Here is a 115,343-nt window from a genome sequence, read left to right as displayed (position 1 = left end):
GGGGATGGCGATCCTGCTTAACCGCTATCTGCGCAGAGCCAATACGCTGGTGTCGATCTACTTCACGCCGGTCATCTTATCAGTCGTTATTATTGGACAACTCTGGAAGACCATCTATAATCCTACTTCGATGGGGGGCATGCTGAACGGTGTGCTGGTGTCCCTGGGGCTGGAGAGCTGGACGCATAACTGGCTGACTGAGCCTAATATCGCCATGTATTCTCTGTATCTGGTCTCCCTGTGGCAGTATTTCGGCTACCATCTGCTGATCCAGTATACCGGGGTGCAGAACATTCCCGATGAGCTGTACGAAGCGGCCCGGATTGATGGAGCGGACGGCTTCAAGGCGGATCGATACATTACGCTTCCGCTGATCATCCCGATTTTCAAAATCTCGATTATCCTGGCGTTCATCGGGTCCCTGCAAGCCTTCGACCTGGTTATGGTCATGACTGGCGGCGGTCCGGCTCATGCAACGGATGTCATCTCCACCCATATGTATAACAGCTCCTTCTTGTCCTTCAAGTATGGCTACGGCAGCGCGATTGCGACGTTCCTCGTGGTGGTCTGCCTCATTTTTACCGGCATCATCAACACGATATTCAACCGGCTTGAGCGAAAATTCGAGTAGGAAAGGAGTGCGCGGACCATGCGTATGTTTAAAAAAGGAATCGTGTATCTTCTTTTTGCCATTCCTGTCATTACCCAGCTCTACCCGCTGCTGTGGCTGTTGTTATATTCCCTGAAGACGAATGAGGAGATTCAGGACGGGAGCTTCTTTTCTTTTCCGCGAAAATTCCAGTGGCATAATTACTACGAGGCTTACACTTCGGGCAGCTATCTGAAGTACCTGTCGAACAGCGTGTTCGTTACCGCGCTTACGATGCTTTGTGTCATTCTGCTGGCTTCGATGGCAGCCTATGCAATCTCCCGGTTCCGGTGGAAGTACGGCAATGTCGTGATGACCATCTTCCTGATGGGGATGATGATTCCGATGCAGGCCACGCTGCTGCCGCTGATGATTATTTTCAAAAACATGCATATCCTCAACACCCACTGGTCGCTGATTCTGCCGTACATCGCGTTCTCAACTCCCATCGCCGTGTTCATATTGAGCGGCTTCATGAGAGCTATTCCACATGAGATCGAAGAATCGGCGTTCATCGACGGGGCGAGTGTGTACCGGATCTTCCGCAGCATCATCCTACCGGTGTCCATTCCGCCGGTCATGACCGTATGTATCCTAACCTTCATCAACATCTGGAACGAATACATCCTGGCCGCCACGTTCATCTCGTCAGAGAGGCTCAAAACCCTTCCATTCGGGGTCTACACCTTCGTGAGCCAGTATTCGGTCAATTACGGCAATATCGGGGCCTTCCTGGTAATGGGCGCGCTGCCGGTCATTCTGATCTACTTCTTTCTGTCGAATCAGATTACCAAAGGGATGGTGGCCGGAGCGGTTAAGGGATAGGGGACGGCATGCCGAATTCCCTCATTGCATAAAAATGGAAAAGTTTTATAATAGGAAACGGCAGAACAGGGTGCGTAAAGGGGAGAGGCTTATGAAGCTCGGCTTTCATTCCATACATCATCGGTTGTTCTTGCTGTTTCTTTTTTGCATGTCTAGTATTCTGCTTATTGTCAGCCTGCTGTACTATAACCGGACTACAGACCAATTGCATGAGAAGATCGGTGATTTGTCGCAAAAAAACGTCGCCCAGAGCGCAGGCTTATTCACGCTTCTCTATAAAGGGTATGACGCTTTGTCCAAGTCGCTCAGCAATAACTTCGAGATGATCCGCTTAATCAATGAGAAGACGGACGGGCCGGCGGTCGCCTATATCAATGAGCAGACGGTGACGAATATCATTGGCTCGATTTTTTATTCGCGTGACGATCTGGTGGGTATCCATGTGATCACGGACCGCGGCAAGATCTATAACTATGGCAACTATATGAATGTGGTCGACCCGAATTACAGGCAGGAGGACTGGTACCGGCAATTGCAGGCTTCCTCGGGGAAAATGGTCTGGCTCGGGGTGTACCCGCACTCCCTGATCGACCAGGTGGAGGACAGCCCGGTCTTCGCCTTCGGGCGGCAGCTCTATGACCTGAATGAGCATAAGCCAATCGGCATCGTGCTGTATGAGACGGACCCGAAGCCGGTGCTGGATGCGCTGGAGAACCTGAAGCTGGGCGCGCACAGCCAGGTCTACCTGATGTCGCCGGATGGACGGTTTGTCACCTCGGCCACCGATCCGCAGCCAGACGCTGCCCATCTGCCTAAGCTCCCCACTACGGAGCATGTGATGGTTCAGCAGGAGCGCGGGCAACTGGTTGTGGCGTCCAAACTGTCTTTCTCGGGCTGGTGGGTGATGAGTATTACGCCGGACCAGGATCTAAATGTGGAACTGGTGGAGCTGAAGCAGTATCTCTTGATCGTGATCTCGGCGCTGATTCTGGTCTCTACGCTGATTGCGTCGATCGTATCGCAGACCATCTCTTCGCCGCTGAAGAAGCTGATCCGCGAGATGCGGCAGGTGGAGGTGGGGAATTTCGGGGGCATGGTCAAGGTCTCTTCGTATCAGGAGATTAACATTCTGGTTGCTTCCTTCAACCGGATGGTCCGGCGGATCGAGGAGCTGATTGAGCGGGTCAAGCTGTCCTCGGTCAGCGAAAAGAATGCGGAGCTGCATGCCCTGCAGTCTCAGGTGAACCCGCATTTTCTCTACAATACGCTGGATATGATCTACTGGATGCTGGATGAGGAGGGCAATGAACAGCTTGGCGAACTGGTGCTCTCTCTGTCTTCGATGTTCCGTTACAGCAGCCAGTGGGAAGACGGGGCCGATGTAAGCCTGAGCGAGGAACTGGAGCAGATCAGGCATTACTTGAAGATTATCTCGATCCGGCTGGAGGGCCGCCTCGTAATCGTGACCGATATCGATGAACGCTGGCTGAACATCAGGGTCCCGAAGATGACGGTGCAGCCGGTCATTGAGAATGCGGTCAAGCATGGACTGGAGCCGCTCTTGCGTCAGGGGATTCTCAAGGTATACACCCGGCAAGAGAGCGATCATCTTGAGCTGATTGTGGAGGATAACGGGGCCGGAATGAACGGGGAGCAGCTTGCAAGGCTACAAGAATCGCTGCATGTGGAAGGTCCCGATCATTCTGGCGCTAGTGGCAGAGAAGGCGGCAAAAGCGGGATCGGACTCCAGAACCTGCACCGCCGCCTGCGGTTCATGTTTGGAGAGGGCTACGGTCTGCAGATTCAGAGCTTCCCCGGAGAGGGGACGCAGGTTGCGATCGTGCTGCCTATTCCAGTGGAAGGAGAGCTGCTGAAGTGAATATTCTTATAGCCGATGATGAACGGGCCATCCGTGAAGGCATCAATCGCACGATTAAGCAGATTAGTGCAGAGCATCAGGTGTTCGTGGCTGACCGGGCGGAGGAAGCGGTGAAGATTCTGGAGGAGCAGCATATTCATATTGTGCTGACCGATATTCTGATGCCGGGCATGAACGGGCTGGAATTCATGAAGATCTCGAAGCGCCGGTATCCGTATGTGAAATGGATTGTCATCTCTGCCCACAGCGAATTCTCCTACGCCCAGGAAGCGGTCCGGCTGGGTGCGCGCGACTATCTGCTGAAGCCGATCGGCAAGCATAAGCTGACCGAGCTGATCGACAGCCTGACAACTGAAATTCAGCAGGATAACCAAATCTCACGGCAAGGCGAGCGGCTGAAGGCCAGTCTGCGGTTTCTGCGCGAGGGTGTTTTTCAGCGGCTGGCCTCGGGGCTTGATATCGGGAATCTGGACATCGACGCGTTCATTGAAGATTATCATTCCTTCTATCTGGTCATGATTCAACTGGAGCCGGGGGATCAGAGTGCCCGTCTGGAGCATTTCATTGTGGAGAATGTTCTCTCCGAGCTAATCGAGCGGTATGGTCGGGGCTTCGTGGTCAGCTATGACCGCCAGCACCTGCTGGGCCTGATCACACCGGGCGAGACTGTGCGGGTAGAGCAGTTCCAGGAGGCGGTGAAGACGCATCTGACGCATTATTTGAAAATCCCTTTTCAGATGATCTATTCCGGGCTGAGCTGTGACTTCCATACGGTGCCGCAGATCGTGAAACGGATGCGTGAGGCTTCGGCCTTCCAGGGGCCGCCGCTTGAGCCGCTCAAAGGGAGTGGGGAGAAGGCGATTGAAGTGGCGCTGCACTACATTAAGGAGCATTTCTATGAGGAGCTGTCGCTGGAGAGAATTGCTTCGGTGGTGTTCCTGAACCCGGCGTATTTCAGCCAGTTGTTCAAGCAGAAGACAGGTCAGGGGTATAAGGAATACGTCACCTCTCTGCGGCTGGAGCAGGCGAAGCTGCTGCTGCTGAATCCGGGGCTGAAGCTGGCCGAGATCGCGGAGCGGGTAGGCTACCAGGACATGCGCCATTTTACCCAAATGTTCCGCAAGAAATACCAGCTCACCCCCACAGAATACCGCCAAGCGGAGAGCATCAGCATTCTTAGGAGCAGGGGTACTCTGTGATGATCTCTGCAACTTCGATTCTTCCGTTAATCAACAGCTCTGGAAGCGCATTATTGAGATTGCCATTCCAGTATTCTCTGGCTTGTTCGATTTTACGGGAGAATGGGGCCCCGTCTTCCTTGGGCAATAGACTGCCGTCCCCTTCAAAAATAGCTCCAGTGACTTTAAGTCTAACGATCTGCAGCACTTTCCGGTGGTACGAATCGAATATGCTTTTCCACATCAGGGCGTCTTCATAGCTCTTTGCTGCGTATAAGCAAGACAAACGTGAAGGGTACTCAGGATGTTCCTGTAGCCTTACCATTTCAACGATAACCTCCCGAACCGCTCTGATGGTCTGCTCCGCATACTTAACCGTAACATCCGCATCCTCTTTATCCAATTTCAAACCGTCATCAGTATAATTGCCGTGCAGAATCTGCATAACGTCTTCCCCTTTGGAGTTCAACTGTTCTTGCTCGAAAAAGAAACGATATAAGGTGTTTTTCTGCTGGTTGTCAAAATTAATGATTTGATTCAGGGCCATCTTCTTTCGGGTTACAATGTGGTAAACGTACCTTTCGCTTGCTTGCATAATTTACCTACCTCCTAATACAGAATCAGAATAAAAATAGTAGATAATAGTAAATATCCTTTTAAAATAAAAACTATTCTAATAAGGAATTGTTCTTTAAGGGTCTTTGGCTTAGCGTAACGGACTGAGGTGCTCTTATTTGGGAAGGAAGTCGCCAATTGGGCGAGTAACGGACTACAGGCCTTATCCTTTACACTTCGGCTCCAAAACGTCTCGTAGAGAGATAATAAGGCCCACTGAGTCCGTTACGCTGCAAAAAGTGGCGTTTTCGTGGGGATAAGGTTACTCCGGTCCGTTAGTTTTTTGGATGGATAAGTTTCACTACACGAACCACTGGGTTTAAAATGCATATTTACCCTTTGAAATCTGATGCTGTACTAGATGCTACTTTGCAGATCAAGACTTAATCACTGACTATAATGCGCTTATAAGAAAGGGGCAGCAAATCTTTAACTTCCACTTTCACTGGATTTCCCGCTTCATCATTTAGAATTACCTTGATATCAGGACAGTAATTAAGAAGCATCTGGCGGCAGTTTCCGCATGGAGCTAATAAGTGGTTATGTGCCTTATCGTGAGTGGCCACGATGGTTTCAAACTCTCTTTCGCCAGCAGTGATAGCTGCACCGATTGCTATGTACTCCGCACAAGAACCATGAATTTCATAACAATTAACGCCAAGATACACATTTCCATTTTTACAGCGTATTGCCCCGCCCACTGTATGGTTGTAGACCCCGTCATCAAAGTTCTTTTCCAGTACGTTCATTGCCATTTCTATTAGTTCAAAATCACTTTGGTCTAATTCATAGGTTCTCATATATTCCTCCAGCATAAACTTAGTTATAACCCATACCCCATCGTAGTCTGTGCACTATTGAATAACAGAATAGCTACAACAAACATAATGATGAGAATGGCGTAAATAAAAGTAGAGGCTATTCCGCAGACCAGTCCGGCAATCGCCAATCCCCGGCCTTGCTCATAGCTGTAACGGATCTCCTTGAAGGCAAGTGAAGCCAGAACGATTGCGGTAATCCCGAACAGGATGCCGACGTAAGGTATTACGATGGAGAGAATACCCAGGACCAGTGCTGCAACCGCTTTGCCGTTCGTCCGATCCTGCGGAGGCTTCGGGTACTGCTGGTAGTAATTCTGTTCGCCATAGGGCGGAGGGGGATTATTCATCATCTAACTCCTTCATGGGTAGTGAGCTAATGCTCCTATTCAACCATCAATAATTAACCCAGTGCTCCAGAGTGACAGCGCGGGTTAGGCCAATGGATTCGGCGAGGCGGATGGAGGCGAGATTGTTCTCCAGCACCTGATACCTGGGAACGTAGCCCCGCTTCTGGGTGTGGAAGACTGCTGTGCGGACGACGCGCTGTGCTAATCCTCGCTGTCTGGCAGTTTCTATGGTACGTACGCCGCCTATCTCCCAGATTCGCTCCTCATTACGGTACACCATACATGTACTGAGTGGCGTATCCCCGTCAAATAACGTCACAGCGAAAGCCCCGTCTTCAAAATACTGCGTGATCTCCTCTAGCGAATAATCATTTGTCATCCACAGCGGCAGCAGCCGTTCATCGATAGCTTCACTGACCGTGCAGGCTTCATCTGCGCTGAAGCTCTGGCCTTCGGCCGAAGAATACGAGTAAAGACTACGGACCCTCCGCAGCGTGAAATACGGTTCCAGCGCCTCCCGGTACGCATCCTCTTGAAGCTTGAAGACCAACTTGGCGTCACGCGGCAACCGCTTGAGCAGGGCTGGGAAGACCTCAGGACTGCTGTAGTCCATCAGCACAATGGTGTCAGCCTCCGGGTAGGTCCGGTGATCATAGCCGAAGGTGGCGGCAGGCATAAGCAGCAGCACGCCCCACTCCTCCTGTTGCTCAATCAGCACACTGTCGATCTGAGCATGATAAGCCGTCATCATTTTGAGCAGCGTTACATTTTTCAGCGGATTCCGGCGTAATCTCTCCATTATTGTTGAATAGTGACTCAAGTGAGATCACTCCCTTTGCTCAGATTAATTGATTGTTCAATGTCATCCAGATGTTTGAACAGGCGCTCATACTTGGATAACATTGCGGGATCATCTACCTGTACACCGGATCTGTAAAAAAGGATATCGCCCATCCCCTCATTGATCCGTGCCCCCGCTTGAAGAATCCGCATCAGGTGTCTGGCGGTGCCGTGACTGCCCGAGATGAAGTCAACCGTATCCGGGAATATCTTCCGCAGGCTTCCCTCGAAGTAGGGGAAGTGGGTACATCCAAGGACCACCGTGCTGTACCGCTTAAGGTCCAGGTGTGCCAGCTCACTTGTCAGATAGGGAATAATTCTCTCTTCGTCAAAATCAAAATGCTCCGCAAACTCAACCAGCCCGGGCAGCGGCAGACTGTCAACAATTTCCCCATGATCGATACGGTGCACCAAATCATGATACTTCTTCTCCTGCAGCGTTAAGCGGGTGGCAAGTACCAGCACCTTCTTCTGCTTACCCTCCGATTGTTCAACCGCAGGCTTCACTGCCGGCTCAATTCCGAGCACCGGAAAGTCATACCGCTGCCGCAGCTCTTCGATCACAATGCTGGTGGCTGTGTTACAAGCGACCACCAACGCTTTTATATGCTGCTTGGCCATGAAATCCACCGCTTGCAGGATGTATTCCCTGACTTCGTCTTTCGTCTTCTCCCCATAGGGTACATGGCTGGTATCTGCATAGAAGAGGTAGTCTTCTTGCGGCAAAAGCTTAAGCGCCTGATGAAGCACGGTTAACCCACCAATGCCGGAGTCAAAAAATCCAATTCGCATACTTCCACTCTTTCCGTCATTATTAAAAGGATTCTATTATTCTATCATTAGACTTATTGTATAACTATAGCGAATGGACAAAAATGAGGAGGAGAAGGATGATGGCTGAGAAGACCAAGGTTGTTGAAGTGGTTCCGTATGATCCGGCCTGGAAGGCGGAGTATAGCAGAATTGAGGCGCGGATGCTGGAGATCACCGGGGATCTGATTATCCGGTCTGAGCATGTGGGCAGCACCTCGATTGAAGGACTGTGGGCCAAGCCTGTGATTGATATCGATCTGGTGATGGAGAGCTATGACCAGCTGCCGGGTATCATCCGCAGACTGCAGGCGTTCGGTTATGAGCATCAGGGCAACCTGGGAATTGAGGGCAGGGAAGCCTTCAAGAGCCACCAGGATGACGGATTCATGAAATACCATCTGTATGTATGTCCCAAGGATGGCAAAGGTTACGTGGAGCATATTATGTTCCGTGATTATCTGCGCAGCCATCCCGTTGCCCGGGAGGAATATCAGGCGGTCAAGCAGCGGCTGGCTGAAGAGTACCGTAATGACATTGATGCGTATTGTGACGGGAAGACCGCTTTTGTGCAGTCTATCCTGCAGAAGGCGTCACAGCAGCAAGAGTGAGAGGGAGCTTACCTGGGACGGGTCCAGAATCCCTCTGCGGACGGCTTGTCCGGCAGCACTGCCTCGAATACACGCATTCCCACCGGGTCATGGAACCCGAATGTTCTCCAGCCGTTCAGCTGCGGGGAACCGAAGCAGATATGCAGCTCGCGGGCTGTGTTGTCACACACCATGGACCATAAGGTGCCTAAGCCTTCGCTGTAATGGTGACAGCAGATTCCCTCAGGATATTCGCGTCCTGCGGCGGCTTTCATGGCTGCTACAGGATTGATAGGTGTGTTGTCGTCCATAAGTGCTGCCTGCAGCGCGTCATATCTTGTCCATGAGTTCTCCATGACTTGCTGATTATGTAGCTGCATGGAGGGCAGGGTGTAATGGTTCGCCGAGAGTACAAGCTGGCTTGCGCTTAAGCTGTCAGCAGCCGGGTGATACTGGATCGCTTTCTCGGTACCAGCTGTCTCTACGAGGGCGATGTTCCCTTGGGCGTCAGAGATCAGGAAGTTTCTGTAGTCAGCCACCGGTATGCTGCGCATGAGCTGGACCGATTCTTCCGCAGTAGTACATTGATCCAGCAGGGCCCGGACTACGCCTGGAAAAACAAAGCCCTCCCCGGTCATCTCCGGCCGGACTCTCCCCGAGGTGGTGGTTACGGTAAGTCCTGCCTCATTCATCCCGTCATAACGTCCGAACAGTTGCAGCGCAAAGCCGGTATGTGCCAGCTTGCCCTTCACCCGGGCCAGGCTGAGCAGCAGCTGATTATACGGCTCATCCTCCCAGCCAAAATCATAATTACGCATATGATAGATCTGTCCGCTCTGATCCGCACTTGCTCCAGTTCGGTAGGCTGCCTGTGTGCAGTGGCCCGGTGCCTGGAAATAGGAATAATAGAATACGACATGGGCAGCTTCAATACCGGTCTCATCGGCGAAGCCCTGAATTTCTTCATTCAAGCCAGGGCAGTAGCGCTCGAAGCTCTCCATGGCTTTGTCCGCTGCATACGGTGTCAGCGGGGAGCCTCCCATGAAGGGTGAGGACAAGAAGGATAGCATGGCGGAATTATTCTTATGATGGGCGCCCAAGGCGCGTCCGACCTCATAATGAGTGCCTTCGGTAACGAGATGTGTAAATTGTGCGGTCTTACGCTGTAACAGGGGATTAGCATCCATGTGAATGTTCCTTCTTTTTCGTTATTCTCTGCGCAAGAGTAGGTTCATTATAAGGGGCGTATAGATCAGGCGGCAAAGCCCGCTGCGCCTCAAATCCCCGGATGCGCAGCCAAGCGGCGAAACGCAGTTATGAATTAGACGCATTTTCACTGGTTTAGAAGGAAATACTTGTATTATTGAGGTTTTTAAGGTAAATTATTGGTAAGACTTTCGGATTAAAGTTCATCCGGAAGTGTAACCTAATACATGGTATATGCAAGCCGAAGAGGAGCATTTCCCCCAAATGCTCCTTTTTGCGTTGCGCAGATATTAAGGTGCGAATGAAACCGTCTGAAGCACATAACGGATGATGAAGAAGGCAATGATCATTATGGAGAAGGCGCTTAGCAGAAAAGAAACAATCTCCCTCCCAGAACGTTTAGTTCGCCGCATTATGGTCACCTCGGGGTATAGGAATGGATTAGCCGTCAAAGGTTATGCTTGATCTATCCATATTATACATAATTATACCAAGACTGTAATAGAAGCCAAAACAGGCTGTGGAGACCAAGCTTATGTTTGTTATTGCTGCCCAAAGTAAGATAGAATGAACCTACGCCATAACAGCTTAGAAATCATTTACTTCAATGGAGGCTTTACACATATGTCAGATTTTAATACAGAGCATGAGAATCAGCCGCTGAACCGCACCCTGCTGAACGAAGCAGGATTGGACCCTAAGGAACCCGTAGATCTTAATAACTGCGAGAAGGAGCCGATCCATATTCCCGGGCTTATTCAGCCGCATGGCGTATTGCTGGCCGTAACTCAGGACACAGCCCATAAGATTGTCCAGGCCAGTCTGAATACGGATGCGTTACTAGGAAAAGATTCCGAAGCCCTGTTAGGCACGCCTATGGCTGACCTGGTAGGCCCGGATCAGCTGGAGATGCTGCTTACACGCAGCGTGAATGCGAAAGAAACTGCTGATTTGCAATATATTGTAATACAGATTGAAGTCGCGGGTGAGCCGCAGGACTTCTTCTGCATCCTTCACGAAAGTGAAGGGTTGATGATCGTTGAACTGGAGCCTGCCTCTATCGATCAGAGCGACAGCACCAACGACTTCGACTGGATTCGCACCTTCTTCGGACGGCTGAAGCATGCGGCGAACCGGCTGGAAGCCAGCCAGGCCGCCGCAGAGCAGGTGAAGGAGATGCTTGGCTATGACCGGGTCATGATCTACGAGTTCGATGAGCAGTGGAACGGCAAGGTGATTGCCGAAGCCCGGGAAGCGGGGCTGGAGCCGTTCCTGGGCCATCATTATCCCGCCTCTGACATTCCGAAGCAGGCGCGTGAGCTGTATCTGCGCAACTGGCTGCGGACGATCGTGGATGTGAACTATGTTCCGGTTCCAATCACCCCGGTGCTGCAGCCGCTTACCGGTAAGCCCTTGAACCTCAGCTTGTCCATCCTCCGTAGTGTGTCTCCGCTCCATATCGAGTATTTGCAGAATATGGGGGTAGGCGCAACAACCACCATCTCGCTGATCAATAATAACAAGCTCTGGGGACTCATCACCTGTCATCACTATTCCCCCAAGTATGTCCCGCACCGTATCCGTAATCTGTGTAATTTCCTCGGGGCCTTCTTCTCTAGTGAACTGTACCAGCGTCAACAACTCGACAACTATCAGACGGAGCTCGAACTGCGGACCAAGGCGATGAGAATTGTCGATATTTTCACAAGTAACGTCAGCTCTTCCCGGATGATTGAACAGCTCGGCGATGAAGAACAGACACTGCTGGGTATGATGGAGGCTTCCGGTGCAGCCGTATGTTATCAGGACAAGCTGATGCTGTTCGGAGCCACGCCTTCCCAGGAGCAGGTGCGGGAGCTTGCCGGTTGGCTGGCAGGGAAGTCGAAGGATTACACCTACTGCACCTCCAGGCTCAGTCTGGAATATGAATCAGCCAAAGCTTACAAGAACAAGGCCTCTGGTTCCATCTATCTCGCCCTCACTCCAGGACATCAGAATTACATGATTTGGTTCAGGCCTGAGGTGGTGGAGATTGTGGACTGGGCCGGAGATCCGGCTAAGGCTGTCATTCAGGAGAATGACGGACAACGCCTGTCTCCCCGCAAATCCTTTGAGAAATGGCGGCAGGTTGTTCAGTCCACCTCACTTCCGTGGAGAGAGCAGCATCTTAACATTCTGCCGCAGCTCAAATCTATTCTGCGCGGACAGACCGAGAACCAGCTGCGTCAGGCGGAAGAGCAGGCCCTGCAGAACGCCCGCAGTCTGCGTCATAATGAACAGCGGTATCTGCAGTTGATGGATCTGTCTCCGGTAGCCTTCTTCATGATTACCGATGATGTGATTGCTTACTGCAATAACCGTGCAGTGGAGCTGATGGGTGAAGAGAAGGGCGAATCGCTGATCGGGCAGCCGTTCCTGAACTATGTGCAGGAGTCCTACCGGCCAGCCCTGAAGCAGCACTTCTCAGACCTGAGCCAGAATGTAACCCAGTTCGTATCTGATCAGGGCCAATTCCTGAGCGGAGACGGGCAACCGCTGGAGGTAAGCTTGAGTCTGGCTTCGGTTATTCATGGCGGCAGACCGTCCATTATGGCAGTGCTTAACACCGGAACAGGTACAGAGGCGAAGGGCGAAGCCTATGTCGATGCGGCCAACCAGATGCAAAGCTATCTGACCACGGATTCCCTGACCGATCTGCCGAACCGGCAGGCGCTTGAGCATGAGCTGGATCAGCGCTTGGAGGATACACTGAATACCCGGGAACCTTTGCTGCTGCTGTCGATTGATATCGATGATTTTCATGCTTACAATGCTGTACACGGGCTGAAAGGCGGCGATCTCTGTATTCAATCGGTAGCGGATGTGCTGAATATTATCAGCATAACGCACGGCACCTTCGTGGCCCGCTTCAGCGGGGCGAACTTCATCCTTACGATGGTGGGGGCGTCGACCTCCCAGGCAGAGCAATTAGCCGAATCCGTCCGTCAAGGCATCTCTGATCTGCAGATTCCCCGTGATCGGTTTGAAGAGGAAGGTGTGGTCACTGTAAGCATAGGCGGCCTGTTGAAGGTACCGGTTCCCTCTGACCGTCCGTCTGACTTCATTGCCAAGGCGGAAAAGGCTCTCTATGAGGCGAAGTCTGCCGGGAAGAACCAGGTCGTATTTTATTAAAATATAAGAATTTATATGTTTCACACGATAACTTACCCTTCTATTTCTCGCTGAAACGGTACCATCCTTTAAAAGGACTACGAAGCCGTTTCTACTTGACACCCGCTAGTACTATGGTGCATCCAGAGAAGAAGCCGGATGCGTCCATATTGGACTTGTCCGGCTTTTTTTGGGGGGGCCCCGCAAGGTTCCTGAGCTATCACCTACGCTAAAGCTCCACTTTGTGGGGTTATTTTGCTGTCCTATTCGTCCAATCCTCCGCAGGTAATCCGCATACATTACATTACAGAGTAACCGTTGGTAATGTCCAAAATCTTGTATACCATCATCCACATGATCCACATCATCCAGAGCGAGGTGAACCACAGTGTCTGTAGAGAAGCATACGCTGGCGGCAGGAACGCCCTATGCCACACCTTATTATGTCATTAGCAGCGGTGTACCCGGACCTGTATTCATGATAATCTCCGGTGTTCACGGCAATGAGCCGGCGAGCAGCCGCGCAGCGCAGGGCATTGCCAGCCGGCTCAGCCGGGGGAATCTGATGCTGCGCTCAGGGAAGCTGATTATCGTCCCGCTGGTGAACCAAATCGCACGGCGCAAGGGGATTCGCGGGAATCCTGACCTGAACCGTACCTTCCCGCGAGGACAAGGTGCCCCGGCCCGTCATCCGTTGTCGGCAGCCGTATGGCAGCTTGCCTTGCGCTACCGTCCCTCGTGGGTACTGGATCTGCATGAGGCAAACGGGCTGTCTGAGCTGAATCCGAAGCGGGTCGGTCAGACTCTGCTCATCAGCCCGGTCAGCCGGGCGCATGGATTGGCGAAGCAAATTGTGATGCGGATGAATCAGACGATCACGAATAGAGCTTACCGCTTCAACATACGGCATAGGGAGCGTGCAGGGACTTCCCGGATGGCCTTCCAGCGTCTGCTCGGCGCCCGGGCGGTGACCGTAGAGACCTGCTGGAGCCTGGATTATGCCTTAAGAGTAAGGCTGCAGAGCGAGATCGTCTGTCACTTCCTGCGGTCTCAGGGGATGATTGGCTAATTAAGGGGATGACACTAAAGGATTGACACAACTGCGCATAGTGTATATATTAATTATATACACTAAATACATAATACACAAAGGAAGCTGATGCTGCTGCATGAATATCGTGATATCAAGTACATCTGGCGAACCGATCTACGCCCAGATTGTGGGACAGGTCCGCCAGATGATTCTCCAAGGCGAGCTGGTCTCGGGTACGCCGCTGCCATCGATCCGCTTACTGGCGAAAGAGCTGCAGATTAGCGTCATTACCACGAAGCGGGCTTATGAGGAGCTGGAGCGGGAGGGGCTGATCAACTCGATTGTCGGCAAGGGATCTTTTGTCTCCGGGGCCGATCAGGAATATATCCGGGAACAGCGGCTGCGGATGGTGGAGGGCAAGCTGAAGGAAATTATTGACGAGAGCAGACAGCTGGGCATGGAATACGCTGAACTCGCGGAGATGCTTAAGCTGCTCTATGAGGAGGAACAGGAATGAGTAATGTAATTGAGCTGGACCATGTGACCAAGCGCTACGACCGTTTTGAGCTGCGGGATATTTCGCTACCTATCAAGGAGGGTTACATTACCGGGCTGATCGGCCCGAATGGTGCAGGTAAGACCTCAATGATCAAGTTGATGATGGGGTTAATTTACCCGGACCAAGGCAACATTCTGATGTTCGGCCAGAACAACCAGCAGGACCTGGCGGCTATTAAGGCGCGTATCGGTTACGTCTCGGATGAGAATATCTATTATGAGCACTTGACCGTTAAGCAGATGAAGAGTATCATCGCCCCGTTCTATCCCGGGTGGAATAATGATACATATGTGAAGTTTCAGGAGCTGTTCAAGCTTCCGCCGGGTAAGAAGATCAAGGATCTGTCCAAGGGGATGAAGATCAAATTCTCCCTCGCTATCGCCCTGTCCCATGGTGCCGATCTGCTGATTATGGATGAGCCGACCTCGGGACTTGATCCGATTTTTCGCCGGGAGATGCTGGAGCTGCTCAGTGAGCATATCCAGGATGAGCACAAGTCGATTCTGTTCTCGACCCACAACACTACGGATCTGGACCGGATTGCCGACTATATTGCATTCATTAACGAAGGACGGATTATTTTCAATGAGATGAAGGAGAGTCTGGGCGAACGCTATCTGCTGGTCAAAGGCGGGAAGGAACTGCTGGACCGGGATGTCCGGCGGTGGTTCGTGGGGCTGCGGGAGAACGGGCTGGGTTTCGAAGGGCTGATCAGCAACCGTGCGGAAGGGGAACGTTATTTCAGGGACACTGCAATCTGCGAGACACCTACACTGGAAGAGATTATGTACTATACGGTAAAAGGAAGTGAAGCACATGTATAACTCCATAGCTCTGATCCGTAAAGACTTCATGCTTACCCGGAAGTTTATCCTCCTGCTGATTCCCTATTATCTGATTATGGGTTATATGAACGCTGAATCCTATACGGTGTTCTCGCTGTTTCCGGCTATGCTGCTGCTCATTAACTCCTGTACCATCGATATGCAGCATAACAATCAGAAGTTTCTGGTTACGCTCCCGGTCCCGAGACAGCGGCTGATTCAGGCTAAATATATGACGCTGATTCCATTCTCCTTGTTCAGCCTGACCTGTACGATTCTGCTGTATCTGGTTGCTTTTACGATGGGCAAGCTGGATGAACCGCTGCGCTGGAGAGAGCTGGGAATAGCTACTGCCGCGTTCCCTTTATTGGCCTCATTTTATCTGCCGCTGTATTACTGGCTGGGACAAAAAGGGATGCAGATCGTCAACTTCATCTTTATAATGGTGATCATGCTGAATTTCACGGCAATTACCAGCTTGTCTAAACGGTTTCCGGCACTTGCCGAATGGATTAGCACTGGCAGATTGGATAATGTCTTGCTTGTTGCCATCAGCGTCCTGGCCTATCTCGTGATTATCTATGCTTCTTATTTAGTCTCTCTGCGGATTTATATGCACAAAGATATCTAGCTACATTGCCGGTATAAGCTTCATCACAAGAATGACCTCAACTTCCACACTCCAGTGGCAGTCTGAGGTCATTCTTGATTATTCATACATAATACACCTAGCGGAAGTTTCCGCCTTGTTCCAGGTTATCTACGAAGTCCTTGGCTTCCTTCAGGCCCAGATTCCGCGCTTCGCGCATGACCTTGATCGCCTGGATCTTCTTGCCTTCGGCCATCAGCAGGCGGATTCTCCGCTCCAGGTCCGGTGCCAGCTCCGGGTTCTGCACGAACAGGGGAGCCGGGATGTCAGTAGCTCTACTGCTCGCTGGGGGAGAGGACATTCCGCCGTAAGCATCTCTTTGCGCTAACCGGGACTCAAGCTCGTTCACACGTCTCTTCAGACTGAACACACTGAGCATAAGCAGTAGCGCCAGCACCAGAGCCAGAATGGCGATGAGATCGATCGTATCCATATGTTCCATAGGCATTGCTCCTTCCCTAATTATCTACTACCCGCCAGAGCGAAGAATGAACACTTCAGGCCTGATTGTTGATTGTATCCCCCTGGGCGGGAGCCTACAATGAGTTACAGGAACAGTACACTTATTGCTTCAACGGTACGCGGATTCCCAATTCATCTATAGGAGTGATCGGAAATGAACGAAGCTAGACATATGAAGGCGATTCGGATACATCAATTTGGAGGGCTAGAAGAGCTAAGGTATGAAGATGCACAGGTCCCCTCTCCCGCAGCGGACGAGATTCTGATTAAGGTGGCAGGGACAGCGTTCAATGCAGCAGATGTCAAAATCCGCAAGGGCTACCTGCAAGCCGTTTTCCCGCATGAATTCCCGTACATTCCTAACATTGAGGTGTCGGGTACGGTGGAGGCAGCAGGAGCAGAGGTTACGGACTTTCAGCCGGGGGACAGAGTCTATGCTGCGCTGGATATGTCCCGTGACGGCGCTGCCGCAGAGTATGTGGTCACCAAAGCGCAGTATGTTGCGCTGGCGCCAGTCTCCCTGGAGTTATCCGATGCTGCCGCGCTGCCGATTGGCGTCTTAACCGCATGGCAGGGGTTATTCGATCATGGCAACCTGCCGCAGGGTGGGCGTGTGCTGATTGCCGGAGCCGCTGGCGGGGTAGGCAGCTACGCAGTGCAATTCGCCAAGCAGCATGGGGCGTATGTCATAGGGACATCCTCTGCGGCCAGTATGCCAAAGCTTCGGGAGCTGGGGATTGACGAGATTATTGATTACACCAAGGATAGCGTCGCGGACAAGCTGAAGGACAAGGTGGATCTGATCCTCAATCTGTCCCCTGAGAATACCGAGGTGCTCAACACATGGCTGCCGCTGCTAAAAGAGGGAGGAGCGCTGATCTCGGCGGTGAATCCTGCGGACGAAGCGCTGGCAGCGCAGCTTGGCGTTAAGGCACATCAGCTGTTTGCACGAGAGGATCGTACGCTGCTGACACGGGTTGCAGAGCTGGTGGATGCGGGCAAGCTGAAGCTGTGGATTACTGAGCGACTGCCGCTGGCCGAGCTGGCTGCCTCCCATGCTATGAGCGAGGCAAGTAAGCTCCGTGGTAAGGTATTGATTACAATTTAAGCCTTCGCGATCAGAGTCGACTGCATAAATAAGACCTCATTATAGATCACCGCCAGCTCCTTCGGAGTATAAGGCATCCCGCTGTGCAGCCATTCTTCCGTAATTCCCAGAAAAATAGACGCGGAATGCGCAGCGAGATACTCTGGAGGAACCCCCGGGTGGTCGGCAAATACGCCATTCATCTCCAGCTTCCGGTAGAAGCTGCGCTTAATAACGTCCTTGAATTGCCCCGGAAATGCCGCACCCCCTTTAGCCCCGAGAAATAAGCGGATTCGCTCGCCGTGCTGCTGCAGATACTCAAGGATCTGCACCAGGGGCGGATAGGGCAAGCCCTTCAGATAATGCTCGGACATCTCTTCACGTACGATTTTGACAACCATCACCTGCTCCAGACCTGTCAGTATTTCCAGCTGAAGCTGCTCCAGCAGATCGTATTTATCCGTAAAATGCAGATAGAACGTTCCCCTGTTAATATGTGTTCTAAGCGCCAGCTGGCGTACGCTCACCTTGTGAAATCCTTCCTGCTCCATGAGCTGGAGGAAAGTATCCTCGATTAAAGCCCGGGTTCCCGCTGACATCCTCTCATGTATATCGCCCATACTGTGTTCGCCTCTTCCGTTAACTGCTGAAACTCTATCTTTTTAAAATAGGATATTTCCAACCAAAATTCAAATGTAAGCTATGCCAAAGTCTTTCGGGTTACCATAAATGAGATTAAATGGTGTATAATTGGGGGAAAGGGAGGCGATTCTTATGACTGAATTCTCTAATGGCGGTGGACCCCCTATCTATTCGAATGACCCCGGCGGGCACAAAGCCAACCATGACGTCAATGAACAGAAGCTTCATCGTGAAGGGCCTTTGGGATTATGGCGGCAGATCTCTGATATGGTTATTGCGGTGGGTGTAATTGCTTTGATTATTGTTGTGATCATGTGGATTTCTTAACCGAATAGATTGAACTTATGTTTTTTCTGCTATGGGACTGCCGTGACTCCAGAGAATGTTTGGCCCTCCGGCCGCTGTTGTATTTGGATTTCCTTGATTACAACCGCTTCTCGCGGTAGAAATCCAAATACAGCCTATGCTTACGATGCGAGCTTTCCTGCGGAAAGCTTTCAGGCGTACGCTATCGCTCCTACAGTTCCAAATTTCCCCTCCACTTCTTTTGCTTTTTTGTTAACTTCTTAATTGCATCTTACATAACAACTCCAAATGAATTGATAGGGAGAGAAGTTAAATGATATATCACCGGGCCGAACGGGCGATTGAAACTGAACGGTTACTGCTGCGCCTATTCAAACCAACGGATGCAACAGATGTCAGCTATCATTGTAACAATTACAATATATACAAGAGTACTTTGACCCTTCCGTATCCTTATCCAATAGAGTGTGCGGTGGACTGGATCGCGAATCATGAACAGAACTTTGACCTGGACAAGATGTATGACTTCGCAATCACTGACAAAGCAGACGGCCAGCTATATGGAGCGATTGGGTTATCCAATCATCAGTCCCACCATAACGGTGAAATCGGGTATTGGATTGGCGAAGCCCATTGGGGGCACGGTTACGGAACAGAGGCTGCCAGGGCGGTTATTGAATTTGCTTTTGCAGAGAAGAAGTATCACAAGGTCTATGCACGGCATTTCGCTTCCAATCCGGCTTCAGGAAGAATTATGCAGAAATGCGGAATGACCTATGAAGGTACACTGAAAGATCAAGTACATAAGATTCATGCCTATGAGGATTTGGTGTATTACGGAATTGTGAATACGGAGGAGGCTTCGCCTAATGGTCTATGAATTCGAAGGTGAGATTAAGCTGCTGGAAGGTAAAATGAAATGGAAGGTCGTGTATTTTCCGTATTCCGTCCAAGAGGCATTCCATACTAATAGCAGAATACCTGTACATATCGACGTAGGCGGGCATGAGTTCGAGCATACGCTGTTGCCGTCCAGGAACGGGCATTATTTTGTGTACAATGAGTTCATCCGGAGGGCGGTCCGTAAAGAGCTGGGCGACATGCTGCATGTCACACTCACACAGAGCGTGGAACCCCGTGCAATTGTTGTACCCGCATACATTAAGGAGGTTCTTGAAGAACATCAGATGCTCAGCACATTCCTGGATCAGCCCGATTACCTGAAGCGGGAACAGATTAATTATATTGAGCTGGCGAAAAAGGAGGAGACCCGAAGTAACCGGAGCTTGGCATTAGCTCAAAAACTGCATAAGAGCCTCTAACTCCGATAACTCCGAGCCACTCTTCCTTCGCCATCAGCCCTTCCCCCGATATTCACTCGGCGTTTGGCCGGTGAACTTCTTGAACTGCCGCATGAAATGGACATCATTCTCATAACCGCAACTCGCAGAGATCTGGCTGACGGTATACGTGGTGTTCTTCAGTAAATAGGAGGCATGGCCCACACGATTAAGGATGATGTCGCTGACGGCCGGAATGCCGAAGATTTGCTTATAGATCTGCTGAAAATAGGACGGGCTCATGTTCATCCGCTCCGCCAGCTGTTCGACAGAATACCAGGTGGAGGGGGAGCTGAGCACTTCATTTCTCAGGTTCAGGAACGCATCATAGTATTTGCTGACCGGCTGGCTGGCCTCCACGTGATGGCGCATATCGCTAAGCTTCATGAACAGGCAACGAACAATGGAGTCGATGATCTCCAGGCGGAAGCTGCCGTTCTGCAGATTCTCCCAGTGCAGCTCATTCACTTTTCTGGTGATATAGAGCGGGTCATGGGCCTTCATTAAGGTGTCCAGCGGCAGCTTCAAGCGGTCAAACCAAGCATCCGCCCCCTCCAGCTCAAAATGGAACCAGTCATGCACCAGCGGCAGCTCAGCGTCTCTGTAGAAGTAATGGCTATCTCTGTTATAGATGATGTAAGTATTCGGTTCAGCATACACGCTCCGCGTCTGAAGCCTCAGCTCCATCTTGCTCCGAAAGAATACGAAGACATAATCGCCGGAGCCTTCCGGGCGGTCAATTGTCATGCCCTCCGGATGAATTACATTCGAACCGCACCGTTTTAGGATGAACATATACATTTCCGCCTTTTTGAAGGATAGATCAGTCAATAGATAGGATAAATCATTTTCTTTCCCGGGACAAGGGAGTACTCTGTGGTAGTGAATATGGAGAATACTTCAGTAACGAGAGAGAGGGTTAATTCTAAGATGACTGGAACAACGATGAAAGCAGCGACGAAATTCTATACCCTGGGCTACCCGCGACCCCAATTTGTCCGCAGCCAGTGGCTGGATTTGAACGGAGAATGGGACTTTAGCTTCGATGATGACAATGCAGGCGTTGCGGCGCGCTGGATGGACCATTTTCCGGCCACACATACCATTAACGTTCCATTCACCTGCGAGACAGCGGCCAGCGGCATCGGTGAGGAGACCTTTCACCCCCGGATCTGGTACCGCAAGCATCTGGTTCTGTCCCATGCGCTAGAAGGGAAGCAGACGGTGCTGCATTTTGAAGGCGTGGATTATAAAGCGGTCTGCTGGGTGAACGGCGGGTACGCAGGAGAGCATGAGGGGGCGTATGTGCGGTTCTCCTTCGATATTACCGATCTGCTCAGTCAGGATGGCATGAACGAGATTGTGCTGATGGTGACCGACAGCGACAGCTGTCTACAGCCCCGGGGGAAGCAGCGCTGGGCGGGCCGAAACCATGATTCGTTCTATGTTCAGACCACCGGTATCTGGAAAAGCGTCTGGCTGGAGCATGTCCACGCTACCCGGCTGGATTCCGTGAAAATGACACCCGACATTAACCGCCAAATGCTCCGGCTGGATTACCGTGTACACGGCCTGACAGAAGCCCGGAATCTCAGGCTGGAGACCGAAATTACGTATCAAGGGGAGCGGGTAAATAAGCTTAGCCTGTCGGTGGACAGAGCTTGGATGACGGTGGAAGTCAGCATGATGGAAGGCATTAACGGGCCTTGGCTGCAGAACCTGTGGTCACCGGGGAACCCGAACCTTTTTGACATCGAATTCGTGCTGTATGCGGGTGAGCAGGAGCTTGACCGGGTTGGCTCGTATGCCGGCATGCGCAGCATCTCAATCAAGGGCAGCCAGATCCTGCTGAACAACATCCCTCTGTATCAAAGACTGATCCTGGATCAGGGCTACTGGACCGACAGCCATCTGACTCCGCCGTCTGAAGAAGCGCTGATTCAAGATATTGAGGCAATTCTGGAGATGGGCTACAACGGTTTGCGTAAACATATGAAGGTGGAGGACGCCCGGTTCCTGTACTGGTGCGATGTCAAAGGCCTACTGGTCTGGTCAGAGATGGCGGCTGCTTACGAATATAACGACGAGGCGCTGGAGCGTTTCACCAACGAATGGCTGGAGGTCGTGCAGCAGAAGTATAACCATCCGTGCATTATCACCTGGGTGCCTTTTAACGAATCGTGGGGAGTGCAGAATATCCTTCATGACGTCCGGCAGCAGACATTCACGGAAGGGATCTATCATTTGACCAAATCTATTGATCCTTATCGCCCGGTGATTACGAATGACGGCTGGGAGCATACCGTGTCTGACATTCTGACGCTGCATGATTATGTGGAGCGGGGTGAAGCGCTATATGCAACTTACAAGGATAAAGACTCTATTACCGGCAGCAGCGGCACGTATAACGAATGGAAGTTTGCTTTTGCAGAAGGGTATAGCTATAAGGGGCAGCCAGTTATCATCAGCGAGTATGGGGGGATTGCCTTCCAGAGTGAGCACGGCTGGGGGTATGGACATCAGGTGGATAGCGAGGAAGCTTTTCTGGAGCGGTTCGGCAGCTTAACCCGTGCGATTCAGGCCATTCCATTCATCTCCGGGTACTGTTATACGCAGGTTACGGACGTTCAGGATGAGGTCAACGGGTTAATGACTGCGGAGCGCGAGCCGAAGGTTCCACTTGCGCGGATACGCGAGATTAACCTGCGCCTGGGAATGTAAACTCTTTCAAAAAACACCGAAGGGGTTGACGAACGGAGAATATTACACTATCATTCATAATAGTTACAAAAAATTAATAACTGTCAGGCAGCATTAGCCGGCAAGAAAGGAGACTGAGTTCTTTTTGAAAAAAGGAATCGTGTGGCTACTGAGTATTGTACTATTGCTATCGTTTGGATCTGAAAAAGCATCTGCGGATGACAGCACCAGGCTTGACCAAGAGGTTAATGATGTTATGGGAACTCCATATAAATGGGGGGGCACCAAGGCATCTGAAGGGTTTGACTGTTCCGGATTTATAATATACATATTTGGCAAGTTCAACTTAGATCTTCCGAGAACATCCAAGTCGCAGGCAAGTGCAGGCGAATATGTAGCCAAGTCCGATTTACGTCCGGGAGATCTTGTCTTTTTCGACACCGGAGGCAACGGCATCTCGCATGCAGGCATCTATGTGGGCGACAACAAATTTGCACATTCCTCCAGCAATAACGGAGTGTCCATCACCAAGCTGTCTTCGAGCTACTACAAGGATAGATACGTAACCGCCAGAAGAACCATTTCGGAGAGCACGTATCAGAAGATGACTGGCAATTAATTCGATCACTAATCCTTATATTATAAACAAACGGCGACGTTGCCCTGGAATCTACCGGGGCGGGTCGCCGTTTTTGGTAGGGGTTTATGACTTGGCTGGCTCCTCGATATGCACCATCACCCGCACCAGATAGTCCTCAGGATGCTTCATAACGATCTCATCCAGCAGGAATTCCTCGTAAGCATCTCCTTTAATAACATAATGATTCTTGTCCATGTAATCAAAAATCTGCGGATAAATTTTCTCGCTATCCTCATAATCAGCCCGGGTGTAAGACACAAGATAGTAGCCTTCCGGCATATATTCTTGTTCGTGATGCTCTGTTGTGATGAAGCAGAACATATAGGAGATCATATCCCCGTCCCTCCTTAGCAGATCCTCCTTACAGATAATCGCTCCACCCGGATATCCGGCAGGTGCATGTTCGAGATGCAGACGTTCCTGGTAATCATCCCACAGCTCCTCGTTTAATTCCCGCCTCGAGTCATGGACACGGCGGCTTCGCAGAATCGGCTTGCGGGCCTGGTGGATGACAGATATCCGGCTGGTGTCCACATTCAGAGAGTGATCGATATTATCCGCGCGCTGGAGGATCATCTGTCTAGCCTGTGTGAGCTTCGCAATCTGTAGCTTCACAATCTCCTCCTGCTTCCGCAGCAGCTCCAGGGTGCTTGACGGAGAACGGTGCTCCAGATACTCCCGGATATCCTCCAGAGACATGCCCAGCTCCTTGAAGAGATAAATGACACCAATGGTATCCAACTGGGTGCGGATGTAGTACCGGTAGCCGTTGTCAGCCACGAAGGCAGGCTTAAATAAGCCGATCTGATCATAGAAAATGAGCGTTTTGCGCGGAACACGGGACAGCTTGGAAAAGGCGCTAATAGACATCAAATCATTCTTAGGTTTAGCCATCTTCATCTCCTTCTAAATGACGGGTTGACTGTATAGTTACTATACAGTTTATAATAACCTCTGTTCTTACGGTTAATCAACTTGTTCGTTACAAAGAAGGAGAATGCTTATGATCAGGAAGTTACTGCAAAGTGTGCGGGAGTATAAGAAGGATACATGGTTGACTCCTATATTCTTGCTTGGAGAGGTTGCCATGGAGGTGCTGATTCCCTTGCTCATGGCTGAGTTAATTGACCAGGGCATTACCGGGGGGCAGATGAACCAGATCGTGAAGTATGGTCTGATTCTTATCCTGTTCGCTCTGGTCTCCCTGGTATTCGGCGCACTTGCCGGTAAACACTCAGCCACTGCGATGTCCGGCTTCGGGCGAAATCTGCGGGAAGACCTGTTCCGTCATGTGCAGCGGCTGTCTTTTTCCAATATGGATAAATTCTCGACCTCAGGGATCGTCACCCGGCTGACTACGGATATCACGCATGTGCAGAATGCATTTCTGATGATTATACGGATTGCGTTCCGCAGCCCCGTAATGATTATATTTGCCACGATTATGACCTACCGGGTCAGTCCAACTATTGCTACCTGGTTCATCGTCGTTGTTCCGGTGCTTGCGGCAGGGATGATGCTCATCTTGAAGTATGCCTTTCCGCTCTTTGAACGGGCCTTCGACAGCTATGATTCGCTCAACAAGGTCGTTCAGGAGAATGTCCGCGGCATTCGGGTGGTCAAGTCTTATGTGCGGGAGGAGCATGAGATCTCCAAGTTCCAGGCAGTGTCGCTGAGGATCTTCGCACAGATGGCCAAAGCCGAACGCATCCTCGCCTATGAGCTGCCGCTTATGCAGGTGATTCTGTATGGGGTGATGCTAATCATCTCCTGGGTAGGAGCCAAGCTGGTGGTGGGCGGCAATATGACAACCGGAGAACTGACCAGTGTGTTCGCTTACTCCATGCAAATTCTGATGAGCCTGATGACGCTGGGGATCGTTGTAGTAATGGTTGCTATTGCCCGCGCGTCTGCCGGACGTATTCATGACCTGCTGGATGAACAGCCGGACATCACAAGTCCGGGTTCCCCGGTAACTGAACTGCATACAGGCGAGGTGGAGTTCCGTAACGTGTCCTTCCGTTACTCCAGTAAGGCCAAGAAGGATGCATTATCCGGGATCAACCTGCATATTCGCCCGGGACAGACGATTGGCATGATCGGCGGGTCGGGCAGTGCCAAGTCTACATTGGTGCAGCTCATTCCGCGTCTCTATGATGTTACCGAAGGTGAAGTACTCGTTAGCGGAACGAATGTGAAGGACTATGATCTGCATGTGCTGCGGAGTCAGGTCGCTATGGTGCTCCAGAAAAATGTACTGTTCGGCGGCTCCATCAAGGACAATCTGCGCTGGGGGAATGAAGCAGCTACCGACGAAGAGCTGATCGACGCCTGCAAGGCCGCACAAGCCCATGAGTTCATCACGTCCTTCCCTGACGGATATGATACCCGGCTGGATCAAGGGGGGACGAATGTATCCGGCGGGCAGAAGCAGCGGTTATGTATTGCCAGAGCTCTACTGAAGAAGCCCAAAATCCTGATTCTGGATGATTCGACCAGTGCAGTGGATACACGTACAGATGCATTAATCCGAACTGTATTCAAGGAGAGTATTCCGGATACGACCAAGATCATCATTGCCCAGCGCATCGCGTCTGTGGAAGATGCAGATCAGATTATTGTGCTGGATGACGGGGAGCTGGCGGATATCGGGACGCATCAGGAGCTTTTGAGCCGGAGTACGATCTATCAGGAAGCTTACAACACACAGACGAAGGGAGAGGAAGCACAGCATGAACAACATTAATTATGGCAGAACGATTAAGCGGCTCCTGGCCTACTTCAAGCTCTTCAAGTTCAGAACCTCACTGGCCCTTCTGCTGGTGCTGGTAAGTTCTGCGGTATCTGTAGCTTCCGCTACGTTCCTGAGACTGCTCATCGATGACTTCATCACACCGCTGCTGGGCGATCAGCATCCGGTATTTGACGCTTTGTTCCAGGCACTGGCCATTCTGGCTGTCATTTATGCCGCCGGTGTCATCAGCACATTTATCTCCAAGCGGCTGATGATTACGGTCTCACAGCTCATTATGAAAAGAATCCGTGACCATCTGTTCGCTCATATGCAGAAGCTGCCGGTTAAGTACTTCGACCGCAAGGAGCACGGAGACATTATGAGTCACTACACGAATGACGTAGATACACTCAATATGATGCTCACAGACGGATTGCCGCAATTGCTCTCTACGGTTGTGACGGTTATAGTGGTGCTTGGCACGATGCTGTATCTGGATGTCCCGCTGACGATTGTAGTGGTATTAGGCGCACTGGTGATGCTATGGATTACCAAGAAGGTTGGAGGGAAGGCGACACACCACTTTTTCCGGCAGCAGGAATCTATTGGCGCACTGGACGGATATATTGAAGAAATGATTCACGGGCAAAAGGTAGTGCAGGTGTTCGGCCGTGAAGAGCGATCCATCGAACAGTTCGCGCACCTGAACCGAGAATTGTTCGATAGCTCCACGACAGCCAACAAATATTCGAATATTCTGATGCCGGTGAACGCCAATCTTGCTACCCTAATCTATGTGCTGGTGGCAATAGCGGGCGGGGCCATGTCGATCTCCGGCTGGAATGAAGGCTTGACGCTGGGAAGTATTGCGGCGTTCCTGAGCCTGTCCCGTAACTTCACGATGCCGATTGCTGAAATCTCCTCCCAGATCAATATGTTTGTAGTGGCGCTTGCAGGCGCACAGCGGATCTTCAACCTAATGGACGAACAGCCGGAAGAAGATCAGGGCCGCGTTACCCTGGAGCAAGACCCGCAAGGCACCGGATGGGCATGGAGGCTGGAGGATGGTTCCACAGTGCCGCTTGCCGGGAAGGTGGAATTCAAGGAGGTAGGCTTCACGTATGACGGGAAGAAGCAGGTGCTGCAGGAGATTACTTTATCTGCGGAGCCTGGGCAAAAGCTTGCTTTTGTAGGCGCTACAGGTGCCGGAAAAACGACCGTGGCCAACCTGCTGAACCGTTTCTACGATATCACGCAAGGCGAGATCATCTATGACGGCATCAATATACAGCGTATCCGCAAAGCGGACCTGCGCCGGTCCCTTGGTATCGTTCTGCAAGACACGCATCTGTTCTCCGGCACGGTGGCCGATAATATCCGCTATGGACGGCTGGAGGCCAGTGACGAGGAGGTTATGCAGGCAGCTAAGCTGTCTTATGCCGCGAGCTTCATCGAACGCTTGCCGGACGGATACCAGACTCAGCTGGACGGGAACGGGAATGGGCTGTCACAGGGCCAGAGCCAGTTGCTGGCGATTGCCAGGTCAGCCATTGCCAATCCGCCGGTGATGATTCTTGATGAAGCGACCTCATCCATCGATACGCGGACGGAAGCCCTGGTACAGAAGGGGATGGATAATCTAATGGATCACAGAACTGTGTTCGTCATCGCCCACCGCCTGTCCACGGTACGGAATTCCGATGCCATCATGGTGATGGACATGGGGCGGATTAAGGAGCGGGGGGATCACAAACAGTTAATCTCAGAGAAGGGGATATATTATCAGTTGTATACGGGAGCTTTTGAGTGGGATTGATGCAGGGGCGTTCTGACAAGGGAGTCTGCCGATGGGCAGGCTCTTTTTGCTGCTTCTAATAATTCTCAGAGACTGAACAAAAATGTGTTGACCAGACTAGGCAGGTTGATTATAATTTACATTGATAATCGTAATCATTACAAATAAAATTCAAAACTGCAAGGGTGTGAGCGATGCGCAGAGAAATCTCCTTTGTTAAAGTAAGCCCTACTCAAAACATGACGATCTTGGTTAAGAGCAGCCATGAGGAAGATGAATACGCTCCGATCGCGGTAAGAATGATGTCTTACGACAACGTAAATGCCGAGCAGGTGGGGTTCATTCAGAAGAAAGCCCGTCCGGATGCAGATGCTTCGCTCCAAATGGCCGGCGGCGAGTTTTGCGGAAATGCCTGTATGGCCTTGGCTGTACTGATGGCGAACCAGCAGGACCTTCACCCCTCCGGCTGCCAATCTATCACACTGGAGGCTTCAGGCACAGATCAACTGGTTGATTGCGTGGTGACGAGAACAGCAGAGAGTTACCTGTGTCAGGCCAGGATGCCCATCCCGCTGAAGCTGGAAACCAAGGTATTCAAGTATAGCGGCAATGAATATTTGGTGGGTCTGATCCAGTACTCCGATTTCCTTCATGTGGTAGTCGAGGTCCGTCAGTTTACGAACCCGTTCAAAAGAATGGCTCATAGCTTAGCCAAGCTGCTTGAAATTACATCGTCCAATCAGCTGATTGGCATCCTGCTGTTTAAGCCAAGCTCAAGCGAGCTTCTGCCGCTGATTTATATCCCAGCGCTGGATAGTATGATCTGGGAGAGAGGCTGCGGTTCGGGGACCGCTTCTCTTGGTGCCTATATGGCTTGGAAGAACAAGTCCTCCTTCGAAGGGGCCATTCAGCAGCCCGGAGGTATCATCAGTGTATCGGCACAGCTGGAGCAAGAACAACTTGTCGGCTTAAGTATTTCAGGCCATGTCAACATCGTGGCGGAAGGAACAGCCTATATCGACCTGTAATCATTGTAGAAGAGAAGGGGAGGTTTGAACATGCTTCTAACTACACTCTATGGATTTGCAGCCAGGTTCCGGAGAATCGCTGATGCGTATGATGGTACTTCCGCTGAAAATCTGGAGCTCACGAAGATCATAGACGACTACACCGGATTCATTATGAATCCCCGCCATCAGGAAATCTGGGCAGAGATAGAACAACAAGATTCCAAGGAGGTGACGCAGCTAACAGCAGAATTAAGAGAAGTATCGGCACGGTGTGTTGCCATCATGGAGAAGTGTCGTGCCCTACACGTCTTGAACGGCGTGGAAGAGCGAAACGGATATTTCACTAATATTGAATCCAGCATTGAGCGTGAATTCGGCAGCTTTCAGGTGGAATCCACATCCAGGGTAGTGATGGTTGGCTCGGGAGCTTTCCCGATGACGCCCATGCTGATAGGCAGGCGTACGAATGCCGAAGTTCTGGGAATAGACATTGACAAGGAAGCTGTGCAATTGAGCAATGAAGTGCTGAAGAAGATAGGGAATCATTCGCCATTACGTCTTTTAACAGGGGAAGTTATTCAGTTCAAGGCTGAGTTGAAGCAAGCGACACACATCATATTCAGCTCCACTGTGGCGGAGAAGTACGATCTGCTGGACCGGTTGTATGCATTAACCAGCGGGCAAGTGGTAGTAGCTATTAGGTATGGTAACCACCTAAAGTCACTGTTTAATTACCCGATGGAAGCTGTGGATGAGACCAAGTGGAAGCTATCTGAACAAATTCTGTGTCCTGATCAGGTCTTTGATGTCGCGCTATATTGCAAGGCTCAGCCAACATTGTAAGAGAGGAGGCTTCATGTGGACGAATTCAGACGTGTATTATTACTCGGGACCGGACCGGTGACCCTTCAGCTGGCGGTCTTGTTCAAGAAGCATTTCGACTCCTATCTAGGCATCGCCGGGAGAATCTCCCGCAGGTCTGAGTCATTGATGGCCGCGCTTCACGCAGACGGTAATCGGTTGTTCACTACCGCACAGAATGATTCACACCGCAGGATGGCAGGTGAATGCCGTGCAGATCAGGTTTTTCAGGACTATAGGGCGGTAAAGGGGACATGGGATACCCTCATTGTATCCGTCACCGCCGATGCCTATCTGGAGGTACTGCGCAGCCTGGATACACAACTGCTCACGCATGTGAAATGCGTCATTCTGGTGTCTCCGACGCTGGGTTCCAACCGTCTGGTTCACCATTACATACAGGAGACGGGCTCCAAGGCCGAAATTATAAGCTGTTCCACTTATCTGGGTGATACACGCTGGATTGACGGTGTACCTTCCAACCGTGCGATAACTACCGGGGTTAAGAAAAAAGTTTTCATTGGTTCATCACAGCCCGCGTCCCATCATCTCCACCTGCTGAAGCAGCTCTACGAACGTCTGGGAATTGCTCTGGTTGTCATGAAGTCTCCGCTGGAGGCGGAGAGCAGGAACATCTCCTTATTCGTTCATCCGCCGCTCTTCATGAATTCATTCTCGCTTAAGGCCATATTTGGCCAAGATCACAGCCGGAAGTATGTATACAAGTTATTCCCGGAGGGGCCAATTACTCCCCAGTTAATTCACGAAATGGTGGAGTGCTGGAGAGAGTTGTCAGCGCTGCTTGATGCCCTCGACCTGCCAAGCGTCAATCTGCTGAAGTTCATGACGGTCGACAATTATCCGGTCAGAGCGGAGAGTCTGCCGCAGCACATGATTGAAAGCTTCGAGTCGCTGGAGCCGATCCATCAGGAATACCTCGTATATGTCCGTTACGCCTCTCTCCTGATTGACCCGTTCTCGGATCCGGACCCGGAGGGAAGATACTATGACTTCTCCGCTGTCCCCATTCAATCTGTATTCATGAACAAGGATGGAGCATGGGATATCCCGCGGATGCCCAAGGAGGATTATTACCGCATTAAGATCATTCAGGGCATCGCAGAGCATGTGAAGGTGAGTTGTCCCACGATTGATACATTTATTGAACGGTATGAGCAACAACTGAAGCGTTCAGCCAAGGTGCTCCAGGGACAGCCCGTTTCCGAAGCGTTCCATGTCCAGTCATTTGCCGGCGATATTGAGCGGATCTGCAGCAATACAAAACTATACTAATCATTCAACTTGGGGGAGTTCAGATGAGAAAGAGATCTACTATTTTTGTGGCAGCAGTTACGATAGTGATGCTGCTCGCCGGATGCGGCGCGGCAGAGAACAGGCAGACGGAAGCGGGTAAGCCCGGCCAGGAGCTGGTATACGCCACGGTGAAGGATATCAACGATATGAATCCGCATTTGTATCCCGGCTCCATGCCGGCTCAAGGAATGGTCTACGAATCGCTGGTTGAGAATACACCGGGTGGTATCCAGCCCCTGCTTGCAGAATCCTGGGAGATCTCCCCGGACGGGACCGTCTATACGTTCCATCTGAGACAGGGTGTGACTTTCCACGACGGGCAGCCGTTTAATGCCGAAGCGGTGAAGCAGAATATAGATGCGGTGCAGCATAATGCCGCTAAGCATACCTGGATCAAGCTGTCAGACAAAATCAAAGAAACGAAGGTGACCGGTGAGCATACCTTTGAGTTGACCTTGTCAGAGCCGTATTACCCGACATTGCTTGAGCTATCCATGACAAGACCGTATGTCTTCCTGTCCCCGCAGGACTTCCTGAATGGAGAAACCAAGGATGGGGTGAAAGGCTATCATGGAACGGGCCCTTACCGTCTTGCTGAACACCGGACGGACCAATATGCGGTGTTTGAAGCGAATACTAAGTATTGGAACGGTACACCTGCCATCTCCAAAATCACGGCCAAGGTGCTGCCGACCGGGGAAACAACCTTCCTGGCCCTGCAAAAGGGGGAAGTCAACTTTGTGTTCACCGATGACCGCGGAACGGACAGTATCGATACGGAGGCTATGGACCGGCTGGCCGAATCCGGAGTCTATCAGGTCGTGAGAAGTGAGCCGATGAATACGAAAATGATTGTGGCCAATAGCGGCAAAGCAGACAGTCCCGTGCAGGATAGAGCCGTCCGCGAAGCGGTCTGGCACGCCATTGACCGGGATACGATCGCCGGGCAAATCTTCAGCGGCAAGGAAACTCCCGCCGGGACCTTGTTCTCTTCCAATGTGAACTATGCGGATATCGGACTGAAACCGCGGGCCTACGATTTGCAGGAAGCAGAGCGTCTCCTGGAAGAAGCCGGCTGGACCCGCTCCGGCGAAGAGACCCGCACGAAGGGGGGCAAACCTCTGTCCATGACATTATATTATGATGCCGCTTCGTTATCCCAGAAGACGGAGGCCGAGCTGATCCAGAATACCGTCAAAAGCATAGGCATGAAGCTGGAGCTGTTGGGTGAGGACTCCTCCTCCATTGCAAGCCGCAGAGCAGCGGGGAACTATGACCTCCTGTTCAACCAGACCTGGGGGCTTGCTTATGACCCGCAAAGCACAGTCTCTGCATTCACTTCGGAAACCGCGTATTACCATGCCATCAAAGGCATCGGCCGGGCCGAGCAGCTCAAGGGCAAAATTGAAGAAGTCATGGTAACCTCGGATGAGGAGAAGCGCAAAGCTCTGTATGCAGATATTTTGACAACGGTTCATGAAGAGGCCCTATTCATTCCGTTAACGAACGGCAATCTTACCGTAGTCGCTCCCGGCACCCTGCAGGGCATCAGCTTCAAGCAAACGCAATTTGAGCTTCCCTTCGAGCGTATGAGCTTCAAATAAGCCGGAGGCGGAAAGGAAGGTCTGTATGAGCGGATATATTCTCAAAAGGACACTGCTGGCAGCGCCGCTGCTGATCATTATTTCGTTCCTGACCTTTGCGCTGAATCATCTGTCCCCGCTGAATCCGGCTGAGGTGGTTCTGCGCTCTCAGGGGGTGCCGCAGATTACGGAGACGTTAATTGCGGAGACTGAAGCAGCACTCGGGATGGACAGGCCGTTTCTGATCCGTTATGCGGATTGGCTGGTCTCCTGCCTGCGGCTGGATTTCGGCGATTCCTATATTACGGGGACTCCGGTGTGGTCTTTGCTGGGCCCGGCTCTGCTTAATACGCTGAAGCTGACGATGGTATCCGTTATTGTCATCCTGGCATTATCTGTGGGTCTGGGAATTCTCTGTGCGCTGAAAGAAGGCCGGCTGCTGGACCGCTCGGTCCGCGGTGTCTCCTTCTTCCTGACATCTATGCCGTCTGCCTGGCTTGCAGCCATGATGATCTGGTATTTCTCCGTCAAGCTGGACTGGCTTCCGACCAGCGGCATGGATTCATCCGCCGGCTATATCCTGCCCGTGACGGTGCTGACTGTCAGTTATGCGGGAATCTACTTCCGTATCATCCGCAGCTCCATGCTGAGCCAGCTACATGAGGACTATACGCTATATGCAAGGGCATGCGGTTTGCCTGAGCGGAAGATTACACTTCGCATGCTTAAGAATTCCATGCAGGTCGCGGTATCGGTGTTCTGCATGGCAGTTCCGGTTATCCTGGGAAGCACCGTTGTGGTAGAGAGCATCTTCGCCTGGCCGGGGCTTGGAGCCTTAACCGTGAACTCCATACTGGGGCGGGATTTCCCGGTTATTCAGGCTTATGTCCTGGTGCTCGCAGCGTCCTTCGTGCTGTTCAACACCTTGTCAGATCTTATCAATGCAGCGCTGAATCCAAGGCTGAGGAAGGAGTTCTAGATGACTGTCTATCGTAAAATGTGGAGCGACAAGCTGGCCGCCTTATCACTGACGGTCACTGCAATGGTCGCAATCCTTGGCATTTGCGCTCCTTGGTTTGCTCCTCACAGCCCGGAACAAGTCCATATGGAGCTGCGCTACGCATCCCCATCGTGGCAGTACCTGCTGGGCAATGATCATCTCGGACGCTGTGTGCTGTCCAGATTAATCTATGGTATTCGTCCCAGTGTGCTTTGGGTTTTTGCCGCGCTTCTGGTCTCCTTGTCCTTCGGGGGCGTTCTCGGAATTCTGGCAGGCTACTTCCGGGGGAAGACGGATCACATGATCATGAGAGTCTGCGACATCATGCTTTCCTTTCCCGGATACGTCATGTCGCTGGCTGTAGTCGGTATATTGGGGCCGGGAATCCAGAATATTCTGATTGCCTTCGTGATCATGAAATGGGCTTGGTTTGCCCGCGTCATCCGCACCTCCGTGATGCAGTTTGCTGAAGCTGATTATGTCAGATTTGCTAAGGCAATAGGGATGGGCAACGTTAAGATCATATGGAGGCACATCCTGCCTGTAGCGCTGCCGGATATTGCAGTGATCTCCAGCAGTGCTTTTGGAACCATGATCCTGCAGATTTCCGGGCTGTCCTTTCTCGGTCTGGGCATTCAGGCACCTCACGCGGAGTGGGGGATGATGCTGAATGAAGCAAGAGGGGTCATGTTCTCCCGGCCTGAGCTGATGCTGGCCCCGGGACTTGCGATCGTAATCGTGGTGTCGGCGGTTAATTTCTGCTCCGACGCCCTTCAAGCAGCACTCGACCCCAAGCTGCAAAGCAGCACCCGCAAATCACTCCGTGGCCTGGGGTTGTTCCCGGCCAAACCGAAGGGAGAAGAGGTGGCATAACGATAGTGAACATACTAGATGTTTCGAATTTGCGGATATGGGACGATACGACGGGCAAGGTGGTGGTCTCTGACAGCTCCTTTCAGGTGAGGCAGGGGCGCTGTCTGGCTATTGTCGGAGAGAGCGGCAGCGGCAAGTCTGTCACCTGCCGGGCGATCATGAGATTGAATACCTTCAACATGAGACAGTCAGGGAGTATTCGGCTGAACGGGGTTGACCTCGCAGAGCTGTCCGAAGCGGATATGCGCAGGCACAGAGGCAAGCACTTGTGTCTGATTATGCAGCAAGGCATGCGGGCGTTCGATCCTTCAAGCCCGGTCGGAAGCCATTTCAGAGATACACTTCGGCAGCATTATGGCTGGGGCCGGACTGAGATCACGTCCAGAATGGCCAAGGCCATGGAGAGCGTCAGGCTGCATGATCCGGTTGCGCTAATGAACAAATACCCGCATCAGCTATCCGGAGGAATGCTGCAGCGGATGATGATTGCGCTGGCGATTGTTCTTGAGCCCACGCTGATTATTGCCGATGAGCCCACCTCGGCGCTGGACACGCTGTCGCAGTTTGAAGTGCTTGAGCAGCTGATAGCCCTGCGGGAGGAGACAGGCTGCGCCATGATCTTCGTCTCCCATGATCTGGGCATTGTGCAGCGGATCGCTGACGATATCGTGGTGATGAGAGACGGCGAAATTCTGGAGTGCGGAACAACGGCTGACATTTTCTCGGGGACCAGGCATGAATATACCAGACATCTCCTGGATGCGAAGCAGAGGCTGAACCGGCATTTCAGGCACAGGATGGGAGGGCATCAGCATGTTGACCGTTAGTCAGGTGGAGAAATCCTATGGAGGCGGGAGAAGGTCATCCCGCAGCCCCAAGAAGGTGTTACATAATATCAGCTTTGTCTTGGAGAAGGATGAGGTGCTGGGCATTATCGGGGAGAGCGGCAGCGGCAAATCAACCTTGGGAAGGCTGCTGCTTGGCATCGAGAAGCCGGATAAGGGAAGCCTTCATTTCGAAGACAGAGATATAGCAGAGCGCTCAGGCCGAAGGAGGAGGATTAGTGCAGTATTTCAGGACTATACTTCTTCTATTCATCCCTACTATACGGTAGAGAAAGCCCTGGCCGAGCCGCTTAAGCTGTACGGGTGGAAGGACGGGGACATCAGGCTGAGAATAGACTTCCTGCTGCGCCAGGTTGGACTGGATTCCTCTTACCGCAGCAAGTATCCTCATGAATTGTCCGGGGGAGAAGCGCAGCGGGTGTGTATTGCCAGAGCCATTTCCACAGAACCGAAGTGCATTGTGCTGGATGAAGCCGTCAGTTCGCTTGACGCCTCCGTCCAATTTCAGGTGCTGGAGCTGCTGAAGGAGCTGAAGGCATCCTACGGCATGAGCTACATCTTCATCACACATGATATCCAGGCAGCCGTCTATTTGTGTGACCGCTTGATGTTTATCCGTGACGGGCAGATTGAAGAGATCGTGTCTGCCGGGCAGTTAACTGAAGTCCGCTCGGAATACGCCTCAATCATGCTGCACATGGCATTAGAACTGGCAGGCCAGGATGAAGGCTGCAATGCCGGCGGGGAGAAACGGAAGGAGAGAATATGGTGAAGGGAGCCCTCGCTTGGCCCTTTCTGCGCTTATATGCATTAACACTCTTGTATTTCAGTGCGAACTCCATTCTGAACGTAATCATTCCCTTAAAAGGAGAATCCCTGGGGGCCAGCAATTCGGCCATTGGTATCGTGATGGGGGCGTATTTATTCACCACCATGTTCCTCCGTCCCTGGGCGGGCCAGGTTATTCATCAGTGGGGGCCTGTTAAAGTACTGCGTGTCATTCTGGTGATTAACGCACTAGCCTTATCGTTATATACCTTTACCGGCTTAGGCGGCTTTTTTCTCGCCCGGATGCTGCAAGGGGTGTGCACAGCTTTTTTCTCGATGTCCCTGCAGTTAGGCATCATTGATGTTCTGCCGGAGAAGGATCGCTCACAAGGTATTTCTATGTATTCGCTTTGTGCATCAATGCCCGGTGTAATAGGCCCTTTACTCGCAGTGAACATCTGGGAAGCGGGGGAGATGAGCACTTTCACAGTGGTGTTGATTGGAATCGCTGTACTCACAGGAGCTGTAGGATTCAGCGCCACGATACAGACGGGGGCAGATCATCGGCCCATTGTTCAGAAATCCGGCATGCGGGGGTCGTTTGGGCAGCTATTGACGAATCCGGATTTATTCCGTTGCAGCGTGCTGATGCTGGCGGCATCCATTGTATTTGGCGCAGTGACCACCTTCATCCCTTTGTATGCAGCCCAGATTGATCATGGCAGTGCTGCCGTATATTTAATGCTGCAGGCAGCCATGATTGTTGCCGCACGATTTTTTTTGCGCAAAAAGATCCCCTCGGACGGACAATGGCATCCTGCATTTGTGGCATGGATTATGACTGCACTCACGGCAGCGTCTTTATGCACAGGCCTGTCTTCTATCAGCGGATTTGCCGTGTTTTATTGCGGCGCCTTATTCATGGGACTTGCCCAGGCGTTGCTGTACCCTACCTTAACGACCTACTTGACATTTGTACTCCCGGAGCTTAACCGTAACGTGTTGATCGGCCTGTTTATTGCTATGGCGGATCTCGGCGTATCGCTTGGCGGAGTAGTGATGGGCCCCGTTGCTGACTGGTTATCCTATGCTTGGACGTACTATATCTGTGCAGTATTGGGCGGTTTGTTATTGCTATTTGTATATTGTAAGAGGCTTAATGATTAACCCAATTTCAAGACCTTCACCAGCAGGAAGCCTAACACGGATAGCAGAACAGATCCAATGAATCCGGCTCCGAAGGCCTTTAGGCCCATGCGTCTAAAAGCAGCCAAATCTACGTTCAGACCCAGGCCTGCCATAGCCATTGCAATGAGGAAATACGCAGCAAGTATAAGCTTATCCGTGATTGCTTCAGGAATGATCTGCAAAGTATTGACGGTGCTCATTAGCAGGAACCCCAGGATGAACCACGGAACCGGTACAGACTTCCAATTGGATGGTCCGGACTCCGGGTTCTCCTGCCGCTCTTTGCGCTTGGCCCAGATTCCTATGATTACAGCGATCGGCACCAGCATGGTGACACGGGTTAATTTGACGATGACGGCCAGGTCAACCGCCTGCTTGCCGGCCGGCCCGGTTGCTGCAATGACATGAGCGATTTCATGGAGTGTGGCCCCTGAGAAGATGCCGTAGCCCAGTGGAGTCAGGGTAAGGAAAGGGTAGAGAAGGGTATACGTCAGTGTAAAAATGGTGCCTAAGATTGCAACGGTTGCCGCGCTGATCGCCGTCTCCTCGTCACTGGCTTTGAGCTGCGGAGCGATGGCTATTACCGCTGCTGCTCCGCAGATCGCCGTGCCGCAGGCCGTCAGCAGCCCCAGTCTGGATTCTACCTTGAACCATCTCGCCAGACCAAGCACCGTACAGATCGTGAACCCGATACACACCAAGGCGATTAGCACCACCTTGGGACCAGCCTGAAGGATATCCTTCAGGCTAAGTCTCATGCCCAGCAGGATGATGCCATACCGCAAAAGCTTTTTGGAGGTAAAGGAGATTCCGGGTGTTAAATAACTTGGAACGCCTAGCGTGGCTCTCCAGATCATTCCGAGCAGAATAGCTATGACTAATTGCCCCATAATGCACAGGAAGGGGAAGGCGGATACGTATTTGGCGAACAGGGCCAGCATTAGAGGCAAGGCGATACCGAGCGCAAAGCCCAGCTTCTTCTTTTCTTCCATGTGCACAGCTAAGTGTAGATTCATCGAAGTCACGTCCAATAGGTTGAATTTAGTTCCTTTAAACACTATATTCAGTTATGATTGATTAGGGAAATACGGATTTTAAATGTATATCATAATAAAATGTTATCTTAAAGGGGCGCGCGAACGATCATGCTTGAATCCTTGGTGGTCTATGTAACGGTTGTGGAGCAGCGGAACTTCTCCAGGGCGGCAGAGCTTCTGCATCTGTCACAGCCTGGGGTCAGTCTGCAGATCCGTAATCTGGAGAAGGAACTCGGCGTAAAGCTCATGAACCGTTCGCCCAAATGGGTGAAGCTGACGGAAGCAGGGGAGCTGTTCTATAGACGGGCGAAGGAAATGCTGAATCTCTATGAGTCTGTTAAGCTCGATCTGGCCCGGCTGCATGATACCGTGAGCGGAAGCTTACATATCGGGGCAAGCTTTACGATTGGCGAATATGTGTTGCCCCGGCTGTTCTCATCCTTCGCCAAGCAATATCCCGATGTGGACATGGGGATGACGATTGCGAATTCAACGGAGATTGTCTCTGCCTTGCGGGAGAATAAGATTGAAGTGGGGCTGATTGAAGGAAGCATCGAGGCGGCGGATCTGCAGGTTGTTCATTTTATGAAAGACGAACTGATTATCGTCGCTGCTGAGAATCACCCGCTCTCACGAACCGGCGCGGTGGAGGTGGGCGTACTCCAGGATCAGATATGGGTGCTGCGTGAGAGCGGTTCGGGGACGCGTTCGTTCAGCAATCATTTTTTGGCACAGGCTGGTCTAAGAATGAAGCGCTCGTATGAGATCAACAGCAGTCAGGGAGTGAAGGAGGCTGTCGCTAACGGACTGGGGATTTCTATTCTCTCGAAGTGGGTGGTCCGCAGGGAGATCGAGACCGGTAAGCTCATAGAAATTCCTGTGCAAGGCCTGAGCCTTGAAAGAGACTTCTCGATTGTGCGGCTGACCGGTCATGTTCCCAGCAGAGCGAACGAGGTGTTCGTGGAGCGATTGGTGAAGCTGGATAGTACATTTGCCTGAACCAGAATAGTGACGAGGTCATTTAATGGTCTGGTATACGAGGCCTATGGCACCAGAATCAAACGTCTTATTTTCGATAAGCTTCAGATTAGTCTTCTCCCGGATACCTTGGAATAACGGTAAGCCGCTGCCGATCACGACGGGGGAGACCGTAATTTTATACTCATCGATTAAGCCAAGCTGCATAAGAGTGTGTGCGAACCGGGGACTGCCGAGAATGACGATATCCTGACCTGGCTGCTCTTTGAGACGCTGGATCTCTTCCTCGACGTTCTCTTTGACCAGTCTGGAATTATTCCATTCAACGTTCTCCAGGGTTGTGGAAAAGACCACTTTGGCTGTCTTCTCAATCCATTCTGCATGATCCCGTTCGTGCTGCGAAGCGGAGGGATATGCTGGGACGGAAGGCCAATAACTATGCATCATTTGATATGTACCACGACCCCAAATGACCGTGTCCGCAGTACTCAGAATTTCCCTCGCGTGGCTCTCCAGATCAGCATCATAGGCAACCCAGCTAATATCCATTGGGCCGTTCGGGCCTTCTACAAAACCGTCAAGCGAAGCGTGCAGAAATAGAACGAGTTTTCTCATCTTCATTAATCCTCCGATATCCAATTTGGTTATTGGATTTAGTATAACTCATTAAAATTAAAGATTGAAACAAGAGAAAAGTTGGATAATAATGATAATGTTAACTTTATCAAATTAATTGGAGGAAAAGCAATTGCGCAAACAGAGAGTAACCAGCACCTTTTTAATCACTATTTTTGCAGTATTCTATTTATTTAGTGGAGTATCGGCTGCTAACAGCATCTCACCAAGTAGTGACTTGAAACCATTATGGAACATCTCAAATGAATCTGAACTGGATATGTTCCTACAAGCACCGTACCATGTGCCTAATACCAATACAGTTTATATTCATACCAATACCTTTGTGAATTCTGAGACAAAAAGCTGGATGGTTAGTGTAGTTTCAGCCGTAGATAAGACTACAGGTAAGAAAAAATGGTCATTTGATTTTTATAAAAAAGGGATACCTTATCCATGGACTACTTCTGATTTCACCTACAGTCAGAGCGGTTCTATCTATGCCTTGGTGAAAGACGGGGGTGGGTCAAGATTATATTCTGTTAACTCCTACGGAAAGCAAAATTGGGTGATAAACGTTCCGGATGCCCAGAACCTATACGCAATGAACAATGGTACAGTGTAGTTAATAAACTCCGATAAAGTAGATTCAAAAGGTAACCGCACACCATGGGCTTATGCATATAGTCAAAACGGAAAAAAGACGGGGGAGAAATCACTAACACAAATGTACTCGGTTATAGACGGCCAATATCTTGTCACGCAGACAGGGCCATTTGGAAAATCCAAACTTGAAGTGTTTGGCCCAACGTTAAATCGATTGTTTACTTATACGCCTCCTGCAGGAGCAGGGTTATACGTTGACGAAATGTCCTGGCGTATAAATAAAAGTAATATACTCCTGCGTATGAACTTACCAAAAACAGGGAATCGATTAATCGCGATAGATTCAAAAGGCAAGACTTTGTGGGGAAAAAATATAGCTGGAGATGCTTCGGTTCAATCCATAGGCGAGAATTATGCCATATATGAGAATAATGAGTTAAGTGTTTTTGGAGCAAAAGGACTCATTGTAAAAAAGCCAATTCAATTAGGTGATCCTATGAATGTAGTCTTAAATACTACAGATAATAAAATCAGAGTTCACTCTGAGAATTGGATGGATATTCTAGATCCAATTACACTCAACATTATGTATCATATTCCATATGATGATGATGAGAAACAATTGGAATATTATTATGCTGGAGATGGATATCTGTATTTATTAAAAAATGGTTACCAATTATCTCAGTTTAAATTAGACAAGGTCACAAATTCAAAATAACTAAAATGAAACTACCGCTGATGAAGCCGCGGTAGTTATTTTTGTAAGCAATTATAAAGTTACCTTTAACTTCTTCACAAAACCCGTATTTTGTACATATGTCATAAGCAGGCTAAGTTCATGTGAGACTATGTTCTTGGTCTGTTGTCGCAGGACAAGAACATAGTCCTTTGTAGGACAAGTACTTGGTCCCATTGGCGATTAATCCCCTATTTCGGCCACAAAAAAACAACTCGAGTGAGTTGTTTTAATAATCATGCTTCTTTATATATGAACTAACGTAATTAATCAGTTCATATTTTTTTGGATATTCGATGGATCACAAGCTTTACTAGCTACCCTATCGGGAGAAATGGATGTGAAATGAACGAATGATAAACATCCATTGATGCTTTAATTCAAGCTCTAAAGACTTGTCCACTTTCACTATTTTCCGGTAACGATGCCAACTTGATAATTTTATGTACTACTGTTGCGGGGTCTGTTTCTCCAAGAGGGTGTTGTTCTGTCTTTAGAACGCCTGGATCAAACATGTTAACTAATATATTGTGTTTTTCTTCTTCCAAGGCAACGGTTCTCATTAACCCTTCTAATCCTGCTTTTGCAGCAGAATATGCTCCTAATCCTTCAAGTGCAGCATTAGCCGCTACTGAAGATATTGATACTATTCGTCCATATTGTTGATTTCTCATTAATGGAAGAAAAGCATTAGTCATCAAAAATTGACTATACAAGTTAAGTTTAATTGTATGATCCCAGGTATCGTAAGTCATATCATGTATTGGACTGAATTCGCCAGTTCCTCCAGCATTGTTGATAATAATATCTAGCTTCCCAAGTTCTGCAATGACCTGTTCACGAATTCTGTTGACATCTTCCAAATTTGTAACATCAGCACTAATGATTACAGATGAAGCACCATTGTTTTCAGATATTATAGTAGCGACTTCTTTTAATTTGTTCTCGCGTCTTCCTACCAATACAAGCTGGGCTCCTTCGGTTGCCAATTGTATTGCTGTTGCTCTGCCCAAACCCGTTCCTGCACCTGTCACCAAGGCAACTCGATTCGTTAATAATTTCATTGATATTCCTCCTAAATTTTGTTTTTTAATTTATACATCTGTTTACTTGCTTCCAAATGAATCAATCCACGATTTTTTAACGAAAAGCCCCACCTCTTTCAAGGGTTCGTGGTGTATTAATCCGAATTAAATATTCTTGACTTCGTAGTCAAGAATTACACAAAAAAAAGATCAAGACACGATCATGCCAAATGAAGTACGCAGAACCGTCTCGATCTGTTCACGGGATAAACCTGATTTTTGCATAACTCTCACACCCAGGATGGTGTTATTTAGGTAAGATGCAAGCTCTATACTCGTATACCGGTTGGAAATTAACTGTTGTTTCTGGCCACTACTTATGATCTTCTCTAATACTAGTTGAATCTCTTCTACCATGAGTTTAGCTTCGCGTGTGACCTGCTCGTCATCTGTTCCGAATTCGAGTGATGCATTTACAATTAGACACCCTTTGCAGCCAGTTTCATCGTCTAAAAGGGAATGTTGTAAGGCATCCAGTTTATCACCGGGAGACGAATCCAGGGCTTCAATATCTTTCAGTTTCGATACAACCTGTTCACGGTAAAGTGCCATCGCCTTCAGGAACAACGATCGCTTGTCTTTAAAAACACAGTACAAACTTTGCTTTTTGACTCCTGTGGTACGAGTAAGGTCCTCATAAGAAGTTGCTTTGAAGCCTTGATTCCAGAACACTTCCATTGACTGGTGTAATACACGATCGACATCAAATTCTCTTGGTCTGCTCATGGGATTAATATATCAGTTATTGACCATGTAGTCAAGAACTGATCGTTTTACATACTAATCTCTACGGAATTTACTTGGATGGATAAAAGCCCCTCAGCATCTCACGCATATCCGACTTAATATTAATATCCGGACGCTTTTCCTTGGCCAAAGCCTCAGCCTCTTCTACAGTTGCAGCAAGACCTAATTCAAGCAATAAGCCAGTAGCAACCGTACCTGTACGATTCCGTCCGCCAGCGCAATGGAAATAGACTGTCTTCCCGTTATTCACTGCTGCTGTTACCGCTTGGATCGCTGCTTGTACAGAACCTTCTTGGCCGCTCTCATCCTCTACAATTGGACAATGGTGACGTGTTACTTGCTCAGGGAAACCGTCTGCTTTGGTGCCGGTGTCTCTTAAATCAAACACATCTGAAATCTCTTGCTCATAGAGGGTATCAAGCAGTGCATTCTCCCCGCCAATATATACTTTACCTTCAATCAGTTCATGATAATTTACCATTATAATTCTCTCCTATCTCATTAGCAGCAGTTACTCCACCATCGTGACTATTCACCCGTTTCAGCGAATTGTTTGATGCGCTCGCCCACTTGATCACGAACCCGCTGGAAGACCGCCCACTTCTCCTCATCTGTTCCTTGAGCTTTCGCCGGATCGTCGAATCCCCAATGCTCCCGTTTCACCTGTGGCGGAGTAACCGGGCATTTATCTGCTGCATCTCCACATAATGTAATGACGAGATCAGAGCTATTCAGCAGCTGCGGATCAATAATATCTGATGTTTGACCTGAGATATCTATACCTACTTCACTCATCGCCTGAACGGCTTTCGGATTCAAACCATGAGCCTCAATGCCGGCACTGTAAACATTCCAGTCATTGCTCAAATATTTCTTGGCCCACCCTTCCGCCATCTGGCTCCGGCAGGAGTTTCCTGTGCACAAAAAGTAAATGGTCTTCTTATCCATAAGTCTCAATCTCCTTCGAGTTTAAAATAGGGTCAATGTTATATATAAACCAAGCAGTGTGATGAACAGCGTAGGGATCGTCAAAATAATGCCTGTTTTAAAGTACGTTCCCCAGGATATCTTTACTCCTTTGGTGGAAAGCACATGCAGCCACAGTAAGGTAGCCAGCGAACCAATCGGTGTTATCTTCGGTCCTAAATCAGAACCAATAACATTCGCATAGATCAATGCTTCCTTAATCATTCCGGAAGTGTTCGTGGCATCAATGGCCAGTGCATCAATCATTACAGTAGGCATGTTGTTCATTATGGAGGAGATCACCGCGGCAATAAAGCCCATCCCCATCGTTGCTGCGAACAGCCCTTGATCGGCAACGGCCTGGATGGCATCAGCTAACACATTCGTAAGACCCGCATTTCTTAGACCATATACGACAACATACATACCGATGGAAAAGAAAACAATCGCCCAAGGTGCTCCCTTCACCACTTCCATTGCAGGTACAGCTGGACTTCTCCTTGCCATAAGCAGGAAAAAGATTGCGATAACCCCGGCTACAACAGACACTGGGATATTCAGGAACTCACTCACGAAGTACCCTGCCAGCAGAACTGCTAATACCCACCAGGATAGCTTGAACATCTTCTTATCTTTGATAGCTTCCGCCGGATTTTTCAGCTGGGAGCTGTCAAAGTTTCTGGAAATGCTTTTGCGGAAGAAGAAATAAAGCACGAGAATACTTGCCCCTAAGGAGAATAAGGTAGGCATTAACATCCGTCCGGCATATTCCATAAAGGTTAATCCGAAAAAGTCAGCCGATACGATATTCACCAGATTGCTTACAACCAGGGGCAAAGACGTAGTATCTGCTATAAACCCGCTGGCAATGATGAACGGAAAAACCTTTTTCTCATCAAAATTCAGCGCACGGACCATAGCCAGCACAATTGGTGTTAGAATGAGCGCTGCTCCGTCATTAGCAAAAAATGCCGCTACTACAGCACCCAGAATGATGACATAGATAAACATTAGGGTTCCATTCCCGCTAGCAGCTTTGGCCATATGTAAAGCAGCCCATTCGAAGAATCCAATTTTATCGAGGATTAGGGAGATCAAAATGATTGCTACAAAGGCCAGTGTGGCATTCCACACAATCAACGTAACATCCAGAACATCCTTCAAGCTGACGACACCGACAAGTAAGGCGAGTAACGCTCCGCCGCAGGCAGACCAGCCAATGGACAGATGTTTAGGCTGCCAAATGACAAAAATTAATGTGACGATAAATATCAGACTTGCCAGAGCTACCAATGGTATTCCCTCATTGTATGTCTAACTCCACGCATCAGAGCACTCCCTTCAAAGAGTTAAGTTTAATGTCACGAATCATTATATAATTATATGATTATATATTCAACGAAAAAGTGTTACTCGCAGCATGCAGTTTTAGAAGGTTTATTCAAGTGCAAGAGAATGCCACTCGCATCCGGAGTGAGATTTAGGATCGCCTTAACATGGGGTTTATCTTCAATGTTTAAAGAATAGTACACCCACTGCCCCCTTTTCTGTTCCTTTACCAGTCCGCTGCTTTTTAATTTACGTAGATGCTGACTAACGGCTGGTTGAGAAATGTCAAAGAGATCCACGAATTCACATACACACCACTCTCGCTCTTTTAGAAGTGTAAGGATCGTGAGACGCGTCTTATCTCCAAGGAGCTTTAAGTCTTCTGCAAGATTATCAAGTGTATCCAATTTAAAATCTCCCCTCCCCGTATATAAGACAATACTTATATTCTAAGACCTTTAAGATGAATTATCAACTTTGCAAAATAATATTTGCAATTTGCAATTAATTGCGCTATAACTACATCAAGAGGTGAGAACAATGGAAACCCCGAGAGAACTATTCCAAATCATGACCCGGCGCTTAGGGCTTCTCAATAAGGACTGCTGCAGCGTAGGAGGGTGTACTCTTTCCGCAGCCCAAAGCCATCTTTTATATGAGATCGATCGGAGTCATAATCCTTCCATGCAACAAGTCGCCGAAACACTTGGCACTGATATTACAACCTTTAGCAGACAAGTCCAGTCTTTGGTAAAAATGAACTTGGTTAAAAAGACACCTAACCCCACAGATCGGAGAATTTTAACCCTGTCGCTTACAACTGAAGGAAAAATGGTAGCTACAACTATTGATCACCAAATGAATGAATACCTGAACGAAGCCTTTTCGCATATGAGTGAGTTTGAAGTAGAAACATTATTACGGTCCATTAAGCTTTTCAACGAATCTATGGGAAATCTCAGCAATTGCTGTGCACCTGTAAAAGGGTGATTTCTCTTCTTTTTTACTTGTATGTTGCAAATTATATCAACTAAGGAGTGTATAATCATGACCAAGCTTACGAATGATCAGATTCGCCAAAATGTACGGGGACGTTATCAAAAGATTGCTGTAAGAAACGTTGAGACTTCCTCTCCCAGCCGAACTTCTGCTGTCAGCAGTTGCTGTGACTCCCCATCTGATTTCAGTGCCATATCTGCTAAGTTGGGTTACTCCAGTGAGGATATGACACCTGAGATGATCAGTCGAGCAAGAGATAATGCCCTTAAAGGTAAGTTTAGTAACACCGAATTCAGATTGGGCGAAATAGAGCATCTTCCTGTTGCAGATAATTCGATCAACGTCATTATCTCCAACTGCGTGATTAATCTCTCCCCTGACAAACAGCAAGTATTCCGTGAGGCTTATCGTGTTCTTCAGCCTGCCGGTCGTCTTGCCATATCTGATATAGTAACTACAGCCGAGCTTCCTCCTGAGATCAAAAATGACCTGGATGAATTATATTCGGGTTGTATCTCAGGCGCCTCTTCCATTGCCGATTTGGAATTTATGCTTCAGGAAAGCGGCTTTACTGAAATCAGCATTGAGCCAAAGGGAGAATCTAAAACATTCATCAAAGATTGGATTCCAGGTTCGAACGTTGACCAATACATCGTCTCTGCTGTAATTAAAGCGAGAAAGTAATCTTAAGGGGATGTTCATGTGATTAGTACATTAACTGTTCGTCAGGCCACACCTGAGGATATTCAAAGCATTCTTCGTATCTACAATCAGGGGATCGAGGACCGGATCGCTACACTTGAAACAGAAACGAAAGACTCTTCATATATGGAATCATGGTTCAACGATCACCAAGGCCGTTTCAGCGTTTGGGTTGCTGAACGCGAAGGTGAAGTCATGGGCTGGGCCTCACTGAACCCATATTCTCACCGGTGCGCTTATAACGGCGTCGCTGACCTTTCTGTATATATTGATCGAAGCTTTCGTGGGCAAGGTGTAGGCAGCTCCCTCCTGGAATCCTTACACAAGGTAGCAAAAGAAAATAGCTTTTATAAAATGGTTCTCTTTACCTTTCCGTTTAATGAGAGTGGTCAAGGATTGTATCGAAAAATGGGCTACCGGCAGGTTGGTGTATTTGAGAAGCAAGGATTGATGGACGGAGCGTTCATTGATGTGATGATTATGGAGAAGCTACTATAAAAATGAAGATTAAAAGGAGAAGTTCCACCCGCAAACGGAGGAACTTCTCCTTTTAATCTATACCTACAATCTCACTTCTTCTCTCCATAAATAACACATCTCTCCAGACTTCATTCATTTCCCGGCCTTTTTTCTAAGAGTTACTAACCTCAGTTCCCATTTTCATCGTCTGGACCATGTTATATTCTTTCTTCACAATCTCTTCGAGTTTTACGATAGCTTGATCATGAACACGATTAGATACGATCATTTTAATAACTGTCGTTCTATAAATTTCCCATAAATGACTTAGTTCCACGCTTTGTTCTGCTAACTTCTTATAGAGATTTGTATGGGACGATTGATCTTCCAGTAACTTAAAAAGCCTGTTATTCTTCTTATGATTCTGTGCAAAAGAACTGCTTCTCAAGGCAAATATGCTGGTATCGTTCAAATGACCTACAAGTTCTTCGAATTCCTCTACATAATCGGTCAACGCTTGTAGTCCCAGCTGATAATGAAGACCATATTGCTCGAGGAAAACGACTTTATCATCCAATAGATTGCTTCTGAGTTCTGAGATAAACGAGTCCGGTACTGAAAATTCATGGTTAAAATTTCTTATCGATCCTTCATGCACAGAAACCATGATGAATCTGACTTTTCTGCCGCTTGTCATTAGATATCGGGTAGATTCCATAATGACTTCAAGTGGAGTTTGGTAATCGTGCATTCGCCCTGGGGATAAGCAATCTTCAATTACTGTGTATGCATCCCCACTCGCACATTTTCCATGAATAAAGGTCGGATGGATAAAATGTATTTTTCCGGATTCTCTTCCACTGGAATAAAAAAAGCGGTCCACATCGAGAAAGACATATTTCTTCTTGTCTAAAGCGCCTTGAATCATCTCATCCAGGAAAGGGATATCAGATTGCTCAAGAAGCTGATCCTCAAAGCGAAGAAAATGATAGAGCTGTTCCGTGTCATATTGAACCTTCGGCAGCATTAATCCTTGATGCAGCAAGCTTTCAAAATTGTCTTCGGGGAATGTCTGGTTGATGAGTTTTTTCCAGTACTGCGTTTTAAAAGTCAGAGGCAGCTTCTCGAACGATGAATGATGACTAATGAGAATCGCCATCAAGTTATTATTAACACAATCAAGCCAAATGTCATTATAAGGCAATATCCGATGGGTAGGTGTCACATGGTCAACTCCCTATGATGAACTCACTTATTAGGTGGACAGCCAGCTCACATCATTTAACGTACCGTCAGGGCGAAGCATAACTTCCTTCGGAAGAGCATGAGACAGAAAATGAACATTGCCGCAGGTTAAGCCATAGGCCCCCATATGGGGAAACGCGATCCAATCCCCCGGCTCTAGAGGGGGGAGCATGACGCTGCCTTGCAGCACATCTGCGGGAGTGCACAATTTACCGCAAACATTGTAGGAGACTCGACCTTCTCCTTCACCGGATACGTATAGCTTGCGCTCCCCCGCCTTCCAAAGCTGAAGAGGCAGAGGCTGCTTGAAGCTTCGTCCCATCAGGCTGGAAAAAGCCCGATGGTGGGTTCCCCCATCGACAATGGCGAAGGCTTTGCCTTTGGAGAGCTTGGTGTACAGCACTCGGACCGCATAAATCCCCATCGTTGCGGCAATTCGCCGCCCTGATTCTACGAATACCATTTCCAATTCCAGATCCCGGTTGCGCTCTAACTCCCCGGCAAGATACGCCCCGAAAGCTTCGACAGGAAACGGCTCATCGCCTTCAAACATGGGAACGCCGAAACCGCCGCCGAGCCCTAAGCATCGAAGCTGCAGGCCGAATTGGTTGCGCACCTGCCGGGTGAGACCGAACATCATCGGAACGCTCTCCCGATAAAAGTCGAGGTGAAAATTCTGCGTGCCCTGGTACGTATGCAATCCGATCAGCTCTAGCCCCTCAAGGTTAATGGCGGTTTGCACCGCTTCATTAATTTCACTGTCGTCGATGCCAAACTGGGAGGCAAGTCCGACCGATGACATACGCGAGCCTTTGGTTCCAGTAGACAAATTGACCCTTAACATAACGGGTGCGGCAATACCCAGCGCAACAGCTTCATCGTGAATGACAAATAGCTCCGGGATGGACTCCGCATTAATCGCGTAGATCCCATAGCGAAGCACATGATGAATCTCGTCCGCGCTTTTGCCCGGTCCGGTAAACACGATGTTGTGCGAATTCACCCCGATAGAGCGGGCAATCTCATATTCCCCAACCGATGCGACTTCGATCGGCGAACCCCAGCCGTTAATGAGACGGCATACCTCCGGATTGGGATTGACCTTCATGGAATAATATAGCGTCACATCCTTGGGTAAAGCGTCCCGCAGCGAAAAATAATCGGAGGCCAGCTTTCCCTCGTCATATACATAAACGGGTGATCCAAACGGCTTGGCTGCTTCCATCCAAAAGGGTTGGCCCACTTCCTGCGGATTAGACAGTCGTTGTGAAGCCATAGTCATACGACAGCTCCCCTCCATTCCATGATTGCTTCCTCCAGCCCTTGACGGGCAAGCTTCTCCGCTTCATCGTCCACACCCCAGCTCAGAGTCGAGACCCTGCAAGGTCGGATACGGTCTGCAGATTCCCCATCATGGTGGAAACCATACACGAATACCCCGCCTTGTTCGGCAGAGATCCTTATCGATGCCACCTTTTCGGCAAATTCTGCAAATTTGGCTCCAGGGTGGAGCTTGAAATCATAGGATTGAGTCTCCATTCTAGGAAACCCGCGTTCGAGCAAGTGCTTGCGAATCTTCAGCAAATACGTGACCATGGTAAGACGGGCGTTGATCTCAATAACCGGTATTAAAGTTCCGTCTTCATCCAGTATGGAGTCTACCCCGAGAAAGCCCTCGTAGCCCCGGGAATGTAAAGATGTACCCAGCTGCTGCAGCTGTTCGGTATAAGCCACGATCAAGGCTTCAGGCAGGTCCGGGTGCAGACGGCTCCCCCTGTACACTCCTGCATCTGTAATCCTCTGCTCGGTCATAGCCAGGATCTCGCAATCTGTTTCCCCCAGCCAGAGCTGTGCCGTCAGATGGCGCTCGACCTGATGCCAGCGTTCCACCGTCACAACCGGTTGCCCGCCTCCCCGCGAGATCTGCCTCTCTAAATATCCCAGCAGCATCTCCAAATCCGGGCCTCGATGGATATGGAACAGCGCTTTACCGGAAGAACCGTAAGCGGTTTTTACAACCAGCCGGGCTCCAGGATGCCGTCCCTCCAACTCGGCGCAAGTACGGCGGATCGCGTCAAGCCCCTCGCATATCCTACCGTCGCTGACTGGAAAGCCGATTTCTTCGCATAATTTACGCGTTGCGATCTTGCTGTTCAGTTCCACGGACAATCGGGCTGGCGGGCCGATCCACCTCCCTCCGTTTTCCTTGAGAAACTGCTCCTCCTGCTCGTCCATCAAGTAAGGAACAGCAATCCGGTTGCGAAACTCACCCGTATATTCAGACCGTGCGCCAATCGCGATTGAGGGTATGGCTATCTTCTCTTCTTCCAAATAAGATAGGAATTCAGGATCCGGAGCCTCTTTCAGGAGAACAAGATCCTCCCGGTCAGCCAAATAAATTTGGTAGAGATCCATTTGCGATACGAGCCGGTCTCCGGACGCATTGTTAATATGGGGTAAGCGAATCTCTTGAGCGGCTTTTCCTTGTTCCCAATTAATATTGGAGTACCAGAGCTTCGGTGCGCGCGTTCCGGTCAGATGCTCCACATAAGGTAGGTTATTCATTATCCCGTCACCTCCACTTTCTCCGGGTTGAGATCGGACTCCAGCCCTTTAAGCCAGCCTAGCTCCGACTTTAAGATTTCAAATGGTATGGCTCCGAACCATTCCAGAGATACCGGGGCTTGGATAGGGTCCAAGATAAGGCGCTTCATTATGGCTTGGCAGTCCATTTCTCCATCGGCCAAGGGTACGATACCTCTGCGGCTTCCGCTCGGAGAATATATATTGTCAGGAGAGAATACTTCGAGCCATTGCCGGGATTCCACATTCTTCAGATGGATATTGACCATCCATGGCTTCAAGCGTTCGTAGGCGGCAAGGGGATCAGCGCCCGATTCCCAAATGTGCAGAAAGTCCAAATTCAGCTTCAAGGCTGGGTGGCCGGTTTGCCTGAGCAGTTGAAGTGTGGAATCTAAGCCGTCGGCAGCTGTTCCCGGATGAGTCTCAACCACTGTATAGACCCCTTCCCTCTCTGCTACGGCGCACAGGATATTTAGACGTCCGGTGCAAAGCTCCCAGTCCTTCTCATCAAGAGATTGACTGCTCAGGTTTCCGGCGAAAATCCTCAGCTTATCTGTGTGGAACGCTTTGGCCGCCTGGACGGTTTCCTGCCATTCCTTAAGCAGAACGTCCGTTGGGATATTCCCCATGAGAGGGATATAATCGCTCAGCATGTTGATTTCGAGCCCGTAGCTGAACATTTCGTCCAGCATACCTCCCAGCTCCTGTCCCCGTTGGCGAAGCAAAGCCTTGGCATGCACGCCCCACAGTTCTATACCGTTGAAGCCCGTATCACGAGCATAACGGAGCAGCTCCCGGAAGGATACCAGCTCGTGCCGAAAAGAAATCGTGCATAGATTATACCGCAGTCAGATCACCGCCTATTCCATTCATCCAGGCCAGGAATTGAAGCTCCGCATCCTGAATGTCCCGCAGCCTGGCAAGAGCCGAGCGCAGCAACGCTTCGTCCCCGATGTTCTTGCGGTATTTCACCAGCAAGAAATTCAGTGTCGTCCATAACTTCACGATCCCGCTGATCCGGTTCGTCCCTTCCAGCACCTGCCCCTTGTCCATCACGCCCAGCTGGGCAAAGCTATTCCATATGGAAGATCGGAGCTTGGTTAAGGAAGCAATGGCGATCGAGTTCTGGTTCAACCAGTTCGAGGTTTGTTCCGGGCTTAATGCTAGAGATTCCTGCAAATCCCGGGCAAAGCAGTCCAATGCGGCGGTACCCGAACTGTATTGAGAACGGACATACATTTCGTAGTTTCGCTTGGCTGCATAGGTGAAGATATCATGCTTGCCGGGAGACTCGAACACCTTCCCTTCTTGATCCGGCTGAAGCTCGTAGAAAATGATCTCCTCCTCTTCCGGCTCCGCTGATGCCCGCATAAGCTCTTCTCCGGTCAGGAATCCGTTGAAACCGACAATGGGATCGAATACTCTGAAGGCGTTACGCGCTTCATCGAAGCTATCTGCGAGGATATAATGATCGAATCCACTCTCCGCCATGATCAGCATGTTGGGAGGGAAAAAATCCAGATCGGATGGGCGGCATTTCACTACCGCACGGTTCCCTGACTGAACAGACTGCTTCAGCGCCTCAGGTCCAGTTCCCTTGTAAACCAGATGGATGCCGTACAGAAAGGGCAAGCTTTTGTTCAACCGCACATGCTGGCTCGCCGTAATAATGCGCGAAACATAATTGACATTCCAGTAATCCAGCAGAAACAGATCAGGGTTGGCCCCGGACCGGTATAAGTGGGTCAAGATGCAGGAAGCTGCACATTCCATCGCCGCCAGCTTCATCATTTCCGGCTTGGCATCCGGCGTATCCGTATGAGACGTCATCTCTTCATTCTCCTTCTTCATTTGAGGAAATACGGCAAACAAAGGACGGTATTTTGCCGCTGACAGGATCGGCTTCGAGCCTTGAGACGGTTTCTATGGACAATTTCACCGGCTTGCCCGCCGCTCGGTGAAGAAAAGCGGATAGCTTGGCCTGCACGTCCTCGAACTCGCTTGGCGAGGCTTCAGTCGCCAGCCGGACGGAAAAAGAGGTTAATGTATTCTGCACGATCTGAAATTGGCGGACTCCTCTGGCTGCAGCAAGCTCCCAAAAAAACTTGTCCAAATACCGGAAGACGGCGGAATGCACCTGTGCTCCAGGCAGCCGAATCTGGGATGTTCGAACGGGAAGCAGTTGAAGAAGGAGACGGCCGGTTTCAGGGTCCCTGCGAATACTTCCGATATCCCCTGTCCGGTAACGGACATAAGGCAGACTCCTCATGATCAGCGAGGTGACCAACACTTCGCCGAATTCCCCCTCCTCTACATGGAGTCTTGAGGCTGGATCAATAATTTCCACATATACGGCGGACTCATCGATTTCCAATTGGCCGCTCTGGCCTGCGAACGCGATACACCAGAACTCTTCCAAACCGTAATAGTCTACGCATGGAACGCGGAACACCTCCTCAATCCGTTCTTTCTGAGAGCCATGCAGCGTTTCGCCCCAGTTCTGGGTAAACAGGAGGGAAGCCGGCAACGAATATCCCCCGTCACGCATATATTCGGCCAACGCGCAGAGAGCGGAAGCTCTCCCCTGGATAAAATGAGGATCTTCCCTGATTATCAGTTCTGCATAATGTCTAAGGGACCTGGGCTCCGCCAGCAGACGGTTGCTCAGCAGCAGCATCCGGTGCCTGGGCGGCAGCCCCCACTTTTTTCTATGCTTATACAGGGTCAGCGAGAGTGTCCATATCTCCTCCGTAGTTTTCACACAGCGGAACGGCACTCCGGTAGTTCCCGAGGTGAACGATTCGGTCACCCGCCTTGCATCAGGATGTTCGAAAAGGGCGCGGTTGTCTGCGATCAAGTGTTTGTCTGTAATCGGCAGCTGATGGAAATCAACGTCCGTATAAGGGCTATAAAACGGGTACGTCCTGCGCAATTCGTCAGCCAGCTCTTGCAAATGGCCCGGGGTGAACACCTTCATGAAGCCACCTTGCGTTCTACAAAATGCAATACGGCCTGGACGCTTCGGAACGATTCCGGGCGAATATCGTCCACATCCAGCTCAAAGCCGAATGTATCCTCCAGCGCCGACAGAAGCTCCAGTATTTGAATGGAGTCGATTCCCAGATCGTCTACCAAAGCATGATCCAGCTCGACCTCGCTGGTTAGCCTCTTGGCCACAGCAGCTATCGTTTCTCTCACCTTAAAGAGTATATCTTCATGCTCTATGGACATGTTCTTCCTCCTTCACCATAGATTTCAGGGCTTTGCGATCCAACTTTCCGCTGGCCGTTCTGGGCAGAGCCGTAACGAAGCGGAATTCCCTGGGACGCAAGGCCGGGGATAACCGCTTTACGCACCAGGCATGCAGCTCCGGGCTGCTGACAGGCTCTGTGGAAGCTTCGGATACTACCACGGCAATCAGACGATGTCCCCATTGAAGGTCTTCTACGGCCGACACCGCAGCGTCCGCCACCCCAGGCAAGCTTAACAGGACGCTTTCGACCGCTTCCGGGTACACCGTGTGTCCCCCGACAAGGAGAGCGTTATCGGTTCGCCCGGTCAAGTGCAAATATCCATCCTCGTCCAGATACCCGGTATCCCGGGTATGCAGGCCGAGGGGGCCTAGGATCTCGCGGGTGCGATCCGGATCGTCATAATAGCCGATCATCACATTCGGCCCCCGAACGACCACCTCACCACTCTCCCCTGCTGCCGCCTCCCTTCCGTCCTGAACGATGGCCAGCTCGATGCCGTTAATGGGTATCCCGGCGGATTGCGGTTTCGTCCTCAACTGAGCGTAGGGCAAATACGAGACGCGCGGAGAGGCTTCGGTCAGTCCATAGGAAGGCGTCAGCCGCACGTGAGGCAGACGGTCAGCCAAACGAAGCAGCATGACGGCAGGCATCGGGCCGCCGACAATGAGCATCTGCCGGAGCGGCATCAGATCCTCCGCCGCCCATTTGGCGGAATGTATTAGAGGCAGGATCGCAGACGGCACAGTGCATAAGAAGGTCACCTTGTTCGTACGGACGCACTGGATCATCTCGAAGGGATGCACGAAGCCCCCGCTTAGAACAAGATTGGCTCCAGAGGCCATGGCGGCGAACCATTCCCCAACAATGGTCGAGCAATACCCCAGTGACTTCGAGAGCAGAACGATGTCCCCGTCGCACAGAGTCGTGTAGTCCAGGATCGCGTCCACATTGGACAGCATGTTGCGGTCGCTCAGCATGATACCCTTCGGCTCTCCCGTCGAACCGGAGGAGAGGAATATCATTCGCGTGTCCTCTGGCGGCGTGTACCGGCGTACCGGCCGCGGAGCGGCGGCGATTCCTGCAACCGGTCCGCTTGCCATACCTGCATACAGGCAGAATGGCAACTCTTCCCCTTGCATGTTCCATTCCGCAAGGATTGGAAGCTTCTCTTCAGAGACGAACACAGCTTCGGGTTCAAATTTGCGGATGAGGCGAAGCATGTCCTGTCCTGGCATGTAGCTGTGGATGGGGAGCGGAATGCCTCCCGCCAAAATAACTGCCCCGATGACAGCCAGACACTCCGGCGTCGGAGCCATCCAGACGGCCCCGATAAAATTCGGACGCAGCTGCTCCTGCTTCAGCCGTTCAGCGAGAAGGTCCATGCGGTTTCCGAGTTCCGCATAGCTTGTCCAATCGGACTCGCCGCTTCGTGCCGCGTAAGTGATTCCCCGGTCATGCCTTCGTGCACGTTGAAACAATTCCCTGAGGGTGCCTGTGCCATTCATACCGGGACCCCCTCCTTGTGAGATGCCTGTCCGGCCACAGATGTATCCCGCTCGAAGGTCGATGCCATAGCATAATACTCAGCCGATTGATTCATGAGCTCTTCGTGGTCGCCTTCCGCCACCAGACAACCGTTCTCCATCACCAGAATACGGTCCGCGTTTATAATGGTTTGCAGGCGATGGGTGGCTACCAGAACCGTCTTGCCCGCCATGACTTGGCGTATGGAATCCATGAGTTCAATCTCCGTAAGCTGGTCCAAGGCGGAGGTCGGTTCGTCCAGGATAAGAATATCGGGATTGTGCAAGAGGACACGCGCAATAGCCAGCCTCTGCCGCTGTCCGCCAGATAGCTGGAAGCCTCTATGGTCAATCTTCGTGTGGAGTCCGTCCGGCAGTTGATCCAGCAGAGATCCTAGCCGCGCATTCAGGGCTGCTTGCATGACCATCTCCTCCGTTGCGTCCAGGTTCCCGACAGCAATATTTTCCATAAGGGTACCCCGGAACAAGTAAGGCTCCTGGAACACGATGCCAACCTTGCGGCTGATCGCGCTGCGGGTCATCTCCTCCAGATTCTGTCCGCCGATTCGAATTTCACCTTCGAGCACGGGCATCATCCCAATAAGCGCCCGGAAAAGGGTGGATTTCCCAGACCCGCTTCGCCCGACGAAAGCATAAACCTTGCCCGGAGACAGCGACAGTGACAGATCCTTCAAGATTTCCGTTCCACCGTACCCGACGCGCAGACTGCACACTTCGATATCGGACGGCGTTGTTTCAAGCTGAGGCTCCCTTGCAGGCGAAGCCTGCTTCCTCTCGTTTTCCGAATAGGGATCGATCGGGGTCTGGATAAATTGCTCGATTCTGCCCATGGCAACTTCCGCGCCTTGAAGCTCTCTGAAAAAGTTGTTAATCTGCTGTACAGGATTCAGAGCGTTCTGCAGATAGGTTACGGAAGCAACCATCATACCGACGGTCATCATTTGGTGGAGCACCTGATCGCTGCCGATCCAATAGATGGCAGCCAGGATCAGGCTAATCACAAATCCACTGATTTGAAACGACATAACGGCATACAGCGTTTCCCGGGTGCTGGCCTTCACCAGCCCCTTGTACATCGTTTCATTCCGCTTCCGTTCCCATCCCTCTAGTCCTAAAGCCCGGATTTCTTGCGAACTTTCGATCGCTTCATAGAGATAGGTTCCGATCTCTTCATTATGGGTTCGAACGGCGGACGAATAACGCGCCACAGGGTTGCGGAACAGTCCTGGCACCCATAAGAGGAAGGGGATGCTAAGCGTCGCAACGATGCCAAGCCGCCAATCCATATAGAACAGGATTCCGAGGGATATCAGCATCATAAACAGCTGTGAGGTAATCTCGACCAGGATGTGGTTGAGGAAATTTCCCATCGTAGCGGTATCCATCCCGAGCAAGGCCGAGAATTTCCCGGGTCCTTCCTTCTGAATCTCCGGAATGGGAATCTGCCGGACATGCTTCAACAGCTCGTTCCGGATATCCAGCATATTACAGATGCCCAGATAGCGGAACAGACCTACCCGGATAAACAGGAACACGATGGAGAGAACGCCTATTCCCAAGGAAAGGCTAAGCAGCGGGACAATCAGCTTACGGTTTCCGCCAATCAGCACGTGGTCGATCAGATAGGCGAAGATTAAGGGCTGAAGCATGACGAGTCCCAATTGCAGGAACGTGCAAACGTAAGCGATCAAGGTTAAATTCCATTTGATCCTCACGTAGGGAGCAAGACGTCGGAACAGTTTAAACGTGTGCATGATGGTTCCTCCCGGCAAAATGTTGAATAAGCGGCTTCACCCTGCGCATCCATTCCCCCGTGTCACCCTGCGGCTGCCAATCCAGAACCGACAGCGGCGATTCATTCAAACAGCCTGTCGCTTCCAATAAGCTGCAATGATAGATTTCGTTCAGCGTTCTCATAGAAGATTCCAGCAGGGCGGTCTCCTCCGCCTCACCCGCTATCTGTCCAAGGGGAGCATTCAGGAGCCTCCTGATCTGCGGCATGATGGTGCGATAGTCGTACATTAGAGCGCCAAGCCGCGCTCCTTGCGAGAGATTGTCGTGAAGCTTCTCATCCAGCAGGACCTCGGTGCAGCTTCGAACCAGCCCGCCCAGATCTATCTTCGGATGTTCACCGGTCCAATCTACCTGGACGAAGGAACCGTCCACGCCGTCAACAAGCAGCTCCCGGAAACCGTCCCAGTTGGTGCAGACCACAGGAAGACCGTGGGCTTTCGCTTCCAGGAGGTTGAAGCCAAACGTCTCTCCCGGATCGGTGGAGAGGTTGACCAGAAGCCTGGATTCTTGGAACAGGCAGTCTTTCTCACTCCCGTGGACGGGACCTGTAAACTCCACGGTTTGCTCCAGTCTATATTCCGCTACGATGGCTTCAAGCCGTTCTTTATATCGGTCCGCTTCCTGCAAAGACCCCGTATATTCTCCGGCAACCGTCAATACAGTGTCCGGGACACGCTGCTTGATTTCCGCCATAGCCTCTAAGAGCACATGAATGTTCTTCACCTCTTCCAGCCGGCCGATGGATAACAGACGTTTACCGGCAAGCGGCCGAACCGGCTCCGCAGCCAGCAAGGTGTCGATGCATAACGGGATCTTATGGGCATGTGCATACCGGGGTGAGAGATTAACCAGCGCCTGTCTGCAGGATTCCGTACTGGCAAGCAGCACATCCTGTTCTGTAATCCAAGGTGCACAGGACAGCCAGTTTGTCAGCCAACGGGCGGATGCGACGGAATGGGCGATAACCATGAAGCGAAGCGGAAGCTTGGAGAAGCTCCGAACCAGCATCAAGTAAGGCATGAAATAAGGAGCATTCACATAAAGCGTATCGATTCCGTATTCCTCGCATAATCGGGCCAGCCGCTCCGATGCTTGCGGAAGCGAAGACATCGGCTGCTTGGAGAACTGGCGAAGCGAACCCCCGAAGATCTTGGCAAAGCGTACCGGCGGAATGCGGATGAGCTCCGTATATTCAGCCAGATACCCTGTCCACTTGTCATCAATCACCCGTTCGTTCAACCGGGGGGAATGGCCGTCGAAGCAGCCCACCCTAGGTCTGCACTCCGCATGCAAATCGAAGTTTCCAGCGATGATAGACATCGATCAATTCCTCCTTCAGCTGTTGCTCCGTCCTGTGCAGCTGCTCCACCTTATCCACCAGCAGTCCGATTTCTCCGGTTCGTCCCGGCATAGACGTACGGATCGCCAGGTATGCGAGCGTACTCCACATTCTTATGAATCCTTCCAGCTGCTCCTGATACAGCTCCGTACCTTGATTAAGCGCTTCCGAAAAATATTGATACAGCAGCCCGTAGCTGTATTTGCGTTTGGCGAGGATGCCGAGCTGGGATACAGCATCCTTCAAGGCCCCGGGCGGATACATATCGGGCGATTCCACCGTCTGCATAATCCTCCGCCTCACCATGCCGGTTAGCGATCGTTCACCCGGATCGGTCTCTATCGTATCCTCGAAGATTCTCGCCACCTCGTGAGCGTCCGGCGCATGGAGCCATTCGGGATGAAGCAGCAGTCCCCCGCCCAGCTCATTGCTCAGAAAAGCATCGTGTACATGGCTCGTGGCCACTAACCCTTCCCATTCAAAATAGCGGTCGTATACCACGAATTGATCGCCCCGCATTCCGTGTACGATGACAAAATGGGGCTGATGCATGGTTTGAAACGTTCTTTTTTGATAGGGCATATGAAACAGGTCGAGCTGTACCAAAACAGGAAGATCCGGATTACGCCGCAGGACCTCCAGAAACTTCTTCAGGTTGACGAGCTTGTCGGCCCCGTAATCATACCACTCCATGGCCCCTTCCCCGTACAGGCGGGTAAACAGCCGCAAATATTCGGACGGTGTGATGTCCGCTGAGAAATAGGTCAGCTTGCCGTCCTCCGTAACGCTGAATGGCGCGTCCCAAGCACCGATATAGAGCGGACGTTCATCCCATCCGGCTTGCTCCAAGCCATAACCGAGTCCGTTCAGAAAGCAATGGGCTTGTTTCACGTCAAACCTCGGTTTGAACGGCCCGTTTGGCCAATATGCGTTGTGAGATCAAACGCGCGGTGGCGAAGTTCTCCTGCAGAAGCTCGTCGTCCTCGTAAAAAATGTCGTACTGCTGTTCAATCTGCATCATCAGGTTGACCAGCAGCACTGAATCCACGCCTGCATCCTCTAGCGGTGCGTCCCCATTCAATTCCTCCGCCAGCTCCGGTCTGGAGGTCAAATCGGCCACCCGATCAATCACGAATTGTACGATATCCTGTGCATTCACGTTAATCATCATATCCATCCTTTTCTATGATCTTAAGATTTGATGTGCTCCCCCTTAAGGGCGTGGATGAAATCGACTAAAGAACCGACCGTTTGGAAGACGGCAGGATCCATCTCCTCCTCAGGCACAGTTACGTTGAACACTTCCTCGATGTATACCACCAATTGGAGTACCATGATCGAATCTACGTTTAAGTCTTCGTACAGCCGATCTTCCTCTTTAATGACGTCCGGGAGAGAGAGCTCCAATTGTTCGGACATGAGCTGCCTCAATTGAGATACCGTTTGTTCCTTATCCATGAATACCATACTCCTCTTCTACCAATTGTTTTCGCATTACCTTCCCTGTACTCGTCTTCGGAATGTCCTCCGTAAAAGCAATAAAGCCCGGAACTTTATAAGCAGGCAGAAACCGCGCGCACCACCTCTTCACATCCTCCTGAGACAGCGCATCGCCCTTCCGGACGATTCGAGCTTTGACAGCTTCCCCCCAGACGGGATGCGGAGCCTTGTGCACGACAGCTTCCTGAACGCCGCTGAGCCTCCGGATAACATCCTCCACCTCGGAGGGAGCTACTTTCAGTCCTGACACATTAATCAGATCATCCATCCGGCACTGAACATGAAGCCTGCCGCTGAGCCAATATCCCATATCTCCGGTATGAATCCGGCGTCCGCCTGTGGCAATGATTATTTCATCCGGCTGATCCCGGGTTCCGGCTCTTTCCATTGCCATATGCTCCAGCAACATCCCGGCATCCGTAGAACCGGAGGGCCGGTCGCCAAGCGAGATGCAGCCCGCCTCAGAGCACCCGTATTGCTGGATCACCTTCACACCTGCACCCCCAAGCCTGTTCAGCAGTTCTGCAGACATCGGGGAGCCAGAGGATACCATCTTTCTAAGCAGCACCTTCTCTCTCATGAGGCTGAGCAGAATTTGAAAGAGAAAGGGCACTGCATACACCACATGGCGATCATGCTGCTGCATGAGATGCAGGGCGAACTTGGGGTTCTTGTCCGTCACGATAACCGGCTTGACTCCGCGCTTAAGTGCGGAAAGCGTGCCTGTGATTAATCCGAAGGAATGAGACACGGGCACCAGAATGATTGGTTGATCCTCCCCGCTGCAGGGCAGCATCTTGTTGTAGGCCTCGATTTCCATTTGCACATGAGACCAAGACCGTTCAACTAACTTGGGAGCGCCGGTCGTGCCGGAGCTGAATTGAAGCAAGGACGGCTCCCCATTCATCCGATCCAGGCGTGAGTGTAGAGGGTGAAAGACGGCGCTGCCTCCTGCATCTGTCAGCAGACCTGTACAGCCTGCGTCTTCAGATTGACGGAGAGCGCTTTCAATCGGGGTATCGCCGTTGATCAGAAGCACCGAGCCCTCACTCCTAATAATCAGCTCCGTGGCGGCCAGAATATTCGCCGGCTCCTTCATGCATACAGCTGTCCGCCGTTCCTTCCAAACAGAGGAACCCAATAATGCGTATATCGCGTTTATTCGACGTTCCAGTTCATGCTGGTCATAATGTTCTTTATTAACAATGAACATGGAGTCTCCTTTCCCGTGATATTTTTTTACTTCTTTAGATATTTTCTCCACATAACGACGCTTTTCCTTCTCTTGTAGTCAGGATTGCTGAAAAGAGACCCTTTCGGCTGGATCTTGCCCAGCCGAAAGGGTCCTCATGTTTCTGTTTACGCTTTTACTTAGCCAGATATTCGATGAACTTTATAAAGATAGTAGCTACTTCAGCGCGGGTGGCGGTGGCTTGGGGGGCAAAGAAGTTGTCCGGCTTGCCTGATACAATTCCGATGCCCTGCTGTGCCTGAACGGCCTTCAACGCCCATGGGCTGATCTGACTCTCGTCTGCGAAGGACTTAGAGTGGCTTGCAGGTATCTCATAGCCCTTGTACTTCATGTAATTGTACAGCATCACCAGCATCTGCTCGCGTGTCATCGGTGAATGGGGTTCAAACAGGTCTGCGTTTATACCGTTGACTATGCCGCTTTCGGCCGCCCACTCGACTGCCGCCGTGTACCACTGCCCATCCGTCACGTCGCTAAAGCGGGAATTCGTGTAACCGGAGCGGTTTACGTTCTCAAGATTGGCCAGTACCTGCACGTACATCGCACGCGTCATTGAGGTGCCCGGTGAGAACGTCGTGGACGTCGTGCCGTTGAAAAGAACGTATGTGTAGGCGGAGTTTACGTAGCTGTAGAACCAGTCGTCCATGTTGACATCCCTGAAAGGATTGCCAGACACCACGAGGAAGCCCAGCGGGGTGTCGTCATCGAACACAAATTCCGTACCCTCATGGATGTTCAGCGACATGCCTTTGTCTAAGCCGGCACTCGCGCCGCCGTGTAGTGTCACTTCGGCGCTCTTGCCCGCCGGAAGGGTCACTTTACCTTTTGAGTCTATAGTCGTACCTTCGGGTACCTTAATCTTCGTCCCGCCCTTGGTCACAATCTCGCCGCCGCCGGGTAGGGTGGTGTTGCCGTTCTTGTCCGTGACCGCGGGCTTATCCTTCGGTGTGTTCACTGTGTAGGTCGGCTTCAACGATCCAGTGACTGTCCCGGTGCTGGTATTGCCTGTATTGCCCGTATTGCTGGTGTTGCCCGTACTGCCGGTATTACCCGTATTGCCACCAGAAGGATTGGGCACATTGGAAGCCGTCGGCGTCGCCGTCGCACTCATCTCCGCACTGTCGCCCTTCGCGCTCACCGCAACGATCTTGAAGGTATAGCTTTGGCCATTTTTCAGGCTCTTGAAGGTATATTGGGCCGTCTTCGCATCTAGAGTGACCGGCGTCACGTTGCCATACCAGACCTTGTAACCCAATATCGTGCTGCCGCCATCGTCAGCTGGAGCAGTCCAACTCAATGTGACCTGTCCGTCGCCCGCCGTCGCCTTGAAGCTGCCCGGAGCACCGGGTCCGCCCGGTTTTCTCTGTGCGAACATCCAATCAAAGACGTCAGTGTAGTCATTGTTCCAAGTCGGCAACTTAGAGGACTGCGCAGTAGGTTTAAGGCTCCACTCCTTGTTGGAACCTACATTGGACAAAGTATCCTTGTACCCTGAAATATTGTTCCACAGAACTGAAGCTTCCATCTCATGGCCGGAAGGAATCCAATTGGTTCCATTAACAGGTGCTTCCGCCTTTGTCCATTGGTCATAAGGCCAAACGAATATTTCATTTCTGTCGATGAACGTGTGCCTGGCGTTTTCCAATAGGGGCATTATATTTGCAATATAAGTTTCCGCCCCTGTTTTTATTGTTGAAGAATCAGTTGTGTTAACGAATGACCAGTATGCGAAGTTTTTAAGAGTTTCGGCTTGTTTCGCGTTGATTGATGGTGGAAAAGACATAGGCGCTGCGGCTGCGAGCAAATCGGGATATGTCGTCAAGAACGTATTCGTATAAGCGGATCCCATAGAGAAGCCTGCCATGTAAATACGGTTGGGGTCAACAAGTCCCTTGCTCACCAGATCATCGATATAAGCCTTTAAGGTAGCGGGTGTTGCCTGAACGTTGTTTTGCGCCCGCAAAGCGATTATATGACTGGCGTATTTAGAGTTCTTCTCCATTTTTTTCATAAGCGCGGTGGCTCCGTTGGCGGACCTGATGGGCGCAAAGGTATCCCCGTCCTGTGTACCGCCGCGGGTAGAACCGTGAGCATAGATGTAAAGGGGAAGCCCTTTTACCGGAACGCCGTTGCCGTCCTTATGAATATAGAGCCCATACTGCATCGCTTCCGCGTTGTCAATTTTGGGACCCACTTCAAATTTGTCAATGATTTCATTAACGGTTCCTGACTGTGCGAAAGACGTCTTAACAATGGCAGCCTTGCCATCAAGCTTGATATCGCCACTAGATACAATGTTGTAATTCTGGATGGTGGATTTGGATGCTTCCAAAGTGGACTGTCCGCCGGTTAATGTCCAAAATTCCAATTCTACAACGATGTAGCGGCCTTTAGTAAGTCCAGCTTGATAATCAGGGGAGTTCTGGTTCACACCCTTATACCCTCTGGGTCTAGGTTCGTCATTGACGTATACTCTATTGACGGTGCGTGTACCTTGATATGCCAGGTTACCGTCCAGCAGAGTATTCCTCGCCGAGACTGTAAACAGGTTTGAACTAAGGTCGGCACCCACAGCTTCATTTCCCGCACCCAGATCGGTGATAACGGCTGTGGTAAATTCTCCGGTGGCAAAGTTATCGTTGTATACGATAAAGTTAAGTAACGTTGCGGCCGGATCGGGTTTGAATGTAACATGGATTACCTTGTCATCGGTGTTCACGTTTTTTAAGGTATAGGTATTGTTTGCAATCTCTACAGACGCACCATTTACAGTTACGGTATCCACGACATAACCGCTGATCGGAGTGAATGTAAAGGATTGGCTTCCGCCGTCAGCTACCCGAATCAAGCCGGATGGCGAGATGGTGCCGTTTAATCCTGCCGTGGCGTTAACGGGGTGCCTGGATACCGTGGAGCTCCCAAGCAGCAGCAAGCTATTCTTGAAGCTGTCAGAACTGCCATAACCCGCGTCGGGCTTACCTAAAGCGGATACCACCTCATAACGGTCATTCCCCGCACCCGTTGAGTTATTGATGTACACATCAAACGTAATCGGGGAATTGCTCGTGAATTCAATGGTTCTTCTAGGTATCTTCACTTCCGCGATATACCCGGTGTCCGTTCGTGTAACCGAACCGTCGCGGCCCGCAGCGGTTTGACCTGAGAAAATACCGCTTGCGCCAATACGCCACTGGTTTGAGCCACTTTTTCCGTCACCGACATACAATTCCACACTGTCGGTCATGTACTCAGTGCCAGGAGTGTGACCGAAGCACACATTCGGGTCTGTAACCACAACGCGTGCATACAGGTAGTCTTCGTCCCAAAATACTTTGGCTTTGCCGGTAGCCTTGGGGCCTATCTTCTGGTCGGGTGCGCTACTGTTGTTGATGTCAAACGCTGCAGCTTGTTCCCACAGTTTGTCGTTTGTGCCCAATACAGGTGAACCGTATCCGGCAACAGGCTGATTGTTTGCTGCGGTCTGCGCGAACATCCAATCAAAGACGTCAGTATAGTCATTGTTCCAAGCCGGCAAGTTAGAAGACTGCGCTGTTGGCGCTATGCTCCAAGTCCCCATCGTTATGTCGTTGTAAAGAACCGCCGCTTCAACTTCGTGCGCCACCGAATCACTCAGGACAGGTGAATGGTTCGGATTCGGTTTCTGATTCGGCTGATCAAATTGATTGTAAGGCCATATAAGAGCCTCATTGCTCTCAAAGCGCGAAGCTCTCGCATTGATCATTTTCGGCATATTGGTGTTTATGAAGTTAGCGAGGTTAGTCTGGTATACTCCAACGTTATACTCATTGATAAACATCCAATAGGCCAGGTTGGTGTGAACGTAGTTGGCGTTCGCGTTCGGTGAGCCGCTTACCGGAGACATAGGTGCGGCGGACGCGAAGAAGCCGGGATAAGCGTTAACTAAGCTGTTCGTATACTGGCCGCCCCATGAGAAGCCCGCCGCGTAAATGCGGTTAGGGTCTACTGCACCGCTGGCAACCAGGTCATCTATAACTTTCTTAACATTGGCTGTGGAGGGAGTACTCGTGCCATTATAGGAAATATTCAGTATATGGCTGGCGTATTTCTCGGGGTATTTTTCCATTTTCTTCATCAGAGCGACCGAGCCGTTGGCGGATTTCATCGCCGCTTTTGGGTCAGTCGCAGCGCTTGTGCCGCCGCGTCCCATGCCGTGGGTATAGACATACAGCGGCAAGCCTTGCGACACCTCACCGTTTCCATCCTTGTGAAGGTAGAGCGCACGATTAACCGAATTGCCCGTAGGTGCTGTAAATTGGTCAAGGATCGGATTCACAACTTTTTCCTGTTCAAAAACCGCGTAGTTAAGCGGTTCCCCTTCTGTCAGTAAGAGCTCGCCGTTTTGGACGACGCTGTAAACCTGTTTTGTTGAGTTCATGTTGCCATCCAGCGTTATATTGCCGCCGCTCTCTGAATAAAATTCGAGCTCAACTACGATGTAACGGCCGCGTTCCAGTCCGTCCTGATAATCCGGTGAATGGCTTTCCGTCCCCAGATAGCCGCGTACCTTCGGTTCGTCATTGGCGTATACCCTAGTGATCTTGCGCGTCCCTTCAAAGGTTACCGAGTCGCCGTTCAGGGTCGTGTTCCTAGCCGAGACGGTAAACAAGTCCGGATTAAGCTTGGAGCCTTCCACCGCCTTCCCTTCGCCTAAGTCAATGATAACAGCCGTCGTGTACTCGCCACGGGCGAAGTTGTCATTCCATACAATAAAGGGAAGCAACTCCGCGGTCGAATCATTTTTGAATGTCACTTGAAGGGTATGGTTAGCGACAACATTTGAAAAGGTGTAAGTGCCATCATCGGATAGAGCTGCGTCCTCTCCGTCTACCTTTACGGTATTTACAATTTTGCCGTAATCGGAGGTAACCGTAAAGGTTTTGTCTAAGCCGCTAGCAATTCTCAGAACATTGCCGGGTGCGTTCGGCGTTATCCGGCCGCCCGATTCCGCCGTGGCAGTGATTGAGAATCTGTCGTCCGCTCCACTAGCGTCAATGAGATTCAGGCTGTTTGTAAAAGAAGCAGCATTGTTGTAAGCCGCGTCCGGAGTTCCGAAACAGGAAACGACTTCATAGCGGTCACCGCCCTTTTCCGACGAGTTATTGATATACACTTCAAAGGTAAACGGGCCTGCCTGCAAGTTCAAGGTTCTTTTAGGTATTCTCATCTCCACGATATATCCTGTGTCCGTGATCTCAGTCCACGCAGCTCTTCCGGGAGCGTTTTGCCCTGAAAACACGCCTGTCGCGCTGATGCGCCATTGATTCGCGCCTTGGGTTCCAGCGCCGGCATAAAACTCCAGGCCGTCGTACTGATAATCATTGCCGGGTCCCTGATATAGATTGCTGTCCTCCACGACTACACGGACATACAGGTAGTCTTGGTCCCAAAGGATCCTGGCTGTGCCTGTGGAATGGGGCCTGGGGTCGCCGGGCACAGTGCTTTTGTTGATGAGATGCTCCATGGTCAGGGCCCACAGCGGGTCGTCTGACCCGAGTTCGGGAGTTCCAAAAATGGCGGTCGGCATTTCATTTGTCTGCAAGCTTGTAAGAGCTGTAGAACTGCTGTCGCCATTAAGTGCTTCTGTATACTCGTTGTTGTCAGTGGCGGCGGCAAAGCTGGTAGGCATTAGTGACGCCACCATTAGCAAGCAACAGAGGAACGCGAGCACTCTGCCAAATCGTTTTGACATCATTGAAAATCCTCCTTTTTTTCGATCCGTGCGCTCACGGCTTACCATATCGTATACACCAAGGCTTCAATAGCTTACTTCATCGTAACGGATATAATAGCGCTTTCATTATTTCCTCCTCCGTAAATTTGTTGTTATTTCACCCTATTCCTATGTAGAATTTCGCAATTTATTCAAGTATCAATCTACATGGGCGACATTCAAGATTTGTTTGAGATTGTCATTCAACTAACGTTTTCCGTTAGCGCAATGAAAAAGCAGCCATAGTTTGGCTGCCTCTGCTCAAATGGACTATTACAATTCCCTCAGAATCCCTTCTGGATGGAGTATTATCTGTAATGACCATATTCACTTGAAATGTCGCTCTACCTGCGTATTTTTGATCCGCTTTTATCAAAACATCAATTGGTCAAAAATTTTAACGAATATTTTCGCAATGTTTTTGGCATCATCGATACCCCTATGGTGAGTACCTTCAAGCGGCAGTTTAAGCATAGTCAAAGCTCTCTCCATGCCTACGCCCCGCTCCTTGCCAATCATCCTCCCGTGCTGATGCTTGAGACTGATATGGTTATCCGTCCATTCACTTGCGATTTGATGGAGTGCACAATCCTTCTGCAACTGGTTCTTATCATAAAACCCCCAGGAGCAGAGGATATGAGGTTCAATACCTATCCACTCTCGAAATTGATAGATTGCCTGCGGAAAATATATTGAAGCATCCACATCCGTCTGAGAAATGGAGGTAAGCCGCTTACAAAAATCAGAAAGCTGTGGGCTTAATGCAGGCTTGACAAAAATTTGGAATTCGCTCACAGTCTTCAGCCTTTCATTGAGTTTTACGGCTCCGATTTCAATAATTTCGTTTTGCCTTTTGCGGTCATTTTCCCAACAAGTGGCTTCCAGATCAAAAATGATATAGTTCATATATACTCCTTTTGTAATTCGAATCGATAGACCCATCGCTCCGGGCTATGCCTAAATTTTCTTCCAATTGCGTTAGACCGCTTGCAGCAACAGCCTGGAAAACCGGTAATTACTGCAGCATATAGCTCTTACTTTACCAGCTTTAACCAAACAATCAAAAGTCTCCAAGGTCTCCTCAAGTTCAGTTTTGTTATCGTCAACATGAGCTCTGTTTTTTCTTTCTTTCATCCATTCGCCAAGCAAAGACTCGCTTTCTCCGCCAACACAGCCTTCGTTCCATATCGCATAATTATTGGCTGTATCCAGAAAGTTTCCCCCTGTCTCAATTAAAACAAAAAAACCGCGCTGGGCGCGGATCTTATAGGACTGTGTTATTGTCCAGCGACAATAATTATTTTTCTGGATATAAGACTATTCACCCGTTTCAGCAAATTGTTTGATGCGTTCGCCCACTTGATCACGAACCCGCTGGAAGACCGCCCACTTCTCCTCATCAGTTCCTTGAGTCTTCGCCGGATCATCGAATCCCCAGTGCTCCCGTTTCACCTGAGGCGGGGTAACCGGGCATTTATCTGCTGCATCTCCACATAATGTAATAACGAGATCAGAGCTGTTCAGCAGCTGCGGATCAATAATATCTGATGTTTGACCTGAGATATCTATACCTACTTCACTCATCGCCTGAACGGCTTTCGGGTTCAAACCGTGAGCTTCAATACCGGCACTGTATACGTTCCATTCATTGCTCAAGTATTTTTTGGCCCATCCTTCCGCCATCTGGCTCCGGCAGGAGTTTCCTGTGCACAAAAAGTAAATGGTCTTCTTATCCATAAGTCTTAATCTCCTTCGAGTTTAAAATAGGGTCAATGTTATATATAAACCAAGCAGTGTGATGAACAGCGTAGGGATCGTCAAAATAATGCCTGTTTTAAAGTACGTTCCCCAGGATATCTTTACTCCTTTGGTGGAAAGCACATGCAGCCACAGTAAGGTAGCCAGCGAACCAATGGGTGTTATCTTCGGACCTAAGTCAGAACCAATAACATTTGCATAAATCAAAGCTTCTTTAATCAGTCCGGAAGTGTTCGTGGCATCAATGGCCAGTGCATCAATCATTACAGTAGGCATGTTGTTCATTATGGAGGAGATCACCGCGGCAATAAAGCCCATCCCCATCGTTGCTGCGAACAGCCCTTGATCGGCAACGGCCTGGATGGCATCAGCTAACACATTCGTAAGACCCGCATTTCTTAGACCATATACGACAACATACATACCGATGGAAAAGAAAACAATCGCCCAAGGTGCTCCCTTCACCACTTCCATTGCAGGTACAGCTGGACTTCTCCTTGCCATAAGCAGGAAAAAGATTGCGATAACCCCGGCTACAACAGACACTGGGATATTCAGGAACTCACTCACGAAGTACCCTGCCAGCAGAACTGCTAATACCCACCAGGATAGCTTGAACATCTTCTTATCTTTGATAGCTTCCGCCGGATTTTTCAGCTGGGAGCTGTCAAAGTTTCTGGAAATGCTTTTGCGGAAGAAGAAATAAAGCACGAGAATACTTGCCCCTAAGGAGAATAAGGTAGGCATTAACATCCGTCCGGCATATTCCATAAAGGTTAATCCGAAAAAGTCAGCCGATACGATATTCACCAGATTGCTTACAACCAGGGGCAAAGACGTAGTATCTGCTATAAACCCGCTAGCAATGATGAACGGAAAAACCTTTTTCTCATCAAAATTCAGCGCACGGACCATAGCCAGCACAATTGGTGTTAGAATGAGCGCTGCTCCGTCATTAGCAAAAAATGCCGCTACTACAGCACCCAGAATGATGACATAGATAAACATTAGGGTTCCATTCCCGCTAGCAGCTTTGGCCATATGTAAAGCTGCCCATTCGAAGAATCCAATTTTATCGAGGATTAGGGAGATCAAAATGATTGCTACAAAGGCCAGTGTGGCATTCCACACAATCAGCGTAACATCCAGAACATCCTTCAAGCTGACGACACCGACAAGTAAGGCGAGTAACGCTCCGCCGCAGGCAGACCAGCCAATGGACAGATGTTTAGGCTGCCAAATGACAAAAATTAATGTGACGATAAATATAAGACTCGCTAAAACTACCAAATGATCTCCCCCATTATATGTCTATATAACACATTGCAGAGCACTCCCTTCATATGCTTAAGTATAATAACGTACATCATTATATAATTATATGATTATATATTCAATATCAAAATATTACTCGCAGCAGGCAGCACCAGACGGCTTGTTTAAACTGGATAGAATGAAGCTGGTATCCGGTGTAAGCTGAAGAATGGCCGCAACATGAGGCTTATCTTCAATGCTTAAAGAGTAATACACCCACTGACCTTTTTTTTGTTCCTTAACCAATCCGCTGCTTTTCAATTTGCGCAGATGCTGGCTTACGGCTGGTTGGGAGATGTCAAAAAGATCCACGAATTCACATACACACCACTCCCGTTCTTTTAAAAGGGTTAGAATCGTGAGCCGTGTTTTATCTCCAAGGAGTTTTAAATCTTCCGCAAGTTCATTTAGTACATTCATTTAAAAGCTCCTCCCATCTATATAAGGCAATACTTATATTCTAAGACCTTAATGGCCAATTAGCAACCAGATGAAAATAATATTTGCATTTTGCAATCAATTGCGGTATAACCAGTTCAAGAGGTGAACACATGGAAACCCCACGAGAACTATTTCAAATCATGACCCGGCGCTTAGGGCTTCTCAATAAGGACTGCTGCAGTGTAAGGGGATGTAAACTATCCGCGGCCCAAAGCCATCTGCTTTATGAGATCGCCCGGAGCCACAATCCTTCCATGCAGCAAGTTGCCGAAGCACTGGGCACGGATATTACCACCTTCAGCAGACAAGTCCAGTCGTTGGTGAAAATGAATTTGGTAGAAAAGACACCTGAACCCAGCGATCGGAGAATCTATACCCTTTCCCTTACTTCCGAAGGAAAACTGGTGGCTGCAACTATTGATCAACAAATGAATGAATACCTGATTGAAGCCTTCTCGCATATGAGTGAGTTTGAAGTAGAAACATTGCTACGATCCATCAAGCTTTTCAACGATGCTATGGGGAAATCCAGCAATTGCTGCGCACCTGTTAAAGGGTGATTTCCCTTGGCCTTTATTTGTAACTTGCAAGTTATTTTAATGATAAGGAGTGTGTATTCATGAACAAACTTACGAATGACCAAATCCGCCAAAATGTACGGGGACGTTATCAAACCATTGCTGTACAAAAGGCCGAACCTGCCTCCTCCTGCTGCTCCTCTGCTGACAGCTGCTGTGACAGCCCAACTGATTATGATGCCATATCTGCTAAAATGGGATATTCTAGTGAGGATCTGGCCGCAGCTCCTGAAGGCGCAAATTTAGGTCTTGGTTGCGGTAATCCCCAGGCTATTGCTGAGCTGAAGCCTGGTGAACATGTTATGGATCTCGGGAGCGGCGGCGGGTTCGATTGCTTCCTCGCTTCCCGGCAGGTAGGTGAACAAGGCCATGTTATCGGTGTAGATATGACTCCTGAGATGATTAGCCGGGCAAGAGATAATGCCATTAAAGGTAAGTTTAATAATACCGAATTCAGGTTGGGAGAAATTGAACATCTTCCGGCGGCCGACAACTCGGTTAATGTCATAATCTCCAACTGTGTGATTAACCTCTCGCCTGATAAGCAGCAAGTATTCCGTGAAGCCTATCGCGTTCTTATGCCCGGAGGGCGTCTGGCCATCTCTGATATTGTAACTACAGCTGAGCTACCCCCCGAAATCAAAAATGACCTGGGCGAATTATATTCGGGTTGTATCTCCGGGGCCTCTTTCATTTCTGATCTGGAGATGATGCTTCAGGAAAGCGGCTTTACTGAGATCCATATTGAGCCCAAAGACGAATCCAGAACATTTATCAAAGATTGGGTTCCCGGTGCGAACGTTGAGCAATACATCGTCTCTGCTGTGATTAAAGCGAGAAAACAATCTTAAGGAGATGATCTAATGAGAGTGGTCAAGGGTTGTATCGGAAGATGGGCTACCGGCAGGTGGGTCTATTGGAGAAGCAGGGGATTATAGACAAAACGTTTATTGATGTGATGATTATGGAGAAGCTTCTACTATAAAAATGAAGATAAAAAAGGAGAAGTTCTACCCGTAAACGGAAGAACTTCTCCTTTTAATCAGTTCCAACTACTCCCTACTTACTAACCAATCAGCAACTTGTCCTCTGGGTAACGGTACTTCTGTTTAACACTTTTTTGTGCCAAGGCAAAGGCTAAGGTTAAAGGGCCCAGTCTCCCAATATACATTATAACTATGATGATACATTTACCAATCGGTGACAGATCAGGGGTTAAGCCCATGGACATGCCCACGGTTCCAAAGGCTGATGTAGCTTCAAATAAAAGAGCAAGAATATCCGTATGGCGGGTATATTCAGTAATTGTTAATAAAAAGGTTGCTCCAAGAACAAGGCCTAAGGAGATGGTCATTACAGCCAATGATCTGAAAATAAGATCTTGAGGTATCCGTTTTTTTAGCAGCTGCACATCAGCATTCCCCTTGATGGTTGAGAAGATGCTTAATATGAGTACCGCAAAGGTGGTCGTCTTGATCCCCCCGCCTGTCGAGCCTGATGAAGCTCCTATGAACATCAGAAAGATCATAAAGAACTGGGACGCCGGTAACATCGCACCAATATCAATGGAGTTGAACCCCGCTGTGCGGGTAACCACTCCCTGGAAATATCCACCCCAGATTCTTTCCCCCCATGTGAGTGTACCAAATGTTCTGGTATTAAAAAGCTCAAACACAAATATGACCAGAAACCCTGCAAAACAAAGCACTCCTGAAGTGATTAGCACGATTTTTGTGTGAAAAGACAGAGCCTTCCAGCTTCTCTTGCGGTATAGATCCAGAATCACAATAAATCCAATTCCACCAATGATAAATAAAAATGAAATGACAATATTGACTAACGGATCACCGACATACCGGCTCAGACTATCCGACCATAATGAAAAACCTGCGTTATTAAAGGCCGAGATGGAATGGAAAATTCCATAATATAAGGCTTTGGCAACACCCAGGTCATTTGCCCACCGGACGGTCAACAACAATGCCCCAAGAGTTTCGAAGATAAATGAGATCAGCACAATGCTTAGTGATAACCGGACGACCCCTTGTGTTTCAATGGAGTTCGAAGATTGTTGGATGAGTAAACGCTCCTTCAGCCCAATCTTCTTCCCCAGAATTACGGCAATTAGAACACTGAACGTCATGAATCCTAATCCTCCGATTTGAATGAGGAGCAGGATAATGATTTGTCCAAAGTTGGAGAAGTCGGTTCCTGTATCCAGCACCACCAGTCCAGTGACACACACAGCTGAAGTTGAGGTAAACAATGCATTTAGCCATCCCACACTAGTTCCGGTGGATGAAGATACCGGTAAGGACAACATAATTGTCCCCAGAATGATGGTTACAGCAAAACCTAAAAGAATAATTCTTGATGAGGTTAGACTGAGTTTTCGAGTAAACCAAAGGTACCTTTTTTTAAACATATCACTGGCTCCTGTAATGATTCTTTTCGTAAATAAACAGCGCTGCGTCACCTTCAAGGCTGTGTGTCCAGTGAGAGCATCAGCCAGGTAGCTCTTGTTGAAAACACTGTTGGTCCTTTAGATAATCGAGCAAAAGCCGGTTAAATAATTGCGGTTGACATAGGTGACTAGGATACATGGCATTCTCGATGATCGCTAAATGAGCTTTGGGATACTTAGCCGCTGTTTTTTTAACTTGCTCTAACACCCGCTCATTGTGATTACCTGACACGATCAGCACCGGAATTTGCAGCCGCAGCGCAAACCCGTAACCGTCCGAATACTTCAACGCCATGCGTTGCTTAATCCATTCTGTCGTCCGTTTATGCATAAGCTCTTTTCTCAAGATATGGTAAGCCAAGAGCCACCGGTGATAGGTGATACGTAAAGGCTTGATAAACATTTCAGCAGGGAGATAATGAGAAATCCAGGCACAGAACTGCAACGCTTCTTTCAACTTACTTCCACTAGCAGAGTAATCACCTTGAAAATAACTATCCACCAAAATCATGGTAATCACCCGCTCAGGGAACAGATAGGCGAACTTCTGGGCAAGTATAGCTCCAGTGGAGCAGGCTACAATTACAATCTTTTCTACATCCAGTTTATCTAATAATGCCTTTAGATCCTCAACTTGAGTGTCTAAGATCCGGCCAATCTCAACATTCATCTTCCCCGACAGCCCGTTTCCTCTTAGATCATAGACAATTACTTTCGCGCGCTTACTGAAATATTCCGCCTGTGGTTCAAAAAGATGGTGGGAGGTCGAATAATCATGGATAAAAACGATGGGCAGACCGCTACCCGATATCTCATAATACAAGGTTGTTCCGTTGACATCAACAATAGGCACTGCAGGATTCCCCTCTCATGAACGCTTACGGGGTTAGCTGACGGATTCGGACCTGAGTAGCCCTACTCGATATTCTCGAGATTCACCCCGGAACTTTTGGTTCCCCCGTTTCCTTTACAGGAATTCAGCGGCAAATATCATTTCTCAGATTGCTCCTTACTTCTTTCCGTATGGGTAAGCAGATCGTCTTGTATGCTGTTTTTCCACAAGGGAACGCCCGAACGGTAGGCCGCCCGGCCATTTAGATGGCCTGCGACCGGTGAAGTGATGAATACAAAAAGAATCGCCAGCAGCAGCTTGACACTGATCTCTCCATCTTTGAACCAAAAGTAAAGGAAGCCGCCGCCCAATAAACATAACACCCCGAACGTTGCACTTTTGGTGGCCGCATGTGAACGCAGATAGACATCGGGCAGCCGGATCAGACCAAAGGCACTAATGCCGCAAAAAATGGCGCCCAGCACTACTAGAATCGAGCTAAACAACTCACCTGTCATGCAGTTCCCCTCCTTCTTCCACAACAACCCCACGTTCGATATACCTTGCGAGTGCAGTGGTTCCAATAAACGTCAGAATACCGATAACCAGAATTACCTCAAGAAAATTGCGGGTATCCAGCAGCATACTAATGACAGTAATCATAGCCAGTACATGAATGCCTATCGTATCTAGGGCCGCCACCCTATCCGAACGGGTAGGTCCTTTCAGAAGCCGGTACAGGCACGCGAGTATGGCCATTCCCAGAATGGTCAATGCGGTAGTTAATAGTACGGAGACCATCAGCGGGTCACCTCCATGATCACTTGTTCGAAATTCCCCCGGATCTGCTTCACCATTTCCTCAGCATCTTTGATGTCAATAGCATGAATATATAAGGTCTTCCCATCCCTTGACACGTCGAGAGTTAGCGTGCCAGGAGTCAGACATATCAGACAAGACAACAGTGTAACTTCCCAGGCTGAGGTTAAGGCTGTCTCATAGGCGAATATTCCAGGGCGGATCGCCAGCTTCGGACGAAGAATATGATAAATCACCACAAAGTTCGAGATGGTCAATTCGCGGATAAAGATCAGCAGCAGCTTGAATATGGACCATAGACGTTTTAAATAAAATGGCTGGGCCTGGGGCTTGGATCTTCTGAATAACAGCAGCATCCCTATGCCGAGCAGAAACCCGATAAGAAAAGTGGCGCCGGAGCTGCTATTATTGATTGCCATCCACAATAAAGCAACTAACAGATTAAACAAGAATTGTAGAGTCATTATATCTACTCCTTCAGTATGGCTTGAATGTATTCCGCAGGTGAAGCCAGAACCTCTCCGGCCTGTGCTACATAGGCATATAGAGCATCTGCTCCAATACCCATTGCAATGACAAGCACAATCAGTGCAGCGGCGACAGCAGAAGCTCTCTTCAGGTTCACAGCAGGCAGTTCTCTCTCAGGTTCATTTCCCCAGAAGGCCAGCCTGAACATCTTGATTAAGGAATACAGCACCATAAAGCTTGAGCCGAGACCGATAAGAGACAGTGTCAGCATACCGGCATCCAAAGCTCCGCGGATGATCAGCAGCTTTCCGGCAAAACCGCTCAGCGGCGGAATCCCCACCAGAGCAAGGGTCAATATAAAGAACATCCAGCCCAGGAGCGGGTATTTCTTAATCATGCCTCCCATTCCACTCAAACGATCTGTTCCTGCTGCGGAGATGATTAATCCGCCCAGTATAAACAGGAGCCCTTTAGCCAGCATATCGTGAAGCAGATAGAAGATGACTCCGTTCAGCGAATCCCCGGTACCTGCAGCAAGCCCGAAAGCCACAAATCCGACACTAATAATGACATTATAATTAAGAATCCGAGGGATATCCTTGTAGGCCACTGCCCCTATGCTGCCCAGAATCATGGTTGCCGCAGCCATCCAGGCGATCAAACTATGCGTGAGACTGGTATCATTCACAAACATCAGGGTGAACGTGCGGATAATGGCATATAGTCCTACTTTGGTAAGAAGAGCACCAAATAGTGCCCTGATCGCCGAAGGCGGTGCGCCGTACGATCCCGGGAGCCAATAGAACAGGAACAGCCCCGCTTTTAAGGAGAAGACGATTAAAAAAAGCACAGCAATTACGTTCAATATACCGCCTTGCCCCGCTTCAGCAATACGCTGTGACAAATGCGCCATATTCAGCGTCCCTACTGCCGCATACAGATACGCTACAGCTGCTACAAACAACGTTGACGACACAATATTGATCAGCAGGTATTTCGCTGTCTCCCGTAACTGCAGCTTGGTCCCTCCAAGGGAGATAAGGGCATATGAAGAAATCAGCATCACCTCAAAGAAGACGAACAAGTTGAAAATATCTCCCGTAAGGAAAGAGCCGTATACCCCGACCAGCAAAAAATGAAAGAAAGTATAATAATAATACCGCTCCCTCTGCTCTCCAATGCTGCTGAAGGAATAGAGCAATATGGCGAAGCTTACGATGGAAGCCATCATCACCATTAGTAAAGCGAACATATCTCCAACAAATACAATCCCGTAAGGGGGGACCCACCCTCCCATTTGTAAGGTCATAATGCCATCAGCATGTACACGTGTAACCAGCAAGGCTGTACTAAGGATAGTAAGGATACCGCTAACTACGCTAATCCCCCGCTGAAGGCGTATCTGCTCTTTGAATAGAATCAGAATCACCGCTGTACATAACGGAATCAGAATAGGCAGAACCAGAAGGTTATTCATTCTTTGACCTCCTTGATACTGTCGATTTCATCCGTACCTAAGGCCTGATAAGAGCGGTAAGCAAGCACGAAATAGAAGGCAGTTACGCCGAAGCTGATCACGATAGAGGTCAGGATCAGAGCCTGCGGCAGCGGATCGACATAAGTCTCCTCATTACCCAGCACAGGAGCTGCCCCCCGCTTGAGTCCGGCCATGGTCAGAAGCAGCAGATGTACACCATGCGTCAGTAAGGAGGTTCCCAGGACAACCCGCAGGAGGATTTTGGACAAAATCAGGTACACCCCTATAGTAAACAGAATGCCTATTGCTATCGCCATTACTAGTTCCATCTTTTATCCCCTCCAATCGTTAAAATAATGTTCATCGCAACTCCTACCACTGCTAAATAGACGCCTAAGTCAAATAGCACAGCTGTTGCCAGTTCGACATCTCCAAGGATAGGAAGATGGAAGTGTCCGAAGGAATGACTCAGAAAAGGGACACCAAAGAGAAATGAGCCTGAAGCTGTAAGAATAGCCAGCATGAGCCCTGCTGCCGTGAGCAGGCGGTAGTTTACAGGAAACACTTTACGAATCTGATCCATGCCAAAAGCGATGGTTATCAGTATAAGCGCTGCGGAAGTCATCAATGCGCCAATGAAGCCTCCCCCCGGATGATTATGACCTGCAAAGAACAGATACAGGGAGAAGATCAGAATGATGATGACAATTCCTTTGGACATCGTCTGCAGAATCACATCATTACTGCGCAGAGGTACAGCCAGCTGCGGATCAATTCGCTTAGGCTCCTCTTTCATTCTCAGATGGACAAGGGCATAAATGCCCAGCGAAGCGATACCAAGCACCATGATCTCAAATAAAGTATCGAATCCGCGGAAGTCTACAAGAATGACGTTAACTACATTTTTTCCGCCTGCCAGAGCGTAGCTTTCTTGTAAGAAGTACTCGGAGATGGACGCGAACGGACTACTGCCCATTGCTGCCAGAGCGACCAGCGTCACTGTTACACCCACACCAAGCGAGATGATCAGGTTAGGCAGCTTGAAGCGCATGTTCTCCTTCTGCTTCTTCAGCTTCGGCAAGTACCGGAAACAGAGCAGGAACAGGATGACGGACACGGTCTCAATAATCATCTGGGTCAGCGCAAGATCAGGTGCCCGGAAAAGGACAAACAGCAGCGTCACCATGTACCCGACACCGCCGGTGAACAGGATGGCATTGACCCGTGATTTGGCAAAAGGAACAGCAAAGGCTGCCAGCAGCATCGTTACAATAACGGCCCATTCATAGAAGGATAAGTCCGCATACTGTTTCATGCCAAAGCTGATCCCGGGTTCCCGGAGGAGAACACTAAGCACAGCCACGATCAAAAAGCTGAAGATATACAGTAAATAATGGCGGTTAGAGCCGGTCATATAGGCATCTGTCAAACGCGCGGACCCCCGTTCCAGTAGACGGAGCGACGCATCATACACCCGGTTAAGCGTATTCCGCCCCCTGGCTTCACGGTCCAGCACCCGCAGCCGGGTATAGCTTTTGAACAGGAGAATTCCGGCTGCTACAACACCAAATGTCATGAAGATCTCGGGTGTCCAGCCATGCCAGAAATGAATAGAAGTCTCAAAGCTCTCCCCCGGAGAGAGCATCCCCGTGTGTATGGAGGCCATTGCCGGCTCAATCAGCGTGACCGAGACCAGATCCGGGAAAAAGGCAAACACCAGTGTGAAAGAAATCAGAATGACGGGTGCCAGCAAGAGTCCTAGTGGAGCTTCATGCGGCGTTTTGTCCAGTTTGTCTGAATGCAGCTTGCCGCCGAAGGTCTTAAATACAAGAATCATACTATATACAAAAGTAAATACACTCGCAATCCAGGCAATGACAGGAAAGAGCTGCAGCCAGAATCCAGAATTCAGAATATCGAACTCGCGGATATTCAGTACCGCAGTGAAGAACATCTCTTTGCTGAGAAATCCGCTGAATGGAGGCAGCCCGGCCATGGAGAACGCCCCCATTAGTGCGACCGAGAAGGTAATCGGCATAAGCGACATCAGTCCGCCAAGCTTGCGGAGATCGCGGGTGCCGGTCTCATGGTCGATGATGCCTACCACCATGAACAGGCTGCCTTTGAACACAGCATGATTGATGAGGTGGAACAGCGCGGCTGTAGTAGCCATCGTATAAAAAATCGCGTCTTGTCTTCCGCCGGCAAAGCCGGCTGCTGATCCCAGACCAAAGAGTGACATGATGAGGCCCAATTGGCTGATCGTAGAATAGGCCAGTAAGGCTTTGAGATCTGTTTGCCGGATCGCTTTGAACGACCCATAGATCAAAGTAAGCAGGCCGGTTACAGACACCAGCCAGAACCACTCCGATTGCCCCGCAAAGACAGGAGTAAGCCTGGCCACCAGATAAATCCCTGCCTTGACCATGGTAGCGGAGTGAAGATAGGCGCTGACCGGAGTCGGAGCTTCCATGGCGTCCGGCAGCCAGATATGGAACGGAAACTGAGCCGATTTCGTAAAGGCACCCAGCAGAATCAGCAGCATAGCCGGGATAAACATAGCGTGATCCGTGATGGTTCCTGCCAATGCAATAATCTCGCGGATACTATAAGTACCGGTCATCACATACAGCAGATTAAATCCGGCAAACATGGCAAGTCCGCCGAACACGGTGATCAGCATAGACTTGAGTGCCCCATAACCGGATCTTTCCCGCCCGTACCAGAAAGCAATAAGCAGGAATGAGGATATACTGGTAAGTTCCCAGAACCCGTATAGTACGATCAGATTATCGGACAGCACTACCCCCAGCATGGCGCCCATGAAGATGAGCAGGTACATATAGAACCGCCGGATTCCCTCCGTCTGTTTGTCGAGATAAAAAATGGAGTATAGCACAACGAGTGCCCCCATTCCCGAAATCAGCAGGACAAAGATCAGACTTAGCCCATCCAGGATCAAGGTGATATTCACTCCAAAAGACGGCATCCAGGCGAAGGTATCTACTATAGAATCACCTGCACGGATCACAGGAATCCTCGTCAGCAAATACAGGAATAGCGCCGCTGGCAGGGGCAGGACGAGCCATCCCAGATGGAAGCGCGCAGTTTGTCTGGTCAGCAGTAACAGCGCGGATAGTAGAAACGGAAGAAGAATTATGATATGCAGCACGGCTCAGTACCCCTTTCTATCTATAGTTATAGTGCTCACTTCGGCTTGACCCATTCATTCTGTACAATTCTTAAATATTGTGCCTCGCCATTGGTAACCATTTTAAAGAGACCTGTATTAAAATCCGTATCCAATTCCCGGAAGAAGGTGCCCTTTATCGCCTCGCTGCCAGTATTCTCCTCCATTAAAATATAGCGGTCGCCTTTTTTGGCCAGATAGGCAGTAAATCCCCGTTCATGTGTCTGCTCCAGAAGCTCGGGATACCTTTGAACGGCAACGAGATGAAGATCAATGGTGCCGACCAGCTCCATCAGATCATTGATGAAATTGCCGCGTGTAATTTCCTGCCACAGGGTTTGGTTGGATTGCCCTAGCACAATCTGTGTCACTTGGTATTCTTGAGCAGTTTCCACGATGACCTGAGCTGTCTTTTTCCCGTTGCATTTGCGGTTCAGAAATTGCCCTCCGGCATCCTGGGTCTGCTGCTCCCAAGCGGAGAGGTACAACTGCTTCTCGTGATTATATTCACCATCTCCGCTGGCATCAACAGTAAGAACAGTAAGCGGAGCCTGAAGCTTTCTGGCCAGCTCGCCGCCTCTCTGAATCAACCGTTGTCCATGGGGCCCGTAATGCACACACACCATAATACTCTCCAGCTTCATTTCCATTTCAAATCCTCCGTAAGTTAATTTTTTCCAGGTAAAAACACAAAAAGAGCCCGCTGTTGGCAGGCTCCTCCGGGTACTTCAGTATACAATTGGCTTTATTATATAGTTCTCAAGAGAGAAAGTAAAGAATATTGACGGCGTATATTGTCCTCTCCATCCGGAGAACACTACTCTTTCTTGCCCAATACCCCATACAGAAATAGATTTCCTAACTCTTTTCTTAAGTCAACAGTTAAGTTCTCAGTAATGGACGGATTGCCTAGCATAGTGATAATTCCGTTCATAAAAATCATAATAGCTTCTGCAGATACGCCCCCAGTTACTTTCCCCTCAGCTTTCCCCTGTTCAATTAATTTCATGATTTCTGGGATGGCAACAGTATTGGCATACTGCTCAACATATGCTTTGAATGCCGGATCTGTAAAGATAAAGTTCTTCATCCCTTCGCTGGTTATGGATTCCTGATTGTTCACCGATACCTCATACATCTTATTCATCTTTTCTTCAAAGGGCAGGTCTGAGTTCATCATTTGGATGAAATCTTTACCCTCTTCCTCCATTTGATGGTAAAAGACTTCTTTGGCCAGCTCCTCTTTATTGCCAAAAAAATTATAGATGGATCCCGGAGAGACACCTGCATGCTGTGCAATCTCACGCACGCCTATCTCTTTAAAGTTTCTCGTCATGACCATATCCGTTAACGATTCTAAAATTTGCTTTTTCTTCTGTTGTCTTCGTTTTTCAAAGCCATTCATGATATATTCCACCTAATTCCGGTATTTATGAAACAGTATACCCTTATGTTATATATTTATTGACTTCATAGCAAGATGAGAATATTATGTAACTGAAATCATTTTTGTTATATAACTTTGACGGGAGGCGTCAAGCTTTTGATTATAATCGAAGCATTAACAAAGCTCTATTCCAATGGCAAAGGAGTACGGGAGATTAGCTTTGAGGTGAAGGAAGGCGAGGTTTTCGGTTTTCTGGGACCTAATGGAGCCGGAAAAACAACAACGCTCCGCCAGTTGATGGGTTTCGTTCACCCAACGAGCGGGAGGGCAACGATCAAGGGCCTTGACTGCAGTAGAGACGCTGCACAGATCCAAAAGACTCTGGGGTATGTACCCGGGGAAATTGCGTTCTACGATTACATGACCGGACTTCAATTTCTGACCTTTATTGATGAGTTAAGGGGACGTAAAGATCATATACGCCGCAGTCAATTAATTGACAGATTCGAGCTGGAGCCTGGCGGGAAAATCCGTAAAATGTCCAAAGGAATGAAGCAAAAAGTAGGATTAATTGCGGCCTTTATGCATGATCCTGAGGTTATCATTCTGGATGAGCCGACAAGCGGACTGGACCCGCTTATGCAGAAACGTTTTATAGAATTAATTATTGAGGAACGCGGCCGGGGGAAAACTGTCCTGATGTCCTCTCACCTATTTGATGAGATCGATCAGACCTGTGAACGGGCAGCTATTATACGCGAGGGAGAACTTGTTGCCGTTGAGAGCATCCGCTTACTAAAAGCAGCGTTGCCGCAAAGCTTTGTTGTTACCATGGTGGATAAGGAAGGTATGGCTATTCTCCAAAACAGTACTCTGAATTATATACAAAGAGCTCCCCTTATCGTTGAGATCTTTATCAAAGAGGATTATGACCCTATGCTGCGCCTACTGGCTCAATGTAAAGTGGCTCATATGGTGTCAACTCCCCAGACGCTTGAACAGATTTTCATGGACTTTTATGGAAAGGGGCGCTGATTGTGATGTCTTGGGCTCTATTTAAAGCAAATATACGAGTTAACCGTTTTCTGTGGCTTCTGATTGTCGCCGTGTATTCTTTTTATTCCGTTGTATTATTAAGTATGTTCAACCCGGATAGCGCAGATGAATTGAAGGATATGCTAAATATGCTTCCTTCCGGGCTAATGAACGCCATGGGAATGAATTTCGGGTCAACCCTGCTCACGTTTCTGTCAGGGACGTTATACAGTATCCTTCTGTATCTATTCCCTATGATCTTGTCCATTGTTGTTAACCACCGGCTTATAGCCGTACATGTAGATAAAGGCAGTATGGCCTACCTGCTCTCAACTTCTAACTCAAGAATTCGGATCGCCGTGACTCAGGCCGTATTTAGTCTGACCTCTGTAACTGCAATCTTCAGCTGGATCACTATCCTGACGCTGATCACCTCTTCTGTCATGTTTCCCGGACTAATGGACACCAAGCAATTTATACTATTGAATCTTTACGCACTCCTGATGTATTACACGATTAATGGAATCTGTTTCCTGGCCTCCTGCCTGGCGAACGAAGCCAGATACAGCCTCGGACTGGGGGCCGGCCTCCCGATCACGTTTGTATTGCTGCAAATGCTCGGTGATTCCGGGGCAAGGCTGGAATGGCTCGGATATTTCTCATTATTCGCCTTGTTCGACCCGGAACGATTATTCGCCGGTGATAGTTTTGCATATATAGGGATGGCTGTATTTGCGGGACTGGCGGCTGTGCTGTATACTGTGGGAATTATTTGGTTTAATAAAAAAGACTTGCCTATTTAACTTATTTGGCAAGCTGGGGGAGTGGAATATGCCAAGAATTGCCCAAACATTCAAGCTGGAAACAGGAGCGGATATTGAGTATACAGTTGTCGGAAGAGGTGAACCTGTGTTCATTCTTCATGGCGGACATTCCAACTGCCAGGAGGATTTTGGCTATAAAATTCTCCTGGAGAACGGGTATTCCATTATTACACCATCGCGGCCCGGATATGGCCGGACAAGCAACGAGCTTGGAAGCTCATTAGATGCTGCCTGTAAAGCATATGAGCAATTACTGGATCATTTGAATCTTACTAAAGTGCATATTATCGCTGTATCTGCCGGAGGCCCCTCTGGCTTAACTTTTGCTGCCCGCTATCCCCATCGGGTTCACAGCCTTACGCTTCAGTCTGCTGTATCAAAGGCATGGCATAGCCATGAGGATACAACCTATAAAGCAGCCAAACGATTGTTTCATCCAAGAACAGAAAAGTATACTTGGAAACTCCTCTCCGTCTTCAGCCGCAGCTTTCCGAATTTTATCCTGAAGCAGATGGTGCCTTCCTTCAGTAGCCTTCCGGTCAGCCAAGTCATGCAACAATTCACTCAAGAAGATGTGAAACAATTTGCTGCCATGAATCAGCGCCAGCGCTCAGGGCATGGATTTATGCTAGATCTTGAGCAGCTAGCTTGGTTTGAACCTTCCGGTCTACCTGCAATATTATGTCCTACTCTGATTATACATAGTAAATATGACCAGGCCGTTTTACCTGCGCACGCTTATGCAGCCTTTGAACTCATTCCGCAAGCCGAGCTTTGTCTTTTTGAATCATGGGGACATTTGATCTGGCTCGGCAAGGATGCTGATACTATGAACAGGAAACTGATTGATTTTTTAAATATAACAGCCTAAACATTTTTCATGACGTTCTTGCTCTCCTCCATCGTGACTATTCACCCGTTTCAGCAAATTGTTTGATGCGCTCGCCCACTTGATCACGAACCTGCTGGAAAACCTTCCACTTCTCCTCATCTGTTCCTTTAGCTTTCGCCGGATCATCAAATCCCCAATGCTCACGTTTCACTTGAGGAAGGGGAATGGGGCATTTATCTGCTGCATCTCCACATAATGTAATGACAAGATCAGAGCTATTCAGCAGCTGCGGATCAATAATATCTGACGTTTGACCTGAGATATCTATACCTGCTTCACTCATCGCCAGAACGGCTTTCGGATTCAAACCATGAGCCTCAATGCCGGCACTATACACATTCCATTCATTGCTCAGTTATTTTTTGGCCCATCCTTCCGCCATCTGGCTCCGGCAGGAGTTTCCTGTACACAAAAAATAAATCGTTTTCTTATCCATGAGCCGCATTCTCTTTTGAGTTTAAAATAGGGTCAATGTTATATTGGGTTTAATCTAAGGCATAATTATATAATTATCGTGGGCGTGGTCAAGGATTGTATCAGAAGATGGGCTGTCGGCAGGTTAGTGTATTTGAGAAGCAAGGATTGATGGACGGAGCGTTTATTGATGTGATGATTATGGAGAGGCTGCTATAATCTCCAAAATACGAAAAGGCCCAAGTGACTGTATCTGTTGTCAAATTGGGCTAATATGATCATTAAAGTTTAGCAAGGTTCATTTTCGGCGGGATATACCCGAGTTGCCTGCCTATTTTGACAATTTGTCCTCTATGATGAAATTCGTGGGTGATAGTGTGCGTAAATAACCAAAGTTCGGTTAACTCTACACTGTCACTCTGCCAGGATGCTAAATGGGTAGGATCCCCTTTGGTTTTAAAGTCATATAGAAATTCATAAACCAGTTCATCTATGTTCTTAAACATTTCACGCATTTTCTGTACTTTATCTATGGACTTCGGATTCACTTTGGGAAGTGATTTACCAAGGGCACGGCTCCCTAACCATACCCGATAACAATCGGCTACATGAGCGTGCAGACTGCAAATAGAAGCTCCGCCAAAGCTTTCTACTTCTTTCACATAATCTGTGGGGGACATCGTTTCGCAATAACGAAATAATGATTCCCTTGTGCGTTGTATCATTTCATACTGGCTTTTGAATACATCCATCTTCTCGCTCTCCTTTAGCCTTTGAGAACCTCATTGATAATCATTTTAAATAAGGACTTTAGATATCTATAATAACTATTATGTTTCATAATGTCAAGGCTCATACGTAAAGTAAAGATATATTAAGTTCGCATTTGCTTCATGAAAAAGGTATAATTCACTTCAAGTTAGCTTTAAGTATGAAAGGAGCATTTTGGCATGTACAGTATTAGTGAAATTGAGAAGATCACAGGTTTACGCCCCTCCACTCTGCGCTATTATGAACAAGAAGGCATCTTGCCACAGGTTGAACGGAATGCTTTAGGCCGGAGAGAATATTCGGATGAGGTCTTAGAATGGCTTGAACTGGTAATCGCTCTCAAAGATACGGGAATGTCGATTGAAGATATTAAGGCTTATACAGAGCTGATCCGGCAAGGTGATCCTTCTCTGGAGGCCAGAAAACAATTTTTGCTTACGCATAAAGCTAAAGTGGAACGCAGTGTGGCCCAGACTCAATTTCATCTGGAGAAGATTATCCGCAAGATAGCGATCTACGATATTTTGATGTATAAGAAGATGGAATAGTCTATGAATATTCATATTGCAAAATCAGTATTGACTTCAAGTTAACTTTAAGATGTATAGTGAAGTTATACCCTTGAAGGAGTGATTACATTGTCTGAAGCAAAAGTATGGCTTATTACAGGATGTTCAACAGGATTTGGGCGGCATATCGCGCAGCAAGCGATTGAAGCCGGCTATAAAGTTGTGGTGACCGCACGGAATGTTGAGCAGGTAACCGGGCTTACTGCCGGACATGAGGATCAGGTGATTGCTCTTCCATTGGATGTCACTAATCCAGAGCAGATCCGTAATGTGGTTAACCGCACGATGGAGAAGTTTAACCGTATTGATGTGCTTGTGAACAATGCAGGGATCGGATATTTCAGCTCCGTTGAGGAAAGCGTAGAGGAAGAAACGCGTAAGATGTTCGAGGTTAACTTCTGGGGACTTATGCATGTTACCAATGCTGTTCTTCCTCATATGAGATCGCAAAAGAGCGGTCACATTATAAACTTCTCATCCATTGGCGGTCTGACTTCATTCCCGACCCTTGGCTATTACCATGCTACAAAATACGCTGTGGAGGGCATATCCGAGAGTCTTGCCCAAGAATTGCAGCCTTTTAACATTCATGTGACTTTGATAGAGCCAAGCAGCTTCCGCACCGATTGGGGCGGCCGCTCTTCTGTCAAAACAGAGACAAGCATCCCTGAGCTGAAGGAATCTGCCGTCGGACAAATGCTGCAAGGGATCGCGCTCGGTGCCGGTCAAGAAGCTGGAGATCCTGCAAAGGCTGCTGAAGCAGTGATTAAAGTTGTGGAATCAGCGGAACCCCCTCTTCGTTTGTTGCTTGGACAACAAGCCTATCAAGCAGCAACCTATAAATTTAACAATATGCTTGCCAGCATAGAACAATGGAAAGAAATAACGATAAACGCAGATTATAAACAATAAATGTATAGGTTGGCAGCTACTTTATTATTTAATAAAGTAGCTGCGAAGACCCTTGATCCAGTGTCCGTTGGCCACATCCACCAGCAGCTGAATTCGCTTGAACGTTAAGAACCCGGGACTGAGCAGCGCCATGGTCCGGATCGGATTATCGCTGGCCGATGCCATCAGCATTTTGAAATGCACGTTGGTATAGTCCGGTTTCCCGTCTGCCGTAGTTGATTTGGCAATGACCCGTTCAATCGTCTTATAGAATTGCTTGAAGATAAAACTATGGTCCTTCATCTCAAAGACAGAGCATTCCACCGTAAACTTGCCTTTGCCCGGCATGATAAACGGCTTGAAATCCCCATACACAGATTTGAAATCATTCACGGAAGGAATTCCTTCCAGCGTATAGTACCATTCATTCACTGCGCTTTTCTTCGGGGTAATCCCTTCAAGATGCACGGACGATTCCAGTCTGATATCGGCTGAGGAACTGCCGAGCAGTATTTTGTACTCTCCTTGTTCAATTTGCCAATCCCGGGAGTCGGGGTCATAAAAGGCAAAGCTGCGCTTATCCAATCGGAGAGTCACGCTCTGCCGTTCGCCGCTGGCGAGAAATACCTTGGCAAATCCTTTTAATTCTTTGAGTGGCCCGTAAGCTCCTTGTGTTTGCCTGGATACATACAACTGAACAACTTCCGCGCCGTCTGCTTGGCCATTATTCGTTACCTCAAGCCGAACCACAAATTCATTGTCCTTCAGACGTTCTACCTGGAGCTGGTCATAAACAAATGTGGTATAGCTTAGGCCAAAGCCGAAGGGAAAAGCCACATTCTTGTTAGCCTTGTTAAAATAGCGGTAACCGGCAAACATGCTTTCCCGGTACGGAACCTGTTTAGGATCTACACCATAATAGGAAGCATTCACCACATCGCTTAGCCGGAGCGGAAAGGTCTCTGTCAATTTCCCCGAAGGGTTGACCGTCCCATACAGAAGGTCTGCCGCAGCAAGCCCACCCGCCTGTCCGGACAACTGCATATGGAGGCAGGCTTTTACCTTTTCCATCCATGGTGTTTCTACTGCCGAGCCTCCAACCATGATGGCAATCAGATTAGAGGTTGTCTCCGCCAATCTGCCCAGCAGCCTGATCTGATTATTAGGAATGGACAGCGTGGTGCGGTCGAAGCCTTCGCTCTCATAAATCTCAGTCAGGCCAATGACCACGATGACCGCCGTATCCTGCTCCACTCCCGCAACAGCCGCCTTTAGCAGTTCCTCATTCTCGACATCTTCCAGCTCATACCCTGCATAGTAGCGTAAGTCTGCATCATATTGCTCCAAGCCGTCCAGAAGGCTATGGATCTGAGTGGGATTAACCAATGAGGAGCCTGTACCCTGATACCGCGGCTGTTCGGCCAGTTTCCCGATGACAGTCAGTCGCTGCCCCTTGCTTAGCGGCAGGAAGTTATTCTCATTCTTCAGCAGGACACCGCCGCCTTGTGCGGCTTTACGGGCAAGCTCATGATGCTGATCGTACATTTGCTGTGCATCTCTCTGCTTCTCCGCGCGCTTAGTAGTACGCTCTATTAGCTGCAAGAGACGCAACACGGACTGATCAATTTCGGCTTCGCTCAATTCGCCGGAGAGCACGGCCTGATGGACAAGCTCATCGAAGGCTCCCTTGCTTCCCGGCATTTCCAAATCCAGGCCTGCTTTGAAACCTTCAATTCTGTTATTCATCGCACCCCAGTCGGTGATTACCGCACCTGTGAAGCCCCATTCCTCCCGTAATAGATCTGTCAGCAATTCCCGGTGATCACTGGCGTAGGTGCCATTAAGTTTATTGTAGGAACACATCACTGTAGCAGGCTGTGCTTCCTTAACCGCAATCTCAAAGGCCGGCAAATAAAATTCGCGGAGGGCCCGTTCATCAATCAAGGAATCGCTGCTCATTCGTTTGGCTTCCTGGCTATTGCCCGCGAAATGCTTGACAGACACCCCGGTCCCGGTGCTCTGGACACCCTGGATCCAGCTTGCGGCAAGCTTGCCCGACAGGTAGGGATCTTCACTGAAATACTCGAAATTCCGTCCGCTCAGCGGGCTGCGCTTCATATTCACACCCGGACCCAGAATTACATGTACATCCTCCTGAATAGCCTCCTGGCCGAGCGCTTCGCCGATCTCCGCAAGCAACGCTTCATCCCAAGTTGCGCCAAGCAGACTCGCCGTGGGGAAGCAGGTCGTTTGGACACTGGCGTTAAGTCCCAGATGGTCTGCTTCTCCCTCCTGTTTGCGGATGCCATGCGGGCCGTCACTCAGGAACAGTGCTGGGATCTCATATTGCGGAAATGCCTTGGTCATCCAGAAGGAGGCTCCTGAACACAAAGCTATTTTTTCTTCCAGACTCATTAATTGGATTATCGTATGGTGATTCATATAGCTCCTGCTTTCTTGTTAATGTAATGGTTGTGATGAATGGCGATCACGAATTTGTTGCTGCTTATGACCCAGGTTCTTCTCCACACTCAGGAATGCCAGCAGACCAATTAGTATCACACTGGTTATGGTCTCCAGACCTACGAAGGAGAAGGTGATTACCTGCTGAACAGCATCGTTTTGAGTGGAAATCAGGTCTCCTGCAGCATTGTAGTAAGGTGCGGCGTAGCCGGCCTTCGACAGCAGCCCGTTAAACATTCCGGTGCAGAGGCCCACCATCGTAACGGAAATTGTCGTGTAAATCGACATCGCAGTCCCGTCGCAGCGGAAGCCGTTCTTCCACTCCATATGGTCGAGTGTGTCAGCGAAAAGCGCCATGAAGATATATGCACTGGGCAATAGCCCCATGTTCTTGATGAACTGGCCGGTCAGTATCACGGGCATGCTGGCCGGGAATAGCCAACATAGTCCGCTGCCGATAGTGACCAGCATGAAGCCGATTGCGGTGATGTTCCGCTTGCCGAATTTTTTGGCAAGCGGCCAGACAATCACAATGCCAATCCCCAGCGGGATGCCACCGATCAGGGAAATCAGGGTCTGGGTTATACCGTCGTTATAGCTCCCAAGCACATAATTGCAATAATAGATTAGACTCAGGTTTTTTAGACAGACTGCAAAGGTATAAATTAGGAAGTACAGCAGAATAACCAGCATGTAGCGGTCAGATACAACCGCTTTCAATTGGGTGCTGAACGGAAGATTACCCCCGCCTTCCTGCTCTTCCCTTTCTGCGCTCTCGGCGGTGACTCTTTCCCTAGTGAAGAAATACTCCAGTAAGGTTAGCGGCAGCACCAGGATCGAGACGATGCACATCACGAGGATCCAGCGGCTCTTGTCCACCCCGATAACTGGCAGGATGAGCATCGGGAAGATCAGGGCCACAATGATTCCGCTCATCATGATCACCGAAATCTGGCTGAACACGGACAGCTTACCCCGCTGTGCGCTATCTCTTGTCGACAGCGGGACCATCAGATTGTGGCCCACATTATAGGAGGTGAAGGCAATCGAGTAATACAGGTTATACGAGATAATAATCCAGATCACCTGAATCTTCGTATCTGCTTGAGGCACCAGGAACAGCAGCATTCCGGCAATCATCATCAGCGGAGCGGACAGAAGGAGCCATGGCCGGGCCTTGCCCTGTTTCGTCCGGGTCCGGTCAATGACATAGCCCATAACAATGTTGGCCACTGCGTCCAGAATCTTCGACAGCATCGGGAACAAGACCAGGAAGGCGCCGCCGGCAACGGAGGTTAAGCCTAGAACATCGGTATAATACACATTAAGATAAGAGGCCAGTACCGCATTTAGCAGGAGTGCTCCGGTAGGACCGATTAAATAACCGAACCAACGCTCCTTGGCTGTGGTTTCAGACTGGGTAATCCGTGAGTTCAGCCACCGGGACTGGAAGAACGCTTTCATATGATTCATTATGCTACTCCATTCTTTCTGTGATTTATCCTCAGTTTAGAGTAGTCGTATACCAATGTATTGTAGAAACGTGACCTTAATTTCGTTTTTCTGAACATGCTTAAAAAAGTCCCGCATTCCATTATGAACGCAGGACTTTGTGCTTGGACTTTGGGGGAACTGACTTTATCTAGCTGTTCGAGCTCATTCTTGATGATGCATAGCATTCCGATACTTGAGAGGAGTCAGCCCGGTTTCACTTTTGAACAAATTCTGAAAATAGCTCTGAGAAGAGAAGCAAAGATAGCTGCTGATCTCACTGAGCGGCTTGCCCGAAAAGGCCAGCAGACACTTGGATTTCTCGATTTTCTCACGGTTGATATAGTCGTTCAGGCTGACCCCCAGGTCGCGCTTAAAGATCCGGGAGAGATAGGAGACGCTGACACCTAGCTCGCGTGCCAGCTCCCGAACCAGAATGGCTGTGTTCATTCTTTTGCGAATCAGACGGATACAGCTCTCTGTTAATGAAGAGACATCTGCCGGATACTTATTCTCCTCCACTCTTTTGGCACAATCCAGCACCATCTGCTGCCTAAGAAGAGACAGCAGATCTAAGCGCGTCAGGCTTTCTGCCTGCTGAATGTACAGATCGCTGAGATGGTAGGCCATCTCCACATCCAGTCCGCCCTCGATAGCCGCCCGGGTTACAAGCGTTGCCGTGGAAATGAAAATATTCTTCTCCTGACGCAGCGCATCCTTTGACATTGTTCCTGCCCTAGCACGTACAGTATTTTCGAATAAGTCATTCAGCTTATCTGTAGAACCGCTTCGGACATAATATATGATCTGGCGCTCCAGATTGTAGGTGTCATGGACCGGAGGCTCTCCGTCAGCCTCATACAGCATCTCTGATAAATTAGAGTGAATGTCCGGTTCGAAGCGCTGGAACTTGTTGCCGGAGAGCAGCAGCGATTCGGCAGCGAGCCTTTTCTGGTTCAGTGCGAAATGAAGGAAGCAGAGCGCGCTCAAGAAATTCTCAAAGGTAATCACCGGGATACAGTTGATAAATGCAGTAAATTCTTCTGAATACTGCCGTGCAATCGCAGAGTTGATCATCGTTCGGGATAAGTGGCCCGCCGAGGGCTTCATGTGGAATCCGGGGCCAACGACGAATACCCCTCCTCCGTTCTCCTCCGATATAACACCGTAGAACATAATTTCGTCCGTCACACGGTAGTAAACTGCTTGCTGATTTGGCAGGAGCTGCTGCTGCATCGGTACGGCAGGATCAATGAACGAAGGAACATCAGGCAGCATCCGTATAAGCGAATTACCAGTGTAGTAGCGAATCGGCAGACCGGTAAGATTATAGAAGGAATCCATTACAAAATGCACATTCTTCGAGAGCATGCCTTCCCCTCGTGTATAGTCACAGTTCCAGACTTTTAAGACAGTCATTCACCACTTTCTGGGAATAATAATATTGAAGCTTGCCGTATATGAATCCATATCTGTACGTCTCCACCGACATAATCAGAAAAATATACAATTTGTATAATTCAATTCGTCTTAAATCTTCGGAATCAAGCACTTTATTATCGTTTAGTCTGCCGGTATAGCTCTTCCAGAACCCCTGTTCCTCTCTAACATCTTTGAACAAAAGAAATGCGGGCGGAAAATCAGCGTACGGGTCCCCCCAAAAGGAGCGCTCAAAATCAATTATGGCTTCGATCTCATAGTCATTGCCGTTCGGAACCAACATAATATTCCCCGGCCAAAGATCGAAGCTGACAAGACTAGGCGAAGTAAGAGCTTCGAGCAAATGCTCCTGCTTACTAACTACCCTCTCAATGCGTTCATAAGGCAGTTTTACCTTCAGCCTCTCTCCGTCCGCAAGGATAGATTTCAGCATGTGACGATAGGCTTCCTTCCAGGAGGAGAACTGACATTCCGGTTTGTCCGTGAAATAGCCGAAGTAATTCCCTCTAATCTGGTGCAGCTGCGCAAAATAATCGCCTAACCTGCTTTTTATGTTCTCCTTCTGAGTCTGGCTGAGCCTTTTTCTAAGACTATGCATACTTTGACCCTTTAGCGCACTCATAAAGAAGTAATCGCTGGGGATTAAGCTTCTGCTGAAATCAGAGCAAATTACACGTGGAGCCGGTATGGACGTTTCAGCGGATATTTTATGGTATACTTCAACTTCCGTCTGCATGAGATGGTGTTCATAAGAGAGTAGCTCGGAAACAGGCGGCGACGATACCTTTAGAACAAGCGGTTCCAGTCCACCTGTTCTTTCGATAAGATAAGCTGCGTTAAACATCCCGCCTTTTAACTCCTGAATAGAACGCAGCTGACCTCCATCTTTGAAATTCACTTCAACCAGTTTAGCGATTTGCGTTTCAGACAATCTGAATTTTGTTGTACTCTTCATAGTCCCTCCACTTTCCCGCTGGTTGGCGTCTGTTCGACTCCCCGGTGAAGTTAGATAGCTTCACAGTTGAACGTATAATATCCGCTTTCAAGCTTGTAGTGCTCTCCATTCGGCATACTAAGGGTACATAGAGCCGATACCGGAACTTCAATATGGATAGTAAACTTGTTATCCTGTATGCTCCATTCAGAAGATACCCGTCCATAAGGGGTCTTAATACTGCCTTTGGCTGATGTAATTCCGCCTCCGAGGACGGGGGCAATCTTGAAGGTCCTATACCCTCCGCTGGTTGGCTCCATTCCAACCATTCGTCTGTATAACCAGTCTCCTACTGCCCCATTCGCATAATGATTGAAGGAGACCATACCTCCGCCGGATTCTTCATCCTTTTTGTTTCCGCTAAGATCACCAATATTTACTGTTCCATCCGGACGTAGTGCATCCCAGCGTTCCCAGATGGTTGTTCCTCCGGCTTTAACTTCATACAGCCAAGACGGGCAGCCTTCCTGAAGCAGCAGCTCATATGCTTTATCGGGGTATCCATTATCGGATAGAGCGAATAATAGATAAGGGGTTCCTGTAAAACCGGTGGTTAGCTTATTGCCTGCCTCCCGCACAAGCCGGACAAGATTGTCCGCCATAACAGCCGTCTCTGTACCTTCTGTCATATTGAAATGAAGCGGAAGCACGTAGGCAGTCTGAAATTCTTTCTTTAGGTTGCCTCGGCTATCTGTAAAGACTTGGCGGTAAGCTTCATTAATCCTGGATCTTAGCTTCCGGTAATATGCGGCATCCTCTTCATAGCCAAGCAAGTCAGCGATTTGGGCAGCCAATCCGCAGGAGTTGGAAAAATAAGCTGTCCCCACCCACTTGCCCTTCTTAAGCCACTGTCTGGCCGTCTCGTCCGGTGCACACCAATCTCCAAAGTGGAACGGAAAACGCCAGACGTGACGGCTGCTAGAAGTGAAGGAAAGAAATTCAGACCACCACTTCGCCGCTTTTAGAAATTTCTTAATCGTTGGATATTGCCGCTCCAACAGCCGTTTGTCGCCACGGGCAAGGTATTCTGCCCAAGGTACAAGAATGCAGCTGTCGCCCCAAGCAGAGGTAGCCATCCTTGGCCAATGGTCCCCTGCGCGGGGAATGACCATAGGGAGGCCTCCACCTGGTGCTTGCTCCGCCCGCATATCTGCCAGCCATTTGTCCAGAAACCGGCTTAGATCAAAGTTGTAGCAGGCAGTCCTGGCAAAAACGGCAAGATCACCGGTCCATCCCTGACGTTCATCACGCTGCGGGCAGTCTGTAGGAATATCAACAAAGTTAGATTTGCCGCCCCAGCGAATATTGCTGTGTAATTGATTAATTAATTCATTGGAGCATTCAAATTCACCTATTTCTTCAAAATCGGAATGAAGCACCAGCGCCGATAATTGCAAGTCTTCCGCACTTATTCCGCGTACACCAACATAACGGAATCCCATATAGGTTAGGCGTGGAGAGTAGGTTTGCGGACCCTCCTTACAGATATAGGTCGCTGTCGCTTTTGCAGTACGCAGCGATTTAACGAACAGCTCCCCCTCAACAAGTACCTCTGCATGACGAAAGATTATCTCCTGATTCTTTTTGCCAGACAGCTTGGCAGAGATGACTCCGGCAAAATTCTGACCGAAATCATAGATCACTTCACCGCCGGGTGAATGAGTACATGAAATCGGTTTCATCTCTTCCTGAGCACGGACCGGATCTCCGTACTGTGCCAATAATAGCGGACTATTACGTGGAGCTGTCAAGGTTGCCTGTTTCCAAGCGATTTGTCCCAAATCCACAGTAGCATCATAAGTCTCCCCGTCATACCATTCGGCCATCCGGTAATTACCCTCTTCGGAGACTTGCCAGGATTCATCAGTTACCACGATCTCATACGATCCGTCCGTATATTCGAGATGCAATTCGCACAGAAAGGCTTGCCGGTCTGCACTGATCTTGTTCTTACGGACGTAATTGAAGGAGCCGGCTGCCCAGCCCCCGGCTACGACAGCGATTAACATATTCTCAGACCCGAGTAAGCCGCTAACGTCATACGTCTGATATTGTATTTGATGATCATAAGAGGTGAAGCCTGGAGCAAAATAGTCCGTCCCCACCTTGTCGCCATTCAACATCAGTTCGTAGACGCCGAGTGCCGTAGCATTAATCCAGGCACGGCGAACGGATTGCTTCGTTGTGAACGCACGCTTGAATGTCATTGGAACAGGTGACACTTTTTTGGGGAAATCATAACCTCCATCTGTGATCCACTTTCCCTGCCATATCCTTCCCAAGCGTCCAGTTTCAAAAGAGGTTTCGGCAACAGCAATTTGTCCGCTTGTACCTGTTGCAGTGACATGGACATTATAGGTTGAGAAGGGTTCTAGTTCTCCGCTGTATAAATTATTGATTTGATCTGTGGTTTCATATTCCCAGTCCCCAATAGTTATCACTGCACTTAATAAGCTTTCGCCTTTCACATCGGAATCGAGCGCAAATGAAATATTAGGACTTCTGTCGGTAATACAGCCTTGTTCCATATTTTCTATCTTTAAATTTGTTATTCTAAGCACAATTGTGTTCCTCCCTGCGGTTTTCCTCCTTATTGTAATTCAGAAACAATTTTTGTATATTCCCGTCCATCCTCTTTGCCTTGAATAGGGTTCCACACTTGGGCGAAGAACGGTTCGCGTTTGGCACGTTCTTTGTAATTCCAGGTTTCGCGCTCACATTGCGGGCAGAAATGTCCTCCCTCCAAAATCAGCTTGGGGCTGGCATTAAAGGTATGGCCGAATGCACATTTGAAATCAAGCTTATCCGTCCAGTTCCCCGTCTTCATCTCTGCAGACAGGCATTCGCCACCGCGGAAGGCTGCCGCCCCTTTCATATCCTCAATATTTAACTCTGAGGCTGGCTTATTCTCATCGTAACCGTGGTCAAGCTTGATTACTTTATTCCAATCGGAGAATTTCTTCATTTCGGACAGCTTCTCCGGAATCGCCTCCCAGTTTGCCTTGCTTCCCCAATAAGCATCGATTTTCTCAAGATCATTATCCTCTATAAAACGTAGCGTTCCGCGTTCTTTCACAGCCTGCTTTTTCATTGTACGTTTAATCATAGCCCCCATGAATTTCTGCCCTCCCGGGAGCTTCGTGATGACCTTCGCTACGGGGACGAGTGCGCCAAGATTATCGAGGTAGCTCTGATAGAAGTATTCCATCGTATCCCGGCGGAAGTGGAAATAATCCTCCAGCTTGTCGGAATCCAAATAGTATTGTCCATGGAAATTCCGGGTGGCATACCATTTCGGATTGATGACATGATCCAGATTGGTAATGCCAAGCTTGCCGTACAGCACCTGGTACATCTCGAGTGTGCTCACTCTGCAGCTTTCGCCACCGCCAATGTTGTAAATATGCTGCCAGAATGCCTGATCAAGCTCACCGTCAATATCCTGGATGCACAGGTTACGCATTAATCGTCCTGAATCCCGGTCCGACACATACTCAAGCACATTCTCCAGACAGTTATGGAACATAATCGGGTCCTGAATCTTGCTCATCGCAGGTCCCATAATACCGGTCTGGCGGAGACTCACCCAATAGCTGAGCCCGGATTCAATCACCATACGCTCGGCAGCAATTTTAGAAACAGCATAATAATCGTACACACTTGGCTTCAGAGGATCGCCCACACGGCCCCAATGGATCGGCGGCATACGGTCACCTGTCTCAGCAATTGTACCAATGTTTACAAAGCGTGTTATCCCTGCCCGGCCGCTTTTCTTAATGGCGTCAACAATGTTTTGGGCTGAACCATAGTTAATCTGCATGGCCCGTTCGGGAAACTCATCAGCCGCAGGAGAAACAAAAGCAGCGATATGAAGAATAATGTCGGCATCCTTCACACATTCTTCCACCAGGCTGCGATCCAACAAATTACCATAGACTATTTTCACACTGTTCAGCCCTTCATATTGCTGAAGCTTCTCACGGCTGTTCGGATTGTCTAAATCGAAGAGCAGCAGCTCGCATTTCGCCAGATCGTTCATAAGCAGCTTTAAGGTCTCTCCACCCATATTGCCTGCTGCGCCTGTAATCATGATCCGTTTTTTCTTCATTATTGTTCACCTGCATCATTAGTTTATTGACAAGTCATTCGTCTACCTTCATACTACAGACACGGTGTCTATTTAACAACCATCAGTTGTTTTATGCTTTGATGTAATTTAGACATTTGAGATCACAGTGTCTATTTTTATAGAAATTTTATGGCTTGGAGATGATTTGACCATGAATCAACGGGAACGGTTAACCAAACTATTGTTGAAGCAGAGCTTGATCCGCTTGCTCAAAGAGAAGAACATAAGCCAAATCAGCGTTAAGGAATTGTGCACCTCAGCAGGCATCAACCGCTCCACGTTCTACTTACATTATGCCAATGCTTACGACCTGCTTGAACAAGTTGAACAGGAGATTATTAATAACACAAGTGCCTATCTGGATAAAATTGAAGCTGGAGACAGCGGTACTACCTATATCCTGGCATTTCTGGAGTACATTAAAAAGGATGAGGAGCTATTCACTGTCATGCTCCTCACCTCCAATGAAAACGTGTTATTTCCCAAACGCCTGCTGAATGAAATTCTCAAGAATATTGATAGCCAGCTTCAACTCAACGTACCTGAACGGTTGAAACGGTATACTTATTCCTACCTGGTCAATGGAAGCCTGGCGATCATTCAAGAATGGATACAAGAAGGATTTATCCTCTCCAGTCATGAACTGGCTGAGCTCATCTTCACTTTGGCTGACCAATCCTTAATGGCGATTATACCGGCAGAAGAGAACTGAGTTTCTTATTGATTGCTCTAAGCAGCATTACGCTCCAGCTCTTTCATTACTGATTCACCTTCAATGTCAAGGTTGGGCAAGATCCGGTCCAGCCATTTCGGCAGATACCATGCGGATTTACCCATTAGGGTCATAACAGCCGGAACGATGAGCAGTCTTACTACAAAGGCATCGAAGAGAATACCAAAGGCAAGTGCGAAGCCCATAGACTTGATAATCGGATCTTCGGCCAGCATGAAGCCGGTAAATACGGAGATCATAATCAGACCCGCTGCTGTTACTACACCGCCACTGTGCCCCATTCCCGCCAGCACGGCTTGTTTGGCATCCCCTGTATGTTTGAATTCTTCACGCATCCGGCTAACGAGGAAAACCTCATAATCCATCGCAAGGCCGAAAAGAATGCCTACAACGATGATGGGAAGAAAGTTTAGAACCGGACCTGCACCATAGAAGCCAAAGACGCTGCCCAGATGACCATCCTGAACGACAAAGACTACAAATCCAAAGGTTGCTGCAAGAGATAGAATAAAACCCAGCACCGCCTTCACTGGCACCAGCAGCGAACGGAATACGACCATCAGCAGTAGAAACGCCAGTCCGACGATGATGAGACAGAATTTAGGCAGCGCATCACTCAGATTCTGCGAAATCTCAAGATTAACGGCTGTGCCGCCTGTGACCATAAATTCCACATGGTTCTTATCTAGAATATCAGGAGCCTGATCTCTGATTGCATCTATAAGCTTAGTCGTTTCCATATCATGCGGCCCCGTCGCCGGGATAATATTGATCAGTGCAACTTCTCCGGACGGTCCGGGAATAGCCGGTGATACCGTGCCTATATTGGAAATAGTCTCCAGTTCCTTTACCCCGCTTGATACATTGGTCATGAAATCTCCTTCACCTTCGGCAACGGCCAGAACAATGAGCGGACTGTGATAGCCTTCGCCGTACCCTTCCGAGAGCAGGTCATAAGCCCGGCGCTCCGTTTTTTCCGTTGATTTCAGCCCGTCGTCGGAACTCCCCAACTGCAGATGTGAGAACGGTAAGGCAATTACACCCAGCAAGATCATTCCTAGAATAACTATCGTCCAAGGCTTACTTGTTACAAAATGCCCCAGACGGTTACTTTTTGCGTTCATCCGTTTACGAGGCTTCAGCCACTTGTTTCCGCTTGAAGCAGTGACCTTGCTCCCCACCGCGCTGAGCACAGCAGGAACCAGGATGATCGAGGTCAGCATGGCTAACAATACACAGAATGCACCAGCCAGCCCCATAGCTGTCAGAAACGGAATGTTCACGACGGCCAGACCGGCCAGTCCGATGATCACCGTTATAGCTGCGAAGACTACGGAGCTGCCTGCTGTAGCATTTGCGATCGCTATTGATTCCCGGTTGCTATAGCCCGCGGCCAATTGTTGACGGAACCTGGAGACAATAAAGAGCGCGTAGTCTATGCCCACCGCCAGCCCAAGCATAGCGGCGAGCGCCATGGAGGTTGAGGGAATATCCAGCATATTAGAGCCGATTATTACACCGAGCAAGCCAATCCCGAGGCCTACCACTGCAGTTGCAATTGGCAATACTCCGAGCAGGAAGGAACTGAAGGTGATAGACAGAACCAGAAAAGCGATGAGTACACCGATGACTTCTGACGGACCCATGATTTTCATCTGGACGTAAGCAGACCCCGTCAGTTCAGCTTGCCAGTCTAAGAAGTGCATGTTTTCAGCTACAGCTGTGATATGTTCTCTGGAAGCTTCTGTGACTTCACCAGCAGGTGTTTTGTAGGTGATGTCCATGTAGGCTATCGTCTTGTCCGCATTTAGCGACCGGTTATCATAAGGTCCGGCTACGGACTTCACTTGCGGATCTTCCATAATCTCTTTTTGTGTTTTCTGAATGACGGTCTGAGAGGCTTCTGAGGACAAGCTTTGACCTTGTGGTGCTTTCATGACGAGCCGGGTTTGTCCCCCATCTTCCTGTGGTCCGGCGAATTCTTTGTTTAACAGATCAATCGCTGCTTGGGATTTCAGCCCTGGAATAGATGTGTTGTTACTGAACGCTGGCCCCAAGCTTAGCGCAAGTATTGCAAATGCCACTAAAACTGCAAATCCTCCATACATAACAGCTTTCGCATTGCTTGCTGACCAATGACCTAAACGGTATAAATATTTTGCCATTTCGTGTCCTCCCGACATCCTATTGTTGTGTATTCTCTATGTATTTAGTGTATAGGAAAAGCTTAAAGGGCGAATCGTACCAAGGGGAAGGTGTGGACATGTACTTTTGGGAAGTAACAAACAGCAAAAAAAGACACTATCCCGGCATATCCCAGGGTGGGAATAGCTAGATAATGTCGAGTGACTAGATATGAAGAATGCCCTGTTCTATGGCAGTAGCTACGGCCTGGGCACGTGATTCTACTCCAAGCTTACTGTAGATATTGGTCAAATGCGACTTAATTGTCCGCTCCGTAACGCCCATATCAAAGGCAATTTCTTTACTCTTAAACCCCCGGGCCACAAGCTGCAAAATGAGCAGCTCCTTATCCGTAAGGTTAACGGGTTCTGTATCCCTTGCCCCGGCAATTTTTGACCGTTCCTTTGCCGCGAATACTTTAGTTAGGATATCAGCCTGTAACAGGGTACTTCCCCGGATTGCCGATTCAATGGTCCGGAATAATTCGTCCCGGCTTGTATCTTTGAGCAAATACCCTTTGGCCCCCAGGGCCAGCGCATTGATCATTAATCCATCCTCATTGTAGGTTGTCAAGATAATGACAGGAATCTCAGAATGTCTCGCTTTTAAGGCTTGTAGCGTCTCCTCCCCGCTCATTACCGGCATATTCAGGTCGAGAAGAACTACATCGGGTGACAGTTCATCGATTAAACGGAGAGCGGCCTGTCCATTTTCTGCCTCTCCTGCAATCTCAAAATGGTCATCTGTCTCCAAAATCATTTTTAATCCTTCTCGGACCACCATGTGATCATCTACAATAAGTATTTTATATGAGTTCATTTCCCTTCCCCTTCATGGATTGGAACTTCAATTTGGATGTGTGTCCCGGTTGGACGACTCTTAATGTCCAAGTTCCCTCCGATTAACCGTACGCGTTCTTGCATGCCCAATATGCCATAGTGTCCCGTTTTTTGTCCGATTAGGTTGGTGTCAAACCCAGCACCATTATCTCTGACCTCCAGGTGGAGGATACCTGGCCTTTCACTTACATTTACCCATACGCTATCCGCTTTAGCGTGCTTGGTTATATTCATCAAGCATTCACTGATGATCTGTAAGCTATGCTCTTTTATCGTTCCCGGCAAAAGAGAGACAATCTCAATTTGACTGTGAATATGGATGCCTGTCGCCAGGGTAAATCTGCGTATTTCATTGCCGACCGACTCCTCAAATTCAATGTTAGCCGCCGACTTCACTCTGAGGTTGTCTATCGCCAGCCGGGCTTCCGCCAATATTCTCCTGGCCTGTCCCATGGATATCTGAAGGAATTCCTGGGATCTGGAGGTATTTCCATTAGTAAGGTGAGCATTAACCGCTTCAAGCTGCATAATAATTCCCGCTACCCCCTGTGCCAGGGTATCATGCAGATCACGCGCAAGACGTTGACGTTCATTGGCGAGTGTCAATTCTTCCACTTTTTTATGAGCCTTTTCAAGATCTCTCAGAAACGTTTGTGTGCGGATTCGGGCATGGACCTGTTGGAAAAATAATGAAGCATAGGCAACTACTAGAATCAGCATTAATGAAAATAACGGCATCATAAGATAAAGGTCATATTGATTGCCCAAATATAACATGGTGTAAAAGAAGATAACCAAACAGTATAGTGCAACAAGTGTAATTTTTCGTTTTTGATAGTAGATCCCAATGCTTTGACCAATAAGAACAGGAAGCAGGCCAATAAGAACAGCCGGAGAACTATATGGCATTAATAAAGCGCATGTTAAAATCAGCAGTCCTTGAACTAAAAAGAAGATCCATACTTTAGTTTTGGGGATTTTGTACAAATTCCAATGAAGATAAAGATGGACTATATAGCATAAGGTGAAAATAAGAGTATTTACCCAGTTCAACCCGTATACCACTTGAAGTATCACTGAAGCTGCGTAGACTAATGAAACCCAGAGTAAAACAGGAAACCGGGCAACGATGATTTCATCATTTATTTCGTTTTGAAGGTTTTTATCATTCTTAAACATATTCAGGATATTCATACCCTTCCGCTTTCAATTATTGAAGTCATTGTATTCATCCTCCCCTGCTACATACGATTGTACTACAGTCATACAGTTGTTGAATCGTACAAAAGGGAGGTTTACCCTGTACGAAAGGGAACTTTGAGAATGTATACAAACAAAAAACCGCGTTACCACGGTTTTTTGAGATAGGTTCAGTTATTACAATTAGAATGTTACAGGGAATGCCTTGACTCCTCTTATAATCATGCCAGGTCTCCATTCCAGCTGCTCTTCTTCAACTTCCAGCCGGATATCCGGCATTCTTCGGAGCAGTGCACTAACGGCAATTTCTCCTTCGAGCCGGGCGAGAGGAGCACCGAGACAATAGTGAACCCCTTTACCAAAAGCGATATGGTCATTGACTTTCCTGGTAATATCAAAGGTATCCGGCTCTTGAAATTTAAGGCTATCACGATTCGCTGAGAGTAAGGACACGAACAGCATATCTCCTTGGCGAATTTGTTTGCCATCTAGCTCTAAATCTTCGGTTGCCCAGCGGATATTACTTACCTCAGCCGGCCCGTTGAAGCGTAACATTTCCTCAATAGCGGATTGAATGAACTCGGGCTGGGCAAGAAGCATTTGTTTCTGTTCCGGATGCTCCAACAGTGCCAGCACGCCATTTCCAATCAAGTTAACGGTTGTCTCATGACCAGCAATAATCAGCACAAATACAAGCGCGTACAATTCTTGCTCTGTTAGGGCTTCCCCTTCTTCCTCAACGCTGATTAAAGAACTGATAAGATCATTTTGTAAATGCTTGCGCCGCTCGGCAATAAGTTCCTGTAAATAATCCACGAAGGCCTTCATGACCTCATCGCTAGCCTGGTCAAGCTCCGGATTATTGAATCCTTCCATAATAACATCGGACCATCCTCTGAATCTATCCTGGTCCTCCAGAGGCACACCCAGCATTTCACAGATGACTATAATAGGGAGCGGGAAGGCATACTCTTCGATTAGATCCATTTTCCGGGTGCCTTTTCCAGCAATAGTATCCAACAACTCCTCGCTAATCTCCTCGATCCGCCCACGAAGTCCTTCAATCATCCGGGGTGTAAAAGCTTTTTGAATTAAACGCCGCAATCTGCGATGATCCTCAGGGCCAACGCTAATCAAATTTCGAGAAATAACTTCCTGGTGCGAAGGCAAAGAAGCTTCTTCATTACCGGCATTCGGGGGATTCGTCACAAAACGTGAGTCCTGCAAAACCTTAAGCGCATCCTCATACCTGGAGACTAACCAGGCAAATTGCCCGCCCGGCAGCAGAAAACGATGTACCGGCTCCTCTTCGCGCAGCCGTTCATAAGCTGCAAAGGGCTGCTGGATAAAAGCCTTGTCCATAAAATCAACTTCAGGTCTAGTTGGGTTGGCATTCTCATTCATGGTCAATAATCGAGGCACCTCCAAAATGATAGTATTGGTATCATTACAATAATAAGAAAATCGTTCGCGGCGAAGGAAACTGCTATGACAAGTTGAGCCGTATCTTTGACGCATTCATTTTTTTCGGTATTACCGGACACCAGCAGAGTTCAAAACTGATAGAAGCTTTTGAATGTTACGTGGCCTTATCAAAAGAGCCGTTGGAGGATATCGCTCTTTATCAAGCTCAATATAACCGGTTAGTCGCCTTGTTTAGCGAATTGGCTGACCTTGGAGTTAAGGAAGCGGAGCAGCTTAATATTTTGAAAAAGATATTTTTAAGTCAGATTAAAGCATAAGAAGGACAACGTCCTCATTGGTTAACAGAACCAATTCAGTTTATTGTTGACTACGGCGTTCTTCCAGTTCCTTTACAATCTGAGGATACTTCGCATCCAGGTCATACTTGCGCAGGCAGAGATACGTAAGCACGAGTATTGCCACAGGAAGATATACAGTAAGAACAAGAATACTGGTTATTGCGGAATCCGGCTGTGTGGTTAATGTTCCATCATAATCCCCCATGGCCAGAATCCACCCAATCATCGCTGCGGCTAGGCCCATACCAATTTTAACTCCAAAGCTGTTTGCACTATTGACCATCCCCACCAGACGCTTACCTGTCTTCCATTCACCGTACTCTACAGTATTATTGACGAGCACCCCGCCCACAGCCATCATGGGGATGGTTGCCAGAGTTGTTATTCCACCGAGCACTAATGCAGCGACAAAGCTATATGGCATGAAACAGCGGATACCCAAGGCAGCGATTCCGACGATCAGCCCGATACGTGCAGTGCTGGAAAGGCCAAACTTTTTAATCATTGGTCCCACAAGAGCGAAGCCGAGAAATACCGGAATCAAACCAACAGCACCCATGATTCCGATCAGATCCTCATTACCTAAAATATATTTGGTATAATAGATCCCCGTTGAGCCGTTAAGCGTATACATCATATTAATAAATAATTGAGCAAACAACATGATGATCCAATATTTGTTCTTAAACAGGAGCTTTATACTTTCCCAGAAGGGTACGTTATCGCTTTCATTCAAATTGACGTTAGCATTGTTCTCTTTGGAGGAAAGGAAGGTCAGGACCAGTGCAATGGCTGATAATAATCCAAGCACGACGGCAACGATGATCCAAGCCTTCTGATCTCCACCCAGCATATTGGTAACCGGAATTAATACAACAGAGACAACGATTCCAATCATGTATCCGAAGATGGTACGGGTAAGGCCCATCTTACCGCGTTCTTCTACGCTTTTCGTACGAATGGCCATTAAGCTTCCGTACGGAATAGCAATTCCCGTGTAGACAATGGCAGAAGCGAATATTACTGTAGCCAATGCATAGATCGTTTTCACCGTGTTAGATGCATCGGCAGGAACTGTAAATAGCAAAATGATAGCGGCCAGTGCCGGGAGAGCCATCCACAGCATCCAAGGCCGTGCTTTCCCGTACTTCGATTTAGTACCATCAACGATACGGCCCATTAGCAGGTCCGTGAATGCATTAACTAACTTGGTGATCAGCATAATTGTGCCTACTGTTGCAGCTGCAATACCCACCTTATCTGTATAAAAGTAAGTAACCATCCCAATAAGTCCGCTAATGGAGTTCAGTGCAATTTGTGCTACACCGTCACCTAAGTAATGATGAGGCCGCATCGTTTTCTGGATACCCTGGGCATCAGTACCTAATGGTTTCGATTTTTTGGTTGGTGTTACAACCTCTGTACTATAAAGATCCGTTGTTTCATTCATTATTTTACCCCCGTTTGCCTTATAATGATAACGCTTTCTATTCCTTATTTTAATCCTCTGTTATAAATAGATATGGTATCGTAATTGTTTTTTTGGAAATATGATTGCTATCTCAACATTTATTTTAAGCGCTTTCATCCCTGCAGTTTCTAGGTTACATTAAAATAAAAAGGGCATTGCAGTTATCCTGCAACGCCCTCTTGTTTCAACGCATAGCCCCCTGCTTTTTCGGTTCATTTAATGTTTTCAAAACCAGTTTAAACAACATTGCTGTTTCCTCAGGGGTATTGGTCAACAATTCGCTTATAGAGAAATCATATGCATATTTAATCATCGGATGATCCAGCATACCGGGTGCGTGTTCTTCAATCATCAGAAGAGCTATCGGCTCTTCGATGACTTCCTTAAGCGTGGAGTCCAAAGTAAACCGCTCTATGTCCAGATTGGTCTGTGTAGGATATCTAAAACAGTAATCTCCAGAACCGACTTCAATCGGGTCTTCCTGCTCAGGCAATATAATGACCGCAGCAGTATTGGCAGGGATCGTCACATTGACGATAATTCCCCCATTCCGGCAAGACCATGAGCTCTTGATTTCTCCATATATTGAATGATAAATACCTTCTACTGCACTTATTCCTTTTATGAACTGAGGGTGTATCAGGATCTTTTTAAACCCGGGTTCGATCTGATTAATACCAGCCAGCTTCCTGTACATCCATTCCCCAATAGAACCATACGCATAATGATTTAAGGAGTTCATGCCTGATGTATCGAAATCTCCATTCGGGAGAATGGAGTTCCACCGTTCCCAGATGGTTGTAGCTCCCTTCTTAACTGCGTAGAGCCAGGACGGAAAATCTTCTTTCAGGAACAAGGTGCCCGCAAGCTCATGCATTTGATTCTCAGATAATACATGACACAGATATGGAGTGCCCACAAAACCGGTCGTAAGGTGATTCTTATGCTGGGCTATGCTAGACTCCAGGGTCTTGCGGACTCTCTCCCGGTGCTTGTCCTCCACCAGATTGAAATGAAGAGCTAATACGCAAGCCGTTTGAGTCTCACTGACTAATCTGCCGGTTGCGGAAATATACTCTTCCTGGAACGCTGATTTGATTTGGCTATGAAGCGTTTCGTATTTGGTGGCATCCTCAGATCTGTTTAACACGCTGGCAGTCTTGGTCAGCAGCTCTGTGGAATAGGCATAATAAGCGTTAGCCACCAGATACACATCCGTAGCCCCGGTCCGCTCATTACTGATCTCTTCCTTATCAAGTCCGAGCCAGTCTCCGTATTGAAATCCTGTCTGCCACAGCCCATTAATCCCGCAGCGTCCAGAGATGTAATCAACCCAGCCCTTCATGCTGTCGTACTGTTGCTCCAGCAGCCTAAGGTCGCCATACATCTGATACACGGTCCAAGGAACAATAACCGCAGCATCGCCCCATGCAGCAGCTCCTTCCTGATTCCCCAGGATATTTGGGATTACATGCGGAACGCCATATTCTTCAGTCTGCTCAGAAGCAAGATCACGCAGCCATTTCGTGAAGAAGGAGGCTACATTCATATTAAAGGCAGCCGTTCCGGCAAACACCTGAGCATCGCCTGTCCAGCCAAGACGTTCATCTCTTTGCGGGCAGTCCGTAGGAATGTCAAGGAAATTACCGCGCTGGCTCCATTGAATATTACTGAATAATTGGTTAACCATTTCACTCGAGGTGGTCAGACTGCCTGTTTCCTCCAGATGTGAATGCAGTACGCAGGCGGTGAACAGCTCCGGTTGAATGACCTCTAAGCCTTCGACCGCAATGTAACGGAACCCATGAAAAGTAAAATGCGGCCGGAAGACTTGCTCTTTCCCATTACAAATAAAACGGTCAATAGAGATTGCTTGCCGCAAGGTCTCAGGGTACAGGTTCCCTTCTTTATCAAGTACCTCGGCATGCCGGATAGTAATGACCTGGCCCTCACGCCCGGTAATCTGCAGCTCTACGAATCCGGTCAGAATCTGTCCGAAATCAATAACCTGCTCTCCTTTGGGTGTCGTAAAGAGCTTCACTGCGGGCAGCCTTTTGGTAATCCTGACCGGTTCACTTTCCTGGGCGACAAGACGCTCGTTATTATAGGAGAATGGGACCACTTCATATTGAGTATCGTCTACATAACAGGAGTCATAGGTCTCTCCCATGTAGATTTCGCTGGAGCGGATCGGTCCCTTCGTCACCTTCCAGCTCTCATCTGTCACAATTACTTCTTTCGATCCGTCTGTATAGACGATGTGCAGTTCGGCGATAGCGGCCACTCTGTCCCCGTAATGATTCGGAGTACAGGTGAAGCCAAAGATCCCTTTATACCAGCCATTTCCAACTGTGATCTCTATTTTATTTTGCTGCTCCAAGAGTCCGTCTAAGCTATAGGTCTGATATTGCAGCCGCTCCTTGTAATTCGTCCAGCCAGGAGCAAAATAATGATCCCCTACCCGATTTCCATTAATAGAAATTTCATAAACTCCTAATGAGGATGCATAGAGACGGGCTGACTGTATATCCTTTTCTGCAGTGAAGATCTTTTGGAAAACGGGAGGTGCAGTTTCATCATCCGGGAAGGTATGCGTAATCCAATCTGCTGTAAAGTTACTTCCCTTCAGAAGACCTGTTTCGAAATGTCCTGCAATACTGGCTTGATTGCCTTGATTGTCCCATGCAGTGACATGAATCTGATAAAAACTAGAGGCCTGAAGCGGGAGGCCAGCATACTCTACCAGAATTGAAGTGTCCGCCTCCACCTTACCTGAATTCCAAACCTCCTCAGTATCCTTGGTTACAGTGATCTGATAGGCAGTCTGCATGACTCCTTGCGCTGAAGAAACCAAATGCCATGAGAAGCGCGGGCTTGGTGTATCCAAGCCAAGGGGATTGTCCATGTATTCAATGCGAAGATTGTTTAACTCCATCTGTATCCGCCTTTCGATAATTCCAGAAATTTTATGATACCTACTACTCTTATTGTAATGAAATAGCAGTGAATATTATGGTATTATGATTGTAATTTTAGAAGCTTAATACTATGAGGCAGTCATAGGAGGTTTTTATGGAACAAAGCGTTGCAAGCCATTGCAAGCTCATATCCGGGCTATTTGAGCTGTCCGTGTTTTTTATTGGTCCTGCCGGTGACGTTCTTGTTGAATGCTTGGATGATCGGATGTTAAATCCTCTATATGGAAACGATAAACAATTATTCTTTAATGTTTTGGAATTAGAGCCTGCGATTTGTAAAGAGATCCCTGTCATTAGAAAAACGCTCTTTTTTGAAAATTACATATCCATGAGTGTGGTCAGTAACCAGAGCTTTGAAGGAACCATTATTGTCGGCCCCTCTCTGCCCTTCACGCTATTCGACCACAAAATAAACGGGCTAATCAACGATACGAATCTCTTCGCCAACCGGGAGCAGGTGTTTCATTATTATCAGTCTCTTCCTGTCATCACCTACGGGAAGCTGGTGAACATTGCCGTTCTGATCTATCAGATGTTCAGCGGCAAGTTCATTGCAGCCGATCAGATACAAGATCAACTGGAGCTGCAGGTTGAAGAAACCAAGATGCCGGGTGCCATCCGCTTTGCACCAAACGACGAGCTGGCCCCTCATCATAATCCCCTTTATGAAAAGAAATTGTTAACGATCATAAGAGAAGGCCAAACGGAAGCGCTTAAGCGATTCTCGCAGCTTGGCAAGGAGAATACGGGGATACTGTCCAAATCAAGCCACATCCGCTCCAAAAAAAATCTAGGCATTATAGGCATTGCTCTAGCTGCCAGAGCGGCGATAGAGGGAGGGCTTCATTCAGAAATTTCCTTTTCGGTAAGCGATCTGTACATTCAACGCCTGGAGGAATTGCGGACGGAAAAAGAAATTGATCAGTTATGTTTAGTTGCATTTTTTGAGTTGACCGAAAAAGTAGCTCAGGTTAAGGAAGCCCGGTATTCTAAAACCGTTACCACATGCAAAAATTATATTTATGACCAGCGATTCTCCAGGATCACCCATGAATCCATTGCCGGTCACGCCGGCATCAGCCCGAATTATTTGTCGGTTATATTTAAAAAGGAGACGGGTGTACCGGTTAATGAGTATATCCAGCAGATTAAAATTGAAGAAGCCAAAAATATGATTCTGTTCTCGAATACACCTCTGTCCGAAATCGGGTCACTCCTGAGCTTTTCTGATCAGAGCTACTTTACTAAGGTTTTCAAAAAGCATACAGGGCTAACCCCGAAACAGTATCAGCAAACACAACATTTAAGCCAATAAGCCTGGTTCTACCGGGCTTATTGGACTTATACTCGAATTAGCTATTCACAGCGGCAAGAATGCTCTGAAGTGTCTCTTCAGTGAACAGCCCATTACTCATCATGGCCGCGTTATGCAACGAAGTGTTCAGAATTAATTCGTCCATTCCTTCTCCCAAACCACTATCCTTAACATCATGTTGTCCCATTGCTTCCATAATAGCAGCGCCACGGGGATGCTGAAGCAGGTCCGCAAAGGTAGAATGCCTTGTGATGGTTTGGAGCAGAACAGTACTTGATTCCACCACTACCGTGTCTTTTAGTTCGATATTTCTGGAAGAGCTGCCGATGAGAATTTCGAATTCCCCCGTCTCAACAATCCAATCTTGACGCTTGGCATCGTAATACGCAAAGGATCGTTTATCCAGCTCAAATTGAACGGTTGTCTCTTCTCCTGGTTGAAGCGCAACCTTGGCATAGCCTTTTAACTCCTTGCTTGGGCGGGGGAGTGTTGATTCAATATCACTTACATATAACTGAACGACCTCTTTTCCAGCCATACGTCCTATGTTCCTGATTTTAGCTGTAACGGACAAACGGTCTGTGTCCTGAATCGTATGATGACTGAGCTTAAGATCTGTATACTCATATTGCGTATAGCTTAAGCCGAAACCGAAGGGAAATAGCGGTTCAACTTCTCTAGTGTCGTAGTGGCGGTAGCCCACGAATATGCCTTCTCTGTATTCCGCTGTCTCCCCATCCCCCGGGAAGTTTAAGTAGGACGGGTTGTGAATTAGCTTTTTAGGGAAGGTCTCAGCGAGTTTGCCGCTCGGATTGACAAGCCCATAGAGCAGATCAGCTACGGCTCCCCCGGAAGCCTGTCCGCCTAAATACGCCTCCAGCACAGCTTTAACGTTATCCAGCCAAGGCATTTCAAGCGGTCCTCCGTTGCTGAGTACAACTACAACATTGGCTTGTTCCGCAGCGACGGCTTCAATCATCCTCCGATGGTTATCCGGCAACTGAAGATGCTTTCGGTCAAACCCTTCCGATTCATAACGTTCAGGCAGACCGGCAACAATAACGGCAACTTGCGACTGTCTTGCAGCTTCAACCGCCTCCTGAATCAGTTCTTCGTCGATCGTATCGGTATCCAGCGGATAGCCGGCCGCATACCTTATACGGTCATCCGCTCCGGCAATCTTAACCATTTCTTCATATATCGTATCGAGCTTAGTAGGAAGAATGTGGGAGCTGCCCCCGCCCTGATAACGCGCCTTCCGGGCAAAAGCACCGATTACCGCAACTGAATCCTTAATTCCGATAGGAAGGATAGCCTCTTCGTTCTTGAGCAGAACCATACATTCTCCGGCAATTTCACGGGCTTTAAGATGTTGAACCTCAGGATCAACGGTAATATTCTCTTTCCGGCTTTCGACAGCTTTGAAGACAAGTGTTAAAATTCTGTCTACAGTCTGATCAAGCACAGCTTCACTCAGTCTGCCGGATTGGACAGCTTCAATAATCTTCTTGCTGCCGACTCCGTTACTGGATGGCATTTCAAGATCCATACCGGCAGCAACGCCCAGGTCCCGCTCGTTGACGGCTCCCCAGTCCGAGATCACTGCACCCTCAAAGCCCCATTCTTCGCGGAGGATGTCTGTTAATAGACGGGTGTTCTCTGAACAATACTCCCCGTTCACTTTGTTGTACGCAGCCATGACCGTCCAGGGCTGTCCTTGTTTAATGGCATATTCAAAGCTGGCAAGATAGATTTCCCGCAAGGTTCGTTCGTCCACCTGGGCGTCGACTGACATTCTTTTATATTCCTGATTGTTTACGGCAAAATGCTTAATGGAGGTGCCGACGCCCTGGCTCTGTACACCTTGTATATAACTCGCTGCCAGTGTTCCTGATAAATACGGGTCCTCTGATAAATATTCAAAGTTCCGGCCGCATAATGGGGAGCGCTTGATGTTCACTCCTGGTCCAAGAACAATCGATACATCCGCAGCTGACGCTTCCAGTCCAATCATGGAGCCCATTTGCTCTGCGAGCCCGGTATTCCAAGAGGAGGCAAGACCGCTTCCGGTGGGATAGCAGGTGGCAGGAACACTTTGGTTCACGCCAAGGTGATCTGCCTCCCCTTCTTGCTTCCGAAGTCCATGGGGGCCGTCTGTCATCATAATTGAAGGTATTCCAAGACGCTCGATGGGTATGGTATTCCAGAAATCTTGTCCAGAGCAGATTGCTGCTTTTTCTTCCAAGGTCATTTGGCTAATAATTTCTTTGATATTACGCTCCACGTGCTCTCCTCCAATGATAATCAAATCTAATGAGATCGCTTACTTTATTAGAATAAGGCAATTTCACCAAATAATATGGTAATTTGGTATCTTTTTTGGAAGCATAGTGTGGTGTTATTGCTTAGATCATTCTCGCCACTTCATGCGCTTCGCTGACAGCGTTTAAGGCTCTGCGGGCACGCAAGGCATCACCGATCACATGAACAGGGATATCATGTTCATTGCAAAAATGCTGGAGCCCCTCATAGTTCCGTGACTTTGCCCCGATGGCGACAACTACGGAATCACACGGGTACGCAGATACTTCACCATTGTTTTCAATGACGACTCCATCCTCAGTAATTTCAAGGCACTTGGTGTTGGTCATAAGCTGGACCCCTGATTCATGCAGGCTTTCCATGACACAGATCGAGCGTAGTTCACCCAAGTCTTTAGCTACTTTATCCAGTATCTCGACTACAGTGATCTTGGAAGCCCTACCATGCAGGTATTCAGCAACCTCAAGACCAACGAGTCCCCCGCCGACAATAACGACTTCTCCGGAAATCATGGCTTCTCCAGACAGTACATCATGCGAATTCGTAACCTTGGTCAACTGGCTTCCGGGAATTCTCAGCTCCATGGGGGCTGCGCCTACGGCCACAATCACTTCGTCCGGCTCAAGTTCTTCCAGGAGCGACTCCGTAACCGGACTATTCAGTCGGACCTCAATGCCCTCTCTGATTACCTGTTCTCCCCGGGATATAGCGGCTGCTTTCATCTCTTCTTTTCTTGGCGCTTCCCCAGCCAGGGCAAACTGGCCGCCCAGCGCTCCTGCCGCCTCGCATACAATCGGCTGATGCCCTCTGCGTTTCAGCACCATGGCCGCTTCCAAACCGGCGATTCCGCCACCGGCAACTACAACCTTCTTGGGATGATCTGTTATCATCAGCTTGTATTCCGCTTCTCTGCCCAAAGCCGGGTTCCTTAAGCATGTAATGAATGGCACTTCACTTGAGACAAATCCGTCATAACAGCCCTGATTGCAAGCGACACACTCTACAATATCGTTGCTGTTGCCGGACTCTGCCTTCAGGCAGAATTCAGGGTCAGCAAGCTGGGCGCGTCCGATCACCACCATATCTGCTTTGCCAGCCGCAAGGATGTCCTCTGCCTGATCAGGGGCATTAATACGTCCTACCGCAACAGTCAGCATCCCTGTTTCCCGGCGGATTCTGGCTGCATTATCGACATTGAACCCTCTTGGCAGGTCGATAGGAGGAACCTCATATTTGATTGCCGCAGAAGAGAAATTACCTCTGGAGACGTCAAGCGCATCCACGCCGGCAGCTTGTGCCATTTTACAGAATGCGATAACATCCTCTATACTCAGTCCGCCCTCCAGATAATCATCGTGAGCATCAATACGCATAAACAACGGCATATCTGCCGGAATGTTACCGCGAATCGAAGTAATACATTCAATCAGGAATCTGGCTCTGTTCTCCAGGCTTCCCCCGTATTCATCGGTTCTCCGGTTAAAGAAGGGGCTCAGGAAAGAATGCGGAGTATAGTTATGGCCTGCATGAAATTCAATGGCGTCGAAGCCGGCTTCGACTGCCCGCCGTGCCCCTTCTCCGAAGGACTTAGCCGCAGCCTGTAAAGTCTCAATATCTGCTCCCGGTATGGTGTATTCTGTACCAGGCACAGGCACGGGACTTGGAATAATGATTATTTGCTCACTATCACTAGCAACGGCCAATCCACCCAGCCATAACTGAATTCCTGCCTTGCCGCCTGCATCATGGATGGCCTCTGTAAGCTGCTGTAGACCAGGGATATATTTATCATCAGAGATGGCCAGGAACTTCTTAGGCGCAGCTGGCCCATATACCGAACATACCTCAGTGAAATTTAAACCGCAGCCTCCTTCTGCTCTGGCTACATGGTAATCGATAAGCTGCTGGGTAACAAAGCGTTCCTCACTAGGCATTTTGGTGCCCATGGCCGGAAAGATAATACGGTTCTTCAACTCTAACCCTCTGATTTGAATAGGACTGAACAAAGCAGGATAAGCCATAATACATTCTCCTTCACATTCTTTTTCAAGGCGCGAAACTTTGTTATATATTTCACATGATCAGTTCGACCTGATTACTGACACCTCAAATATACCTGAGCGAATGAGTTATGACAATATGTTTAAAACAAAATGTTTGAATTTTCTGCGGCGTTGTTCATACGATCTGTTAATCGGAAAATAACGAATCAATCAACAGGTTAAGGTATTCTATACGCGCTTCTCTGT

The 115,343-nt window shown here is 48.9% G+C and carries 106 protein-coding genes, 3 pseudogenes and 1 riboswitch (2 of these 110 running past the window's edge); of the genes and pseudogenes, 45 read left to right on the top strand and 64 right to left on the bottom strand.

What is annotated here, in order from left to right; genetic code table 11:
• From MKZ07_RS08000 to MKZ07_RS07985, 4 genes are all read left to right on the top strand, one after another.
• Positions 1-631: the 3' portion of a carbohydrate ABC transporter permease gene (locus tag MKZ07_RS08000; protein ID WP_036695338.1), read on the top strand. 260 nt of this gene lie to the left of the window's left edge; 631 of the gene's 891 nt are visible here — the last part of the coding sequence; its start codon lies off the left edge, out of view; its stop codon occupies positions 629-631.
• Between the two features lie 18 nt (positions 632-649).
• The gene (locus MKZ07_RS07995) at positions 650-1,474 is read left to right on the top strand and encodes a carbohydrate ABC transporter permease (RefSeq protein WP_076158020.1); all 825 of its coding nucleotides are present in this window, start codon (positions 650-652) and stop codon (positions 1,472-1,474) included.
• 91 nt (positions 1,475-1,565) lie between these two features.
• Positions 1,566-3,353 carry a cache domain-containing sensor histidine kinase gene (locus MKZ07_RS07990; protein ID WP_341025479.1) on the top strand — a complete coding sequence of 596 codons (1,788 nt, stop codon included), beginning with the start codon at positions 1,566-1,568 and terminating at the stop codon, positions 3,351-3,353.
• Positions 3,350-4,552: a response regulator gene (locus tag MKZ07_RS07985; RefSeq protein WP_036695334.1), complete on the top strand. Its 1,203-nt coding sequence runs from the start codon at positions 3,350-3,352 to the stop codon at positions 4,550-4,552. The genes MKZ07_RS07990 and MKZ07_RS07985 overlap by 4 nt, the downstream gene beginning before the upstream one ends.
• Here MKZ07_RS07985 and MKZ07_RS07980 read toward each other — a convergent pair.
• The 5 genes from MKZ07_RS07980 to murI form a co-directional block, all read right to left on the bottom strand.
• Positions 4,530-5,126, bottom strand: a complete 597-nt coding sequence (locus tag MKZ07_RS07980) for a DUF2441 domain-containing protein (RefSeq protein WP_036695333.1) — start codon at positions 5,124-5,126, stop codon at positions 4,530-4,532. The two genes, MKZ07_RS07985 and MKZ07_RS07980, sit on opposite strands and share 23 nt — an antisense overlap.
• 403 nt (positions 5,127-5,529) lie before the next feature.
• On the bottom strand, positions 5,530-5,946 hold the full coding sequence (locus MKZ07_RS07975; protein WP_036695332.1) for a cytidine deaminase: 417 nt from the start codon (positions 5,944-5,946) through the stop codon (positions 5,530-5,532).
• A gap of 23 nt (positions 5,947-5,969) precedes the next feature.
• A complete protein-coding gene (locus tag MKZ07_RS07970; protein WP_036695331.1) occupies positions 5,970-6,314 on the bottom strand; it encodes a DUF4190 domain-containing protein in 345 nt (114 codons plus the stop codon).
• Positions 6,315-6,360: 46 nt separating this feature from the next.
• Positions 6,361-7,134: a GNAT family N-acetyltransferase gene (locus MKZ07_RS07965; RefSeq protein ID WP_341025477.1), complete on the bottom strand. Its 774-nt coding sequence runs from the start codon at positions 7,132-7,134 to the stop codon at positions 6,361-6,363.
• Positions 7,131-7,946 carry a glutamate racemase gene (murI, locus tag MKZ07_RS07960; protein WP_036695329.1) on the bottom strand — a complete coding sequence of 272 codons (816 nt, stop codon included), beginning with the start codon at positions 7,944-7,946 and terminating at the stop codon, positions 7,131-7,133. Before murI ends, MKZ07_RS07965 begins: the two co-directional genes overlap by 4 nt.
• Positions 7,947-8,044: 98 nt before the next feature.
• Here murI and MKZ07_RS07955 point away from each other — a divergent pair, with 98 nt between their 5' ends.
• Positions 8,045-8,575 carry a GrpB family protein gene (locus MKZ07_RS07955; RefSeq protein ID WP_256706832.1) on the top strand — a complete coding sequence of 177 codons (531 nt, stop codon included), beginning with the start codon at positions 8,045-8,047 and terminating at the stop codon, positions 8,573-8,575.
• 8 nt (positions 8,576-8,583) lie between these two features.
• On the opposite strand, the gene MKZ07_RS07950 is transcribed toward MKZ07_RS07955, so the two are convergent.
• The gene (locus tag MKZ07_RS07950) at positions 8,584-9,741 is read right to left on the bottom strand and encodes a C45 family peptidase (protein ID WP_341025471.1); all 1,158 of its coding nucleotides are present in this window, start codon (positions 9,739-9,741) and stop codon (positions 8,584-8,586) included.
• Between the two features lie 643 nt (positions 9,742-10,384).
• Here MKZ07_RS07950 and MKZ07_RS07945 point away from each other — a divergent pair.
• From MKZ07_RS07945 to MKZ07_RS07925, 5 genes are all read left to right on the top strand, one after another.
• Complete coding sequence (locus MKZ07_RS07945; protein WP_036695327.1) at positions 10,385-12,931, top strand: diguanylate cyclase domain-containing protein; 2,547 nt, start codon at positions 10,385-10,387, stop codon at positions 12,929-12,931.
• 367 nt (positions 12,932-13,298) lie between these two features.
• Positions 13,299-13,979 carry a succinylglutamate desuccinylase/aspartoacylase family protein gene (locus MKZ07_RS07940; protein WP_036695326.1) on the top strand — a complete coding sequence of 227 codons (681 nt, stop codon included), beginning with the start codon at positions 13,299-13,301 and terminating at the stop codon, positions 13,977-13,979.
• Positions 13,980-14,079: 100 nt separating this feature from the next.
• Positions 14,080-14,460, top strand: coding sequence for a GntR family transcriptional regulator (locus MKZ07_RS07935; protein ID WP_036695325.1), 381 nt, complete (start codon positions 14,080-14,082; stop codon positions 14,458-14,460).
• Positions 14,457-15,326, top strand: a complete 870-nt coding sequence (locus MKZ07_RS07930) for an ABC transporter ATP-binding protein (protein ID WP_036695324.1) — start codon at positions 14,457-14,459, stop codon at positions 15,324-15,326. Before MKZ07_RS07935 ends, MKZ07_RS07930 begins: the two co-directional genes overlap by 4 nt.
• Entirely contained in the window at positions 15,319-15,957 is a 639-nt protein-coding gene (locus MKZ07_RS07925) for an ABC-2 transporter permease (RefSeq protein ID WP_036695323.1), read from the top strand. Before MKZ07_RS07930 ends, MKZ07_RS07925 begins: the two co-directional genes overlap by 8 nt.
• A gap of 97 nt (positions 15,958-16,054) precedes the next feature.
• Here the strand turns inward: MKZ07_RS07925 and MKZ07_RS07920 are convergent, their stop codons facing one another.
• A complete protein-coding gene (locus tag MKZ07_RS07920; RefSeq protein WP_051493523.1) occupies positions 16,055-16,417 on the bottom strand; it encodes a ribosomal protein L7/L12 in 363 nt (120 codons plus the stop codon).
• A 174-nt stretch (positions 16,418-16,591) separates the two neighbouring features.
• On the opposite strand from MKZ07_RS07920, the gene MKZ07_RS07915 reads away from it, so the two are divergent.
• Positions 16,592-17,545, top strand: coding sequence for an NADP-dependent oxidoreductase (locus tag MKZ07_RS07915; RefSeq protein ID WP_084648934.1), 954 nt, complete (start codon positions 16,592-16,594; stop codon positions 17,543-17,545).
• Here the strand turns inward: MKZ07_RS07915 and MKZ07_RS07910 are convergent.
• Positions 17,542-18,144, bottom strand: a complete 603-nt coding sequence (locus MKZ07_RS07910; RefSeq protein WP_036695322.1) for a TetR/AcrR family transcriptional regulator — start codon at positions 18,142-18,144, stop codon at positions 17,542-17,544. The two genes, MKZ07_RS07915 and MKZ07_RS07910, sit on opposite strands and share 4 nt — an antisense overlap.
• Before the next feature lie 154 nt (positions 18,145-18,298).
• Here MKZ07_RS07910 and MKZ07_RS07905 point away from each other — a divergent pair, with 154 nt between their 5' ends.
• The 3 genes from MKZ07_RS07905 (at position 18,299) to MKZ07_RS07895 (ending at position 19,794) form a co-directional block, all read left to right on the top strand.
• The gene (locus MKZ07_RS07905) at positions 18,299-18,493 is read left to right on the top strand and encodes a hypothetical protein (protein WP_036695321.1); all 195 of its coding nucleotides are present in this window, start codon (positions 18,299-18,301) and stop codon (positions 18,491-18,493) included.
• A 292-nt stretch (positions 18,494-18,785) separates the two neighbouring features.
• Positions 18,786-19,352 carry a GNAT family N-acetyltransferase gene (locus tag MKZ07_RS07900; protein ID WP_036695320.1) on the top strand — a complete coding sequence of 189 codons (567 nt, stop codon included), beginning with the start codon at positions 18,786-18,788 and terminating at the stop codon, positions 19,350-19,352.
• The gene (locus tag MKZ07_RS07895) at positions 19,342-19,794 is read left to right on the top strand and encodes a YdeI/OmpD-associated family protein (protein ID WP_036695319.1); all 453 of its coding nucleotides are present in this window, start codon (positions 19,342-19,344) and stop codon (positions 19,792-19,794) included. Before MKZ07_RS07900 ends, MKZ07_RS07895 begins: the two co-directional genes overlap by 11 nt.
• 33 nt (positions 19,795-19,827) lie before the next feature.
• Here MKZ07_RS07895 and MKZ07_RS07890 read toward each other — a convergent pair whose 3' ends face one another.
• Positions 19,828-20,607, bottom strand: a complete 780-nt coding sequence (locus tag MKZ07_RS07890; protein ID WP_036695318.1) for a helix-turn-helix domain-containing protein — start codon at positions 20,605-20,607, stop codon at positions 19,828-19,830.
• A gap of 135 nt (positions 20,608-20,742) precedes the next feature.
• On the opposite strand from MKZ07_RS07890, the gene MKZ07_RS07885 reads away from it, so the two are divergent.
• Complete coding sequence (locus MKZ07_RS07885; RefSeq protein ID WP_235218441.1) at positions 20,743-22,533, top strand: glycoside hydrolase family 2 protein; 1,791 nt, start codon at positions 20,743-20,745, stop codon at positions 22,531-22,533.
• 124 nt (positions 22,534-22,657) lie between these two features.
• Entirely contained in the window at positions 22,658-23,131 is a 474-nt protein-coding gene (locus tag MKZ07_RS07880; RefSeq protein ID WP_036695317.1) for a C40 family peptidase, read from the top strand.
• Between the two features lie 84 nt (positions 23,132-23,215).
• On the opposite strand, the gene MKZ07_RS07875 is transcribed toward MKZ07_RS07880, so the two are convergent.
• Positions 23,216-24,046, bottom strand: a complete 831-nt coding sequence (locus MKZ07_RS07875; protein ID WP_036695316.1) for a MerR family transcriptional regulator — start codon at positions 24,044-24,046, stop codon at positions 23,216-23,218.
• A 109-nt stretch (positions 24,047-24,155) separates the two neighbouring features.
• Between MKZ07_RS07875 and MKZ07_RS07870 the strand changes: the two genes are divergently transcribed.
• The 11 genes from MKZ07_RS07870 (at position 24,156) to cntE (ending at position 37,102) form a co-directional block, all read left to right on the top strand.
• Entirely contained in the window at positions 24,156-25,898 is a 1,743-nt protein-coding gene (locus tag MKZ07_RS07870; RefSeq protein WP_036695315.1) for an ABC transporter ATP-binding protein, read from the top strand.
• On the top strand, positions 25,885-27,702 hold the full coding sequence (locus MKZ07_RS07865) for an ABC transporter ATP-binding protein (protein ID WP_036695314.1): 1,818 nt from the start codon (positions 25,885-25,887) through the stop codon (positions 27,700-27,702). The genes MKZ07_RS07870 and MKZ07_RS07865 overlap by 14 nt, the downstream gene beginning before the upstream one ends.
• A 173-nt stretch (positions 27,703-27,875) precedes the next feature.
• Complete coding sequence (locus MKZ07_RS07860; RefSeq protein WP_036695313.1) at positions 27,876-28,709, top strand: diaminopimelate epimerase; 834 nt, start codon at positions 27,876-27,878, stop codon at positions 28,707-28,709.
• A gap of 30 nt (positions 28,710-28,739) precedes the next feature.
• Positions 28,740-29,534 carry a ribosomal RNA methyltransferase FmrO domain protein gene (locus MKZ07_RS07855; RefSeq protein WP_036695312.1) on the top strand — a complete coding sequence of 265 codons (795 nt, stop codon included), beginning with the start codon at positions 28,740-28,742 and terminating at the stop codon, positions 29,532-29,534.
• Between the two features lie 15 nt (positions 29,535-29,549).
• Positions 29,550-30,845, top strand: coding sequence for an opine metallophore biosynthesis dehydrogenase (locus tag MKZ07_RS07850; protein ID WP_036695310.1), 1,296 nt, complete (start codon positions 29,550-29,552; stop codon positions 30,843-30,845).
• A gap of 23 nt (positions 30,846-30,868) precedes the next feature.
• Positions 30,869-32,470 (top strand): staphylopine-dependent metal ABC transporter substrate-binding lipoprotein, encoded by a 1,602-nt coding sequence (gene cntA, locus MKZ07_RS07845; RefSeq protein ID WP_341025467.1) that lies wholly within the window; start codon positions 30,869-30,871, stop codon positions 32,468-32,470.
• A 25-nt stretch (positions 32,471-32,495) separates the two neighbouring features.
• A complete protein-coding gene (gene opp1B, locus MKZ07_RS07840; protein WP_036695308.1) occupies positions 32,496-33,428 on the top strand; it encodes a nickel/cobalt ABC transporter permease in 933 nt (310 codons plus the stop codon).
• Positions 33,429-34,322 (top strand): staphylopine uptake ABC transporter permease subunit CntC, encoded by an 894-nt coding sequence (gene cntC / locus MKZ07_RS07835; RefSeq protein ID WP_036695307.1) that lies wholly within the window; start codon positions 33,429-33,431, stop codon positions 34,320-34,322.
• Between the two features lie 5 nt (positions 34,323-34,327).
• Positions 34,328-35,149: a staphylopine uptake ABC transporter ATP-binding protein CntF gene (gene cntF, locus MKZ07_RS07830; protein WP_036695306.1), complete on the top strand. Its 822-nt coding sequence runs from the start codon at positions 34,328-34,330 to the stop codon at positions 35,147-35,149.
• Entirely contained in the window at positions 35,136-35,939 is an 804-nt protein-coding gene (locus MKZ07_RS07825; RefSeq protein WP_063829025.1) for an ABC transporter ATP-binding protein, read from the top strand. The genes cntF and MKZ07_RS07825 overlap by 14 nt, the downstream gene beginning before the upstream one ends.
• Entirely contained in the window at positions 35,936-37,102 is a 1,167-nt protein-coding gene (gene cntE / locus MKZ07_RS07820) for a staphylopine family metallophore export MFS transporter CntE (protein WP_341027926.1), read from the top strand. Before MKZ07_RS07825 ends, cntE begins: the two co-directional genes overlap by 4 nt.
• Here cntE and MKZ07_RS07815 read toward each other — a convergent pair.
• The gene (locus MKZ07_RS07815) at positions 37,099-38,139 is read right to left on the bottom strand and encodes a YeiH family protein (RefSeq protein ID WP_341025463.1); all 1,041 of its coding nucleotides are present in this window, start codon (positions 38,137-38,139) and stop codon (positions 37,099-37,101) included. The genes cntE and MKZ07_RS07815 overlap by 4 nt on opposite strands.
• A 129-nt stretch (positions 38,140-38,268) precedes the next feature.
• Here MKZ07_RS07815 and MKZ07_RS07810 point away from each other — a divergent pair, with 129 nt between their 5' ends.
• Positions 38,269-39,159, top strand: coding sequence for a LysR family transcriptional regulator (locus MKZ07_RS07810; RefSeq protein WP_156949633.1), 891 nt, complete (start codon positions 38,269-38,271; stop codon positions 39,157-39,159).
• Positions 39,160-39,177: 18 nt separating this feature from the next.
• Here MKZ07_RS07810 and MKZ07_RS07805 read toward each other — a convergent pair whose 3' ends face one another.
• The gene (locus MKZ07_RS07805; protein ID WP_341025462.1) at positions 39,178-39,753 is read right to left on the bottom strand and encodes a dihydrofolate reductase family protein; all 576 of its coding nucleotides are present in this window, start codon (positions 39,751-39,753) and stop codon (positions 39,178-39,180) included.
• Positions 39,754-39,886: 133 nt separating this feature from the next.
• On the opposite strand from MKZ07_RS07805, the gene MKZ07_RS07800 reads away from it, so the two are divergent.
• Positions 39,887-40,378, top strand: coding sequence for a hypothetical protein (locus MKZ07_RS07800; protein ID WP_235218440.1), 492 nt, complete (start codon positions 39,887-39,889; stop codon positions 40,376-40,378).
• Positions 40,379-40,480: 102 nt separating this feature from the next.
• Positions 40,481-41,080, top strand: a complete 600-nt coding sequence (locus MKZ07_RS07795) for a hypothetical protein (RefSeq protein ID WP_235218439.1) — start codon at positions 40,481-40,483, stop codon at positions 41,078-41,080.
• A 398-nt stretch (positions 41,081-41,478) separates the two neighbouring features.
• Here MKZ07_RS07795 and MKZ07_RS07790 read toward each other — a convergent pair whose 3' ends face one another.
• From MKZ07_RS07790 to MKZ07_RS07765, 6 genes are all read right to left on the bottom strand, one after another.
• Positions 41,479-42,162, bottom strand: coding sequence for an SDR family NAD(P)-dependent oxidoreductase (locus MKZ07_RS07790; protein WP_341025460.1), 684 nt, complete (start codon positions 42,160-42,162; stop codon positions 41,479-41,481).
• Between the two features lie 171 nt (positions 42,163-42,333).
• Complete coding sequence (locus tag MKZ07_RS07785; RefSeq protein ID WP_036695301.1) at positions 42,334-42,909, bottom strand: TetR/AcrR family transcriptional regulator; 576 nt, start codon at positions 42,907-42,909, stop codon at positions 42,334-42,336.
• Positions 42,910-42,979: 70 nt separating this feature from the next.
• Entirely contained in the window at positions 42,980-43,411 is a 432-nt protein-coding gene (locus MKZ07_RS07780; RefSeq protein ID WP_036695300.1) for a protein-tyrosine phosphatase family protein, read from the bottom strand.
• Between the two features lie 47 nt (positions 43,412-43,458).
• On the bottom strand, positions 43,459-43,878 hold the full coding sequence (arsC, locus tag MKZ07_RS07775; RefSeq protein WP_036695298.1) for an arsenate reductase (thioredoxin): 420 nt from the start codon (positions 43,876-43,878) through the stop codon (positions 43,459-43,461).
• Positions 43,879-43,899: 21 nt separating this feature from the next.
• A complete protein-coding gene (locus MKZ07_RS07770) occupies positions 43,900-45,189 on the bottom strand; it encodes an arsenic transporter (protein WP_341025458.1) in 1,290 nt (429 codons plus the stop codon).
• A gap of 116 nt (positions 45,190-45,305) precedes the next feature.
• Complete coding sequence (locus MKZ07_RS07765) at positions 45,306-45,632, bottom strand: ArsR/SmtB family transcription factor (RefSeq protein WP_036696882.1); 327 nt, start codon at positions 45,630-45,632, stop codon at positions 45,306-45,308.
• Positions 45,633-45,765: 133 nt separating this feature from the next.
• On the opposite strand from MKZ07_RS07765, the gene MKZ07_RS07760 reads away from it, so the two are divergent.
• The 3 genes from MKZ07_RS07760 to MKZ07_RS07750 are packed head-to-tail and all read left to right on the top strand — an operon-like array spanning position 45,766 to position 47,424.
• Positions 45,766-46,215: a MarR family winged helix-turn-helix transcriptional regulator gene (locus MKZ07_RS07760; RefSeq protein ID WP_341025456.1), complete on the top strand. Its 450-nt coding sequence runs from the start codon at positions 45,766-45,768 to the stop codon at positions 46,213-46,215.
• Between the two features lie 57 nt (positions 46,216-46,272).
• A complete protein-coding gene (locus MKZ07_RS07755) occupies positions 46,273-46,908 on the top strand; it encodes a methyltransferase domain-containing protein (protein ID WP_036696879.1) in 636 nt (211 codons plus the stop codon).
• 21 nt (positions 46,909-46,929) lie between these two features.
• Positions 46,930-47,424 carry an arsinothricin resistance N-acetyltransferase ArsN1 family A gene (locus MKZ07_RS07750; RefSeq protein ID WP_036696891.1) on the top strand — a complete coding sequence of 165 codons (495 nt, stop codon included), beginning with the start codon at positions 46,930-46,932 and terminating at the stop codon, positions 47,422-47,424.
• 133 nt (positions 47,425-47,557) lie between these two features.
• On the opposite strand, the gene MKZ07_RS07745 is transcribed toward MKZ07_RS07750, so the two are convergent.
• The 19 genes from MKZ07_RS07745 to MKZ07_RS07655 form a co-directional block, all read right to left on the bottom strand.
• On the bottom strand, positions 47,558-48,610 hold the full coding sequence (locus MKZ07_RS07745; protein ID WP_341025453.1) for a hypothetical protein: 1,053 nt from the start codon (positions 48,608-48,610) through the stop codon (positions 47,558-47,560).
• 30 nt (positions 48,611-48,640) lie between these two features.
• Positions 48,641-49,912 carry a hypothetical protein gene (locus MKZ07_RS07740; RefSeq protein ID WP_341025451.1) on the bottom strand — a complete coding sequence of 424 codons (1,272 nt, stop codon included), beginning with the start codon at positions 49,910-49,912 and terminating at the stop codon, positions 48,641-48,643.
• Entirely contained in the window at positions 49,909-51,195 is a 1,287-nt protein-coding gene (locus tag MKZ07_RS07735; protein ID WP_341025449.1) for an ATP-grasp domain-containing protein, read from the bottom strand. The genes MKZ07_RS07740 and MKZ07_RS07735 overlap by 4 nt, the downstream gene beginning before the upstream one ends.
• Complete coding sequence (locus MKZ07_RS07730; RefSeq protein ID WP_341027920.1) at positions 51,195-52,004, bottom strand: sugar phosphate isomerase/epimerase family protein; 810 nt, start codon at positions 52,002-52,004, stop codon at positions 51,195-51,197. The genes MKZ07_RS07735 and MKZ07_RS07730 overlap by 1 nt, the downstream gene beginning before the upstream one ends.
• Positions 52,005-52,050: 46 nt before the next feature.
• Complete coding sequence (locus MKZ07_RS07725) at positions 52,051-53,043, bottom strand: hypothetical protein (protein ID WP_036696869.1); 993 nt, start codon at positions 53,041-53,043, stop codon at positions 52,051-52,053.
• Between the two features lie 4 nt (positions 53,044-53,047).
• Entirely contained in the window at positions 53,048-54,190 is a 1,143-nt protein-coding gene (locus tag MKZ07_RS07720) for a phenylacetate--CoA ligase family protein (protein WP_036696868.1), read from the bottom strand.
• Positions 54,187-54,444: an acyl carrier protein gene (locus tag MKZ07_RS07715; protein ID WP_084648984.1), complete on the bottom strand. Its 258-nt coding sequence runs from the start codon at positions 54,442-54,444 to the stop codon at positions 54,187-54,189. Before MKZ07_RS07715 ends, MKZ07_RS07720 begins: the two co-directional genes overlap by 4 nt.
• Positions 54,428-55,972 carry a class I adenylate-forming enzyme family protein gene (locus tag MKZ07_RS07710; RefSeq protein WP_036696866.1) on the bottom strand — a complete coding sequence of 515 codons (1,545 nt, stop codon included), beginning with the start codon at positions 55,970-55,972 and terminating at the stop codon, positions 54,428-54,430. Before MKZ07_RS07710 ends, MKZ07_RS07715 begins: the two co-directional genes overlap by 17 nt.
• Entirely contained in the window at positions 55,969-57,765 is a 1,797-nt protein-coding gene (locus tag MKZ07_RS07705) for an ABC transporter ATP-binding protein (RefSeq protein ID WP_051493748.1), read from the bottom strand. Before MKZ07_RS07705 ends, MKZ07_RS07710 begins: the two co-directional genes overlap by 4 nt.
• Positions 57,752-59,125 (bottom strand): glycosyltransferase family 4 protein, encoded by a 1,374-nt coding sequence (locus tag MKZ07_RS07700; RefSeq protein WP_063829043.1) that lies wholly within the window; start codon positions 59,123-59,125, stop codon positions 57,752-57,754. The genes MKZ07_RS07705 and MKZ07_RS07700 overlap by 14 nt, the downstream gene beginning before the upstream one ends.
• Positions 59,076-60,035, bottom strand: coding sequence for a DUF6005 family protein (locus MKZ07_RS07695; RefSeq protein ID WP_036696864.1), 960 nt, complete (start codon positions 60,033-60,035; stop codon positions 59,076-59,078). The genes MKZ07_RS07700 and MKZ07_RS07695 overlap by 50 nt, the downstream gene beginning before the upstream one ends.
• A gap of 1 nt (position 60,036) precedes the next feature.
• On the bottom strand, positions 60,037-60,312 hold the full coding sequence (locus MKZ07_RS07690) for an acyl carrier protein (protein ID WP_341025445.1): 276 nt from the start codon (positions 60,310-60,312) through the stop codon (positions 60,037-60,039).
• A gap of 23 nt (positions 60,313-60,335) precedes the next feature.
• Positions 60,336-60,602, bottom strand: a complete 267-nt coding sequence (locus tag MKZ07_RS07685) for a phosphopantetheine-binding protein (RefSeq protein ID WP_076162311.1) — start codon at positions 60,600-60,602, stop codon at positions 60,336-60,338.
• Positions 60,595-61,857, bottom strand: a complete 1,263-nt coding sequence (locus MKZ07_RS07680; RefSeq protein ID WP_036696862.1) for an AMP-binding protein — start codon at positions 61,855-61,857, stop codon at positions 60,595-60,597. The genes MKZ07_RS07685 and MKZ07_RS07680 overlap by 8 nt, the downstream gene beginning before the upstream one ends.
• A gap of 154 nt (positions 61,858-62,011) precedes the next feature.
• Positions 62,012-67,630, bottom strand: coding sequence for a sugar-binding protein (locus MKZ07_RS07675; RefSeq protein WP_341025442.1), 5,619 nt, complete (start codon positions 67,628-67,630; stop codon positions 62,012-62,014).
• 390 nt (positions 67,631-68,020) lie between these two features.
• Entirely contained in the window at positions 68,021-68,554 is a 534-nt protein-coding gene (locus MKZ07_RS07670; RefSeq protein ID WP_036696861.1) for a 3'-5' exonuclease, read from the bottom strand.
• 411 nt (positions 68,555-68,965) lie between these two features.
• Complete coding sequence (gene arsC / locus MKZ07_RS07665) at positions 68,966-69,385, bottom strand: arsenate reductase (thioredoxin) (RefSeq protein WP_036696860.1); 420 nt, start codon at positions 69,383-69,385, stop codon at positions 68,966-68,968.
• A 21-nt stretch (positions 69,386-69,406) separates the two neighbouring features.
• Entirely contained in the window at positions 69,407-70,696 is a 1,290-nt protein-coding gene (locus tag MKZ07_RS07660; RefSeq protein WP_339808201.1) for an arsenic transporter, read from the bottom strand.
• A 117-nt stretch (positions 70,697-70,813) separates the two neighbouring features.
• Positions 70,814-71,140: an ArsR/SmtB family transcription factor gene (locus MKZ07_RS07655; RefSeq protein WP_036701483.1), complete on the bottom strand. Its 327-nt coding sequence runs from the start codon at positions 71,138-71,140 to the stop codon at positions 70,814-70,816.
• 131 nt (positions 71,141-71,271) lie between these two features.
• Between MKZ07_RS07655 and MKZ07_RS07650 the strand changes: the two genes are divergently transcribed.
• From MKZ07_RS07650 to MKZ07_RS07640, 3 genes and pseudogenes are all read left to right on the top strand, one after another.
• The gene (locus MKZ07_RS07650; protein ID WP_036701481.1) at positions 71,272-71,721 is read left to right on the top strand and encodes a MarR family winged helix-turn-helix transcriptional regulator; all 450 of its coding nucleotides are present in this window, start codon (positions 71,272-71,274) and stop codon (positions 71,719-71,721) included.
• A gap of 59 nt (positions 71,722-71,780) precedes the next feature.
• Positions 71,781-72,590, top strand: a complete 810-nt coding sequence (locus tag MKZ07_RS07645; protein WP_036701480.1) for an arsenite methyltransferase — start codon at positions 71,781-71,783, stop codon at positions 72,588-72,590.
• 11 nt (positions 72,591-72,601) lie between these two features.
• A pseudogene (locus MKZ07_RS07640) lies at positions 72,602-72,724 on the top strand (GNAT family N-acetyltransferase); the annotation flags it as partial.
• An 81-nt stretch (positions 72,725-72,805) separates the two neighbouring features.
• On the opposite strand, the gene MKZ07_RS07635 reads toward MKZ07_RS07640, so the two are convergent.
• The 10 genes from MKZ07_RS07635 to MKZ07_RS07590 all read right to left on the bottom strand — a co-directional run bounded on the left by MKZ07_RS07635 (position 72,806) and on the right by MKZ07_RS07590 (position 82,394).
• Positions 72,806-74,164 carry a TrkH family potassium uptake protein gene (locus tag MKZ07_RS07635; protein ID WP_051494071.1) on the bottom strand — a complete coding sequence of 453 codons (1,359 nt, stop codon included), beginning with the start codon at positions 74,162-74,164 and terminating at the stop codon, positions 72,806-72,808.
• 79 nt (positions 74,165-74,243) lie between these two features.
• Entirely contained in the window at positions 74,244-75,056 is an 813-nt protein-coding gene (locus tag MKZ07_RS07630) for an alpha/beta fold hydrolase (RefSeq protein WP_036701478.1), read from the bottom strand.
• Positions 75,057-75,063: 7 nt separating this feature from the next.
• Positions 75,064-75,196, bottom strand: a riboswitch (cyclic di-AMP (ydaO/yuaA leader).
• The gene (mnhG, locus tag MKZ07_RS07625) at positions 75,194-75,553 is read right to left on the bottom strand and encodes a monovalent cation/H(+) antiporter subunit G (protein ID WP_036701476.1); all 360 of its coding nucleotides are present in this window, start codon (positions 75,551-75,553) and stop codon (positions 75,194-75,196) included. It overlaps the preceding riboswitch by 3 nt.
• Entirely contained in the window at positions 75,543-75,836 is a 294-nt protein-coding gene (locus MKZ07_RS07620; RefSeq protein ID WP_036701474.1) for a Na(+)/H(+) antiporter subunit F1, read from the bottom strand. The genes mnhG and MKZ07_RS07620 overlap by 11 nt, the downstream gene beginning before the upstream one ends.
• Positions 75,836-76,318 carry a Na+/H+ antiporter subunit E gene (locus MKZ07_RS07615; RefSeq protein ID WP_341025438.1) on the bottom strand — a complete coding sequence of 161 codons (483 nt, stop codon included), beginning with the start codon at positions 76,316-76,318 and terminating at the stop codon, positions 75,836-75,838. The genes MKZ07_RS07620 and MKZ07_RS07615 overlap by 1 nt, the downstream gene beginning before the upstream one ends.
• Positions 76,319-76,323: 5 nt before the next feature.
• On the bottom strand, positions 76,324-77,799 hold the full coding sequence (locus tag MKZ07_RS07610) for a Na+/H+ antiporter subunit D (RefSeq protein ID WP_341025437.1): 1,476 nt from the start codon (positions 77,797-77,799) through the stop codon (positions 76,324-76,326).
• Positions 77,796-78,128: a Na(+)/H(+) antiporter subunit C gene (locus MKZ07_RS07605; RefSeq protein ID WP_036701470.1), complete on the bottom strand. Its 333-nt coding sequence runs from the start codon at positions 78,126-78,128 to the stop codon at positions 77,796-77,798. Before MKZ07_RS07605 ends, MKZ07_RS07610 begins: the two co-directional genes overlap by 4 nt.
• Positions 78,119-80,971, bottom strand: a complete 2,853-nt coding sequence (locus tag MKZ07_RS07600) for a Na+/H+ antiporter subunit A (RefSeq protein ID WP_341025435.1) — start codon at positions 80,969-80,971, stop codon at positions 78,119-78,121. The genes MKZ07_RS07605 and MKZ07_RS07600 overlap by 10 nt, the downstream gene beginning before the upstream one ends.
• Positions 80,972-81,006: 35 nt before the next feature.
• Entirely contained in the window at positions 81,007-81,639 is a 633-nt protein-coding gene (locus tag MKZ07_RS07595) for a universal stress protein (protein ID WP_341025434.1), read from the bottom strand.
• A gap of 167 nt (positions 81,640-81,806) precedes the next feature.
• Entirely contained in the window at positions 81,807-82,394 is a 588-nt protein-coding gene (locus MKZ07_RS07590) for a TetR/AcrR family transcriptional regulator (RefSeq protein ID WP_341025432.1), read from the bottom strand.
• A gap of 138 nt (positions 82,395-82,532) precedes the next feature.
• Between MKZ07_RS07590 and MKZ07_RS07585 the strand changes: the two genes are divergently transcribed.
• The 3 genes from MKZ07_RS07585 (at position 82,533) to MKZ07_RS07575 (ending at position 85,106) form a co-directional block, all read left to right on the top strand.
• Complete coding sequence (locus tag MKZ07_RS07585; protein ID WP_076153747.1) at positions 82,533-83,411, top strand: ABC transporter ATP-binding protein; 879 nt, start codon at positions 82,533-82,535, stop codon at positions 83,409-83,411.
• 149 nt (positions 83,412-83,560) lie between these two features.
• Positions 83,561-84,214, top strand: a complete 654-nt coding sequence (locus MKZ07_RS07580) for an ABC transporter permease (RefSeq protein WP_156949752.1) — start codon at positions 83,561-83,563, stop codon at positions 84,212-84,214.
• A gap of 28 nt (positions 84,215-84,242) precedes the next feature.
• On the top strand, positions 84,243-85,106 hold the full coding sequence (locus MKZ07_RS07575; RefSeq protein ID WP_036701461.1) for an alpha/beta fold hydrolase: 864 nt from the start codon (positions 84,243-84,245) through the stop codon (positions 85,104-85,106).
• A 37-nt stretch (positions 85,107-85,143) separates the two neighbouring features.
• Here the strand turns inward: MKZ07_RS07575 and arsC (MKZ07_RS07570) are convergent.
• Positions 85,144-85,563: pseudogene (gene arsC, locus MKZ07_RS07570) on the bottom strand (arsenate reductase (thioredoxin)).
• An 83-nt stretch (positions 85,564-85,646) separates the two neighbouring features.
• On the opposite strand from arsC (MKZ07_RS07570), the pseudogene MKZ07_RS07565 reads away from it, so the two are divergent.
• Positions 85,647-85,760: pseudogene (locus tag MKZ07_RS07565) on the top strand (arsinothricin resistance N-acetyltransferase ArsN1 family A); the annotation flags it as partial.
• 62 nt (positions 85,761-85,822) lie between these two features.
• On the opposite strand, the gene MKZ07_RS07560 reads toward MKZ07_RS07565, so the two are convergent.
• Positions 85,823-86,293, bottom strand: a complete 471-nt coding sequence (locus MKZ07_RS07560; RefSeq protein WP_036701459.1) for a DinB family protein — start codon at positions 86,291-86,293, stop codon at positions 85,823-85,825.
• 198 nt (positions 86,294-86,491) lie between these two features.
• Between MKZ07_RS07560 and MKZ07_RS07555 the strand changes: the two genes are divergently transcribed.
• Positions 86,492-86,860, top strand: a complete 369-nt coding sequence (locus MKZ07_RS07555; RefSeq protein WP_036701457.1) for a MerR family transcriptional regulator — start codon at positions 86,492-86,494, stop codon at positions 86,858-86,860.
• 90 nt (positions 86,861-86,950) lie between these two features.
• Positions 86,951-87,793 (top strand): oxidoreductase, encoded by an 843-nt coding sequence (locus MKZ07_RS07550; protein WP_341025428.1) that lies wholly within the window; start codon positions 86,951-86,953, stop codon positions 87,791-87,793.
• 24 nt (positions 87,794-87,817) lie between these two features.
• On the opposite strand, the gene MKZ07_RS07545 is transcribed toward MKZ07_RS07550, so the two are convergent.
• From MKZ07_RS07545 to MKZ07_RS07520, 6 genes are all read right to left on the bottom strand, one after another.
• Complete coding sequence (locus tag MKZ07_RS07545) at positions 87,818-90,139, bottom strand: glycoside hydrolase family 3 C-terminal domain-containing protein (protein WP_341025427.1); 2,322 nt, start codon at positions 90,137-90,139, stop codon at positions 87,818-87,820.
• A gap of 93 nt (positions 90,140-90,232) precedes the next feature.
• Complete coding sequence (locus tag MKZ07_RS07540) at positions 90,233-91,708, bottom strand: MFS transporter (protein ID WP_341025426.1); 1,476 nt, start codon at positions 91,706-91,708, stop codon at positions 90,233-90,235.
• Between the two features lie 183 nt (positions 91,709-91,891).
• Complete coding sequence (locus MKZ07_RS07535) at positions 91,892-93,145, bottom strand: helix-turn-helix domain-containing protein (protein WP_341025424.1); 1,254 nt, start codon at positions 93,143-93,145, stop codon at positions 91,892-91,894.
• Entirely contained in the window at positions 93,117-94,121 is a 1,005-nt protein-coding gene (locus MKZ07_RS07530) for a phosphotransferase family protein (protein ID WP_341025423.1), read from the bottom strand. The genes MKZ07_RS07535 and MKZ07_RS07530 overlap by 29 nt, the downstream gene beginning before the upstream one ends.
• 50 nt (positions 94,122-94,171) lie before the next feature.
• A complete protein-coding gene (locus MKZ07_RS07525; protein ID WP_341025421.1) occupies positions 94,172-96,367 on the bottom strand; it encodes an alpha-L-rhamnosidase in 2,196 nt (731 codons plus the stop codon).
• A 383-nt stretch (positions 96,368-96,750) separates the two neighbouring features.
• A complete protein-coding gene (locus tag MKZ07_RS07520; protein WP_341025420.1) occupies positions 96,751-98,268 on the bottom strand; it encodes an NAD-dependent epimerase/dehydratase family protein in 1,518 nt (505 codons plus the stop codon).
• 127 nt (positions 98,269-98,395) lie between these two features.
• Here MKZ07_RS07520 and MKZ07_RS07515 point away from each other — a divergent pair, with 127 nt between their 5' ends.
• Positions 98,396-99,001, top strand: a complete 606-nt coding sequence (locus MKZ07_RS07515; protein ID WP_143804166.1) for a TetR/AcrR family transcriptional regulator — start codon at positions 98,396-98,398, stop codon at positions 98,999-99,001.
• A 17-nt stretch (positions 99,002-99,018) separates the two neighbouring features.
• Here MKZ07_RS07515 and MKZ07_RS07510 read toward each other — a convergent pair whose 3' ends face one another.
• The 4 genes from MKZ07_RS07510 to MKZ07_RS07495 form a co-directional block, all read right to left on the bottom strand.
• The gene (locus MKZ07_RS07510) at positions 99,019-101,106 is read right to left on the bottom strand and encodes an MMPL family transporter (RefSeq protein WP_341025419.1); all 2,088 of its coding nucleotides are present in this window, start codon (positions 101,104-101,106) and stop codon (positions 99,019-99,021) included.
• 265 nt (positions 101,107-101,371) lie between these two features.
• Entirely contained in the window at positions 101,372-102,025 is a 654-nt protein-coding gene (locus MKZ07_RS07505; RefSeq protein ID WP_341025417.1) for a response regulator transcription factor, read from the bottom strand.
• Positions 102,022-103,239, bottom strand: a complete 1,218-nt coding sequence (locus MKZ07_RS07500; RefSeq protein ID WP_036701438.1) for a sensor histidine kinase — start codon at positions 103,237-103,239, stop codon at positions 102,022-102,024. The genes MKZ07_RS07505 and MKZ07_RS07500 overlap by 4 nt, the downstream gene beginning before the upstream one ends.
• 189 nt (positions 103,240-103,428) lie before the next feature.
• A complete protein-coding gene (locus MKZ07_RS07495; RefSeq protein WP_341027917.1) occupies positions 103,429-104,649 on the bottom strand; it encodes a cytochrome P450 family protein in 1,221 nt (406 codons plus the stop codon).
• Between the two features lie 92 nt (positions 104,650-104,741).
• On the opposite strand from MKZ07_RS07495, the gene MKZ07_RS07490 reads away from it, so the two are divergent.
• Positions 104,742-104,987 (top strand): hypothetical protein, encoded by a 246-nt coding sequence (locus tag MKZ07_RS07490; protein ID WP_036701435.1) that lies wholly within the window; start codon positions 104,742-104,744, stop codon positions 104,985-104,987.
• A 40-nt stretch (positions 104,988-105,027) separates the two neighbouring features.
• Here MKZ07_RS07490 and MKZ07_RS07485 read toward each other — a convergent pair whose 3' ends face one another.
• Both MKZ07_RS07485 and MKZ07_RS07480 read right to left on the bottom strand, forming a co-directional pair.
• A complete protein-coding gene (locus MKZ07_RS07485; RefSeq protein ID WP_051494066.1) occupies positions 105,028-106,458 on the bottom strand; it encodes an MFS transporter in 1,431 nt (476 codons plus the stop codon).
• A gap of 205 nt (positions 106,459-106,663) precedes the next feature.
• Positions 106,664-109,414 carry a glycoside hydrolase family 78 protein gene (locus tag MKZ07_RS07480; RefSeq protein ID WP_341025416.1) on the bottom strand — a complete coding sequence of 917 codons (2,751 nt, stop codon included), beginning with the start codon at positions 109,412-109,414 and terminating at the stop codon, positions 106,664-106,666.
• A 137-nt stretch (positions 109,415-109,551) separates the two neighbouring features.
• On the opposite strand from MKZ07_RS07480, the gene MKZ07_RS07475 reads away from it, so the two are divergent.
• Positions 109,552-110,772: a helix-turn-helix domain-containing protein gene (locus MKZ07_RS07475; RefSeq protein ID WP_341025414.1), complete on the top strand. Its 1,221-nt coding sequence runs from the start codon at positions 109,552-109,554 to the stop codon at positions 110,770-110,772.
• Between the two features lie 37 nt (positions 110,773-110,809).
• Here MKZ07_RS07475 and MKZ07_RS07470 read toward each other — a convergent pair whose 3' ends face one another.
• The 3 genes from MKZ07_RS07470 to MKZ07_RS07460 form a co-directional block, all read right to left on the bottom strand.
• Positions 110,810-113,056 (bottom strand): glycoside hydrolase family 3 C-terminal domain-containing protein, encoded by a 2,247-nt coding sequence (locus tag MKZ07_RS07470; protein ID WP_036701430.1) that lies wholly within the window; start codon positions 113,054-113,056, stop codon positions 110,810-110,812.
• Positions 113,057-113,177: 121 nt separating this feature from the next.
• Positions 113,178-115,115 carry a bile acid Fe-S flavoenzyme BaiCD gene (gene baiCD / locus MKZ07_RS07465; protein ID WP_341025413.1) on the bottom strand — a complete coding sequence of 646 codons (1,938 nt, stop codon included), beginning with the start codon at positions 115,113-115,115 and terminating at the stop codon, positions 113,178-113,180.
• Positions 115,116-115,284: 169 nt separating this feature from the next.
• Positions 115,285-115,343: the 3' portion of a TetR/AcrR family transcriptional regulator gene (locus MKZ07_RS07460; RefSeq protein WP_341025411.1), read on the bottom strand. It continues 526 nt past the right edge of the window; only the last 59 of its 585 coding nucleotides appear in the window; its start codon lies beyond the right edge, outside the window — the gene reads right to left on this strand; it ends in the stop codon at positions 115,285-115,287.

The sequence above is a fragment of the Paenibacillus sp. FSL P4-0338 genome (assembly GCF_038002365.1).
Classification (GTDB): Bacteria; Bacillota; Bacilli; order Paenibacillales; family Paenibacillaceae; genus Paenibacillus_AQ.
This window is presented reverse-complemented; position numbering and strand designations above follow the sequence as displayed.

Coding starts and splice junctions, on each gene's coding strand:
- MKZ07_RS07995 (WP_076158020.1), top strand. CDS start 650: ATGCGTATGTTTAAAAAAGGAATCGTGTATCTTCTTTTTGCCATTCCT.
- MKZ07_RS07990 (WP_341025479.1), top strand. CDS start 1,566: ATGAAGCTCGGCTTTCATTCCATACATCATCGGTTGTTCTTGCTGTTT.
- MKZ07_RS07980 (WP_036695333.1), bottom strand. CDS start 5,126: ATGCAAGCAAGCGAAAGGTACGTTTACCACATTGTAACCCGAAAGAAG.
- MKZ07_RS07975 (WP_036695332.1), bottom strand. CDS start 5,946: ATGAGAACCTATGAATTAGACCAAAGTGATTTTGAACTAATAGAAATG.
- MKZ07_RS07970 (WP_036695331.1), bottom strand. CDS start 6,314: ATGAATAATCCCCCTCCGCCCTATGGCGAACAGAATTACTACCAGCAG.
- murI (WP_036695329.1), bottom strand. CDS start 7,946: ATGCGAATTGGATTTTTTGACTCCGGCATTGGTGGGTTAACCGTGCTT.
- MKZ07_RS07955 (WP_256706832.1), top strand. CDS start 8,045: ATGATGGCTGAGAAGACCAAGGTTGTTGAAGTGGTTCCGTATGATCCG.
- MKZ07_RS07950 (WP_341025471.1), bottom strand. CDS start 9,741: ATGGATGCTAATCCCCTGTTACAGCGTAAGACCGCACAATTTACACAT.
- MKZ07_RS07945 (WP_036695327.1), top strand. CDS start 10,385: ATGTCAGATTTTAATACAGAGCATGAGAATCAGCCGCTGAACCGCACC.
- MKZ07_RS07935 (WP_036695325.1), top strand. CDS start 14,080: ATGAATATCGTGATATCAAGTACATCTGGCGAACCGATCTACGCCCAG.
- MKZ07_RS07930 (WP_036695324.1), top strand. CDS start 14,457: ATGAGTAATGTAATTGAGCTGGACCATGTGACCAAGCGCTACGACCGT.
- MKZ07_RS07925 (WP_036695323.1), top strand. CDS start 15,319: ATGTATAACTCCATAGCTCTGATCCGTAAAGACTTCATGCTTACCCGG.
- MKZ07_RS07920 (WP_051493523.1), bottom strand. CDS start 16,417: ATGGAACATATGGATACGATCGATCTCATCGCCATTCTGGCTCTGGTG.
- MKZ07_RS07915 (WP_084648934.1), top strand. CDS start 16,592: ATGAACGAAGCTAGACATATGAAGGCGATTCGGATACATCAATTTGGA.
- MKZ07_RS07910 (WP_036695322.1), bottom strand. CDS start 18,144: ATGGGCGATATACATGAGAGGATGTCAGCGGGAACCCGGGCTTTAATC.
- MKZ07_RS07905 (WP_036695321.1), top strand. CDS start 18,299: ATGACTGAATTCTCTAATGGCGGTGGACCCCCTATCTATTCGAATGAC.
- MKZ07_RS07900 (WP_036695320.1), top strand. CDS start 18,786: ATGATATATCACCGGGCCGAACGGGCGATTGAAACTGAACGGTTACTG.
- MKZ07_RS07895 (WP_036695319.1), top strand. CDS start 19,342: ATGGTCTATGAATTCGAAGGTGAGATTAAGCTGCTGGAAGGTAAAATG.
- MKZ07_RS07890 (WP_036695318.1), bottom strand. CDS start 20,607: ATGTTCATCCTAAAACGGTGCGGTTCGAATGTAATTCATCCGGAGGGC.
- MKZ07_RS07885 (WP_235218441.1), top strand. CDS start 20,743: ATGACTGGAACAACGATGAAAGCAGCGACGAAATTCTATACCCTGGGC.
- MKZ07_RS07875 (WP_036695316.1), bottom strand. CDS start 24,046: ATGGCTAAACCTAAGAATGATTTGATGTCTATTAGCGCCTTTTCCAAG.
- MKZ07_RS07870 (WP_036695315.1), top strand. CDS start 24,156: ATGATCAGGAAGTTACTGCAAAGTGTGCGGGAGTATAAGAAGGATACA.
- MKZ07_RS07865 (WP_036695314.1), top strand. CDS start 25,885: ATGAACAACATTAATTATGGCAGAACGATTAAGCGGCTCCTGGCCTAC.
- MKZ07_RS07860 (WP_036695313.1), top strand. CDS start 27,876: ATGCGCAGAGAAATCTCCTTTGTTAAAGTAAGCCCTACTCAAAACATG.
- MKZ07_RS07855 (WP_036695312.1), top strand. CDS start 28,740: ATGCTTCTAACTACACTCTATGGATTTGCAGCCAGGTTCCGGAGAATC.
- cntA (WP_341025467.1), top strand. CDS start 30,869: ATGAGAAAGAGATCTACTATTTTTGTGGCAGCAGTTACGATAGTGATG.
- opp1B (WP_036695308.1), top strand. CDS start 32,496: ATGAGCGGATATATTCTCAAAAGGACACTGCTGGCAGCGCCGCTGCTG.
- cntC (WP_036695307.1), top strand. CDS start 33,429: ATGACTGTCTATCGTAAAATGTGGAGCGACAAGCTGGCCGCCTTATCA.
- MKZ07_RS07825 (WP_063829025.1), top strand. CDS start 35,136: ATGTTGACCGTTAGTCAGGTGGAGAAATCCTATGGAGGCGGGAGAAGG.
- MKZ07_RS07815 (WP_341025463.1), bottom strand. CDS start 38,139: ATGAATCTACACTTAGCTGTGCACATGGAAGAAAAGAAGAAGCTGGGC.
- MKZ07_RS07810 (WP_156949633.1), top strand. CDS start 38,269: ATGCTTGAATCCTTGGTGGTCTATGTAACGGTTGTGGAGCAGCGGAAC.
- MKZ07_RS07805 (WP_341025462.1), bottom strand. CDS start 39,753: ATGAGAAAACTCGTTCTATTTCTGCACGCTTCGCTTGACGGTTTTGTA.
- MKZ07_RS07795 (WP_235218439.1), top strand. CDS start 40,481: ATGTACTCGGTTATAGACGGCCAATATCTTGTCACGCAGACAGGGCCA.
- MKZ07_RS07790 (WP_341025460.1), bottom strand. CDS start 42,162: ATGAAATTATTAACGAATCGAGTTGCCTTGGTGACAGGTGCAGGAACG.
- MKZ07_RS07785 (WP_036695301.1), bottom strand. CDS start 42,909: ATGAGCAGACCAAGAGAATTTGATGTCGATCGTGTATTACACCAGTCA.
- MKZ07_RS07780 (WP_036695300.1), bottom strand. CDS start 43,411: ATGGTAAATTATCATGAACTGATTGAAGGTAAAGTATATATTGGCGGG.
- arsC (WP_036695298.1), bottom strand. CDS start 43,878: ATGGATAAGAAGACCATTTACTTTTTGTGCACAGGAAACTCCTGCCGG.
- MKZ07_RS07760 (WP_341025456.1), top strand. CDS start 45,766: ATGGAAACCCCGAGAGAACTATTCCAAATCATGACCCGGCGCTTAGGG.
- MKZ07_RS07755 (WP_036696879.1), top strand. CDS start 46,273: ATGACCAAGCTTACGAATGATCAGATTCGCCAAAATGTACGGGGACGT.
- MKZ07_RS07740 (WP_341025451.1), bottom strand. CDS start 49,912: ATGACTATGGCTTCACAACGACTGTCTAATCCGCAGGAAGTGGGCCAA.
- MKZ07_RS07735 (WP_341025449.1), bottom strand. CDS start 51,195: ATGAATAACCTACCTTATGTGGAGCATCTGACCGGAACGCGCGCACCG.
- MKZ07_RS07725 (WP_036696869.1), bottom strand. CDS start 53,043: ATGACGTCTCATACGGATACGCCGGATGCCAAGCCGGAAATGATGAAG.
- MKZ07_RS07720 (WP_036696868.1), bottom strand. CDS start 54,190: ATGAAGGTGTTCACCCCGGGCCATTTGCAAGAGCTGGCTGACGAATTG.
- MKZ07_RS07715 (WP_084648984.1), bottom strand. CDS start 54,444: ATGTCCATAGAGCATGAAGATATACTCTTTAAGGTGAGAGAAACGATA.
- MKZ07_RS07710 (WP_036696866.1), bottom strand. CDS start 55,972: ATGAATGGCACAGGCACCCTCAGGGAATTGTTTCAACGTGCACGAAGG.
- MKZ07_RS07705 (WP_051493748.1), bottom strand. CDS start 57,765: ATGCACACGTTTAAACTGTTCCGACGTCTTGCTCCCTACGTGAGGATC.
- MKZ07_RS07700 (WP_063829043.1), bottom strand. CDS start 59,125: ATGTCTATCATCGCTGGAAACTTCGATTTGCATGCGGAGTGCAGACCT.
- MKZ07_RS07690 (WP_341025445.1), bottom strand. CDS start 60,312: ATGATTAACGTGAATGCACAGGATATCGTACAATTCGTGATTGATCGG.
- MKZ07_RS07685 (WP_076162311.1), bottom strand. CDS start 60,602: ATGGATAAGGAACAAACGGTATCTCAATTGAGGCAGCTCATGTCCGAA.
- MKZ07_RS07680 (WP_036696862.1), bottom strand. CDS start 61,857: ATGTTCATTGTTAATAAAGAACATTATGACCAGCATGAACTGGAACGT.
- MKZ07_RS07675 (WP_341025442.1), bottom strand. CDS start 67,630: ATGATGTCAAAACGATTTGGCAGAGTGCTCGCGTTCCTCTGTTGCTTG.
- MKZ07_RS07670 (WP_036696861.1), bottom strand. CDS start 68,554: ATGAACTATATCATTTTTGATCTGGAAGCCACTTGTTGGGAAAATGAC.
- arsC (WP_036696860.1), bottom strand. CDS start 69,385: ATGGATAAGAAGACCATTTACTTTTTGTGCACAGGAAACTCCTGCCGG.
- MKZ07_RS07655 (WP_036701483.1), bottom strand. CDS start 71,140: ATGAATGTACTAAATGAACTTGCGGAAGATTTAAAACTCCTTGGAGAT.
- MKZ07_RS07650 (WP_036701481.1), top strand. CDS start 71,272: ATGGAAACCCCACGAGAACTATTTCAAATCATGACCCGGCGCTTAGGG.
- MKZ07_RS07645 (WP_036701480.1), top strand. CDS start 71,781: ATGAACAAACTTACGAATGACCAAATCCGCCAAAATGTACGGGGACGT.
- MKZ07_RS07635 (WP_051494071.1), bottom strand. CDS start 74,164: ATGTTTAAAAAAAGGTACCTTTGGTTTACTCGAAAACTCAGTCTAACC.
- mnhG (WP_036701476.1), bottom strand. CDS start 75,553: ATGACAGGTGAGTTGTTTAGCTCGATTCTAGTAGTGCTGGGCGCCATT.
- MKZ07_RS07620 (WP_036701474.1), bottom strand. CDS start 75,836: ATGGTCTCCGTACTATTAACTACCGCATTGACCATTCTGGGAATGGCC.
- MKZ07_RS07615 (WP_341025438.1), bottom strand. CDS start 76,318: ATGACTCTACAATTCTTGTTTAATCTGTTAGTTGCTTTATTGTGGATG.
- MKZ07_RS07610 (WP_341025437.1), bottom strand. CDS start 77,799: ATGAATAACCTTCTGGTTCTGCCTATTCTGATTCCGTTATGTACAGCG.
- MKZ07_RS07605 (WP_036701470.1), bottom strand. CDS start 78,128: ATGGAACTAGTAATGGCGATAGCAATAGGCATTCTGTTTACTATAGGG.
- MKZ07_RS07595 (WP_341025434.1), bottom strand. CDS start 81,639: ATGGAAATGAAGCTGGAGAGTATTATGGTGTGTGTGCATTACGGGCCC.
- MKZ07_RS07590 (WP_341025432.1), bottom strand. CDS start 82,394: ATGAATGGCTTTGAAAAACGAAGACAACAGAAGAAAAAGCAAATTTTA.
- MKZ07_RS07580 (WP_156949752.1), top strand. CDS start 83,561: ATGCTTCCTTCCGGGCTAATGAACGCCATGGGAATGAATTTCGGGTCA.
- MKZ07_RS07575 (WP_036701461.1), top strand. CDS start 84,243: ATGCCAAGAATTGCCCAAACATTCAAGCTGGAAACAGGAGCGGATATT.
- MKZ07_RS07560 (WP_036701459.1), bottom strand. CDS start 86,293: ATGGATGTATTCAAAAGCCAGTATGAAATGATACAACGCACAAGGGAA.
- MKZ07_RS07555 (WP_036701457.1), top strand. CDS start 86,492: ATGTACAGTATTAGTGAAATTGAGAAGATCACAGGTTTACGCCCCTCC.
- MKZ07_RS07545 (WP_341025427.1), bottom strand. CDS start 90,139: ATGACCAAGGCATTTCCGCAATATGAGATCCCAGCACTGTTCCTGAGT.
- MKZ07_RS07540 (WP_341025426.1), bottom strand. CDS start 91,708: ATGAATCATATGAAAGCGTTCTTCCAGTCCCGGTGGCTGAACTCACGG.
- MKZ07_RS07535 (WP_341025424.1), bottom strand. CDS start 93,145: ATGACTGTCTTAAAAGTCTGGAACTGTGACTATACACGAGGGGAAGGC.
- MKZ07_RS07530 (WP_341025423.1), bottom strand. CDS start 94,121: ATGAAGAGTACAACAAAATTCAGATTGTCTGAAACGCAAATCGCTAAA.
- MKZ07_RS07525 (WP_341025421.1), bottom strand. CDS start 96,367: ATGACATTCAAGCGTGCGTTCACAACGAAGCAATCCGTTCGCCGTGCC.
- MKZ07_RS07520 (WP_341025420.1), bottom strand. CDS start 98,268: ATGAAGAAAAAACGGATCATGATTACAGGCGCAGCAGGCAATATGGGT.
- MKZ07_RS07505 (WP_341025417.1), bottom strand. CDS start 102,025: ATGAACTCATATAAAATACTTATTGTAGATGATCACATGGTGGTCCGA.
- MKZ07_RS07500 (WP_036701438.1), bottom strand. CDS start 103,239: ATGAATATCCTGAATATGTTTAAGAATGATAAAAACCTTCAAAACGAA.
- MKZ07_RS07495 (WP_341027917.1), bottom strand. CDS start 104,649: ATGAATGAGAATGCCAACCCAACTAGACCTGAAGTTGATTTTATGGAC.
- MKZ07_RS07485 (WP_051494066.1), bottom strand. CDS start 106,458: ATGAATGAAACAACGGATCTTTATAGTACAGAGGTTGTAACACCAACC.
- MKZ07_RS07480 (WP_341025416.1), bottom strand. CDS start 109,414: ATGGAGTTAAACAATCTTCGCATTGAATACATGGACAATCCCCTTGGC.
- MKZ07_RS07475 (WP_341025414.1), top strand. CDS start 109,552: ATGGAACAAAGCGTTGCAAGCCATTGCAAGCTCATATCCGGGCTATTT.
- baiCD (WP_341025413.1), bottom strand. CDS start 115,115: ATGGCTTATCCTGCTTTGTTCAGTCCTATTCAAATCAGAGGGTTAGAG.